This is a genomic window from Citrobacter braakii (assembly GCF_002075345.1).
Classification (GTDB): domain Bacteria; phylum Pseudomonadota; class Gammaproteobacteria; order Enterobacterales; family Enterobacteriaceae; genus Citrobacter; species Citrobacter braakii.
The window spans coordinates 230,686-346,028 of the sequence record NZ_NAEW01000005.1 but is presented as its reverse complement, the minus strand read 5'-3'; the positions used below and the strand labels follow the sequence as shown (position 1 = coordinate 346,028).

Annotated in this window: 100 protein-coding genes, 1 tRNA gene and 2 pseudogenes (2 of these 103 only partly in view); 37 read left to right on the top strand and 66 right to left on the bottom strand. The window is 53.1% G+C overall.

From position 1 onward, the window contains the following. From glgX to asd, 3 genes are all read right to left on the bottom strand, one after another. Positions 1 to 1,499, bottom strand: the 5' portion of a protein-coding gene (gene glgX / locus BZK42_RS13740) for a glycogen debranching protein GlgX (protein ID WP_080859329.1). The gene continues 478 nt to the left of window position 1, outside the view; the window shows 1,499 of its 1,977 coding nt (coding positions 1–1,499); the start codon lies at positions 1,497 to 1,499; its stop codon lies off the left edge, out of view. Next, positions 1,499 to 3,682, bottom strand: a complete 2,184-nt coding sequence (glgB, locus tag BZK42_RS13735) for a 1,4-alpha-glucan branching enzyme (RefSeq protein ID WP_016154817.1) — start codon at positions 3,680 to 3,682, stop codon at positions 1,499 to 1,501. The genes glgX and glgB overlap by 1 nt, the downstream gene beginning before the upstream one ends. A gap of 364 nt (positions 3,683 to 4,046) precedes the next feature. Next, positions 4,047 to 5,153: an aspartate-semialdehyde dehydrogenase gene (gene asd / locus BZK42_RS13730; RefSeq protein WP_016157652.1), complete on the bottom strand. Its 1,107-nt coding sequence runs from the start codon at positions 5,151 to 5,153 to the stop codon at positions 4,047 to 4,049. Positions 5,154 to 5,344: 191 nt separating this feature from the next. On the opposite strand from asd, the gene yhgN reads away from it, so the two are divergent. Beyond that, positions 5,345 to 5,938: an NAAT family transporter YhgN gene (gene yhgN / locus BZK42_RS13725; RefSeq protein WP_003023480.1), complete on the top strand. Its 594-nt coding sequence runs from the start codon at positions 5,345 to 5,347 to the stop codon at positions 5,936 to 5,938. A gap of 486 nt (positions 5,939 to 6,424) precedes the next feature. Beyond that, on the top strand, positions 6,425 to 6,871 hold the full coding sequence (locus BZK42_RS13720) for a hypothetical protein (RefSeq protein ID WP_080859328.1): 447 nt from the start codon (positions 6,425 to 6,427) through the stop codon (positions 6,869 to 6,871). A gap of 94 nt (positions 6,872 to 6,965) precedes the next feature. Here the strand turns inward: BZK42_RS13720 and gntU are convergent, their stop codons facing one another. The 5 genes from gntU to BZK42_RS13695 all read right to left on the bottom strand — a co-directional run bounded on the left by gntU (position 6,966) and on the right by BZK42_RS13695 (position 12,053). Further along, on the bottom strand, positions 6,966 to 8,306 hold the full coding sequence (gntU, locus tag BZK42_RS13715) for a gluconate transporter (RefSeq protein WP_016154820.1): 1,341 nt from the start codon (positions 8,304 to 8,306) through the stop codon (positions 6,966 to 6,968). Continuing rightward, positions 8,306 to 8,836 carry a gluconokinase gene (gene gntK, locus BZK42_RS13710; RefSeq protein WP_003023475.1) on the bottom strand — a complete coding sequence of 177 codons (531 nt, stop codon included), beginning with the start codon at positions 8,834 to 8,836 and terminating at the stop codon, positions 8,306 to 8,308. Before gntK ends, gntU begins: the two co-directional genes overlap by 1 nt. A 141-nt stretch (positions 8,837 to 8,977) precedes the next feature. After that, positions 8,978 to 9,973, bottom strand: coding sequence for a gluconate operon transcriptional repressor GntR (gene gntR, locus BZK42_RS13705; protein WP_016157654.1), 996 nt, complete (start codon positions 9,971 to 9,973; stop codon positions 8,978 to 8,980). Between the two features lie 223 nt (positions 9,974 to 10,196). Beyond that, entirely contained in the window at positions 10,197 to 10,892 is a 696-nt protein-coding gene (yhhW, locus tag BZK42_RS13700) for a quercetin 2,3-dioxygenase (protein ID WP_016154822.1), read from the bottom strand. Between the two features lie 123 nt (positions 10,893 to 11,015). Next, complete coding sequence (locus tag BZK42_RS13695; RefSeq protein WP_046274517.1) at positions 11,016 to 12,053, bottom strand: oxidoreductase; 1,038 nt, start codon at positions 12,051 to 12,053, stop codon at positions 11,016 to 11,018. A 456-nt stretch (positions 12,054 to 12,509) separates the two neighbouring features. Here BZK42_RS13695 and yhhY point away from each other — a divergent pair, with 456 nt between their 5' ends. The 3 genes and pseudogenes from yhhY to BZK42_RS29295 all read left to right on the top strand — a co-directional run. Further along, positions 12,510 to 12,998 carry an N-acetyltransferase gene (gene yhhY, locus BZK42_RS13690; protein ID WP_016154824.1) on the top strand — a complete coding sequence of 163 codons (489 nt, stop codon included), beginning with the start codon at positions 12,510 to 12,512 and terminating at the stop codon, positions 12,996 to 12,998. 46 nt (positions 12,999 to 13,044) lie between these two features. Further along, positions 13,045 to 13,926, top strand: a pseudogene (locus BZK42_RS29585) (hypothetical protein); the annotation flags it as partial. Continuing rightward, positions 13,921 to 14,032 (top strand): annotated as a pseudogene (locus BZK42_RS29295) (hypothetical protein); the annotation flags it as partial. The pseudogenes BZK42_RS29585 and BZK42_RS29295, both read left to right, overlap by 6 nt. Positions 14,033 to 14,114: 82 nt before the next feature. On the opposite strand, the gene ggt reads toward BZK42_RS29295, so the two are convergent. Beyond that, on the bottom strand, positions 14,115 to 15,860 hold the full coding sequence (ggt, locus tag BZK42_RS13680; RefSeq protein WP_046274514.1) for a gamma-glutamyltransferase: 1,746 nt from the start codon (positions 15,858 to 15,860) through the stop codon (positions 14,115 to 14,117). Between the two features lie 118 nt (positions 15,861 to 15,978). Here ggt and BZK42_RS13675 point away from each other — a divergent pair, with 118 nt between their 5' ends. Then, positions 15,979 to 16,419 carry a DUF2756 family protein gene (locus tag BZK42_RS13675; protein WP_016157658.1) on the top strand — a complete coding sequence of 147 codons (441 nt, stop codon included), beginning with the start codon at positions 15,979 to 15,981 and terminating at the stop codon, positions 16,417 to 16,419. On the opposite strand, the gene ugpQ is transcribed toward BZK42_RS13675, so the two are convergent. The 11 genes from ugpQ to livK form a co-directional block, all read right to left on the bottom strand. Further along, positions 16,416 to 17,159, bottom strand: coding sequence for a glycerophosphodiester phosphodiesterase (gene ugpQ, locus BZK42_RS13670; RefSeq protein ID WP_047415936.1), 744 nt, complete (start codon positions 17,157 to 17,159; stop codon positions 16,416 to 16,418). The genes BZK42_RS13675 and ugpQ overlap by 4 nt on opposite strands. After that, the gene (locus tag BZK42_RS13665; protein ID WP_016154829.1) at positions 17,156 to 18,226 is read right to left on the bottom strand and encodes a sn-glycerol-3-phosphate import ATP-binding protein UgpC; all 1,071 of its coding nucleotides are present in this window, start codon (positions 18,224 to 18,226) and stop codon (positions 17,156 to 17,158) included. The genes ugpQ and BZK42_RS13665 overlap by 4 nt, the downstream gene beginning before the upstream one ends. 2 nt (positions 18,227 to 18,228) lie before the next feature. Next, on the bottom strand, positions 18,229 to 19,074 hold the full coding sequence (gene ugpE / locus BZK42_RS13660; protein ID WP_003023450.1) for a sn-glycerol-3-phosphate ABC transporter permease UgpE: 846 nt from the start codon (positions 19,072 to 19,074) through the stop codon (positions 18,229 to 18,231). After that, positions 19,071 to 19,958 carry a sn-glycerol-3-phosphate ABC transporter permease UgpA gene (gene ugpA / locus BZK42_RS13655; RefSeq protein ID WP_016154830.1) on the bottom strand — a complete coding sequence of 296 codons (888 nt, stop codon included), beginning with the start codon at positions 19,956 to 19,958 and terminating at the stop codon, positions 19,071 to 19,073. The genes ugpE and ugpA overlap by 4 nt, the downstream gene beginning before the upstream one ends. Positions 19,959 to 20,070: 112 nt before the next feature. Beyond that, positions 20,071 to 21,387 carry a sn-glycerol-3-phosphate ABC transporter substrate-binding protein UgpB gene (ugpB, locus tag BZK42_RS13650; protein ID WP_080859326.1) on the bottom strand — a complete coding sequence of 439 codons (1,317 nt, stop codon included), beginning with the start codon at positions 21,385 to 21,387 and terminating at the stop codon, positions 20,071 to 20,073. Positions 21,388 to 21,635: 248 nt separating this feature from the next. Continuing rightward, positions 21,636 to 21,917 (bottom strand): hypothetical protein, encoded by a 282-nt coding sequence (locus BZK42_RS13645; protein ID WP_016157661.1) that lies wholly within the window; start codon positions 21,915 to 21,917, stop codon positions 21,636 to 21,638. Between the two features lie 101 nt (positions 21,918 to 22,018). Beyond that, entirely contained in the window at positions 22,019 to 22,732 is a 714-nt protein-coding gene (gene livF / locus BZK42_RS13640; protein ID WP_085951092.1) for a high-affinity branched-chain amino acid ABC transporter ATP-binding protein LivF, read from the bottom strand. A gap of 17 nt (positions 22,733 to 22,749) precedes the next feature. Further along, positions 22,750 to 23,517 (bottom strand): high-affinity branched-chain amino acid ABC transporter ATP-binding protein LivG, encoded by a 768-nt coding sequence (gene livG, locus BZK42_RS13635; protein WP_003023438.1) that lies wholly within the window; start codon positions 23,515 to 23,517, stop codon positions 22,750 to 22,752. After that, positions 23,514 to 24,791, bottom strand: coding sequence for a branched chain amino acid ABC transporter permease LivM (gene livM, locus BZK42_RS13630; protein ID WP_016157662.1), 1,278 nt, complete (start codon positions 24,789 to 24,791; stop codon positions 23,514 to 23,516). Before livM ends, livG begins: the two co-directional genes overlap by 4 nt. Continuing rightward, positions 24,788 to 25,714 (bottom strand): high-affinity branched-chain amino acid ABC transporter permease LivH, encoded by a 927-nt coding sequence (gene livH, locus BZK42_RS13625; RefSeq protein WP_080859325.1) that lies wholly within the window; start codon positions 25,712 to 25,714, stop codon positions 24,788 to 24,790. The genes livM and livH overlap by 4 nt, the downstream gene beginning before the upstream one ends. A 61-nt stretch (positions 25,715 to 25,775) precedes the next feature. Next, positions 25,776 to 26,885, bottom strand: a complete 1,110-nt coding sequence (livK, locus tag BZK42_RS13620; protein ID WP_080859324.1) for a high-affinity branched-chain amino acid ABC transporter substrate-binding protein LivK — start codon at positions 26,883 to 26,885, stop codon at positions 25,776 to 25,778. Positions 26,886 to 27,309: 424 nt separating this feature from the next. Between livK and panM the strand changes: the two genes are divergently transcribed. After that, entirely contained in the window at positions 27,310 to 27,693 is a 384-nt protein-coding gene (gene panM / locus BZK42_RS13610) for an aspartate 1-decarboxylase autocleavage activator PanM (protein WP_016154837.1), read from the top strand. Between the two features lie 157 nt (positions 27,694 to 27,850). Here the strand turns inward: panM and livJ are convergent, their stop codons facing one another. The 5 genes from livJ to ftsY all read right to left on the bottom strand — a co-directional run bounded on the left by livJ (position 27,851) and on the right by ftsY (position 33,580). Beyond that, positions 27,851 to 28,954, bottom strand: a complete 1,104-nt coding sequence (livJ, locus tag BZK42_RS13605; RefSeq protein WP_029139730.1) for a branched chain amino acid ABC transporter substrate-binding protein LivJ — start codon at positions 28,952 to 28,954, stop codon at positions 27,851 to 27,853. Between the two features lie 267 nt (positions 28,955 to 29,221). Beyond that, a complete protein-coding gene (rpoH, locus tag BZK42_RS13600; RefSeq protein WP_005121585.1) occupies positions 29,222 to 30,076 on the bottom strand; it encodes an RNA polymerase sigma factor RpoH in 855 nt (284 codons plus the stop codon). A gap of 255 nt (positions 30,077 to 30,331) precedes the next feature. Beyond that, complete coding sequence (ftsX, locus tag BZK42_RS13595) at positions 30,332 to 31,390, bottom strand: permease-like cell division protein FtsX (protein ID WP_016154839.1); 1,059 nt, start codon at positions 31,388 to 31,390, stop codon at positions 30,332 to 30,334. Then, positions 31,383 to 32,051 carry a cell division ATP-binding protein FtsE gene (gene ftsE, locus BZK42_RS13590; protein ID WP_003023420.1) on the bottom strand — a complete coding sequence of 223 codons (669 nt, stop codon included), beginning with the start codon at positions 32,049 to 32,051 and terminating at the stop codon, positions 31,383 to 31,385. The genes ftsX and ftsE overlap by 8 nt, the downstream gene beginning before the upstream one ends. Before the next feature lie 2 nt (positions 32,052 to 32,053). Next, the gene (gene ftsY, locus BZK42_RS13585; RefSeq protein ID WP_080859323.1) at positions 32,054 to 33,580 is read right to left on the bottom strand and encodes a signal recognition particle-docking protein FtsY; all 1,527 of its coding nucleotides are present in this window, start codon (positions 33,578 to 33,580) and stop codon (positions 32,054 to 32,056) included. A gap of 276 nt (positions 33,581 to 33,856) precedes the next feature. Between ftsY and rsmD the strand changes: the two genes are divergently transcribed. Both rsmD and BZK42_RS13575 read left to right on the top strand, forming a co-directional pair. Next, positions 33,857 to 34,453, top strand: coding sequence for a 16S rRNA (guanine(966)-N(2))-methyltransferase (gene rsmD / locus BZK42_RS13580; protein WP_016157666.1), 597 nt, complete (start codon positions 33,857 to 33,859; stop codon positions 34,451 to 34,453). Further along, entirely contained in the window at positions 34,443 to 34,718 is a 276-nt protein-coding gene (locus BZK42_RS13575) for a DUF1145 family protein (RefSeq protein ID WP_016154842.1), read from the top strand. Before rsmD ends, BZK42_RS13575 begins: the two co-directional genes overlap by 11 nt. An 84-nt stretch (positions 34,719 to 34,802) precedes the next feature. On the opposite strand, the gene BZK42_RS13570 is transcribed toward BZK42_RS13575, so the two are convergent. After that, entirely contained in the window at positions 34,803 to 35,177 is a 375-nt protein-coding gene (locus tag BZK42_RS13570; RefSeq protein WP_080859322.1) for a DUF2500 domain-containing protein, read from the bottom strand. A 141-nt stretch (positions 35,178 to 35,318) separates the two neighbouring features. Here BZK42_RS13570 and BZK42_RS13565 point away from each other — a divergent pair, with 141 nt between their 5' ends. Together BZK42_RS13565 and zntA are read left to right on the top strand one after the other, a co-directional pair. Beyond that, on the top strand, positions 35,319 to 35,945 hold the full coding sequence (locus BZK42_RS13565) for a lysoplasmalogenase (RefSeq protein ID WP_016154844.1): 627 nt from the start codon (positions 35,319 to 35,321) through the stop codon (positions 35,943 to 35,945). Positions 35,946 to 36,019: 74 nt separating this feature from the next. Then, positions 36,020 to 38,218 carry a Zn(II)/Cd(II)/Pb(II) translocating P-type ATPase ZntA gene (gene zntA, locus BZK42_RS13560; protein WP_046274509.1) on the top strand — a complete coding sequence of 733 codons (2,199 nt, stop codon included), beginning with the start codon at positions 36,020 to 36,022 and terminating at the stop codon, positions 38,216 to 38,218. A gap of 46 nt (positions 38,219 to 38,264) precedes the next feature. Here zntA and tusA read toward each other — a convergent pair whose 3' ends face one another. Further along, the gene (gene tusA / locus BZK42_RS13555) at positions 38,265 to 38,510 is read right to left on the bottom strand and encodes a sulfurtransferase TusA (protein ID WP_003827551.1); all 246 of its coding nucleotides are present in this window, start codon (positions 38,508 to 38,510) and stop codon (positions 38,265 to 38,267) included. A gap of 168 nt (positions 38,511 to 38,678) precedes the next feature. Here tusA and BZK42_RS13550 point away from each other — a divergent pair, with 168 nt between their 5' ends. Continuing rightward, entirely contained in the window at positions 38,679 to 39,344 is a 666-nt protein-coding gene (locus tag BZK42_RS13550) for a 7-cyano-7-deazaguanine/7-aminomethyl-7-deazaguanine transporter (protein ID WP_019078120.1), read from the top strand. A gap of 72 nt (positions 39,345 to 39,416) precedes the next feature. After that, a complete protein-coding gene (locus BZK42_RS13545) occupies positions 39,417 to 39,974 on the top strand; it encodes a DcrB family lipoprotein (RefSeq protein ID WP_016154847.1) in 558 nt (185 codons plus the stop codon). A 3-nt stretch (positions 39,975 to 39,977) separates the two neighbouring features. On the opposite strand, the gene BZK42_RS13540 is transcribed toward BZK42_RS13545, so the two are convergent. Continuing rightward, positions 39,978 to 41,195, bottom strand: coding sequence for an MFS transporter (locus BZK42_RS13540; RefSeq protein WP_080859321.1), 1,218 nt, complete (start codon positions 41,193 to 41,195; stop codon positions 39,978 to 39,980). A 133-nt stretch (positions 41,196 to 41,328) separates the two neighbouring features. On the opposite strand from BZK42_RS13540, the gene BZK42_RS13535 reads away from it, so the two are divergent. Together BZK42_RS13535 and acpT are read left to right on the top strand one after the other, a co-directional pair. After that, a complete protein-coding gene (locus tag BZK42_RS13535; RefSeq protein WP_047358185.1) occupies positions 41,329 to 42,378 on the top strand; it encodes an AI-2E family transporter in 1,050 nt (349 codons plus the stop codon). A gap of 62 nt (positions 42,379 to 42,440) precedes the next feature. Then, a complete protein-coding gene (gene acpT / locus BZK42_RS13530; RefSeq protein ID WP_080859320.1) occupies positions 42,441 to 43,031 on the top strand; it encodes a 4'-phosphopantetheinyl transferase AcpT in 591 nt (196 codons plus the stop codon). Here acpT and BZK42_RS13525 read toward each other — a convergent pair. Beyond that, positions 43,023 to 43,529 (bottom strand): phenolic acid decarboxylase, encoded by a 507-nt coding sequence (locus BZK42_RS13525; protein ID WP_019078109.1) that lies wholly within the window; start codon positions 43,527 to 43,529, stop codon positions 43,023 to 43,025. The genes acpT and BZK42_RS13525 overlap by 9 nt on opposite strands. Before the next feature lie 99 nt (positions 43,530 to 43,628). Between BZK42_RS13525 and BZK42_RS13520 the strand changes: the two genes are divergently transcribed. After that, entirely contained in the window at positions 43,629 to 44,489 is an 861-nt protein-coding gene (locus tag BZK42_RS13520; RefSeq protein WP_047501400.1) for a LysR family transcriptional regulator, read from the top strand. A 91-nt stretch (positions 44,490 to 44,580) separates the two neighbouring features. Then, positions 44,581 to 44,982, top strand: coding sequence for a nickel-responsive transcriptional regulator NikR (gene nikR, locus BZK42_RS13515; RefSeq protein ID WP_005121550.1), 402 nt, complete (start codon positions 44,581 to 44,583; stop codon positions 44,980 to 44,982). Between the two features lie 79 nt (positions 44,983 to 45,061). Here the strand turns inward: nikR and BZK42_RS13510 are convergent, their stop codons facing one another. From BZK42_RS13510 to BZK42_RS13465, 10 genes are all read right to left on the bottom strand, one after another. After that, complete coding sequence (locus BZK42_RS13510; protein WP_016157684.1) at positions 45,062 to 46,186, bottom strand: ABC transporter permease; 1,125 nt, start codon at positions 46,184 to 46,186, stop codon at positions 45,062 to 45,064. After that, positions 46,186 to 48,933: a ribosome-associated ATPase/putative transporter RbbA gene (gene rbbA / locus BZK42_RS13505; RefSeq protein WP_080859319.1), complete on the bottom strand. Its 2,748-nt coding sequence runs from the start codon at positions 48,931 to 48,933 to the stop codon at positions 46,186 to 46,188. The genes BZK42_RS13510 and rbbA overlap by 1 nt, the downstream gene beginning before the upstream one ends. Continuing rightward, positions 48,930 to 49,997: an HlyD family secretion protein gene (locus BZK42_RS13500; RefSeq protein WP_049042423.1), complete on the bottom strand. Its 1,068-nt coding sequence runs from the start codon at positions 49,995 to 49,997 to the stop codon at positions 48,930 to 48,932. The genes rbbA and BZK42_RS13500 overlap by 4 nt, the downstream gene beginning before the upstream one ends. 351 nt (positions 49,998 to 50,348) lie before the next feature. Continuing rightward, a complete protein-coding gene (locus BZK42_RS13495) occupies positions 50,349 to 51,515 on the bottom strand; it encodes an iron-containing alcohol dehydrogenase (protein ID WP_080859318.1) in 1,167 nt (388 codons plus the stop codon). Between the two features lie 32 nt (positions 51,516 to 51,547). Next, a complete protein-coding gene (locus BZK42_RS13490; protein ID WP_080859317.1) occupies positions 51,548 to 51,862 on the bottom strand; it encodes a putative quinol monooxygenase in 315 nt (104 codons plus the stop codon). A 17-nt stretch (positions 51,863 to 51,879) separates the two neighbouring features. Then, positions 51,880 to 52,455, bottom strand: a complete 576-nt coding sequence (locus BZK42_RS13485) for a glycerol-3-phosphate responsive antiterminator (RefSeq protein WP_080859316.1) — start codon at positions 52,453 to 52,455, stop codon at positions 51,880 to 51,882. Further along, positions 52,452 to 54,011, bottom strand: coding sequence for an FAD-binding oxidoreductase (locus BZK42_RS13480; protein ID WP_080859315.1), 1,560 nt, complete (start codon positions 54,009 to 54,011; stop codon positions 52,452 to 52,454). The genes BZK42_RS13485 and BZK42_RS13480 overlap by 4 nt, the downstream gene beginning before the upstream one ends. Next, entirely contained in the window at positions 54,008 to 55,687 is a 1,680-nt protein-coding gene (locus BZK42_RS13475) for a glycerol-3-phosphate dehydrogenase/oxidase (protein WP_080859314.1), read from the bottom strand. Before BZK42_RS13475 ends, BZK42_RS13480 begins: the two co-directional genes overlap by 4 nt. Continuing rightward, complete coding sequence (locus tag BZK42_RS13470; protein ID WP_080859313.1) at positions 55,684 to 57,228, bottom strand: FGGY family carbohydrate kinase; 1,545 nt, start codon at positions 57,226 to 57,228, stop codon at positions 55,684 to 55,686. Before BZK42_RS13470 ends, BZK42_RS13475 begins: the two co-directional genes overlap by 4 nt. After that, positions 57,225 to 58,709, bottom strand: coding sequence for an MFS transporter (locus tag BZK42_RS13465; protein ID WP_080859312.1), 1,485 nt, complete (start codon positions 58,707 to 58,709; stop codon positions 57,225 to 57,227). Before BZK42_RS13465 ends, BZK42_RS13470 begins: the two co-directional genes overlap by 4 nt. A 562-nt stretch (positions 58,710 to 59,271) precedes the next feature. On the opposite strand from BZK42_RS13465, the gene BZK42_RS13460 reads away from it, so the two are divergent. The 4 genes from BZK42_RS13460 (at position 59,272) to BZK42_RS13445 (ending at position 64,340) form a co-directional block, all read left to right on the top strand. Then, positions 59,272 to 60,561 carry an MFS transporter gene (locus tag BZK42_RS13460; RefSeq protein WP_080859311.1) on the top strand — a complete coding sequence of 430 codons (1,290 nt, stop codon included), beginning with the start codon at positions 59,272 to 59,274 and terminating at the stop codon, positions 60,559 to 60,561. Then, complete coding sequence (locus BZK42_RS13455; protein ID WP_080859310.1) at positions 60,533 to 61,558, top strand: zinc-binding dehydrogenase; 1,026 nt, start codon at positions 60,533 to 60,535, stop codon at positions 61,556 to 61,558. The genes BZK42_RS13460 and BZK42_RS13455 overlap by 29 nt, the downstream gene beginning before the upstream one ends. A gap of 20 nt (positions 61,559 to 61,578) precedes the next feature. Next, positions 61,579 to 62,763, top strand: a complete 1,185-nt coding sequence (uxuA, locus tag BZK42_RS13450; RefSeq protein WP_080859309.1) for a mannonate dehydratase — start codon at positions 61,579 to 61,581, stop codon at positions 62,761 to 62,763. A gap of 104 nt (positions 62,764 to 62,867) precedes the next feature. Then, on the top strand, positions 62,868 to 64,340 hold the full coding sequence (locus BZK42_RS13445; RefSeq protein ID WP_080859308.1) for a fructuronate reductase: 1,473 nt from the start codon (positions 62,868 to 62,870) through the stop codon (positions 64,338 to 64,340). A gap of 8 nt (positions 64,341 to 64,348) precedes the next feature. Here BZK42_RS13445 and BZK42_RS13440 read toward each other — a convergent pair whose 3' ends face one another. Then, the gene (locus tag BZK42_RS13440) at positions 64,349 to 65,026 is read right to left on the bottom strand and encodes a FadR/GntR family transcriptional regulator (protein ID WP_371745387.1); all 678 of its coding nucleotides are present in this window, start codon (positions 65,024 to 65,026) and stop codon (positions 64,349 to 64,351) included. 102 nt (positions 65,027 to 65,128) lie between these two features. Further along, positions 65,129 to 66,325: a BaiN/RdsA family NAD(P)/FAD-dependent oxidoreductase gene (locus BZK42_RS13435; RefSeq protein WP_080859307.1), complete on the bottom strand. Its 1,197-nt coding sequence runs from the start codon at positions 66,323 to 66,325 to the stop codon at positions 65,129 to 65,131. Between the two features lie 229 nt (positions 66,326 to 66,554). Here BZK42_RS13435 and pitA point away from each other — a divergent pair, with 229 nt between their 5' ends. Further along, entirely contained in the window at positions 66,555 to 68,054 is a 1,500-nt protein-coding gene (gene pitA, locus BZK42_RS13430) for an inorganic phosphate transporter PitA (RefSeq protein ID WP_080859306.1), read from the top strand. Between the two features lie 64 nt (positions 68,055 to 68,118). Here the strand turns inward: pitA and uspB are convergent, their stop codons facing one another. Next, on the bottom strand, positions 68,119 to 68,454 hold the full coding sequence (uspB, locus tag BZK42_RS13425) for a universal stress protein UspB (protein ID WP_003023371.1): 336 nt from the start codon (positions 68,452 to 68,454) through the stop codon (positions 68,119 to 68,121). Between the two features lie 393 nt (positions 68,455 to 68,847). On the opposite strand from uspB, the gene uspA reads away from it, so the two are divergent. Further along, on the top strand, positions 68,848 to 69,285 hold the full coding sequence (uspA, locus tag BZK42_RS13420) for a universal stress protein UspA (protein ID WP_003023368.1): 438 nt from the start codon (positions 68,848 to 68,850) through the stop codon (positions 69,283 to 69,285). Positions 69,286 to 69,566: 281 nt separating this feature from the next. Further along, positions 69,567 to 71,039: a dipeptide/tripeptide permease DtpB gene (gene dtpB / locus BZK42_RS13415; protein WP_019078104.1), complete on the top strand. Its 1,473-nt coding sequence runs from the start codon at positions 69,567 to 69,569 to the stop codon at positions 71,037 to 71,039. 199 nt (positions 71,040 to 71,238) lie between these two features. Here the strand turns inward: dtpB and BZK42_RS13410 are convergent, their stop codons facing one another. Continuing rightward, positions 71,239 to 71,742: an RrF2 family transcriptional regulator gene (locus BZK42_RS13410; protein ID WP_016154877.1), complete on the bottom strand. Its 504-nt coding sequence runs from the start codon at positions 71,740 to 71,742 to the stop codon at positions 71,239 to 71,241. 232 nt (positions 71,743 to 71,974) lie between these two features. Here BZK42_RS13410 and BZK42_RS13405 point away from each other — a divergent pair, with 232 nt between their 5' ends. After that, on the top strand, positions 71,975 to 73,174 hold the full coding sequence (locus BZK42_RS13405; protein WP_080859305.1) for an NAD(P)/FAD-dependent oxidoreductase: 1,200 nt from the start codon (positions 71,975 to 71,977) through the stop codon (positions 73,172 to 73,174). Positions 73,175 to 73,218: 44 nt separating this feature from the next. Here BZK42_RS13405 and rsmJ read toward each other — a convergent pair whose 3' ends face one another. Together rsmJ and prlC are read right to left on the bottom strand one after the other, a co-directional pair. Then, positions 73,219 to 73,968 (bottom strand): 16S rRNA (guanine(1516)-N(2))-methyltransferase RsmJ, encoded by a 750-nt coding sequence (rsmJ, locus tag BZK42_RS13400; protein WP_047358192.1) that lies wholly within the window; start codon positions 73,966 to 73,968, stop codon positions 73,219 to 73,221. A gap of 8 nt (positions 73,969 to 73,976) precedes the next feature. Next, positions 73,977 to 76,019: an oligopeptidase A gene (gene prlC / locus BZK42_RS13395; RefSeq protein ID WP_095715586.1), complete on the bottom strand. Its 2,043-nt coding sequence runs from the start codon at positions 76,017 to 76,019 to the stop codon at positions 73,977 to 73,979. Positions 76,020 to 76,233: 214 nt separating this feature from the next. On the opposite strand from prlC, the gene BZK42_RS13390 reads away from it, so the two are divergent. After that, on the top strand, positions 76,234 to 77,076 hold the full coding sequence (locus BZK42_RS13390; RefSeq protein ID WP_016154881.1) for a 23S rRNA (adenine(2030)-N(6))-methyltransferase RlmJ: 843 nt from the start codon (positions 76,234 to 76,236) through the stop codon (positions 77,074 to 77,076). A 104-nt stretch (positions 77,077 to 77,180) separates the two neighbouring features. Continuing rightward, on the top strand, positions 77,181 to 78,533 hold the full coding sequence (gene gorA, locus BZK42_RS13385) for a glutathione-disulfide reductase (RefSeq protein WP_046274489.1): 1,353 nt from the start codon (positions 77,181 to 77,183) through the stop codon (positions 78,531 to 78,533). Positions 78,534 to 78,574: 41 nt separating this feature from the next. Here the strand turns inward: gorA and BZK42_RS13380 are convergent, their stop codons facing one another. Continuing rightward, complete coding sequence (locus BZK42_RS13380) at positions 78,575 to 79,969, bottom strand: cytochrome-c peroxidase (RefSeq protein WP_016157700.1); 1,395 nt, start codon at positions 79,967 to 79,969, stop codon at positions 78,575 to 78,577. 425 nt (positions 79,970 to 80,394) lie between these two features. Here BZK42_RS13380 and BZK42_RS13375 point away from each other — a divergent pair, with 425 nt between their 5' ends. After that, positions 80,395 to 82,044 carry an alpha,alpha-trehalase gene (locus BZK42_RS13375; protein WP_047501376.1) on the top strand — a complete coding sequence of 550 codons (1,650 nt, stop codon included), beginning with the start codon at positions 80,395 to 80,397 and terminating at the stop codon, positions 82,042 to 82,044. A 27-nt stretch (positions 82,045 to 82,071) separates the two neighbouring features. Here the strand turns inward: BZK42_RS13375 and BZK42_RS13370 are convergent, their stop codons facing one another. After that, the gene (locus tag BZK42_RS13370) at positions 82,072 to 83,661 is read right to left on the bottom strand and encodes an STY4199 family HEPN domain-containing protein (RefSeq protein WP_049271809.1); all 1,590 of its coding nucleotides are present in this window, start codon (positions 83,659 to 83,661) and stop codon (positions 82,072 to 82,074) included. Between the two features lie 167 nt (positions 83,662 to 83,828). Between BZK42_RS13370 and BZK42_RS13365 the strand changes: the two genes are divergently transcribed. Together BZK42_RS13365 and BZK42_RS13360 are read left to right on the top strand one after the other, a co-directional pair. Beyond that, complete coding sequence (locus BZK42_RS13365; RefSeq protein WP_080859303.1) at positions 83,829 to 84,383, top strand: GNAT family N-acetyltransferase; 555 nt, start codon at positions 83,829 to 83,831, stop codon at positions 84,381 to 84,383. 71 nt (positions 84,384 to 84,454) lie between these two features. Next, positions 84,455 to 84,805 (top strand): glycoside hydrolase family protein, encoded by a 351-nt coding sequence (locus BZK42_RS13360; protein WP_019078091.1) that lies wholly within the window; start codon positions 84,455 to 84,457, stop codon positions 84,803 to 84,805. Between the two features lie 18 nt (positions 84,806 to 84,823). Here the strand turns inward: BZK42_RS13360 and BZK42_RS13355 are convergent, their stop codons facing one another. Beyond that, the gene (locus BZK42_RS13355; RefSeq protein ID WP_080859302.1) at positions 84,824 to 85,426 is read right to left on the bottom strand and encodes a helix-turn-helix transcriptional regulator; all 603 of its coding nucleotides are present in this window, start codon (positions 85,424 to 85,426) and stop codon (positions 84,824 to 84,826) included. A gap of 548 nt (positions 85,427 to 85,974) precedes the next feature. Then, positions 85,975 to 86,733, bottom strand: a complete 759-nt coding sequence (locus tag BZK42_RS13350) for an SDR family NAD(P)-dependent oxidoreductase (protein ID WP_080859301.1) — start codon at positions 86,731 to 86,733, stop codon at positions 85,975 to 85,977. A gap of 119 nt (positions 86,734 to 86,852) precedes the next feature. Here BZK42_RS13350 and BZK42_RS13345 point away from each other — a divergent pair, with 119 nt between their 5' ends. The 3 genes from BZK42_RS13345 to BZK42_RS13335 all read left to right on the top strand — a co-directional run bounded on the left by BZK42_RS13345 (position 86,853) and on the right by BZK42_RS13335 (position 90,445). Further along, a complete protein-coding gene (locus BZK42_RS13345; RefSeq protein WP_046274485.1) occupies positions 86,853 to 87,752 on the top strand; it encodes a LysR family transcriptional regulator in 900 nt (299 codons plus the stop codon). 47 nt (positions 87,753 to 87,799) lie between these two features. Next, on the top strand, positions 87,800 to 88,828 hold the full coding sequence (gene yhjD, locus BZK42_RS13340; protein WP_080859300.1) for an inner membrane protein YhjD: 1,029 nt from the start codon (positions 87,800 to 87,802) through the stop codon (positions 88,826 to 88,828). Positions 88,829 to 89,122: 294 nt separating this feature from the next. Continuing rightward, entirely contained in the window at positions 89,123 to 90,445 is a 1,323-nt protein-coding gene (locus BZK42_RS13335) for an MFS transporter (RefSeq protein ID WP_003023312.1), read from the top strand. A 93-nt stretch (positions 90,446 to 90,538) separates the two neighbouring features. Here the strand turns inward: BZK42_RS13335 and BZK42_RS13330 are convergent, their stop codons facing one another. Next, positions 90,539 to 92,599, bottom strand: a complete 2,061-nt coding sequence (locus tag BZK42_RS13330) for an AsmA family protein (RefSeq protein ID WP_080859299.1) — start codon at positions 92,597 to 92,599, stop codon at positions 90,539 to 90,541. A gap of 76 nt (positions 92,600 to 92,675) precedes the next feature. Beyond that, a complete protein-coding gene (gene pdeH, locus BZK42_RS13325) occupies positions 92,676 to 93,443 on the bottom strand; it encodes a cyclic-guanylate-specific phosphodiesterase (RefSeq protein ID WP_047415877.1) in 768 nt (255 codons plus the stop codon). A gap of 230 nt (positions 93,444 to 93,673) precedes the next feature. Here pdeH and kdgK point away from each other — a divergent pair, with 230 nt between their 5' ends. Then, positions 93,674 to 94,603, top strand: a complete 930-nt coding sequence (kdgK, locus tag BZK42_RS13315) for a 2-dehydro-3-deoxygluconokinase (protein WP_080859298.1) — start codon at positions 93,674 to 93,676, stop codon at positions 94,601 to 94,603. 64 nt (positions 94,604 to 94,667) lie between these two features. Here kdgK and BZK42_RS13310 read toward each other — a convergent pair whose 3' ends face one another. The 4 genes from BZK42_RS13310 to BZK42_RS28305 form a co-directional block, all read right to left on the bottom strand. Beyond that, complete coding sequence (locus tag BZK42_RS13310) at positions 94,668 to 96,161, bottom strand: M16 family metallopeptidase (protein WP_047358202.1); 1,494 nt, start codon at positions 96,159 to 96,161, stop codon at positions 94,668 to 94,670. Between the two features lie 222 nt (positions 96,162 to 96,383). Further along, positions 96,384 to 97,670 (bottom strand): C4-dicarboxylate transporter DctC, encoded by a 1,287-nt coding sequence (gene dctA / locus BZK42_RS13300; protein WP_003023301.1) that lies wholly within the window; start codon positions 97,668 to 97,670, stop codon positions 96,384 to 96,386. Positions 97,671 to 97,827: 157 nt separating this feature from the next. After that, positions 97,828 to 99,834: a biofilm formation regulator HmsP gene (gene hmsP, locus BZK42_RS13290; protein WP_032931922.1), complete on the bottom strand. Its 2,007-nt coding sequence runs from the start codon at positions 99,832 to 99,834 to the stop codon at positions 97,828 to 97,830. A gap of 226 nt (positions 99,835 to 100,060) precedes the next feature. Then, positions 100,061 to 100,168 (bottom strand): type I toxin-antitoxin system toxin Ldr family protein, encoded by a 108-nt coding sequence (locus BZK42_RS28305; protein ID WP_141244092.1) that lies wholly within the window; start codon positions 100,166 to 100,168, stop codon positions 100,061 to 100,063. A 425-nt stretch (positions 100,169 to 100,593) separates the two neighbouring features. On the opposite strand from BZK42_RS28305, the gene megL reads away from it, so the two are divergent. Together megL and BZK42_RS13275 are read left to right on the top strand one after the other, a co-directional pair. Further along, positions 100,594 to 101,790: a methionine gamma-lyase gene (gene megL, locus BZK42_RS13280; protein ID WP_003023295.1), complete on the top strand. Its 1,197-nt coding sequence runs from the start codon at positions 100,594 to 100,596 to the stop codon at positions 101,788 to 101,790. Between the two features lie 117 nt (positions 101,791 to 101,907). Further along, entirely contained in the window at positions 101,908 to 103,206 is a 1,299-nt protein-coding gene (locus BZK42_RS13275; RefSeq protein ID WP_046274482.1) for an SLC5/6 family protein, read from the top strand. 33 nt (positions 103,207 to 103,239) lie between these two features. Here BZK42_RS13275 and BZK42_RS13270 read toward each other — a convergent pair whose 3' ends face one another. The 11 genes from BZK42_RS13270 to BZK42_RS13215 all read right to left on the bottom strand — a co-directional run bounded on the left by BZK42_RS13270 (position 103,240) and on the right by BZK42_RS13215 (position 115,181). Then, on the bottom strand, positions 103,240 to 104,442 hold the full coding sequence (locus tag BZK42_RS13270; RefSeq protein ID WP_080859296.1) for a sigma-54 interaction domain-containing protein: 1,203 nt from the start codon (positions 104,440 to 104,442) through the stop codon (positions 103,240 to 103,242). A 176-nt stretch (positions 104,443 to 104,618) separates the two neighbouring features. Beyond that, positions 104,619 to 105,623 carry a dipeptide ABC transporter ATP-binding subunit DppF gene (gene dppF, locus BZK42_RS13265; protein ID WP_003827418.1) on the bottom strand — a complete coding sequence of 335 codons (1,005 nt, stop codon included), beginning with the start codon at positions 105,621 to 105,623 and terminating at the stop codon, positions 104,619 to 104,621. Continuing rightward, entirely contained in the window at positions 105,620 to 106,603 is a 984-nt protein-coding gene (dppD, locus tag BZK42_RS13260) for a dipeptide ABC transporter ATP-binding protein (protein ID WP_080859295.1), read from the bottom strand. The genes dppF and dppD overlap by 4 nt, the downstream gene beginning before the upstream one ends. 10 nt (positions 106,604 to 106,613) lie before the next feature. Beyond that, entirely contained in the window at positions 106,614 to 107,516 is a 903-nt protein-coding gene (gene dppC / locus BZK42_RS13255; RefSeq protein ID WP_080859294.1) for a dipeptide ABC transporter permease DppC, read from the bottom strand. 9 nt (positions 107,517 to 107,525) lie between these two features. Beyond that, on the bottom strand, positions 107,526 to 108,545 hold the full coding sequence (dppB, locus tag BZK42_RS13250) for a dipeptide ABC transporter permease DppB (protein WP_016154903.1): 1,020 nt from the start codon (positions 108,543 to 108,545) through the stop codon (positions 107,526 to 107,528). 161 nt (positions 108,546 to 108,706) lie between these two features. After that, positions 108,707 to 110,314 (bottom strand): dipeptide ABC transporter periplasmic-binding protein DppA, encoded by a 1,608-nt coding sequence (gene dppA, locus BZK42_RS13240; protein WP_016154904.1) that lies wholly within the window; start codon positions 110,312 to 110,314, stop codon positions 108,707 to 108,709. After that, positions 110,229 to 110,465, bottom strand: coding sequence for a hypothetical protein (locus BZK42_RS28945; protein WP_137398959.1), 237 nt, complete (start codon positions 110,463 to 110,465; stop codon positions 110,229 to 110,231). Before BZK42_RS28945 ends, dppA begins: the two co-directional genes overlap by 86 nt. A 487-nt stretch (positions 110,466 to 110,952) precedes the next feature. Continuing rightward, positions 110,953 to 111,029: transfer RNA gene (locus BZK42_RS13230), tRNA-Pro, on the bottom strand. Positions 111,030 to 111,120: 91 nt separating this feature from the next. Beyond that, a complete protein-coding gene (gene eptB, locus BZK42_RS13225; protein WP_080859293.1) occupies positions 111,121 to 112,815 on the bottom strand; it encodes a kdo(2)-lipid A phosphoethanolamine 7''-transferase in 1,695 nt (564 codons plus the stop codon). A 210-nt stretch (positions 112,816 to 113,025) separates the two neighbouring features. Next, the gene (locus tag BZK42_RS13220; protein WP_016154906.1) at positions 113,026 to 114,228 is read right to left on the bottom strand and encodes an L-lactate MFS transporter; all 1,203 of its coding nucleotides are present in this window, start codon (positions 114,226 to 114,228) and stop codon (positions 113,026 to 113,028) included. A 251-nt stretch (positions 114,229 to 114,479) separates the two neighbouring features. Then, positions 114,480 to 115,181: an autotransporter outer membrane beta-barrel domain-containing protein gene (locus tag BZK42_RS13215; protein WP_016154907.1), complete on the bottom strand. Its 702-nt coding sequence runs from the start codon at positions 115,179 to 115,181 to the stop codon at positions 114,480 to 114,482. A 159-nt stretch (positions 115,182 to 115,340) separates the two neighbouring features. On the opposite strand from BZK42_RS13215, the gene tag reads away from it, so the two are divergent. Further along, positions 115,341 to 115,343, top strand: partial view of a DNA-3-methyladenine glycosylase I gene (gene tag, locus BZK42_RS13210; protein ID WP_046275777.1) — the 5' end (the start) only. It continues 567 nt past the right edge of the window; the window shows 3 of its 570 coding nt (coding positions 1–3); it begins with the start codon at positions 115,341 to 115,343; its stop codon lies beyond the right edge, outside the window.

The window sequence follows — 115,343 nt, the reverse complement described above, 5'->3', positions numbered from 1 at the left end:
AACAGCGCATGAATGCTGTCGCGCCGCCGCTCAATCAGGTCCAGCGAGCCGCCTAATCCTTCTTTACCATGATTGTCACTGTAGTTATTGCTAGTGCCGTCGCGATTTTCCTCACCATTCGCTTCATTGTGCTTATTTGTGAAGCAAACGCAGTCGCGTAGCGTAAAACCGTCATGCGCGGTCACCAGATTGACCGTGGCGCTGGGATTGCGGCCCGGGCGTTTAAACACGTCGCTGGATGCGGCAAAACGTCCGGCAAACTCGCCCAACGAAAGATTACGCTGGAGCCAAAAACGTCGCGTCGCATCGCGGAAATGGTCATTCCACTCGGCAAACGGCGGGGGGAAATTCCCCACCTGATACCCGCCTTCACCAATATCCCACGGTTCCGCAATCAGCTTGGCGCGTGAGAGCAGCGGACAGTTTTGGATCGCGGTAAACAGCGGAGCATCCTGACGAAACTCAGGCGTACGCCCCATGACGGAAGCCAAATCAAAACGAAAACCATCCACATGGCAGGTTTCAACCCAGTAGCGCAGGCACTCGCATGCGTATTCCACAACGCCAGGATGGCTCAGATTGATGGTGTTCCCACAACCGGTCCAGTTGTAGTAATCGCCATCATCTCTGATCCAATAATAGCTACGGTTATCAATTCCGCGCAGCGAGAAGACAGGTCCTTCGAGATCCAGCTCGGCGCTGTGGTTTAAAACGATGTCGAGAATGACCTCAATACCCGCTTTGTGCAGCGCTTTTACCGCGTCGCGAAACTCATCAAGCGCACTCTCCGGCGAGCTGGCATAGGCCGGATGCAGCGCGTACATCGCCACCGGGTTGTAGCCCCAGTAGTTTGACAGGCCCAGCCGCTGAAGCCGCGGTTCGCTGGCGAAATGCGCCACCGGTAACAGCTCCAGCGCGGTAATGCCGAGGCGCTTGAAATAGTCGAGCATCACCGGATGACCCAGCGCTTTGTAAGTCCCGCGAATCTCTTCCGGCAGGTCAGGATGCAAATACGTCAGCCCTTTGACATGCGCTTCGTAAATTACGGTATTGCCCCACGGCGTGCGCGGCGGGGCATCATCCTCCCAGTCATAATGGTCGGACACCACCACGCCCTTCAGCGCGATGGCGGCATTATCATGATGATCCGGTTCATTCAGCCCACCGTGCAGCAGTGGGTTATCTTTTAACTCGCCATCCACCCGACGCGCGCAAGGGTCAAGCAGCAGTTTCGCCGGATTAAACCGGTGGCCCTGCTGCGTTTGCCATGGGCCATGGACGCGATAGCCATAGCGTAGACCGGGACGGGCGTTGGCCAGATAGCCGTGCCAGACATCGCCGCTACGCCCCGGCAGGTCGTAGCGGAGTTCGCAGCCTTGCTCATCGAATACGCATAATTCAACGCGTTCAGCGTGGGCCGAAAAGAGGGTGAAATTGACGCCATGGCCGTCATACGTTGCACCATGGGGGGTGGCGTTGCCGGTTGCCAGTTGCGTCATTATCCCTCCCGCACCAGCCAGATCGTTGCCAGCGGTGGCAACGTCAGACTCAGTGAGTGCTGACGACCATGACTGGCGATTTCATCGCTGTGTACCGCGCCGCCGTTACCGGTATTGCTACCGTGATAATGCATCGAGTCGGTATTGAGGATTTCGCGCCATTTGCCCGGCTGATTGATACCGAAGCGATAGCCGTGGCGAGGTACTGGCGTAAAGTTGCTGATAACGATGATTTCATTACCGACTTTGTCACGACGAACGAAAGCCAGCACCGAACGTTCTTTGTCATCCACCACCAGCCACTCGAAGCCATAGGCGTCAAAATCAAGCTCGTGCAGCGCTTTGTGATGACGATAAGTAAGGTTCAGATCGCGCACCAAACGCTGTACGCCGTGGTGCCAGTTATCGCCGCCTTCCAGCAGATGCCAGTCGAGGCTGGCGTCATGGTTCCACTCACGCCCCTGAGCAAACTCGTTGCCCATAAACAGCAGTTTCTTGCCCGGGAAGGCCCACATCCAGCCGTAGTAGGCGCGCAGGTTGGCAAACTTCTGCCATGCGTCTCCCGGCATGCGATCGAGAATTGATTTTTTACCGTGTACCACTTCATCGTGCGACAGCGGCAGGACAAAGTTTTCGGTGTAGTTGTACAGCATGCCGAAGGTCAGCTTATCGTGATGGAACTGACGATGAACCGGATCCAACTTCATGTAGTCCAGCGTGTCGTGCATCCAGCCGAGGTTCCACTTATACCAGAACCCTAAACCGCCCATATCCTGTGGCCTTGAAACGCCGGCAAAGTCGGTGGACTCTTCCGCCATGCTCACGGCCCCCGGCACCTGCTCGCCAAGAATACGGTTGGTATTGCGTAAAAACTCAATGGCTTCGAGGTTTTCACGACCGCCAAATTCGTTCGGGACCCACTCCCCTTCTTTACGGCTGTAGTCGCGATAAATCATCGACGCCACGGCATCTACGCGCAGCGCATCGATACCAAAACGTTCAATCCAGTACAGGGCATTGCCCACCAGATAGTTACTGACTTCACGGCGACCGTAGTTGTAGATCAGCGTGTTCCAGTCCTGGTGATACCCTTCGCGCGGGTCGCTATGCTCATACAGATTGGTGCCATCAAACTCTGCCAGACCAAAGTCGTCCGACGGGAAATGGCCCGGCACCCAGTCGAGAATGACGTTCAGTCCGGCCTGATGCGCGGCATTCACAAAATAGCGGAAATCATCACGCGTCCCGAAACGACGGGTCGGCGCATACATACCGGTAGGTTGGTAGCCCCAGCTACCGTCGAACGGATGCTCATTAATCGGCAACAGTTCGAGATGGGTAAAGCCCATCCACTTGACGTAAGGCACCAGCTGATCCGCCAGTTCGCGGTAGCTCAGCCAGAAGTTGTTATCGGTATGACGACGCCATGAGCCCAGGTGCACTTCATAGATAGAGATCGGCGCATCAAACTGGTTGGCTTTTTTTCGCTCCTCGCTTTGCACCACTTTTTCCGGCAGACCGCAGATAAGCGACGCGGTTTCCGGGCGCATTTGCGCTTCGAAGGCGTAAGGGTCCGCTTTGATTCGCAGCTTACCGTTCGCATCGATCATCTCGTATTTATACAGTTGACCATGCTGCGCGCCGGGGATAAATAGCTCCCAGATACCGCTTTCTTTACGCAGGCGCATCGGGTGGCGACGGCCATCCCAGTAGTTGAACTGCCCAACCACTGACACGCGTTGAGCGTTAGGCGCCCAGACGGAGAAGCGCGTACCGGTTACGCCATCCATGGTATCCGCATGCGCGCCCAGCGTTTCGTAAGGTCGCAAGTGCGTACCTTCAGATAGCAGCCAGGCATCCATATCCTGGATCAGCGGGCCAAAACGATAAGGGTCATCAATCAGATTCTCCTGTCCATGCCAGACAACAGCTAACTGATAGCGAAAGAAATTTTTACGGCGGGGAAGTACAGCACAGAAAAAACCGCGAGAGTCGAGGCAGTCCAGCTTGCCGACTTTGCGTCCGGTTTTGGGTTCGATCACCCACACTTCGGTGGCGTCAGGTAATAGGGCGCGGACTTCAAGTCCAGCGTCAGTTTGGTGCATACCGAGTACGGAAAAAGGATCCGCAAAATGGCCTGCAATTAGCGCATTAATCACGTCTCTATCGATACGAACGGACATGGTTGTCATCCTGTTTTATGGTGTCACGCCTTCCAACTGATCTTCGACATCAGGTAGTGACACTTTTTTTGACCTGAACGGCGCAGCACAATTGTGCATCCTCTCTGCGTCGTCCCACCTTCAGGCAACAACTTAATACCTCCGGTACTAAGTCACCCTTAAAGAATAGCCAATGCTTTATCTTACTCCTGGTAAAAAATGAAACATCTGCGCTTACTCCTGTATTACGCAAAAAAATGGGTGACTCAGCACCCATTGTTAAAACACGCAATCACTCTGCCGGAAAGCCGTATTGACTGATCCGGCCAGGTGGTTCGCGTCGTTTGTAGGCCTGATAAACGTGGCGTCATCAGGCCGTCCCACATTACGCCAACTGACGCAGCATACGGCGCAATGGCTCCGCAGCACCCCACAGCAACTGGTCGCCCACGGTAAAGGCTGACAGGAACTCCGGTCCCATATTCAGCTTACGCAGACGGCCTACTGGCGTGGTCAGCGTGCCGGTAACGGCCGCAGGGGTTAACTCACGCATGGTGATATCCCGATCGTTTGGCACGACTTTGGCCCACGGATTGTGCGCTGCCAGCAGTTCTTCCACGGTCGGAATAGACACATCTTTTTTCAGTTTAATGGTGAACGCCTGGCTGTGGCAGCGCAGCGCACCTACGCGCACGCACAGACCATCAACCGGGATCACGGAAGAGGTGTTAAGAATTTTGTTGGTTTCAGCCTGTCCCTTCCACTCTTCGCGGCTCTGACCGTTATCAAGTTGTTTGTCGATCCACGGAATCAGGCTACCGGCCAACGGTACGCCAAAGTTGTCAACCGGCAGTTCACCGCTGCGGGACAGGGTCGTCACTTTACGTTCGATATCGAGAATAGCAGAGGAAGGGGTTGCCAGTTCATCGGCCACATGGCCATACAGATGACCCATCTGGGACAGCAGTTCGCGCATATGGCGCGCGCCGCCGCCGGAGGCCGCCTGATAGGTCGCCACGGAAACCCAGTCAACCAGGTCATTGGCAAACAGGCCACCGAGGGACATCAGCATCAGGCTAACGGTACAGTTACCGCCGACAAAGGTCTTAATACCTTTGTTCAGGCCGTCAGTGATGACATCCTGGTTAACCGGATCGAGAATGATGATGGCATCGTCTTTCATACGCAGCGAAGAGGCCGCGTCAATCCAGTAACCCTGCCAACCGCTTTCACGAAGCTTTGGATAGATTTCGTTGGTATAATCGCCGCCCTGACAGGTCACGATGATATCGAGCGCCTTCAGCGCATCCAGATCAAAAGCGTCCTGAAGCGTGCCGGTCGCGGTTCCACCGAATGTCGGTGCCGCCTGCCCGAGCTGGGAAGTAGAAAAGAAAACAGGGCGAATGGCGTCGAAGTCACGCTCCTCAACCATGCGTTGCATGAGAACAGAGCCGACCATACCGCGCCAGCCGATAAAACCAACATTTTTCATAGCATTTTTTTCCTGCAGAGATGTGTGCTGTGTATGCTAACCAGTATCCTACTGGCCTATCCTTCACCATACAAAAAGCAGCCAAAGTCGCAAGTGAAATTAATCAATGATAGCGAAGCCATCAGTAATGCGACTTATCTCGCTGCGCAAGCAAGCAGAAAGTCCGTGGTAATAGTAAGGGAATTTGAGTTATGAATGAAATTATTTCAGCGGCAGTTTTATTGATCCTTATTATGGACCCGCTCGGAAATCTGCCCATTTTCATGTCCGTATTGAAACATACCGAACCAAAACGCCGCCGCGCGATTATGATTCGCGAGCTGTTTATTGCGCTGTTGGTGATGCTGATATTCCTGTTTGCTGGCGAGAAAATACTGGCATTTCTTAACCTGCGCGCGGAAACCGTTTCGATCTCCGGGGGCATCATTTTGTTCCTGATCGCCATTAAGATGATTTTCCCCAGCGCCACCGGGAATAGCACCGGGCTTCCGGCAGGCGAAGAGCCGTTTATCGTGCCACTGGCGATCCCGCTGGTAGCCGGTCCGACAATCCTGGCTTCATTAATGCTGTTATCACATCAGTATCCGAACCAGATGGGGCATCTGGTGATTGCTCTGCTGATCGCCTGGGGTGGTACTTTTGTGATTTTGCTGCAGTCGTCGCTGTTTTTGCGTCTGCTGGGCGAGAAAGGGGTGAACGCACTGGAGCGCCTGATGGGGCTGATTCTGGTGATGATGGCTACCCAGATGTTCCTCGACGGCGTAAGGATGTGGATGAAGGGGTAATCTCTCCTTTTTGGCTCAGATAGCATGTTACCCGGAGAACAGTTCCGTTCACGTTATGCTCATTACTTCTCTGAGATCTCGTCACCAGTGAACGTGTTAAGGGGGCTACGCAGCCCCCTTAACAATCCAGGCTCTCCGGCACCGCTGTAATTTCAGGTATTCCTTACGCTTTTAACTCGCTGAAAAAACGTATTTTCATTTCTGCGAGGTGCCTTCCGGAATGCCCTCTTGTCAGCATCGCGGATTGGCATTATCTTCTCGCTGCACCTGCAAAATCAGGTGCCAGGATTGGTCCCCTGATTACCTCATTCGCGATAAAATTCACTTTTGTCGTGCGACCAGCTACACCTCAATGGTGGGCTGGACGGTGGCGTCGTAAGACGCGCCGGTATCCAATGAGGCCGGTAGGACCAACTCCGTTCAGCCCGCCACCAAAAGGTTGGTCCCTTAGGTGGCGGTAAAATTTGACTCATTGGAGGCTGCCCTATGGCGACTACCCCTCTCTTTTCACACTCTTTATTTACCCTGCCCTTTAGCCATGCCACGGATTTCACCGAACTGGCGGATAACTGCGAGCGTTTTGTCGAAGGGCTGGTTGAATGCCATGACCCGGTTGAAAAACTGGCGATTTGTGCACGTCTGTCGGCCTGTCTCGCGTTATTGCAACCGACTTTAACAGAGCCTGTACCGCAGCATCTACAGGCCAGTCTGACGGTAGAAACATTCCCGACCCGTTTTCCCCTTTTCGAGCCGGAACCAGACCAAATGGGGCGCTACTGTCAGTTATTAACGCACCTGCTGATGAGTAAAACGCTGTCTGACGAGATGGAACGAGTGACGGGTGACTTACTGCAGGATCTGGTGGGCTATTTCGCCGATACGCTAAAAGCGCCGCGCTGGCTGAAAACAGAAGAAGGGCTGGTCGTGCTATAAAAAAGCCGGGTAGCGCTTGCGCTTACCCGGCCTACGGTGTGGATGTGTGCTCGTTTCCAGGCCCGGTAAGCGCAAGCGCCACCGGGCAATACCATCAGCTCAACAGCTGAAAGGCAATCATACCGACAATCGCACCGACCGTGCCGAGGATGGTTTCCATCATCGTCCAGGTCTTCAGCGTTTGCGCTTCGGTCGCACCGGTAAATTTACCGAACAACCAGAAACCGGCGTCGTTAACGTGGCTGACCACGATAGAGCCGCCCGCGATACAGATAGACAGTGCCGCCATCTGGGCACCGGAGTAGTTCAACTGCTCAATCACCGGCATCACCAGACCGACCGCCGTTAAGCAGGCCACAGTCGCGGAACCCTGAATGATACGCACCGCCGCCGCCAGCACGAAGCAGGTGATGGCAATCGGCAAGCCCATACCGGTTAACGCTTCGCCCAGCGCCGGACCGACGCCAGAATCAACCAGAACCTGTTTGAACACACCGCCCGCACCAATCACCAGCAGAATAATCCCCGCCGGCTGCAGCGCATGACCACAGATCTCCATCACGCGGTCTTTTGGCATGCCCTGGCGCACCGCCAGACCGTAAATCGCCACCAGACAGGCAACCAGAATCGCGGTAAACGGGTGACCGATAAACTCGAACCATTCATAGGTTGTAGAACCAACCGGAACAAAGCGTGCGGCGATAGTTTTCAGTCCCACCAGCACCAGCGGCAGCAGGATAAGCGATAAGCTGAAGCCAAAGGACGGCATTTTGCCTTCGCCCAGATGCGGCTCGGAAATATCTTCCGGTACGTGCAGCTCGACGTAACGGCTGATGAAATTCCCCCACAGCGGCCCGGCGATAATCATGCCCGGAATCGCGGCACACAGGCCAATCAGGATCATCCAGCCAAAGTCGGCGTGCATCTGAGAGGCCAGCAGCATCGGCGCAGGCCCAGGCAGCAGGAATGCCGCAGCAGCCGCTACGCCCGCAAACAGCGGGATCACAAGCTTAACCAGGTTCGTCCCCGTATGGCGCGCCATTGAGAATGCCACGCTAATCAGCAGCACAATCGCCACCTCAAAGAACAGCGGCAGCGCGCAAATCAGACCGGCCAGGCCAATCGCATAATGTGCGCGGCTGTGACCGAAGGATTTCAGCATTTTGACGGCAATCTGATCGACAGCTCCGGTCTCATGCAAAATCTTGCCGAACATCGCCCCCAGCGCCACAACAATCGCCAGGAAACCGAGCGTGCCTCCCATCCCTTTTTCCATGGTCGCCGCGATTTTATCGAGCGGCATACCGGAAAAGAGACCTGCACCAATGGATACCACCATCAAAGCAACGAAGGCGTGCATACGCGCCTTCATCACTAAAAACAGCAGTAATAAAACAGACCCTACTGCTGTTAAAACAAGCGTTAATGTACTCACTACTTACTGCCCTGGTTAATAACCTCAATGGTGCTGGCGACCACACCGTCCAGTGGTTGATCGATATCGACCACCAGTACATCGTTTTCATTCGCACCCGGTTCTTCCAGCGCTTCAAACTGGGTCACCAGCATCTGCGTTTTGAAGAAGTGGCCTTTACGCGCTTTCAGGCGGCTTTCGATAACGTCAAAATCCCCTTTCAGATAGATGAAAGAGAGGTTCGGGTTACCGTCGCGTAGCTGGTCGCGGTAGACTTTTTTCAGGGCGGAACAGACGATCAGCGAAACCTTGTTGGTACGCTGCATCGCAAAGGCGGCGTCATTCAACGCCTGTAACCACGGTTTGCGGTCGTCATCGTTGAGTGGCTCACCAGAAGCCATTTTCATGATGTTGCTGCGCGGATGGAGAAAATCGCCATCAAGAAACGCGGCCTGCAGTTGATGCGCCACTTCGCTGGCGACAGCAGATTTACCGCTGCCCGATACGCCCATCAGAACGTAAACGTGGTGATCATGATTAGTCGTGCTCAAAGCGTTGCCCCCACTGGTACAAGAATCAGGAAATTGTTACGGGTAACTGTTATCGGTAACATTGTCCAGCCGGATAAATAGAGAAGCAATATCCATTCGTGCTCGAAGTGTATAAGTGTGAGCTACTTCAAACTTGTTGGCTTAAATAGATCCGCCCGGTGACAAGGTGAAACCTAAATCTAACATTTTAGGTGTGACGGCTTCACCGCGGATGCGCGCCAGCAGACGTTCTGCGCCAATGCTGCCCATGCGTTCACGCGGCGTGAGCACGCTCGCCAGACGCGGCTCCATCACCTGCCCGATGTCGTGACCGTGGAATCCGGCAATCGCCATGTCATCAGGGATTTTCAGCCCTAAACGCTGGCATTCGAAGGCCGCCCCTACCGCCAGGTCATCGTTGGTACAAAAGACACCATCAAGCTGCGGGTATTCACGCCGCGCCTGACGGATAAGTTCAATACCGGAGGAGTAGGAAGAGGACTGTTCCACCATCACGCTGTACGGCACCAGGTCGGCATCGCGCATTGCCTGCTCGTAGCCTCTCTGTTTGATGATAGTACGTTCATCAAGGCGTGCGCCAAGATAGGCAACATGACGGTGCCCGCGGGCGATGATAGCGGCTGTCATCTGACGCGCGGCTTCGAAGTTGTCGAAGCCCACGGCAATATCAAGGCATGGGGACTGGCTGTCCATCAGCTCAACCACCGGGATACCGGCAACCTCAATCATTTTCAGCGTACGGGGCGTATGGCTACGTTCGGTGAGGATCAGGCCATCAATATTCCACGACAGCATCGATTCCAGACGCTCTTGTTCCATCTCAGGCTTATAGCCGTAGTGCGCCAGCATGGTTTGATAACCATGAGCGTCAGTGACAGCCTCAATGCCGCGAAGCACTTCAGCAAAAACCTGGTTGGTGAGAGACGGTAACAGCACGCCGATAGCGCGGCTGGTGGCGTTAGAAAGGATATCAGGAGCGCGATTGGGAATATAACCCAGCTCATCAAGTGCAGCGGCAATTTTGCCCCGCAGCGCCACGGAGACCTGCTCCGGGTTACGCAAAAAGCGGCTGACCGTCATTTTGGTCACGCCCACGCGGTCGGCTACATCCTGAAGTACGGGTCTTTTCTTTTTCATCGTCCTGAAGCGTTAAAAAGGGATAGATTCCCCCAGTTTACCACGGACGTGCGTGAACCTTCGCAGAGAAAAAAAGGAGTTTTTTATTGTGAGAAATACACAAAATCATTCGAGTTGCATCAAGGCGGCGACGCAGTAAATCCCCGGGAGCGTACATTAAGTACGCGACCGGGGTGAGCGAGGAAAGCCAACACAGATGCAGCTTGAAGGATGCCGTGTATTTTTATACTGGCGGCAGATCAAACAACAACACTTCGCTGTCGCTGTCGGCATGAATAGAAATGGCCTGCTCATCCCAGATTGCCAGACCATCACTGGTGGTCGCTTTGGTCCCGTTAATTGTCACGTTACCTTTTACTACCTGGATCCAGACGCGGCGTTCAGCGGCAATCTGATGCACCGACTGCTCATCTTTGATCAGTGCCCAACGGTACAGTTCCATATCCTGGTACACTTTCAGCGAGCCATCACGGGCATCCGGCGACAGCACCAGTTGTTTACCCTGAGCGGCATCAAAACGGCGCTGCTCATAGCGTGGGGTAATACCGTTTTCCTGCGGCATGATCCAAATCTGATACAGATGCAGCTTCTCAGTATTGCTCGGGTTGTACTCCGAGTGACGGATCCCCGTCCCGGCGCTCATTATCTGGAACTCACCGGCCGGAACCTGCTCTTTGTTCCCCATGCTGTCCTGATGTTCCACCGCGCCTTCCAGCACGTAAGTCAGGATTTCCATGTCTTTATGGGGATGAGTACCAAAGCCCTGACCTGCGTCGATCACGTCATCGTTAATCACGCGCAGTGCCGAGAACCCCATAAAATTTGGATCATAGTAGTTGGCAAAAGAGAAGGTATGCCAGGAATCGAGCCAGCCATGATTAGCGTGGCCACGGTCATTAGCTTTGCGTAAGTAGATCATTGTGTTCACCCCCAGATGTTTTCGATGGAGTAAGTGTGGACTCAATCCGCCGGGGATCATAGAGGGTGAAAATTGACTCCTCTGTTCAAAAAAAATGAACAAGCCCAGAGGAGTCTGCGCAGGCTATTTGGCGAGAGTTATCGTCGCCGGAGAAGCCTGTTCAAAGGCGCGTTCGAGGAGTTCCAGATTGGTAAGAACTTCAGATTCCTTGACATAATTAGGCGTACCGGCTGTCAGCGTCTGGTAAAGCGCATCATAGACGCGACCATAGTCCCCCACTTCCGGCTGCACCTCTTCTTTTACCGTCAAGCCGTCATCGTTGACGTACTCCAGCATCCCAATGGAATCGTCAGCAGCGAAACCTGGCTCACCTGGCATGATATTGGCCTTCAGGCTGGTTTCCTGCTGGTCGATGCCGTACTTCACAAACGAGCCTTTGGTACCGTGAACGATAAACTTCGGATAGTCGATTTTCACCAAGTGACTGGTTTTAACAATGGCTTTCAGGGAGCCGTAGAACAGCTGTGCTTCAAAGGTATCATCCGGGTTCGCTTTGTTGCGCAGGCTGCGGATGTCATAGGCCACGCAATCGGGACGACCGAACAGCGAGATAATCTGATCCATGGTGTGTACGCCCAGACCATAGAATGCGCCGTCCTGCGGCAGTCCCGGCTTGGTTTCCGCCTCGGGGCGGTAGTAATCGAAATGGCTTTCAACCTCAACAATTTCGCCGAGCTTGCCGCTCTCAATCGCTTTTTTAGCGGTGAGGAAGCAGGAATCAAAACGACGGTTCTGATATGGCGTAACGGTCAGCCCTTTGCTTTGCGCCAGTTCGAACAGTGCTTTTGCTTGCGCAAGCGTCGGCGTGAAGGGTTTCTCAACCAACACGTTTTTACCCGCTTCCAGCGCGCGTTTGGCGTATTCAAAATGGCTGTCAGCATGGGTACAGACGATCACCAGCTTCACCTGCGGATCGTTTAAGATCTCGTCAAGGTCACTGGTGAAGTGAATATGTGAATATTGTGGCGCCTGCTCTTCCGGCTTGGCGTGGCGGCGAAAAATGTGCGCGACATGCCAGCTATTTTTGCGATTGAGGACGTACGGCAAATGGTAGCGAGTGGTGCTTTTACCAAAACCAATAAATGCGCAGTGTAAGGTCATGAGACGATCCTTTCGAAGGTGATTGTCTACACCATAGCGCAAAGCGGCTGGAGACTGAATGTTGGATTCTTTGCCGGATGGCGCTTGAACTGCACCACAGGGCGACAGGATCGGCCGTCGGCGTCGCAGGCAGTTTGTTCACGGCAAGCGCGCAGGGCCCGGAGCGTACTAAATGTACGTGAGGAGCACGAGCACTTCCCGAGGACGAAATGGCAAGTAAGCCAGGCAGACACAAAACCTCAAAAAAAAAGCCAGCAAAAGCTGGCTAAAGTAATACTGGAAGCAATGTGAGCAATGTCGTGCTTTCAGGTTCTCCGTAGGGGTTCCCCTGAACGCAGAGCAATAATAATCATTCTCATTCGCACTTGTCTACTTCTTTTTGCAAAAAAATGCAGTTGACGGAATTTTCTTTCTCAGCGAGTGTAAATACACAATTAACCCTGCTGGAGATAAGGAATGAGTGAGATAGTGATACGCCACGCTGAACCGAAAGATTACGACGCAATTCGTCAGATCCACGCCCAGCCGGAGGTGTACCACAACACGCTACAGGTTCCTCATCCTTCCCTCGAGATGTGGCAAGCGAGGCTAACCGAGCAAGCCGGGGTCAAACAACTGGTTGCCTGTATTGACGATATCGTCGTGGGGCATCTCTGTATTGAGGTCGCGCAACGCCCGCGTCGCAGCCACGTGGCTGATTTTGGTATCTGCGTGGATGCACGGTGGCACAATCGCGGCGTTGCCAGCGCGTTGATTCGCACGATGATCGACATGTGCGACAACTGGCTGCGCGTCGAGCGTATTGAGCTAACGGTATTTGTTGATAATGAGCCGGCCGTGGCGGTGTATAAGAAATACGGCTTTGAAATCGAAGGCACAGGTAAGAAATACGGCCTGCGCAACGGTGAATACGTTGATGCCTACTTTATGGCGCGTATGAAATAAAATTAAGGGCGAGTCTTATCGCCCTTCTTATTGAAAGGACGCAAGAGTGAAAAAGTACCTTCCCCTGGTGTTGCTGGCAGCACTCTCCCCTGCTTTCGCCACTACCGTACAAAATCTCGATTCCGTGCCCAGCGCTATTCAACACCCGGAAGGTAAACAGATTTTTGCTGAGCAAATGGCGGGAGCAACCCCTGCCAAAGGATTTGGCGAGCTTCCACAGGGATTATCTGAGAACGCGTGGATTGCCTGGGTTACGCCGAATGAAGATCCTGACAACCTGATCCTCACGGGTGCCAAAGCCTGGGGCAAAGACGGCAAATATATCGGTGTCGCCTGTTTCGCCGACAATCCGGCCGACGCCGGGCAGGCAAAGAAATACGCGGATAACAACTGTCCGGAAAACTACAGCAACGGGCGCGCCAATAAATTATATCTCGGCGTTTTTTCCTGGCAGAACCAACAGCTAACGCCGATTGCACGCTCGGAAAAGCCATTAAACCAACTCTCTGAGTGGAATAAAACCGCCGAAAAAGAGAGCGATGATGAGTCCGTCAGACCGTTGGCCTATTATACAAAACTGGATCTGGCACCGTACCGGATCGCACCCGATACGCTGGCGTTTGGGGTGCGCGGTGGATACTCTGAGGCGTATTCCGGCGGCGGCGCATTTTATGAAGTGCTGGAGCTCTATGCGATCAAAGACAACAGGATAATCAACGTGTATTCCGACCTTGTTTATCAATATACGGACATCGCCGGAGAGTGGAATAAAGACGGTACAAGACAGCACGACATCAGCGAAAGTAAATATATCCTCAAAATGCGTTCGGCAAAAACGCACGAGTTTTATGATTTAGAGCGCGTAAACCTGCAGGATAAAAGCAGCCAAATATTCCGCTGGTCTGAATCGCTGCAGCGATATGCGCCATTCATCATCGATAAAAGATAGCGGTGAAATCGTTGGTTTAGGCACTGCCTGGCCGCTGGAGAAATATTTACAAGGCTATGAAGAGAGCAAAACAACACGAAGGTAAGGTTACCTGGAGACAATGAATTATAATAACTGCCATTGGGCCTTCCAAACCGGCCCTCTTCCAGCGAAGAGGGCCATTATCCTCAGTAACCCGCCGTTAAATCATCCACGGAACGCGGGTCGGACGCGCCATACAGTGCGCCATCCGGTCCAACCATAATGCTCTGCGTGCTGCCCATCGCTTCTTTCAGCGCTACTTTCTGTCCTTTTTGCTCCAGCAGTTTGATTGTATCCGGGCTGAAGCCCTTCTCAATACGAAGCTCGTCCGGCAACCACTGATGATGGAAGCGTGGTGCGTTGGTCGCTTCGGCGACGTTCATCCCGAAATCAATGCTGTTGACCACCATTTGCAGCACAGTAGTGATAATTCGACTCCCGCCTGGGCTGCCGGTAACCAGCCAGGTTTTCCCATCTTTTACCACGATAGTCGGCGACATAGATGACAGCGGACGCTTCTTCGGTCCGACCGCGTTGGCATCGCCGCCTACCAGACCGTATACGTTCGGTACGCCCGGCTTGGCAGAGAAGTCGTCCATTTCATTATTGAGCAGAATGCCAGTGTTACCCGCCACAATACCGGTCCCGAAGGTGGTATTCAGGGTATAGGTCACCGCCACGGCATTGCCGTCTTTATCCACCACCGAGAAGTGAGTGGTCTGATTGCTTTCATACGGGGCGAGCTTGCCAGGTTTAATCTGGCTGGAAGGCTTAGCCTTGTTGATATCAATCTGATCGGCAAGCGTTTTAGCATAGGCTTTGTTGGTCAGTGCCTGCCATGGCACTTTCACAAAATCGGGATCGCCCAGATACTCCGAGCGGTCAGCGTAGGCATACTTCTCCGCTTCAGCCATGACCTGCATGGCGTCGGCGCTGCCAAACCCGTATTTCTTCATATCAAAGTTTTCAAGAATATTGAGGATCTGCACGATGTGAATACCGCCAGAGGACGGCGGCGGCATGGAGAAGACCTGATACCCGCGATAGTCACCGCTAATCGGCGTACGCTCCACGGCTTTATAGCTGGCTAAGTCCTCTTTGGTCATCAGCCCGCCGTTCTTCTGCATTTCCCCGGCGATCTGATCGGCAATAGCGCCTTTATAAAACGCATCAGGGCCGCTTTCGGCAATCATTTCCAGGCTTTTCGCCAGGTTCTTTTGCACCAGCTTATCGCCTTTTTTCAGCGGCTCACCGTCTTTCCAGAAAATGGCTTTGCTGTTCTCGTGATTAGGGAGCACTTCACTGCCATAGGTTTTCAGATCGTCGGCCAGTGCGTCATTAACCACAAAGCCCTCTTCCGCTAGCTTCATCGCCGGACGTACCACTTTGTTCAGCGGCATCGTGCCGTATTTCTCCAGCGCCAGCGAGAAACCCGCGACGGTACCCGGCGTACCGGATGCCAGATGCGAGGTCAGCGACTTTTTCGCATCGGCGTTGCCCTGCTCATCAAGGAACATGTCGCGGGTCGCGCCAGCAGGGGCCATTTCGCGAAAATCAATCGCTGTGGTGTTACCGTCTTTGGTACGCAGCAGCATAAAACCGCCACCGCCCAGATTGCCCGCCTGGGGATGCGTCACCGCCAGCGCGTAGCCAACGGCCACGGCGGCATCGACGGCATTCCCACCCTGTTTAAGAATATCCACCCCCACCTGAGTGGCAAGCGCATCCACGGAGGCCACCATCCCCTGCTGCGCACGCACGGGATGGAACACATCCTCCTCAACACCGTATGATACCGGCGGCGGTGCAGCCGGAGCGGCCGCAACGCTAAAACAACTTCCTGAGAGCAGAGCAGCAATGGCTACCCGGCGTAAAAACGTCGGTTTTATCATCGTTATTCTCCAGATGTATGGGGGTCAGCCCCCACTAAGCCTGGTGCATAACTCTGAAATAATCATCGTAACGGCGAGAAAGGAGTAAACTTAAGAGATCCCCGAGAGGAGAAAAGCGATGAAACGACTCTTACTTTTAGCCATGCTGTTGCCGTTTGCAGGCTTTGCACAGCCCATCAACACCATGAATAACCCGAATCAACCCGGTTATCAGATCCCGAGCCAGCAGCGTATGCAAACCCAAATGCAATCGCAGCAGATTCAGCAGAAAGGGATGCTCAATCAGCAGTTGCAAACACAGACGCGTATGCAACAACAGCATATGGAAAACCAAATCAATTCCAACTCCCAGCGCGTCCTTCAGTCTCAGCCTGGCGAGTTTAATTCCAGCCAGCAGCAAATGCTGCCCAACAGCAACGGTGGGATGTTAAGTGGAACCCGTAACCCGGACAGCTCGCTGAATAAGCAACATATGCTGTCGGAGAAAAAGAACGGCGACATGCTGAAGCCCTCCAGCACGCCGCAGCCTAACGTTCCGTTAAAAACAATTGGGCCTTAACAGGGCTGGAAATCCGGACCAATCATATCAATGGCATCGGTACAGATGCAGTCCACTCCCCAGCGTAGTAGCTCCGCCGCGCGCTGGGGTCGGTTGACGGTATACACCAGAATACGTAGTCCTGCGTCGCGCAGCGCATCCACGCGCGCTTCATCCAGCAGCTTGTGATTAAAATGAATAGAGACGCAACCCAGCCGCGTTGTCAGCTCACGCCAGTCCTCGCGCCACTCATCAAGCAGTAAGCCTCTCGGCAGTTCAGGCGCCGCCTGCTGCGCCGCTTCAAGCGCGTCAATTTCAAAGGATGACAACAGCGGTGGTGTCATTCCCGCCCACAGTTCCCGAGCGGCCAGCGCTACGGCTTTGCCGGTTAACGTTCCGGTGCCGGTGGTAGGTTTAATTTCAATATTCGCCATCATACCGTGCTGACGGCAGCGCTCGGCCACTTGCGAGAGCAGCGGTAGCGGTTCGCCTTTAAACTCACCGCTAAACCAGCCGCCGGCGTCCACGCGCAATAAATCCTGCCAGTTCAGCTCGCCTGCCACACCCCAACCATTGCTGGTGCGTTCCAGGTTGTCGTCATGCAGCAAGAAGATCTCACCGTCTTTCGACAATTTAGCGTCAAACTCAATCATGGTATGCCCGTATCGCGCCCCCATGTCGATCGCCGCCAGGGTGTTTTCCGGTGCCAGCTTACCGCCGCCGCGATGGGCGACGATATGGGGGTAAGGCCAGTTACTCATACGCGTTGTCCTGTTTCGCCATCAAAAAGATGCAGATGATTTTCTGGCAGATGCAGCCACAGCGTGCTGCCTGCCGTCGGGCGATGCTGATGCGCCAGTCGCACCACCAGCTTTTGCTCACCCCAACGTCCGTGTGCCAGGTTATCCGCTCCCAGCATTTCCAGCGTGTCGACGACCAACGGCACGCCGCCTTCGGCCTGCGAGCTTAGCGCAATATGCTCCGGGCGGATACCCAACGTCATGTTGCGCCCACCAGACTCCCTCGCGCTTCTGCCGAGGGGCAACGTCATGCCGTCATCCAGCTCAAAATGGGTGCCCGAGGCGCTGATGCGCCCGTCCAGCAGATTCATCGCCGGGCTGCCGATAAAACTCGCCACAAAGCGGCTGGCAGGCTTTTCATATACCTCAACCGGCGTGCCGATCTGCTCGGCAATGCCTTTGTTCATCACCATCACCCGCTGGGCGAGGGTCATCGCTTCAACCTGATCGTGCGTCACATACAGTGAGGTGGTTTTCAGTCGGCGATGCAGATGTTGTAACTCCAGACGCATCTGTACGCGCAGCTTGGCATCGAGGTTAGACAGCGGCTCATCAAACAGGAATACCGCTGGGTCACGGACAATCGCCCGCCCCATCGCCACACGCTGGCGCTGACCGCCAGAAAGCTCGCGCGGACGACGCTTGAGCAGTTCACCCAGCTCGAGAATTCGCGCCGCCTCTTTCACCCGTTCGGCAATATGCTCCTTGCCCATCCCGCGGATTTTCAGCCCCCAGGCCATATTTTCTTCCACGCTCATATGTGGGTAGAGCGCGTAGTTCTGAAAGACCATCGCAATGCCGCGATCCTTAGGCTCCATTTCGGTGACGCGTTTATTATCAATCCAGATATCGCCGCCGCTCACCCGTTCAAGCCCGGCCACCATCCGTAGCAGCGTTGACTTACCGCAGCCGGATGGGCCAACCATCACGATAAATTCTCCGTCCGCGACATCCAGCGTCAGCGGTTTAATCACCTGGGTTTTGCCGTCCCAGCTTTTGGTTACTGCCTGTAGTTTTAAACCAGCCATTTTTATTTCTCACTATCGACCAGGCCACGTACGAAGGCACGCTGCATGGCTAACACGATGATTACCGGAGGGATGAGCGTCAGCAGCATGGCTGCCATTACCTGATTCCACTGCGTGGTGCCTTCACCAGTAGCAATCATGCCTTTGATACCTGCCACCGCAGTGCCCAAATTGACATCGGTAATAATTAACAACGGCCACAGATACTGGTTCCAGCCGTAGATAAAGGTGATCACAAACAGCGCCGCCAGATTGGTTTTTGACAGCGGTAGTACAATATCGCGGAAAAAACGCATCGGTGACGCACCGTCAATACGCGCCGCCTCAACCAGTTCATCCGGCAGGGTCATAAAAAACTGCCGGAACAGGAACGTCGCAGTCGCCGATGCCATTAACGGCAGCGTCAGACCCGCATAGCTGTCGAGCATTTTCAGGTTGGCGATCACTTCCACCGTCGGGAAAATACGCACCTCGACCGGCAGCATCAGCGTGATAAAAATCATCCAGAAGAACAGGTTACGCAGTGGAAAGCGGAACCAGACGATGGCGAATGCGGAGAGCATAGAGACGGTGATTTTCCCTACTGTAATACTGAACGCCATGATGAAACTGTTGAGCATCATCAGCCAGAACGGCGCGCTGTTAACGCCCACGCCGTTGACCCAGATGTATTTCATGTTTTCCAGCAGTTGTGTGCCGGGAACCAGCGTCATCGGCGTTTCAAAGACTGCTTTGTTATCCAGCGTCGCCGCAACAAACGCGACGTACAGCGGAAACAGGATCACCATGATCCCCATAATCAACATGGCATGGCTGAATATTGTTAGCCCACGACGATTCTCAATCATTGGTAACGCACCTTACTTTCCACATAGCGGAACTGCACCACCGTCAAAATAATGACCAGGAACATCAGCACTACCGATTGGGCGGCCGAGGCGGAGAGATCCAGCCCGACAAAGCCTTCGCGATAGATCTTATAAATCAACGTAGTGGTCGCCTGTACCGGCCCACCCGCCGTAGCGGCATCGATCACCGGAAAGGTATCAAAGAAGGCATAAACCAGATTCACCACCAGCAGAAAGAAGCTGACCGGTGCAATCAGCGGCAGCGCCAGCTTAAAGAAGCGGCGAACCGGTCCCGCACCATCAATCGCGGCGGCTTCAATCAGCGACCGCGGAATAGACTGTAGTGCGGCAAAGAAGAATAGGAAGTTGTAACTAATCTGCTTCCAGACCGACGCAAACACCACCAGAAACATCGCCTGACCGCTGTTTTGCGCATGGTTCCAGTCATAGCCAAACTCACCGAGAAAATGGGTAATCAACCCGCGTCCTGGATTAAACAGGAAGATCCACAATACGGCGGCGACGGCGGGCGCGACGGCGTAAGGCAACAGCATCAGCGTCTGGTAAAAACGGCTGCCGCGCACCACGTAATTCACCAGCGCCGCAAAAAATAACGACACCAGCAAACCGCTTACCGTGACTAGCGTACTGAACTTTATGGTGGTCCAGAATGAATCAAGGTAGTACGGGTCATGAAACAGCGCGATAAAGTTTTCCAGTCCGACAAACTGGCTAGAAAGACCAAACGGATCAACGGATTGTAGTGAGTACCACAGCGCTTCACCGGCGGGCCAGATAAAGAAAATAACGGTGATAACCAGCTGCGGGGCCACCAGCAAATAGGGAAGCCAGCGCGAGCGGAACACCGGACGGGATGAAGACATGTAGGTTCTTTTCCTGGAAGGTGCCAGATTGCGGTGCAAACACCGTATCCGGCCTACAAACTACACGCATTTGTAGGCCGGGTAAGTCGCAGCCGCCACCCGGCATTTCACATTACGATTTAGTCGATTGCTCAAAGCGGCGCAGTAACTGATTGCCACGCTCAACGGCAGCATCCAGCGCCTGCTGCGGGGTTTTCTTCCCGGTCCAGACGCTTTCCAGTTCTTCATCTACGATGGTGCGGATCTGCGGCATGTTGCCCAGACGCAGCCCTTTGGTGAACGGCAACGGTGGCTTGTTCAGCATCTGGCGGGTGGCGATATCAGCCCCAGGGTTCTTATCATAGAAGCCCTGCTCGCGGGTCAAGTCGTACGCGGCGGTTGTAATGGGTAGGTAGCCGGTCTTCTGGTGCCATTCGGCAGCAATTTCAGGCTTCGCCAGGAAGTTGAGGAACTGCGCCACGCCTTCGTAGGTTGCTTTGTCTTTACCCTGCATCACCCACAGGCTGGCTCCCCCGATAATCGCGTTCTGCGGCGCGCCCTTCACATAGGCATCGTACGGCATCATGCCGACGCCATAGTTGAATTTGGCGTAGTGGCGGATGTCAGCCAGAGAACCGGAAGAGGCAGTGGTAATGGCACAATCCCCGTTATAGAACTTCTCGGTAGACTCGTCTTTACGCCCGAAGTAGCTGAAATCCCCTTTTTTGTTCAACTCTTCCAGCAGGGCGATATGTTTCACCTGTTCCGGTTTATTGAATTCCAGCACCGCGTCAGTACCGTCAAAGCCGTTGTTTTTGGTGGCCACCGGCAGACCATTCCAGGCGCTGAAGTTTTCAATCTGAATCCATCCCTGCCAGCCGCTGGCGTAGCCGCACTTCATGCCTGCTGCTTTCAGCTTCGCGGTGTATTCCGCCAGATCCTGCCAGGTTTTTGGCGGCTGCTCAGGGTCTAAACCGGCTTTTTTGAAGGCATCTTTGTTGTAGTACAGCACCGGCGTGGAGCTGTTAAACGGCTGGGAGAGTAAGTGTCCGCTTTTAGAGTCGGTGTAATAACCGGAAACCGTCGGCACGAACTGAGACTCATCGAAGTTAATACCAGCCTCTTTGAATACTTCATAGACCGGTTTAATGGCTTTCGAGGCCATCATCGTTGCCGTGCCCACTTCATAAACCTGCAGTAGCGCAGGTGCGTTTCCGGTACGGAAAGCCGCAATACCTGCGCTCAGGCTCTGCTCGTAGTTGCCTTTGTACTGCGGAACAATTTTGTAGTCGGGATTGGCGGCATTAAAACGTTGCGCCAGTGAATCAACTTCTTTACCCAGTTCACCTTCCATTGAGTGCCAGAACGGGATAGTGGTGACGGCCAGAGCCTGACCTGCAAACGCCAGGCTAAGTGCCAGTCCTAAAGCTGTATGTCGTAACGATATCATCGGTTATCTCTCTTGTTGTGCCGGATGCGCGATATCACGCGTTTTATGCTCGCGGGGGTAACATGACATGCTCGAATGACAGAAAAATAACTTTTTTATTACAAAAAAAAGATAGTAAGGCGACAAACAGATGGCAAGGCGGTGAAAGCGTAGTGACAGGAAAATGCGGGGTGGTGCACAACAAAGCCGGGTAGCGCTATGTCTTACCCGGCCAGGATGACGTTATCTGTTGCAGCCAGCAAAGAACATTAATCTTTACGCCAGCGTCGTTCATATTCATTCTGTAAACGCTGCTGTTCCCGCCGCTCACGTTCGCGCTGAATATCCGATTTCTCATCTTCCCAGCCCGGGCAGACAGAGGAGGTGAACACTTCACAGGGCGAGCTGGACTGCGCTAACGAGTTGTCCGGTTTCTCTTCCCAGATTGAAGGGTCGCGCGGGTCGAACGCTGGCGGTGTTAAGGCCAGGGTATTTGATGAAAGCGTCCAAAACAAACCGCCAATCATCATGCAGATACCGGAACGTATCATCCTTTCTCCATGTTCACTTTTATTATTGATAACTATTCTCAATAATAACATAGAGCAATAAAAAGGGGCCATATCAGGCCCCCTTGTCCATTCAGAGAATGTTAACCGCCCAGATACGCGCTGCGCACTGCTTCGTTAGCCAGTAACGCATCACCAGTGTCTTCCAACACCACATGACCGTTTTCCAGCACGTAGCCGCGATCGGCGAGCTTCAGCGCCTGGTTAGCGTTCTGTTCGACGAGGAAGATTGTCATCCCCTGCTCGCGCAGTTGTTCGATGGTGTTGAAGATCTGCTGGATGATAATCGGCGCCAGACCCAGCGACGGCTCATCAAGCAGCAGCAGCCGCGGCTGACTCATCAGCGCACGGCCTATCGCCAGCATCTGCTGTTCACCGCCGGACATCGTGCCCGCACGCTGAATTCGACGTTCATGCAGGCGGGGAAACAGGTCATACACCCACTTGATGCGTTCCTGAAACTGGTCCTTTTCGGCAAAGAAGCCGCCCATCGCCAGGTTCTCTTCCACCGTCATGCGGGAAAACACGCGACGCCCTTCCGGAACAATCGCTACCGCTTCGCGCATGATTTTCGCCGTCTGCCAGTCGGTAATGTCTTTACCATCAAAGACAATTCGCCCACTTGTCGCTCGCGGATCGCCGCACAGCGTACCAAGCAGCGTGGTTTTTCCCGCGCCGTTGGCGCCGATAAGCGTCACGATTTCACCTTGATTGATATACAAGCTGACGTCGTGCAGCGCCTGTATCTTGCCGTAGTGGGCGCTGACTTTGTCAAAGGACAACATGACTTTTTCCATATTATGCGTCACCACCATTATGCTTCACCTAAATAGGCGCGGATCACATCCGGGTTGTTACGAATCTGTTCCGGCGTCCCGTTCGCCAGCGGCGTGCCCTGATTCACCACGTAAATACGGTCGGAAATACCCATCACCAGCTTCATGTCGTGCTCAATCAACAAAATGGTGGTGTTGTGATGGTTACGCAGTTCAGCAATCAGCTCGTCCAGCTCTTTGGTCTCTTTCGGGTTGAGGCCTGCGGCGGGTTCGTCGAGCATCAGGATTTCCGGCTGGGTCACCATGCAACGTGCAATCTCCAGACGGCGCTGGTCGCCGTAGGCCAGGTTACTGGCCTGACGGTTGGCGTGCTCCAGCAAACCAATACGCTCCAGCCAGGTGGCGGCGCGATCCAACGCTTCACTCTGCGCGCGACGGAACGACGGGGTTTTCAACAGGCCGGAGAAGACGCCGGTTTTCAGCTGCTGATGTTGCGCCACCAGCAGGTTTTCAATCACCGTCATCTCGCGAAACAGACGCACGTGCTGGAAAGTACGCACCACACCCATCCGCGCAATTTGCTGACCCGGCAGCCCTTCCAGATGCTGGTCGCGCAGCTTAATCGTCCCACCCGTCGGCTTATAAAAACCGGTCAGGCAGTTAAAGACCGTGGTTTTTCCCGCACCGTTTGGCCCGATTAACGAGACGATCTCCTGTGGTCTCAGCTCCAGTTCAACGTTGTTTACCGCCAGCAGACCGCCGAAGCGCATCATCAGGCCGTTGACGGATAATAATGGCTGACTCATGCCTGCTCTCCTTTTGCTTCCCCGTTTTTCAGCTTCAACTGCGGACGGGTCATCGGCAACAAGCCCTGCGGACGCCAGATCATCATCAGTACCATTAAACCACCCAGCATTAACATGCTGTATTCATTGAAATCACGCATCAGCTCGCGTGACACCACCAGCAGGATGGCCGCGAGGATCACTGCAAACTGTGAGCCCATCCCGCCCAGTACCACAATCGCCAGCACAAAGGCCGACTCGGCAAAGGTGAAGGATTCCGGGCTGACAAAACCCTGACGCGCGGCAAACAACGTACCGGCAAAACCGGCGAACGCGGCGCTGATGGTAAAGGCGGTCAGCTTGATGCGCGTAGGGTTTAAGCCCAACGAGCGACAGGCTATTTCATCTTCGCGCAGCGCTTCCCACGCACGACCCAACGGCATACGCAGCAGACGGTTGATGACAAACAGCGAGAAGACCACCAGCAGCAGCGCCACCAGATAGAGGAAAATAACGCGGTCAGAGGGATCGTACTTCACGTTAAAGAAGTTGCTGAAGGTATCCCAGCCACCTTCACGGGCAGTACGGCTGAACTCCAGACCGAAAAAGGTCGGTTTCGGGATCTGGCTGATACCGTTCGGGCCACCGGTCACTTCGGTGTTGTTGAGCAGCAGGATACGGACGATTTCGCCGAAGCCTAAAGTCACAATCGCCAGATAGTCACCGCGCAGGCGCAGTACCGGGAAGCCGAGCATAAAGCCCGCAGCAGCGGAAACCAGCCCCGCCAGCGGCAGACAGGTCCAGAAGCCGAGTCCGTAATAGTGGTTCAGCAGCGCGAAGGTGTAAGCACCGATGGCATAGAAGCCGCCGTAGCCCAGCACCAGCAGACCGGAAAGCCCCACCACCACGTTTAAGCCGAGGCCGAGGATGATATAAATCATCGTCAACGTGGCAATATCAACCGTACCGCGCGACACCATAAACGGCCACGCCACGGCAATCACCAGCAGCGCGACCAGGAACAGCTTCTGTTTAACGGTGGAGCCATCAATCGCCGGCAGAATAAACTTCGGTCCAGAGACGCTCTTCAGGCCCTTCTGGAAAGCTGGACGCAACAGTTGGAAGAGAAAAACCACGCCAGTGCCGATAAACACCCACTGCCAGCGGATATCCGCGGCGCTATCCACCACCAGTTTGGTGCCGTCAAGCTCCAACTGGACGCCCATAAAGACGCCCGCCAGGATGAAGAACATAGCGGCAGAGAGCAGCGCCATTGCAAAATGCATCGGTTTCATACTTTCTCTACCTCCGGGCGACCCAGAATACCGGTCGGCATCACCAGCAGCACCAGAATCAGCAGCGCGAATGAAACCACGTCTTTGTATTCGGTACTCAGATAAGCAGAGGAGAGCGCTTCCGCGACACCCAGAATCAGACCGCCGATCATCGCCCCAGGAATGCTGCCGATGCCGCCCAGTACCGCCGCGGTAAAGGCTTTCATCCCGGCCATAAAGCCGATATAGGGGTTAATTACGCCGTAGAACTGGCCGAGCAGTACGCCCGCTACCGCCGCCATTGCCGCGCCAATCACAAAGGTCAGTGCAATCACGCGATCGGTATTTATGCCGAGCAGGCTGGCCATTTTCAGGTCTTCCGCGCAGGCACGGCAGGCACGGCCCATACGGGAGTAACGGATAAACAGCGTCAGCGCCAGCATCGCCAGGAAGGTTACAATCCAGATAACCAACTGCATGGTGGTGATGGAAGCAGAGAAGTTTTCGCTACTGCCGACGGTCCACTGGCCGTTAAACAGGCTGGGCAGCGCCACATCGCGCGAACCTTCCGTCAGGCTGACGTAGTTTTGCAGGAAGATGGACATCCCGATAGCGGAAATCAGCGCGATCAGGCGCTTAGAGCTGCGCACGGGCCGATACGCTACGCGTTCAATGCTCCAGCCGTAGGCGCTGGCAATCACAATCGCGCCGACAAAGCCCGCCGCGACCAGTAGCCAGCTGGAATCAATACCCATCATCATTAGCGCAGCGATGATCATAAAGGAGATATAGCTGCCGATCATATACACCTCGCCATGGGCGAAGTTGATCATGCCGATAATGCCGTACACCATCGTGTAACCGATAGCGATCAGCGCGTAGGTGCTTCCCAGCGTGACGCCGTTAAACATCTGCTGCAAGAAATAGAGGAACTGCTCGGACATAAGGTAACCTTTCTTAACCCGCCCGTTTTGCACGGGCGGTGGGATAACTCGTCTTCAGCTATTACTTCGCGACGGTCGATGATCCGTCCGCGTGCCACTGGAAGACACCAAACTCAAATCCCTTCAAATCGCCTTTTTCGTCCCATTTCAGCGGCCCAATCACGGTGTCAGCCCCGTGTGCTTTCAGATCTTTCACCAGCTCCAACGGCTCTTTGCTACCGCTGCGATCCATTGCTGTCGCCAATGACTGGACGGCTGCATAAGTGATCCACACGTACGGTCCGGTTGGATCTTTCTTGTCAGCTTTGAGCGCATCGACGATAGCTTTATTCGCCGGATCCTGGTCATAGCGTTTTGGCATGGTCACCAGCATGCCTTCAGCGGCATCACCGGCAATGTTAGACAGCGACGCATTGCCCACACCCTCAGGTCCCATAAACTGGGTATTCAGCCCGACGGAGCGAGCCTGGCGCAGCATTTGTCCCATTTCCGGGTAGTAGCCGCCGTAATAAACAAAATCGATATTTTCTTTTTTCAGGCGGGCGATCAGCGCAGAAAAATCTTTTTCCCCGGCAGTGATCCCGTCAAAGAAGACGATATTGGCTTTGCCCGCTTTCAGGCTCTCCTGCACTGAACGCGCCAGGCCTTCACCGTATTGCTGTTTATCGTGAATGATGGCGATGCGTTGCGGCTTCACCTTCTCCAGAATGTATTTCGCGGCGGTCGGCCCCTGAGAGGAGTCCAGGCCCGCTGTACGCATAATGTGTGCGTAACCGCGCTGGGTCAGTTCCGGGTTGGTCGCGCCCGGGGAAATCATCAGAATGCCTTCGTCTTCATAGATATCTGATGCGGGCTGCGTGGAAGATGAGCACAGATGACCAATAACGTACTGAATGCCGTCATTGACGATTTTGTTCGCTACCGCAACGGCCTGTTTCGGATCGCAGGCGTCGTCATATTCGACGGCAACCAGTTTGTCGCCTTTGACCCCGCCTTTGGCATTGATATCTTTAATGGCCTGACGTGCGCCATTAAATTCCATATCACCCCACTGCGCGACCGGACCTGACATCGCCCCGACAACAGCGACCTTGATATCCTCCGCCATGGCCGCGTGTGACATTGCCAGTGCTATCACCCCTGCGATGATTGTTTTCGCATTCCGTTTCATTTTCCTGAATCCCCATTCGTGATGATGTATATATTTTGTATTTATGTGGTTAAAAAGCAGACTGTGCTTTTTTTGAACTGTACTATTTTTACCAGTCTCGTTAATGGTTTAGCGCAGTTTTTTAAGCAAATTACGGCTAAAATCTCTATTTTTCAGTCGATTAAGAAAAGATAATATTCTGCTTTTCACTATAGATAAACAAAAAAAAGTGCATTTGTCAGCATAAAATAACGGCACAAAGAGCGGAATAAAATGCTGCATTCCAGGGTATTATCCTGCCTGTTTTTCAATCTCTACTGTTTCAATCTGTCATTGTCGTTGTTACAAAACTATTAACCTGGTTAATCGCATTAAAAAGAGAAAGCATCCGGGCGAATTATTTCGGTACACTGATTCCATCTTTTGTGATTTGGACATGCTGTTAATGAAGCTGACCATCGTTCGTTTAGATAACTTTAGCGACCAGGACCTGATTGATCTGGGCAAAATCTGGCCGGAATATTCCGCCTCATCATTAAGCGTAGATGAAACGCACCGGATCTACGCCGCACGCTTTAACGAGCGTCTGTTAGGTGCCGTGCGGGTAACCCTGAGCGGCACACAAGGCGCACTGGATTCATTGCGCGTGCGCGATATCACTCGCCGTCGCGGCGTCGGGCAGTATTTGATCGAAGAAGTGATCCGGGAAAACCCTGACGTGAGTTCGTGGTGGATGGCCGACGTCGGCGTTGAAGACCGCAGCGTGATGGCCGCATTTATGCAGGTGTTAGGATTTACGGCCCAGGAGAATGGCTGGGAGAAACGGTAGAAAACCGCCCCCAACCAATTGTATTACGAGTATTTTCCCAAGAATTTTGTGTTGCAGGCAGGCGGCAAGTTATAAAATCCCCGGAGCTTACATAAGTAAGTGACCGGGGTTGAATAACGCAGCCAACACACCTGCGGCACGAAAGGCGCCGGGAAAATCACTTGGCGTCGGTCGCCGTCCCGTTAGCATGCCAGTCAAACACGCCGAATTCGAAGCCTTTCAGGTCGCCCTTAGCATCCCAGGACAGCGGCCCCATCACGGTTTCCACTGAGTTTGCTTTCAGGTATTTGGCAATTTCAGCGGGATCGTCAGACTGGTTCAGACCGGCCTGCAAAGATTGCAGCGCGGCGTAGGTGGTCCATACGAATGCACCGCTCGGATCCTGTTTCTTAGCTTTGATAGCATCTACGATGGGTTTGTTCGCTGGAACCTGGTCGTAGTTCTTCGGTTTCGTTACCAGTAAGCCTTCTGCAGATTCACCGGCGATGTTAGACAGCGACACGTTCGCTACACCTTCTGGCCCCATAAACTGGGTTTTCAGACCCGCGGCGCGTGCCTGGCGCAGGATTTGCCCCATTTCCGGGTGGTAACCGCCGTAGTAAACGAAATCGATATTCTCTTTCTTCAAACGCGCTACCAGCGTAGAGAAATCTTTTTCCCCGGCGGTGATCCCGTCAAAGAACACCACGTTGGCGTTACCCTTTTTCAGGCCATCCTGCACCGCGCGGGCCAGACCTTCACCGTACTGCTGCTTATCATGAATAATCGCGATGCGCTGCGGCTTCACTTTTTCAACGATATATTTGGCGGCCGTTGGGCCCTGATCGGAATCCAGACCAGTGGTACGCATCACCAGGCTATAGCCGCGCGCGGTCAGCTCCGGCGCCGTTGCCGCTGGGGTGATCATTAGAATGCCTTCGTCTTCATAGATGTCTGAAGCAGGCTGAGTGGAAGAAGAGCACAGGTGACCGATTACGTATTTAATCCCGTCGTTGACCACTTTGTTCGCAACCGCTACCGCTTGTTTCGGGTCACAGGCATCGTCATATTTCACCATGACCAGTTTGTCACCTTTCACGCCGCCCTTGGCGTTGATATCCGCAATTGCCTGCTCTGCGCCGGTAAATTCCTGATCGCCATATTGTGCTACCGGGCCAGACATCGCCCCGACGACGGCAACTTTAATATCCTTAGCAAACGCCATATTGCTCAAAGACAGGGCGATACATCCTGCCAATAACGCTTTACCCTTCATATTCATCCTGACAATCCCCATTATTGTGGTTATTACGTGTGTTGTGATGTTGTTGTTCAGCACTTTATTTCGATTATTGGATAGCCACCCGTGCTTTAGCAGCATACTCTGCTAAAACATACCCGATTTTTATTATTTTGGAATAGCTAAATTTGACATGCAGATAACAACCTGATGACAAATAGCATAAACGTCAGAGGAGAGGGAGAGATAAAAACAAAAAACCCCGGATTTTCATCCAGGGTTTATCAGCATTTCCAGGTCGGCGGAAGATTACGCTTCGATCGCCGCACGCAGTTTTTTCATGGCGTTCTTTTCAAGCTGACGAACACGTTCAGCAGAGACGCCGTAGCGATCGGCCAGTTCCTGCAACGTCGACTTGTTGTCTTCGTCCAGCCAACGGGCGCGAATGATGTCCTGGCTACGCTCGTCCAGACCCTCCATTGCGTGGGTCAGTTTGTTCGCGGCCTGATCTTCCCAGTTATCTTCTTCAATGCCGTCGGCAAAGTTAGATGATTTATCCTGCAGATACAGAACCGGTGCCATCGGCTGGCTGTCAGACTCGTCGTCTGAAGACATGTCAAACGTCATGTCCTGCGCCGCCATACGGGATTCCATTTCGCGCACGTCTTTGCTGGAAACACCCAGCTCACGAGCAACCATTTCAACTTCATCCTGATTGAACCAGCCCAGACGCTGCTTGGTTTTACGCAGGTTAAAGAACAGCTTACGCTGCGCTTTGGTGGTCGCGACTTTTACGATACGCCAGTTACGCAGAACGTATTCGTGGATCTCAGCTTTGATCCAGTGCACGGCGAAAGAAACCAGGCGCACACCCACTTCCGGGTTGAAACGGCGCACGGCTTTCATCAGGCCGATATTGCCTTCCTGAATCAGATCCGCCTGCGGCAGGCCATAGCCCGCATAATTACGAGCAACATGAACAACAAAGCGCAGGTGAGACAGGATCAGCGTTTTAGCTGCTTCCAGATCGCCCTGGTAATGCAGCTTTTCAGCAAGTAGCCGCTCCTCGTCAGCCGACAACATCGGCCACGCGTTCGCAGCCCGGATGTAAGATTCCAGGTTACCAACAGGGGCTAAAGCTAAATTTTGCATTTCTTTGGTCATTCAAATCCTCTCAATCTTTTCATCTGACGCGTTGGCTAAAACCAATAGCAACAACCATGCCAGAGCTTATGAGCAACGAGAATATCATTCAATCTTTTATCAGACAGTGATTTTATCCACAAGTTCCATGTCGTAATGTGTATAGATTACGCACAAAATGTGACATCACAATGAATACGCTGGGAAGAGATAACAGGGACTCTTTCCCTGCAGAGCGAACTACTCAGTGCAGGGAAAGATTATACCAGAGATTTTTTAATCGGGGGTAAAGTGGCGTAAATGTTGAACCGTGGCAAGCCAGGCTGCCACCCAGCCAATCATCGAGCACACCAGCAGTAATAACAGGCATTCATCGAATGATAAGCCGTTGATATCAAACTTAGTTCCAAAAACCTGCGCCACCTCAGTAACCGCTGACGACAGGCGCATCACCAAAATTTCTGACAAAATCAGTGAAAGAAATGCGCCGGAAAAACCGAGCAGCGCACCGCCGTAGAGGAACGGACGCAGGATAAACCCATCCGTCGCGCCAATCAGTTTCTGCACGTTAATGGTATCGCGACGCGCAAAAATACTCAGGCGCACACTGTTACCGATGACGAGGAAGACCGCCGCTACCATCAGCACGCCAATCATCGCGGAGACGCGTCCGACAAGGCCCGTCAGCGCCGCCAGACGGGCAAACCAGCTGTCATCCATGCGCACTTCATCAATACCGTTGATTTGTGCGATACGGTCGCGCAGCGTGTTCAGCGACTCCGTGCCCTGGAAGTCCAGTTTCGGGATAACTACCGCCACGGCCGGTAGCGGGTTCTCTTCCAGCATATCCAGCGCGCCGCCAAAGCCGGACCAGTTACGGAATTCGCCCAGCGCGTCATCGCGGGAAAGGTAATTCACTTTCTCCACGCCCTGCTCGGCCTGCAACTGACCAACCACCCGCGCCGCTGCATCATCATCCAGCGTTTTTTGCAGGTAAACGGTGATCTGCGGAGAAGGATAATACTGGCTTGCCGCATGGTCGACGTTCTTATAAACCATGTAGCATACGCTTGGCAGCGTCAGGGAGATGGCAATAACCATCACCGTCAGGAACGTCGCCAGCGGCTTGCTTTTCAGGTCCTGTAACGCGCCCTGGAACGCGTAGCGTACCTGCTCGTTAAAGACATTGGTTTTACGCGAGTTCGGCTTTGGCGCGGCTTTCGCCCGCTTTGGCGCGTTACGACCGCCATCTCCCGGCGCGCCGCCCGATTTACGGAAGCGATCCAGTCGGCCACCGAACTGTTTGATTTGATTAATAGCGTCACGTCTATTCATGGGCCAGGCCTCCATGCAGATGTCCATCGCTCAGAACCATTTGGCGATAGGAGCGACGGGAGATCAGGCCAATATCGTGCGTGGCCATTAATACCGTGACCCCGACGCGGTTAAACTCTTCAAACAGGCGAAGGATCCCTTCCGACAACGCGTCATCCAGGTTCCCCGTAGGTTCATCCGCCAGCAATACCGCAGGTTTGTTCACTACCGCACGGGCGATGCCCACGCGCTGTTGTTCACCGCCGGAGAGCTGAATAGGGAAGTTTTTCGCTTTGTCCAACAGTCCGACCTTATCCAGCGCCGCTGACACGCGACGACGAATATCGTCCCCGCTGGCACCCGCGATGATCAGCGGGATTGCCACGTTGTCAAACACGGTTCTGTCCATCAACAGGTGGTGATCCTGAAAAATCATGCCAATCTGACGACGCAGAAACGGCACTTCACGGTTTTTCAAACGGCTGATGTCATGTCCGCTGAAGTAGATTTTCCCGGCGCTGGGCCGTTCAATTCCACAAATCAGCTTCAGCAGGGTACTTTTCCCCGCGCCGGAGTGGCCGGTCAGAAATGCCATCTCGCCAGGCTGCATATGGAAGGTAACTCCCTGCAGCGCTTGTCTCCCACCGAGATAGGCCTTGCTGACATGTTCAAAGCGAATCATTGTTAATCCTCTCGGGCAAAAAGTGCCTCTATAAAATCGTCCGCTTTAAACGGACGTAAATCCTCGATACGTTCGCCCACACCGATATAGCGGATAGGGATGCCAAACTGATCGGCAACCGAGAAGATGACCCCGCCCTTCGCTGTACCGTCCAGCTTAGTCAGGGTGATACCGGTTAAGCCCACGGCTTCATGGAACAGTTTGGCCTGGCTTATCGCATTCTGCCCGGTGCTGGCGTCGATAGTCAGCATAACTTCATGCGGCGCATCTTCGTCGAGCTTCTTCATGACGCGAACGATTTTTTTCAATTCTTCCATCAGGTGCGATTTGTTCTGCAAACGCCCTGCGGTATCAGCGATCAGCACATCTACATTACGCGCCTTCGCCGCCTGGATAGCATCAAAGATGACGGACGCGGAATCCGCGCCGGTATGCTGAGCAATCACCGGGATGTTGTTACGCTGACCCCAGACCTGCAGCTGCTCTACCGCCGCCGCACGGAAGGTATCGCCCGCCGCCAGCATCACCGATTTACCCTGCTGCTCAAACTGACGCGCCAGCTTTCCGATAGTGGTGGTTTTACCCACGCCGTTGACGCCAACCATTAAGATAACAAACGGCGTCTTGCCATCAACATTCAGCGGTTCTTCCACCTTCGCCAGAATCTCGCCCATCTCTTCTTTCAGCAGGCCGTACAGCGCTTCCGCGTCTTTGAGCTGCTTACGGCTGGCACCTTCCGTCAGATTCGCAATAATCTTGCGGGTCGTTTCTACGCCCACGTCGGCGATCAGCAGTTGTTCTTCCAGCTCTTCAAACAGATCATCGTCGATCTTTTTACCACGGAACAGACTGATAAATCCGGAACCAAGGTTTTCTTTTGTTTTCAGGAGGCTGCGTTTCAGACGCGCAAAGAAACCTTCTTTCGTTGGTTTTTCCTGCTCCTGGACTCCCTCTTCTTCTGTCGGTGCTTCTACGGCAGGTTCTTCTACCGGCACCACCATCACGGCTTCTTCAGTTGCCTCAGCAGCCAGCGCCTGCGCTTCCAGCTCTTCATCAGTCAGGTGCGGTTCGTTTTCGGCTTCTTCTTCAACCGCCTCAACGATTTCCACGGTTTCCGCTTCGGCCTGCCACTCTTCGGCAGAAACCTCTTCGGTTTTCACCTCTTCCGGCAGCGGCAATTCTTCGCGTTCGATAACCGTCGCTGCTGGCGTTTCCACAACGGGTTCTGCTGCAGGTTCAGCAACCCGCTCAATCTCCGGCTGCGATTGTTCGGCAACAGGTTCTGCTTCCGGCTGCAGTTTTTCGATTTCCGCAACCTGTTCAGTCACTTCAACAACTTCAGCTGCAAAAGCTTCCGTTTCCGCCTCGCTACGGGTTTCCTCGGCGCGCGGCGGTTCGTCAACGACGGTAGTTTCTTCAGCAACCGGTTGTTGTTCTTCGTTTTTTAATTCTGTCTCGTTTTCCGGTGCCTGCTCTTTTTGACCAAAGCCCAGCCAGGAAAAAAAGCCACGTTTTTTCTCTTTCGCCATTTGCGACTACACTCCCCCGCTGTTGCTTCATGGCACAGCGTCAACGCTATGTACATAGCAGCTAAAAAAATGATGAAATAGTCTATCACTTATACCCAATGAATTTCGAGTTACGTCAAGGCGGCAAGCGCACGAATCCCGATGAGCTTACTTTTAGTAAGTGATTCGGGTGAGTAAGTGCAGTCAACGAAGAGGTAACTTGAAAGGCGACGGGTTAACTTAACTCACATCACCGCCTGGAATGACACGTCAGCAGCGGATTGAGCAATAATTGAAATGAAAAAACCGAATCACTCTGGTAGCGGCCAGATCCGCATTATTGGCGGTCAATGGCGTGGCCGTAAACTCCCGGTTCCGGATAGTCCCGGTCTGCGCCCAACCACCGACCGTGTACGCGAAACCTTATTTAACTGGCTGGCCCCGGTAATGGTCGATGCTCACTGCCTGGACTGCTTCGCCGGCAGCGGCGCGCTGGGGCTGGAAGCCCTCTCTCGCTATGCGGCAAATGCGACGCTTCTGGAAATGGATCGCGCGGTATCACAGCAGCTACAAAACAATCTCGCCACGCTGAAAGCTCCCCATGCCCGGGTCGTCAACACCAATACCCTGACATTTTTGGCCCAGACGGGTACGCCGCATAACGTGGTGTTTGTTGACCCGCCGTTTCGCAAAGGATTACTGGAAGAAACATTAACTCTTCTGGAAACTCATGGCTGGCTGGCAAATGAAGCGTATATTTACGTTGAAAGCGAAGTAGAAAACGGTTTGCCGCCGGTTCCGGTGAACTGGTCGCTGTACCGTGAAAAAGTCGCCGGACAGGTCGCCTATCGCCTTTACCAACGTGAAGCACGAGGAGAACACGATGCTGATTAACCTGGGACGCCTGCTGATGTTGTGCGTCTGGGCATTTTTACTACTCAATATTTTCCAACCCTTTCCACGCCCGCTTAACATCTTCGTTAACGTCGCACTGATTTTTATGGTGCTGATGCACGGCATGCAACTGGCGCTGTTAAAAAGCACCATGCCTAAAGATGGCCCGCAGATGACCCGCGGAGAGAAAATCCGTATTTTTCTGTTCGGCGTCTTTGAGTTACTGGTTTGGCAGAAGAAGATTAAAGATCAGTTGAAAAAGTAACTGTGATCTTTTCGCCCGGCGGCGCTTAGCAGGCCGGGGCGACAAAATCTCCAGGCCGGACAAAGCGTAAGCCGCCATCCGGCATCAGTCAGATGAAACCTTAGCGTTCACTGTAAAATCAACAAAACGCGAACCTTTGTAACTCAGCGTTCCCTTATCCCCGACCGTTAACGCATGGTACTGCTGGGCATCCAGACGAAACGTCTGCTCGAAGCCACCACTTTGTGGCTTAAAACTGACTTCATAGCGCATGCTGGTCCCTGCCGGGCTCACTTCCTGCTGGCGGGATCGCCGATCGTTAAGCGGTTTTTCCCGTTTGTTACTCACCACCACCTGGTTTTGCACTAACGGCGCAGTATCATTATCGGCTTTTTCACGCCGCTGCTGAACGAAGCGAAACGACGCAGCAACAACGATTAATACAATGATAACAATGAAGAAAAGTGGTGGTTTGCTCATATTATTAACCCATCAGAAAATGCGGAAATAAGCATACATTGCCTGTTATGGTGTTGTCATCTGGCAGTGTCGACCTCTACACTGAACAGTAGAGCCGTGAGCACACCGCTTACGAAAAAATAACGAATTCAAGGAACTAAGATGCTTTGGTCGTTTATCGCTGTCTGCCTTTCCGCATGGTTGTTCGTGGATGCTTCCTATCGTGGGCCCGCCTGGCAACGCTGGGTCTTTAAACCCCTAACCTTACTCCTGCTAGCGCTGCTGGCCTGGCAGGCGCCAATGTTTAATGCTGTCAGCTATCTGGTGCTGGCTGGCCTGCTTGCCTCGCTGCTGGGCGATGCGCTGACGCTGTTACCGCGCCAACGCCTTTTGTATGCCGTGGGGGCATTCTTCCTGTCGCATCTGCTGTATACCATTTACTTCGCCAGCCAAATGACGCTGTCGTTCTTCTGGCCTTTGCCGTTGGTGCTGGTGGTGCTGGGGGCGTTGCTGATTGCCGTGATCTGGACGCGACTGGAAGAGCTACGCATCGCTATCTGTACCTTTATTGGTATCACGCTGATGATGGTCTGGATGGCTGGTGAGCTGTGGTTCTTCCGCCCGACCGCTCCGGCGCTGTCGGCCTTTATGGGCGCATCACTCCTGTTCATCGGCAACATTGTCTGGCTGGGTAGCCATTACCGTCGCCGCTTCCGCGCCGATAACGCAATTGCTGCCGCCTGCTACTTCGCCGGACATTTCCTGATTGTTCGTTCGTTGTATCTTTAAACCGCTTGACTCTGGAGTCGACTCCAGAGTGTATCCTCCGGTTAATATGAAATGATTATCAACCGGAGGATGCCATGTCGACACCCGATTCCAGTGGCAAAAAAGCCCCACAATTTTCTTCTTTCAAGCTAGCGCCTGCGCCACAAAAGGCTGACGACTGCTGCTGCGAAGGAAGTTGCTCCACCCCACCACCCGTATCCGGTACCGTAATGGGTACCCGCTACTCCTGGAAAGTGGCAGGCATGGACTGTGCAGCCTGCGCCCGAAAAGTGGAGAATGCGGTCCGCCAGGTCAACGGCGTCAACCAGGTCCAGGTTCTGTTCGCCACCGAAAAACTGGTAGTCGACGCGGGTTCCGATATCCGCCTGCAAGTTGAAAGCGCAGTGCAAAAGGCAGGCTATACCCTGCGCGATGAGCAAGCGCCAGACGCCGCCCCCGAGTCGCGGTTTAAAGAGAACCTGCCGCTGATTTCGCTGATTATCATGATGGCGATTAGCTGGGGGCTGGAGCAGTTCAATCACCCCTTTGGCCAGATAGCATTTGTCGCCACCACACTGGTAGGTTTGTATCCGATTGCCCGTCAGGCCCTGCGTCTGATGAAAACCGGCAGCTACTTTGCCATTGAAACGTTGATGAGCGTGGCCGCCATTGGCGCACTGTTTATCGGCGCGACGGCCGAAGCCGCCATGGTCCTGCTGCTGTTTTTAATTGGCGAACGCCTGGAAGGATGGGCCGCCAGCCGCGCCCGTAAAGGGGTCAGCGCACTGATGGCGCTCAAGCCGGAAACCGCCACGCGCCTGCGTAACGGCGAGCGCGAAGAGGTTGCTATCAATACTCTCCAGCCAGGCGATGTTATCGAGGTTGCCGCGGGTGGGCGTTTACCTGCCGATGGCAAGCTGGTCTCCGGATTTGCCAGCTTTGATGAAAGCGCCCTGACCGGCGAATCGATACCGGTTGAGCGCGCCACGGGCGAGAAAGTCCCGGCGGGCGCCACCAGCGTGGACCGTCTGGTAACGCTGGAAGTACTCTCCGAACCGGGTGCCAGCGCCATTGACCGTATTCTGAAATTGATTGAAGAAGCGGAAGAACGCCGCGCCCCCATTGAGCGCTTTATTGACCGTTTCAGCCGGATTTACACCCCAGCCATTATGGCGGTTGCGTTGTTGGTCACCCTTGTACCACCGCTGCTGTTTGCCGCATCCTGGCAGGAGTGGATTTATAAAGGGCTGACGCTGCTGCTGATTGGCTGCCCATGTGCGCTGGTGATTTCCACACCCGCAGCCATTACCTCTGGCCTTGCCGCCGCGGCGCGTCGTGGCGCGTTAATCAAAGGCGGGGCCGCGCTGGAGCAGTTGGGTAGGGTAACGCAGGTCGCGTTTGATAAAACCGGCACCCTGACCATCGGTAAACCGCGCGTCACGGCGATTCACCCGGCAAGCGGTATTGGCGAGGCAGAACTGCTGGCGCTGGCGGCAGCAGTAGAGCAAGGCGCGACGCACCCGCTGGCGCAGGCGATTGTTCGGGAAGCCCAAACGCGCGAACTGACTATCCCTGTCGCAAAAGATCAGCGGGCGCTGGTTGGCTCTGGCATTGAAGCACTGGTCAACGGCGAACGCGTGCTGATTTGCGCCGCCGGTAAGCAGCCTGCCGATGCTTTTGCCGGGCAGATAAGCGAGCTGGAAAGCGCGGGTCAAACGGTGGTACTGGTGCTGCGTAACGATGCCGTTCTCGGCGTGCTGGCCCTACAGGACACGCTGCGCGACGACGCCCGTAGCGCCATCAGCGAGCTTAATCAGATTGGCGTGAAAGGGGTGATCCTGACGGGTGATAACCCGCGAGCGGCGGCAGCTATTGCCAGTGAATTGGGTCTCGAATTCAAAGCGGGTCTATTACCGGAAGATAAAGTACAGGCCGTTACTCATCTTAACCAACAGTCGCCGCTGGCGATGGTCGGCGACGGCATCAACGACGCTCCGGCAATGAAAGCAGCCACCATTGGCATTGCGATGGGAAGCGGGACCGATGTCGCCCTGGAAACCGCCGATGCCGCCCTGACCCACAACCGCCTGCGTGGTCTGGTGCAAATGATTCAGTTAGCCCGCGCCACCCACGCCAATATTCGCCAGAACATTGCGATTGCGCTAGGCCTGAAGGGGATTTTCCTCGTCACCACGCTGCTCGGGATAACCGGACTGTGGCTGGCGGTGCTGGCAGATACGGGGGCGACGGTACTGGTGACCGCTAACGCGCTGCGGTTACTACGTAAAGGATAATGCGTCTGTGCCGGACGGGAGTTGCATTAGCGCCATCCGGCTGAGATTACTGGCCTTTGCGCACCAGATAGCGGTACGGCAGAGAGTCGGTCTCTTTTGCTACCAGCTCATGCTCCATAAAGGTACAGAAGCCGGGAATGTCACGGGTTGTCGCCGGATCGTCGGCGACAATCAGCAGCGTTTCACCCGCCTGCATGCCGCGCACGGTTTTACGCACCATCATTACGGGTTCCGGGCAGCGCAGCCCCTGGGCATCAAGAGTATGGTCGGGAGAGGTAAACAGATCGCTCATCGTAGTCTCGTTCATTCAAAAACGGCGTTATTTTACGCTCTGTTGTGGCGTAAGCCAATCAGGTTAACGATTGCGTGAAAAACAACCATTGCAATGTGCTCTTAAAGCAGTATCATGCGACGGTTTTTTATTGGGTTCCCTCACCCCATCCAACAAAAAGGTCACAATATGACTCCGTTTACACAATCTCAACGCGTAAAAGCGTTGTTTTGGCTATCGCTATTTCATCTGCTGGTGATCACCTCCAGCAACTATCTGGTGCAGCTACCGATCTCCATTTTTGGTTTCCATACCACATGGGGCGCTTTCAGCTTTCCGTTTATTTTCCTCGCGACCGATCTGACCGTGCGTATTTTTGGCGCACCGTTGGCACGACGTATCATCTTTGCGGTAATGATCCCCGCGCTGCTGATCTCCTATGTCGTTTCATCACTGTTCTATATGGGATCGTGGCAGGGATTCGGCGCACTGCTGCACTTTAATCTGTTTGTCGCCCGTATCGCCGCCGCCAGCTTTATGGCTTACGCGCTGGGTCAAATTCTGGATGTGCATGTCTTTAACCGCCTGCGTCAGAATCGTCGCTGGTGGCTGGCACCAACGGCCTCCACGCTGTTTGGCAACATCAGCGATACGTTAGCCTTCTTCTTTATCGCTTTCTGGCGCAGCCCAGATGCCTTTATGGCCGAGCACTGGATGGAAATCGCGCTGGTCGACTACTGCTTCAAAGTGCTGATCAGCATTATTTTCTTCCTGCCGATGTACGGCGTGCTGCTGAATATGTTACTGAAAAGGCTGGCAGATAAATCCGAAATCTCTGCATTGCAGACGAGTTAAAGGTTCATTTTCCGAGTTGTGATAAGATGGACGAATGAGCCGTTATGGCCGTTTATCGAAAGGAAGAAGTCAATGCGCAATCTGGTTAAATATGTCGGTATTGGCCTGCTGGTTATGGGGCTTGCGGCCTGTGATAATAGCGATACAAAAGCGCCAGCAGAGGGTGCTGCCGCAGAAAGTAGCGCCACCGGACAACCGGTCAGCCTGTTGGACGGTAAACTCAGTTTTTCCCTGCCAGCGGATATGACCGATCAGAGCGGCAAACTGGGCACCCAGGCGAACAATATGCACGTTTATTCTGACGCAACCGGCCAGAAAGCGGTGATTGTGATTGTTGGCGACAATACCAACGAAGACCTGGCTGTTCTGGCAAAACGCCTGGAAGATCAGCAGCGTAGCCGCGACCCGCAGTTGCAGGTCGTCACCAATAAATCTATTGAGCTGAAAGGCCACACGCTGCAGCAGTTAGACAGCATCATCTCGGCCAAAGGCCAGACCGCTTACTCTTCCGTGGTGTTGGGTAAAGTCGATAACCAACTGCTGACTCTGCAAATCACGCTGCCTGCTGACGATCAGCAAAAAGCGCAGACTACCGCAGAAAACATCATTAACACGCTGGTTATCCAGTAACGGTTAAGACGATGACTCGGCCTCCGGTGACACCACCTGAGGCCGTTTTTTTAATCGCCAGGTCAGCAATAACGCCACCGCCACCAGCCCTGCCGCCGCCAGATAGATAACCGGCACGCCCGCCCACGTCATGACCAGCCCGGCCAGCGGCCCCGTAACTCCCAGTGATAAATCCATAAACACCGTATACGTCGCCAGCGCAGCGCCCTGATTTTGCTGCGGGACGGCTTTTACCGCCACCACGCCCAGCGCCGGGAACACCAGCGAGAACCCTGCACCGGCCAGCAGGACGCCGCTTTTCGCCATCCACGGCATTGAAGCCATCCCGACCAGCAGCAGCCCAATAATCTCGACGCTAAAGCAGATCATCGCCACATTTAGTCCACCTAAACGGTTGATACCATTTGGGAACAACAAGCGGGTCCCCACAAACGTGCAGCTAAAAAGCGTCAGCGCGAAAGCGGCTCCGTCCCAGCCTTTGGCATCATAAAACAGGGTAATGAAAGTGGCGATCACGCCAAATCCGGCTGAGGCCAGGGCCAGCGCCATGCCGTACAACCAGACACGCCCAAGCACCGCGCGAAACGGTAACGGTTTGCCTTTGCTGGCCTTCACCGCCGGACGAGGGAGCGCCAGCAGTATTGCCAACAGCGCCACGCCCATCACGGTCAGCGCCAATCCCTGTAAGCCACCCCAGGCATAAAACAGAACGCCCAGCGGAGCGCCTATCGCCATCGCGCCATAGGTCACGATGCCGTTCCACGAAATCACCCGTCCGATGTGCATTGAACCAACGACCCCAACCCCCCACAGCGTAGAGCCAGTCCCGGCAAAGCTTTGCCCGATCCCTAGAATCACGCGCCCCAGACATAACAGCAGCAGGCTGGCCAGCGGCCAGCCATTCGTGAAGCCCGCCAGGAAGTAGCCCAGACCACTTAAAAAACAGCCACACAGTCCGAATACCACAATCTTCTTTGGCCCCAGCAGGTCGGCATAGCGACCTGCATGTGGACGGCTCAGCAGCGTAGCGAAATATTGCAGGCTGATGACCAGCCCTGCCCAAAAAGCGCTAAATCCCATCACATCATGGACATAGCCTGGCAATACAGCGAGCGGCAGACCAATGGTCAGGTAGCTGGCGAAGTTAAACATCACCACAGAGACAATACGCAGATTAAGGCGTAAACCGCTAAGCGTCGGTTCAGCGACGGGTTCGGGCATGGAGGATCACCACGTTTTCACAACAGTGTTTCATTTCTACCATGTTGCCGGGCAGAAATCAGTAGTCAGTTTAGGAATATCAGTCGCAAGCCAGCCGCTACACTTAATGCAAAAACGCAAACAGGAAGACGACATGACAACCGCCCAGCCCGATAAAACGGGTTTGCACATTCTGCTCAAACTGGCCGCTCTGGTGGTGATCCTCGCGGGTATTCATGCCGCGGCGGATATCATCGTACAGCTTCTGCTGGCCCTTTTTTTTGCCATTGTATTGAATCCGCTGGTCACCTGGTTTATTCGCCGGGGTGTACGTCGGCCAGTCGCGATAACGTTAGTCGTGGTGGTGATGCTGATCGTTCTTACGGCGTTAATCGGCGTTCTGGCATCGTCCATCACTGAATTCATGGCCATGCTGCCAAAATACAACAAGGAGCTGACGCGCAAGGTTCTGTATCTGCAAGAGATGGTGCCTTTTCTGAATCTGCATATGTCCCCGGAGCGCATGCTGCAACGTATGGACTCCGACAAGCTGATGACCTTCACAACCACGCTGATGACAAGTCTTTCCGGTGCCATGGCCAGCGTCGTTCTGCTGGTGATGACGGTGGTCTTTATGTTGTTTGAGGTGCGTCATGTCCCCTATAAGCTGCGCTTTGCGCTGAACAACCCACAAATCCATATTGCGGGGCTGCATCGGGCACTGAAAGGTGTTTCTCACTATCTGGCGCTGAAAACGTTGCTCAGCTTATGGACCGGAGCCATCGTCTGGCTGGGGCTGGCGCTAATGGGTATTCAGTTTGCTCTGATGTGGGGTGTGCTGGCATTCCTGCTAAACTACGTGCCCAACATTGGCTCGGTCATTTCCGCCGTTCCACCCATGATCCAGGCACTGCTGTTCAACGGCGTTTACGAATGTGTGCTGGTTGGGGCGCTGTTTCTGGTGGTGCATATGGTAATTGGCAACATCCTCGAGCCCCGCATGATGGGGCACCGGCTGGGATTATCGACGCTAATCGTCTTTCTCTCTCTGTTGGTGTGGGGATGGCTGCTTGGTCCGGTAGGTATGCTGCTCTCCGTGCCGTTAACCAGCGTGTGTAAAATCTGGATGGAAACCACCACAGGCGGTAGCAAACTGGCAATTTTGCTGGGACCCGGCAGGCCCAAAACCCGATTACCTGGATAAACTTGCAAACAGCATGTATAGAATGGTAAACAACCCCATTATTACTAAAGGTTAGCCCTGATATGTACCGGATCGTTCTTGGGAAAGTTTCTGTTTTAAGCGCTGGCACACTGCCTGCCGCCTTGCGTGAGCAGGCCCCGCAAGGCGCTCATCGTGCGCGCTGGCTGGCAGGTCGCGTGCTGCTTTCCCATACTCTTTCGCCATTACCGGACATCGTCTACAGCGAGCAAGGAAAACCGGCCTTTTCCGCTGACACACCGCTGTGGTTCAATCTCAGCCACAGCGGTGATGATATTGCCCTGCTGCTCAGCGACGAAGGGGAAGTCGGCTGTGATATTGAAGTCGTTCGCCCGCGCGATAACTGGCAGACGCTGGCAAATACGGTGTTCAGTCTCAGGGAACATGCCGAAGTTGAGGCCGAACGCCCGGAGCAACAGCTGGCGGCGTTCTGGCGCATCTGGACGCGTAAAGAAGCTATCGTGAAACAGCGTGGCGGCAGCGCCTGGCAAATTGTCAGCGTCGACAGCACCGCGCTAACCTCCTCACTCTCAGTCAGCCAGTGCCAGCTCGATACCCTGAGCCTGGCGGTGTGTACCCCCACGCCGTTTACCCTGACCGCCGACGCCGTGCAGCGTCTGGAAGACTTAGCGTAAATTTTCCGGGAAATTTTCCGGCAATTCATTGGCCGCACAGGCAATAACGCTGTCATTATTCGCCCCACAGTCACGCACGAAGGTGATGGTCGCAAACTCGTCAATCACCTCAGTTGGATATGCCGGACCCGCATCGCGATATGACATCATCAGCGGAATATGGTCATTCTGGAAACAGACCGTTTTTTGCGGATTGTTAATCACCCAGCGTGGGAAAAAGATGGTGCCGTGAAAGAGTTTGTCGCCCAGATTTACGATCAGGCTGACGTCGGTCCCGGTCGGTTCGGTCCATGAAATTTTATAAACACTCTCGCCAACCCGCACAATGTACGCCCGCTGATCCTTCACCCAACGATTCCCCACAATGCCGCTGTGAATACGGTAATCCAGAGTGGTGTCGTTTTTCACGTAGATCTCGTAATTCCAGCCATTATCGTAGGTATAGACCAGATGTTTGCCGACAAAGCCACTCAAATCATGTTTATCAAAAGTGCTCATATTCGTTCTCCTCTTACTTGATGCGAGGATCTTAACGCTTCAAAAATTGGATGAATAACGCTATGTTTACATCATATTCATTCAATTTTTAGATGAGTTATGCACAAGACAACGCTGGAGCAATGGGCCTTACTGGAGAAAGTCGTGGAGCTGGGCAGCTTTGCTAAAGCTGCGGAAGAGACCAACCGTAGCCAGTCTTCGGTGAGCTACAATCTGGCGCTACTGCAGGAGCGGCTTGGCGTGACGCTGCTGACGCCGGAAGGTCGCAGGGCGGTATTAACCCCTGCGGGAGAGCTACTGTTGGGCCAGGTCAAACCGTTACTGAAGGCCTTTTTATGGGTGGAAACCCGGGCAGCAACGTTGCAAAACGGCACGCGAACGCGGCTGGATTTCATGGTAGATAGCATCTTCCCACGCAAACGCCTGTTCGCGATCCTCAAGCAGTTTCAGCAGGCGTGGCCGCAGACGCAGGTACGTTTGACCGAAGTGCTGGAGAATGCTGACGATCGACTGGCGGCGCATGCCGATGCGGACGTGATGGTCCTGACCCGACGCCAGGATATCACCGGACGCGGCGAATGGCTGATGAATATTGACTTCGTGGCCGTTGCCCACCGCGATCACCCGCTCTGCATGCTGGATGCGCCGCTGGATGAAGACGCGTTACGCGCGTGGCCGCTGATTCGCATTGCCGATCGCGACAACCCGCAGCAAGCGGTGCGCGATGCCTGGACCTTCTCGACCATTGATGCCGCGATTGAGGCGGTGATGTATCAGGTCGGTTACGGCTGGTTGCCTGAGGAGCGAATTCAGCAGCAGCTTGAGCAGGGGTTATTACGACCGCTGCCGTTAAGCCATGGCGCTCGCCGTGCCACCCCGCTGCATCTGATCGTCAAAGACACGCTCGCGCCGCTGGATGAACAGGTAAGAACCCTGCTGCGTTTATTGCGAGAGCATTAACCTTTTCCCCGGATGCCGGACGTGTGTTACAAAATACGCTATTCCCCTTACTCCCTGTGCGCCCACGCGCCACATGAAAGGTTAATTGCAGATGCAACGAGTCACCATTACCCTCGATGACGATTTACTGGAAACGCTCGACAGCCTGAGCCAGCGCCGTGGCTATAACAACCGTTCCGAAGCGATCCGCGATATTCTGCGCGGCGCACTGGCGCAGGAAACCACCCAGGAGCACGGCACTCAGGGATTCGCAGTGCTCTCGTATGTTTATGAGCATGAGAAGCGTGACCTGGCGAGCCGTATTGTTTCCACCCAACATCACCACCACGATTTATCAGTCGCCACGCTGCACGTGCACATCAACCATGACGACTGTCTGGAAATCGCTGTGCTAAAAGGTGACATGGGCGATGTGCAGCATTTTGCCGATGACGTGATTTCCCAGCGCGGCGTGCGCCACGGTCATCTGCAGTGCCTGCCGAAAGAAGAGTAATTGCTTGTTTTGTTGCCCGGCCTACATTCATTCCCGTTTGTAGGCCAGGTAAGGCGCAGCCGCCTTCCGGCAATAATATTTACGCCATCGTGCCAATCGTCTTTCTGAAACGCAGCAGCGCTATCACGAAGAACGTACTGCCAATCGCCAGCAGCGTCAGGAACTGCGGCCAGACAATATTAAATCCTGCGCCGCGGTAAAGAATCGCCTGCGCAAGGCTAACAAAATGGGTAGTCGGCATCGTCAGCATAATATCCTGCACCGCCTGCGGCATGCTTTCACGCGGTGTAGAGCCGCCGGAGAGCATCTGTAACGGCAGCAGTACCAGAATCATCAGCAGCCCCAGTTGTGGCATGGAGCGCGCCAGCGTGCCCATAAAAATGCCGATTGACGTGGTGGCGAACAGGCTCAGCGCCACTCCCAGCATAAACAGCGGTATCGAGCCTTCAATCGGTACGCCAAGCACACCTTTTACCATCAGCATCAACGACAGACCGGAAACCACCAGCACCACCAGCCCCATCGACCAGATTTTTGCCATCATGATTTCAAATGGCGTCACCGGCATCACCAGCAGGTGCTCAATGGTCCCATGTTCACGCTCGCGAATCAGCGCCGACCCGGTAAGCACAATCGCCAGCATGGTGATGTTGTTGATAATCGCCATCACCGCGCCAAAGCGGGCGGGTTCCAGATTAGGGTTAAAGCGCATACGCATTTCCAGCGCCACTGGCAGCTCGCTGTTATCGCGGTAACGCGACACAAAGCTGTTCACCTCGCCACTGATGATATTCTGGATATAGCTGTTGCCGGTAAAGGCCTGGCTCATTCGCGTGGCATCGACGTTAACCTGAATATCCGGCTGCCGCCCAGCCAGTACATCGCGCTGAAAATCAGGCGGAATGTTCACAGCGAAGGTATAGCGCCCGGCATCCAGCCCGGCATCCATCTCATCGGCGGTAATCATCTCCGGTGGTAAAAACCACGGACGATAAAAACTGTTCACAATGCGATTCGACAACTGCGACTGGTCCATATCGGCAATGGCAATCGGCGCCAGGTGCAGCGACCCTGGCAGAACGGTCGCAGAAGAGTAAACCGAGACCGTGAAGGCGAAGACGATCAGCGTCAGCATCGCTTTGTCACCCAGCAGGCTGCGTAACTCTTTGATGCCGAGGTTATAAATATTCCGTAATCGGCGCATCACCCCTCCTGTTTTTTCAGCAGCAATACGCTCAGACCAATGACCACTGGAATGGCTACCGCCAGCGGAATAAACAGCGGCCAGAGATCGGTCAGATCCAGCGCTTTAGAGAACGTCCCGCGCGCGATGGTCAGAAAATGGCTGGTCGGGTAAATTTCGCCAATCCACCGTCCCGGCCCTTCCAGCGAGGCGACCGGGTCGATCATCCCGGAAAACTGCGTCGCCGGGATCAGCGTAATAATCGCCGTACCAAAAATGGCGGCGATCTGACTTTTCATAAACGTGGAGATTAACAATCCCAGCCCGGTGGCAATGGTGACGTACAGCAGCGCGGCCAGCGTCAGGGTCACAAAACTCCCCTTATGCGGGACGCCGAATACAAACACCGACAGCGCGCACAGCAGCAGGAAGTTCAGCATGCCCAGCACGATGTAAGGCAACTGTTTGCCGAGTAAAAACTCGCTGCGGGTAGTGGGCGTCACGTACAGGTTGATAATCGACCCCAGCTCTTTCTCACGCACCACGCTCAGAGCGCTGAGCATGGAGGGGATCATCATCAATAGCAGCGGGATCACCGCCGGAACAATCGCTGGCAGGCTTTTCACATCCGGGTTGTAACGATAGCGAGTTTCAATGGTCATCAATCCGTTTTGCCCGCTGGTATTTGGCTGACGCGCCATCACATCCTGCAGCCAGGTCTGGTGCATCGCCTGCACGTAGCCTCTGACCGTTTCCGCACGGCTCGGCATTGCGCCATCGACCCAGACGCCAATCTTCACCGGCGTTCCACGCGCGATATCGCGGCCAAAATTTGGCGGGATCTCTATGGCTACCGCGACTTCGCCCGAGCGCATCCGTTTGTCCAGCTCGTCATAACTGGTGAGCGGCGGCTGCTCGATAAAATAGCGCGATCCCGCCAGATTCAGCGTCCACGCCTGGCTGCTGACTGTCTGGTCACGATCGAGCACCGAAAAACGCAGGTTTTCCACATCCATGCTGATGCCGTAGCCCATGATCAGCATCAGGATCACCGTGCCCATCAGCGCCAGCGTTGAACGTACCGGGTCACGTCGCAGCTCCAGCGCTTCGCGGCGGCTGTAGCTGAACAAGCGCCGCAGGCTAAATCCCTGGCGCGGCGGCTGACTGTTTTCATGCACTGCCGGGACATTGGCTGGCGGTAACTGAGCCTCCGGCGCCGGACCTGCCGCTTCCTGTAACCAGGAGATAAACGCCTCTTCCAGACTGGCGGCACCACGCTGTTTCACCAGCTCCTGCGGCGTACCGCTGGCCAGGACTTTTCCGGCGTGCATCAGCGACATGCGGTCGCAGCGCTCCGCTTCGTTCATAAAATGGGTGGAGATAAAAATGGTCACTTTATCCTGACGCGACAGATCGACCATCAGTTGCCAGAACATGTCTCTCGCCACCGGATCGACCCCGGAGGTTGGTTCATCGAGAATGAGCATCTCCGGGCGATGGATCACCGCCACCGCCAGCGACAGGCGTTGACGGATCCCCAACGGCAGCGCGCCAGGCAACGCGTCTTCGACATCGGTCAGCGAAAAGCGCTCACTCATTTCTTGTACCCGCCCCGGGATTTCTGCTTCGGGGATATGGAACAACCGCGCGTGTAGCTCGAGGTTTTGCCGTACGGTCAGCTCGCTGTAGAGCGAAAACGCCTGCGACATATAGCCTACCCGGCGACGGGTATCGATATTCTTCGGGTCAACCGCTTGCCCAAACAGCCACGCCTCACCTTCACTTGCGGGTAGCAGCCCGGTGAGCATTTTCATGGTGGTGGATTTACCGCAGCCGTTGGAGCCGAGAAAACCGAAGATTTCCCCGCGCGGAATACGAAAGTTAACGTGGTCAACGGCCACGAACTTGCCGAAGCGCATGGTCAGATCTTTCGCCTCGATGGCAATCTCTTCCTGCTCAGCGTGATACGGCGGGATCACCACTGGCTTATGCGCCTGGCGCTGGGCTTCGGGTAACAGCGCGATAAACGCCTGCTCCAGCGTGTCGGAGTTGGTTTTTTCGCGTAGCTGCTGCGCGCCCCCGGTGGCCAGCACCTCCCCAGCGTTCATCGCCACCAGCCAGTCAAAGCGCTCAGCTTCTTCCATGTAGGCGGTCGCAACCAGCACGCTCATGTTGGTCTGCCGTTGGCGAATGCTGTTAATCAGATCCCAGAACTGGGCGCGGGACAGCGGGTCGACCCCGGTGGTAGGTTCATCGAGAATTAACAGTTCTGGGTCATGGATCAACGCGCAGCACAGCCCCAGCTTTTGCTTCATCCCACCCGAGAGTTTCCCGGCCGGACGATCGCGAAACGGCGCCAGTCCGGTGCTGTTCAGCAGCTCGGTAATCCGCGCTTCGCGCTCCGCTTTGTCATGGCCAAACAGCCGGGCAAAGAAATCGACGTTCTCATACACCGACAGCGTGTGGTACAGGTTTTTCCCCAACCCCTGCGGCATCCAGGCAATGCGCGGGCAGACATCCCGGCGATGTTTCGGGTCGCGCATATCGCCGCCCAGCACCATCACGTTACCGTGTTCAATGACTCGCGCGCCGGAGATGAGCGACAGCAGGCTTGATTTTCCGACGCCATCCGGGCCAATCAGCCCCACCATACAGCGGGCGGGGATATCCAGCGTGATATTGTTCAGCGCTACCGTTTTCCCGTAATGCTGACTCACGCCGTCAAGGTGCGCCACGGGAGGAACGGGAACCAGCGCCAGATGCGTCATTGCGGCAACCTCACCATCAGGTCGTCAGGCCAGGCTCGATTTTCATCGACACGCACCCACGCCATGCCCGGCAGACCGGTTTTCACGTACTCGAGATGCTGCTGCAATAGCTCTGGCGGGATACGCGCTTTAACGCGGAACATCAGCTTCAGCCGCTCATCGCTGGTTTCGACCGTTTTCGGTGTGAACTGCGCAACGCTTGCCACAAAGCTGATGGTCGCCGGAACACGCAGATCCGGTGCGGCATCCAGCACCAGGCGCGCTTCGCCGCCAATCTTCAGTAAGCCAGCCTGTTCGGTAGGCAAGAAGAACGTCATGTAGACATCGCTGAGATCGACCATATTCAGGACGCGCCCGCCCGCAGAAAGCACCTCACCCGGCTCAGCAACGCGGTACTGCACGCGACCATCGCGCGGGGCTTTCAGCTCACTGTCATCAATATCAGCCGCAATACGACGTTCGGTGGCCTGCGCGGCTTCTACGCGGGTTTGCGCCTGAATGATGCTGGTGCGAGCGGCTTCAATTGCGGCTTTTGCCGCTGAGACCTGCGCCTTTGCGGATTCCAGCGCCGCACGTGCGCTTTCTGCCGCGGCCCGATCGTCATCCAGTTGTTGCTCAGACACGGCCCCACGCTGGGATAGCGAACGGGAACGCACGTGGCGTTTAGAAACCGACTGCAGCTCCGCCTCGCGCTGTTTTACTACCGACTGCGCGGCGCGCATTTCACTTTGCCGCTGTTCCAGCAGCGCTCGCGCCGCCGCCACCGCGCTTTCGGCCTCTTTGATTTGCGCGATCGCTTCCAGCCGCTGCTCCTGCAGCACGCGAGTATCCATTTTCGCCAACACCTCGCCCTGACGAACGAACTGCCCTTCCGACACAAGGATCGTGTCAATTCGCCCGGCAATCTTGGTAGCAATATCCACTTCGGTGGCTTCAATTCTACCGTTGCTGGCTGCGAACCCCTCCGGTATTCCGGCAGGACGGAGCATCCACCATGCTATCGCAGCCACCACGACCAGGATGCCCGCCCCCCACCACATCACATGACGCTTAAACTTATCCATATTCGACCCGCCGTAATCCCTGTTATCAAACGATGCGTGTCACAAAGCCCACTGAATAGCTATTCAGCGGGAGATTCCATCCGGGATGAGAAGGAATAAGAAACCATGGCCAGAGAGCGGACAGGCGTTAAGGCAACCTGCGCCGCGCAGGAAGTGAATGACGAAAATGCTGTGAAATCGGGTAGTAATGTTGTCATCATCAGCGTTCCTGGCCGGAAATGAAACACGCATACTCATAACTGCTATCTATTGAATACTAACACCTGGATTCAATATGTCTATTCGGTTGTAGTTGATATGTGATTGCCAGAAATTGTGCCCAGCAATCCATTCACCGGACACCTATTGTGCTTAAAAGGCCTGCTGGTAAAGCCACAACGCATCGCCTTCAGTAAGCGTCACGGGATTGTTATCCAGCAAACGAGTCTGCTGCATAGCATCGTGGGCCAACAACGTCAGGCCCGTTTCAGGAACATCTACGTCACGCAGTCTGTTTGGCGCGCCGGTTGCCGCAATAATATTCACTATCGCGGCAATAAACGACTGGGCATCGTTTTCAACGTTGCCGGTCACCTGCGCCCCGATGACGGCAGCCAGTTCGCCATAAAGTGGAGCCGCTGCTGACGCGTTAAACTGCAGCACCGGAACCAACATCAGTGCATTCGACAATCCATGTGGAATATGGTGCCGGGCGCCCAGGGGATAAGCCAACGCATGCACTGCTGCCACCGGGGAATTGGCGAAAGCCTGGCCTGCCAGCATCGCGCCCAGCAGAACATTTTCTCGCGCTTCACGGTTGTTCCCGTCACGACATGCGGCCACCAGATGGCAACTGATTAAACGTAACGCCTCTCGTGCTAATGCATCCGAGAGCGGGTTCTTTTTATGTTTGCTGGTATAGGCTTCTATCGCATGCACCATCGCATCTATCCCGGCAGCAGCGGTGTGTACCGTCGGTAACCCCAGCGTCAGTTGCGCATCCAGTAGCACCAAATCGCCATACAGCTGCGGGGAGACAATGCCCATTTTGCTGTCATCATTAGTCGTTAAAATGGAAATATTGGTAACTTCAGACCCCGTACCTGCCGTGGTGGGAATATTTACCAGCGGCAAGCGTTGACCGATAACCTTGCCAATCCCGTAAAGTTCCTGCAGGTCTTGTTCTGAGTTGATTAATACGGCCACCAACTTCGCGACATCCAGCGAGGAGCCACCGCCCAGGCCAATAACCATGTCGCAGTTGCCGTCACGCGCTACCTGTAGGGCTTCGCGAACGAGGCGTTCATGCGGATCGGGTTGCACCCGATCATAAACCGTCACCTTAAACCCTGCGTCTTGCAGGCTATGGAGTATGGGCGGTAAAACCCCTGCTTTGACCAGTCCGGAGTCGGTTACCAGCAATACGCGACGCGCGCTAAACCGCGGCGAAAGGATCTCTCCTAATCGCGCCGCTCCCGCCCATTCGACGATGATTTCCGCTACCGTCGTAAACGTAAAATCTTTCATAACATGGTTCATTGATGTATTCCTTGTGGTAAGAAAGACAGCTTTTACCTATGTGGTTCATCGGGAGGAATGTGAAAGCTTTTCACCTCTTTACGCTCCAGCAGCGGGGTGATTATCCCAACGCCAATGCGTTGAAAATGTTCCGTTTGTCGGTGAAGTTCAAGACCTTCCGCACAACGATAAGTCTCAACAATCACAAAACGATTGCCGTCTTCCGTGGAACGGAAAAACTCATAGGTGATATTTTCAGGTTCTTTACGTGTCGCCTCCGCCAGCATTCTAAGCGCATCGTTGACCTTGTCGCCCATCGCCGGTTGGGCAAAATAATGCGCAACAACAAACAACTGCGTGTTTTCCATTTTTGGCTCCCGGTGGTTTAACGTAGAAGAGTCACATCCCATAACGCACTGTCGCTGCTTGAGACGGCTATCGCGCCGTGCAACAGGGCCGTCTGAGCATGTTCCTCATTGCAGACAAACCCGGACGCAACAATCGGTGGCAACACATTACGATCGGCCTGCGAGAGCAACGGCAGCATCTGCGCGGGCATCAGTTGCACATAATCAGGTTCGCTTTGCTCCACCGCTTTCAGGCTGCGTAGCCAGGTGGAACGGTCGGTGACGAAGATTTTCTGCATGGTGACCAGCCCGCATTTTTTCGCACGCTGTACAGTTTGCAAACGTGTGGAGAGCAACCCCATCGCCCCTGTTTCAGCCACATAATCGATGCCGCCTTTATCCTGAGACAGTCCGTTACAGCTGTCGATATTCACGATGACGTACTTTCCCGCCTTCGACAGCAGTTCGATCACCGGCTGGAGCTTGATCAGATCGATATTGGCAATAATGCAGACTTCAGCTTTGCTGGACAGCGCGGTTTTCAGTTGCTCAATGCCGTAAATCGCCATGATGATGGGATGGCGTGCCAGAAGCACGCCAAGGTTTTTTATCATGATTGACCTGCCTGATGTGATTGGAGCTCCGCGCTTAAACCCAGTTTTCCCGGGTTAAGGATATTCTGCGGATCCAGCGCTTTTTTAATATCCGCCAGAACCGAAAGCGATTCACCTAAAGAAGCCTGCATATAGGGGGAACGAAGCAGACCGACGCCATGGTGATGGCTAAGGGAGGTATTGTGTTTAATCAGCACCGCATTTGCCGCGTCCCATGCCGCACGATACCACGCCCCACGTTGCTCAACAGCCACATCGCCACGCAGCGAGAAGTAAAGGCATGCGCCGTCGACATAGGCGTGGGACTGGTGCGCTGAACCGGCCAGCGTCCCCGGCACGGCGTTAATCGCAGCCACTACGTCATCATATACCGCGCTGAGATCGCGCCAGCGCCCCACCATTTCCAGCGTGTCCGCCACCAGACCGGGGCTTTTCTTAAAGCCTTCGGCGCTTTTCCCCGTCAGATACCGGGTATCCAGCCAGCGCTCAAAAATCGCCTCACCGTCAAGTTCCTTTCCACTACGCTGACAAACACGCTTACTGATAGCCAGCACCGCGTCTACCATCTCTGGCTCTCCCTCGTCCGCAATCAGCAGGGCATTGGTCTCTGGCAAACCAAACTGTACCCCGCTTTCCAGGTTATCGTACAAACGAAGTGCCGCCGGATTGGCACCATGTTGTAAGATTTCGCGACATGCCTCCAGCCCACTGGCAAAACTGGAAAAACCCCAGGCGATGGCACGGCCATAATCTGGCAGGCGATGAAGCTTCAAACGCACGCGCACAATCACGCCCAGCGTGCCTTCCGAACCAATAAACATTTGCTGTAAATCCGGCCCGATAGCACTGCGTGCATAACCGCCAACGGTGATTAAGCGCCCATCTGCAAGCACCACATCCATTCCAAAAACCATATCTTCAATTTTGCCGTAGCGGGTAGAAAGCTGTCCCGCACCACGACAGGCTACCCAACCGCCCACGGTACTGATACCAAACGATGACGGCCAGTGGCCCATAGTCATACCGTGCTCTTTTTGGATGATTTGTTCGAAAACATCGCCAAACATGCCGGCTTCTACCTCAACAATCTGGCTTTGTGGATCAAAGTCAATGAATTTGTTGAGTTCGCAAACGTCGAGCACGATCCCGCCACGTAGCGGCAATGCGGCTCCGGTAACGTTACTGCGCCCGGCAGAAACCGTGACTGGAATAGCGGATTCACTGGCAAGACGCATCACGTCCTGAATTTGTTCTACGGTGGAAACTCGCACAATCACCCCTTTTGAGGTGGCGGGTACGCCCTGGGTTTCCGCAATCATCGAACCGGCCCACCAGTCGCGGGTCCAGGTAATCACATCGGACTCCGACATCAGCACTTCATCGGCAATGACCCGCAGCCGGTCAAACGTCGCTTCGCTTATCGCAACGGGATCAACCTGCATTCCTTTCGCGCCACCGCTGCTGGTGATATCCGTTGCCCATGCGGGGCGAGTATGTGCGCCAACAGTATAATTTCCACGGTTGTAACCACGTTTAATCGCTTCTTTACTGATCATTCGGATGTCCCCATAAGCATTGATTTTTCATGTTTAATTGCGACCTGATAGCTGGCGACCTGTTTAGCCACGTGGTCAGGATGTAATTGGAGTTCTTGTTGTAGAATCTCCCCAACGCGTTCAGCGGCAGCGGCTGAGGCGTCGCGTGCCATCAGCCGTGCACGAATTCGGCGCGACAGCACATCGTCAACGGTGCTGGCGAGCTCATGGCGCACGGCATACACTACTTCCGCTTCGGTATAGGGAAGCCCTGCGACAATAGGTTTCATCAGCGAAGGTGCGGTCTGAATAATGTCACTGACAAAATGGGCTTCGGTGCCATAGCGTTCGCCCAGATGCGCAGATAGACCACCAGAGGCCAGAATGGCCTGCGGGTCATAGCCAGCTGCGCCCAGCAAATATGCAGTTTTCGTTGAGCAGGCCTTTTTACGGCCCAGTATTTTGCTGGCTGCGTCGATGGTTTCTTCCGCCATATGACGTGATGTCGTTAGCTTACCGCCGACGATGGTTATCAGCCCGTCCGCTGAAACCCGAATCTCATGGTTACGCTTCATCTCAACGGTCTTTCCACCCGCCATCCCCACCAGAGGACGGCAACCGGCGATACTTCCCACTACATCTTCCGGGCGCAGATCCGTTTTCAGCGCCGAGTTTGCCCCTTCCAGCAGAAAGTCCAGCTCAGAGCGATTACAGTGAACATCATTCAGATCGCCCTGATAGTCTTCATCCGTAGTGCCCAGATAGGAAACGTTGCCCCAGCGCGTAATGGTCGCGCGCCGACTGCGTCCGGCAACCGGGATGGTCACCGTGCAATCATTGCGAATTTTCATCCATGGGATCGCGACGTGAACCCCCTTCGCCGGACGAATATTCAGTGGGGACGCTTCCCCTTTTTTCAGTCCATTCCAGTCACGCAGCCAGACGCCCGTCGCCATAATGACAACCCGCGCTTTGACCCGAATTTCTCGGGTATCGGCATACACAATGGCCCCATTGACTTTGCCGTGCAGGTCACGTGTGATTTCAATGACTTCGGCATGGTTCGTCACCGTCGCCCCATGAAACGCTGCCGTGCGCACCAGGGCCAGCGTCAATCTGGCATCATCAACGCGGGCATCGAAATACATAAAACCGCCGGAGAGTTGCTCTTCTTTCAGCGTTGGGCAGTGCGACAGTACTTCCGCTGGAGTCAATTTTTGGTGAAGGATTCCTTCCCGCCATCCACCTGCGAGATCGTAGGTCCAGAGCAGACTTTCAAATGCCGAAGACATGCGCTTATCGAACACGCCATTCTTATCGAGAACAGGAAATAAAAAGGGAAGCCGCTGCACCAGATGACGAGCATTCCGGCGCATGCGCTGGCGCTCTAGCAAAGAGTGGCGCACCAGCCCCAGGTTCCCCTGCTCGATATAACGCAGACCGCCGTGCACCATTTTTGATGACTTGGATGATGTCCCCGAGGCGAAATCACTTTTCTCAATCAGCGCGACCCGATAGCCACGCAGGCTGGCATCCAGCGCCGCATAAGCACCCGTCACGCCGCCGCCTACAATCAGAATGTCGTAGGTTTCGCTTTCCAGTCGGTCCAGTTGCTCAGGTCGCTGCAGACGCAGCGGCTCTGCGCCGTACATTTCACTGCGTGTTTTGTTGGGCTTTCGCGAAGGGAAAAACTTCATGAGTGGGTATGCTCCTGATTGGCTGAAGTGAGGCTGCTGGCGGTATCCATTTCGAGCGCAATACGCATCTCCCAGCGGTTTATTTTTTGTTCGCGAAGGACATGATTGATTTTGGGTTCAAACAGACGCGCTGTTTTCAGCGTGGCGCAGGCCTCGGGCAACGAGTTCCACAGCAGCCCATCGGCTCCTGCCAGAAACGCCGCACCGCGTAAGCTAGCCCGTGCTGTTTCTGTCATCCGCCGAACGGGGATCCCGCTAATATCAGCCTGAATTTGCAATAACGTATCGCTATTGGACAACCCGCCCCCGACCATCAGTTCTTGTGTGGGAATACCGGTTGCCGCTTCATTCGCGCGAATACAGGCTGCGACTGAATGCGCAATACCTTCCAGAATGGCGTAAGCCACCTGCGGGCGCGTGGTCGAGATTGAAATACCGTTAAGGGAAGCGCGGGCCTGTGGTTGCAAATGAGGTACACGCAGTCCCGTCAATGCAGGAATAAAACTCACGCCGCCAGAATCAGTGGCCTGCGCGGCCAGTTCGCTAATTTGTTCGGGTGAGTCAAACCAGCGCAGCTTTTCGCACACCCAGTTCAGGGCCGAACCAGTAGTCGGAACGAATGTTTCTACAGAGAAGTGTGAACGTCCTTTTTGGCGGCGCGCCGTCATCGTGAGCGTGCTTTCACAGCTCTTTTTCAGTGTCGGCACCGTCGGCCCCATCATTAAATCGACGAAGCTGCCGGTCCCATGCATACAAAAAGCCTGCCCGCGTTCAGTGCAGCCAAGCCCGATAGCCCCCGCAAACTGATCTCCGGCACAGGCCCGGATCGGGACGCTAATACCGAGGATATCTTCACGCGTGGTGCCAAAGTCATCGGCATCATCATGTAATTCAGGCAGCAATGACGTCGGGAAATTCAAAGTCTGCAGCCAAGGCAGGTGATACTGATGTTCGTTGAGGCAATACGCCCCGGCAGAGGTGGCATTAGTGGGGGTTGTGACACATTTTTTTTCTTGCGCCAGATGCCAGAGCAACCAGCTGTCAACGGTGCCAAACACCAGCGTTCCAGCCCGGTACGCTTTGTTCACTGCCGGTGTATTGGCGATATGGTATGACGCCCAAAGGTAAGGAGAGCGTATCCCAACCGGCCGACCAATAAGCGGTAGCAGCTTTTCATCCCATTCAGGGGCAAGTTGCGCCAGTTCATCCGTAAAACGTGCATCCTGCCAAACCATCGCTGGTACCAGCGCCTTGCCAGTGCCTACATCCCAGAGCACCGCCGTTGAACGTTGCGTAGCAATTGCCAGCGCCACAATGCGCATCTTGCTACGCTGCGCGTTGGCAATCGCTGTGCGACATACCGCAATGGTGGCTTGTAATATTTCATCAGCATCTTGTTCGACGACGCCATGACGCTGGCTGCTGACCTGAAGCGGCTGGTATTCAAGGCAGTAGACTTGGCTATTTCGCGCCACCACTGCTGCGCGCGTACCGGATGTCCCTTCGTCTATCGCCAGAATGACATCTTCATACTCAATCATTTAGTGCTCCTGTTTGACTCCGGGGCCATCGACTCTGGATAAGGCGAATGTGATGGTGCGAACTGAGGGGCGCCAGGCTCGTTATCCGGCTGGATGGTAGTGCGAGTGGGATCCCACGGGATCGCAAAACAGACGATGCTCGCAAATAGCGGAACGGCGGACATGATCAGAAAAGTCGTTTGCAGGCCGTACAAATCGCGGAAAACGGGAAAAATAAACAACCCAAGCGCTGCACCGATTGCGCCAAGCGCCCCCACCACACCGTTGGCACCCGCCCGCAGTTCACTGCGAAAAGAGAGTGATGAAAGGCTTTTCCCGTTTGCGCCAGGCCCGCCAGAGTGGCAAAGAATAAACAGCGCGGGGACCAGCAAAGAGGCCCACAGCGGCATACTGTCGCTGAACAATCCCAACGTGAGCAGTACGAGAAAAGCCACGGCGAAACCGATCGCCGACGAACGGCGCAGGCCCAGGCTGCGACCTATTACGGGCGACAGGAAGCCCCCTACGATACCAAAAATGTTAAAAAATAATGAACAAATGGTTGCATATACAAAGTTTTTACCGAACATCGCGGCGCTAATAACCGGCAAATACCAGCCGACACCAAAATATTGTATTGACTGGCAAATCTGAACCGTAGAAGCCAGAATCGTGCGCGGTAAATAAACGCCACGAAATATTAAAAGTACATTTTTCACACCTTTTTCCGCTTGCCCAATGACAGGTTTTTGCTCTGCTTTTGGTGCCAGAATAAAATCATCACCGTATACACCGTATATTTTATTCATAGCAGCCACGGCTTCAGGAAGACGTGACTTTCTCGCCAGCCATACCGGACTTTCAACTAAATAACGAAACTGGAAAAAGAGGACAATCAGTCCGCATAACGCCGTCACAGCAATAGAATAACGCCAGATAGCATCCCCAACATCCCAGGAATAAAACATCAACGCCAATACCAGATTTAAACAAACTGCGACATACCAGACCCCTTGCCAGGTGTTTAAACGGCTTTTTAGTTTCACTGGGGTGAACTCCGCCAGCATCGCCATGGCCACGGCAAAATCCATCCCGTAAGAAACGCCAACAAAGAAGCGACCTATGATAATGGTGCTGAAACTGGAGGACGACATCACCAGCAACGCACCAATCACCGCCATTATTTTGGCAATAATCAGCGGCGGAACTCGACCCCAGCGATCGGCGATCCAGCCGCCAATGGGGTTAAATAATATGGCAACCCACGATGAAAATGAGGTCAGCAACGCAACTTCGGTCGCGCTCAAATTTAAATTACGGGTCATTGGATTTAATCCAGCGCTGAGAGCTGAATTTGAAAAAGCGTCAAGAAATAGGCCACCTAGCGCTAACCACCAAATAACACCGGCTCTGCCATTTATTTTTCTGTGAGAGTCGATGCAATTAATAACATCATCAACGCCACGGATTTTTATCGGATTTGAGAATGAGCATGCGGACATGGCTTTCCCCTTCATAATATTCGGAAGAAGGTCGCCATTAGCTAAAAAAATGCAATAAGAGACCATCTTAATTTCACAGATAGTCTCTTATCTAAAATCTGTATTTTTCCACTCTAGAAGGTAACGGAAAGCGTGTCAAAGCGACTTTTTAGACTGGCTTTAATTTTGTGATATGTAGCACAATTGTTAACAACCCATTACATAGAAAAAGCTTCACGGCGGCATTTGCCGCTCATGCCAGCATGTATCTTTACTGTGGCAGGACGTTCTATCTGCGCGAACGCCAGACGTAGGTTGAACATACGTAGATTTCTCGACCCATCATTAATGCAAAGCCCGCAATTAATAGACGATGAAGGTACGATTAGTTTTACCTCAAATTAGCAGAATACAAATAAAATCATTTAAATTCATTTAATTACGATTAAAACTCTTCTCTTATCATTATTTACCAAGTTAATTTTTCGTTATGTTGATCACATTCACATCAAAATGGTAGTGATCTTAAAATAGGTTTTAAATATTGTGGTCAGGCCGCTAGACCACAATAAGAGGATATATCATGAAAAGAAAAACAATGGGATGGCTTATCGTTTTTCTTCTATTTATAGTTTACATGCTTAACTATATGGATCGTTCAGCATTGTCGATTACCGCTCCACTCATTGAAAAGGAATTAGGATTCAATGCCGCTGAAATGGGTATGATTTTCAGCGCATTTTTTGTTGGCTACGCACTTTTTAACTTTATCGGTGGCTGGGCCAGCGACAAGTTTGGCCCCAAAACTGTATTTCTGGTCGCCGCATTACTTTGGTCAGTATTTTGTGGGATGACCAGTTTAGTTACCGGCTTATGGACCATGCTGGCCGTGCGCGTATTATTCGGCATGGCCGAAGGACCGGTCAGTGCGGCTGGAAATAAAATCATCAATAACTGGATTTCTCGCAAAGAATCTGCCACTGCGATTGGTATTTTTAGCGCAGGTTCGCCGTTAGGTGGTGCAATTTCTGGTCCAGTAGTTGGCCTGCTGGCACTTTCATTAGGCTGGCGTCCGGCTTTCGGGATTATTTTTCTGTTTGGTTTAGCCTGGGTTATTCTCTGGTACTTCATTGCCAGTGATAAACCCTCCAAAAGTAAACAACTTGCCCCGGAAGAGCGTGTCGATTTTGAAAACCATGACGATATTATTTTAGCGGATGACGGTAAAGCTATGCCTTCTCTTGGCTACTACATGAAACAGCCAATGGTGTGGGCAACGACGCTGGCCTTCTTTAGCTATAACTACATACTCTTTTTCTTCCTGACCTGGTTTCCAAGCTACCTGAATCACTCATTACATCTTGATATTAAAGAAATTAGTATTGCAACCGTGATCCCATGGGTGATTGGCGCAATCGGCATGGTGTTGGGTGGCGTATGCTCTGATTTTATCTATCGCGTTACAGGAAATGCCCTGCTTTCTCGACGCCTTATTCTCGGCGTGTGTCTGGCTGGGGCGGCGATTTGCGTTGGCGTTTCAGGCACGGTAACCACCATCGGCAGCGCCGTTGGTCTTATGTCAGTCTCGTTGTTCCTGCTTTATCTGACCGGGCCAATTTATTGGGCGGTTATTCAGGATGTGGTGCATAAAGATAAAGTTGGTAGCGTTGGTGGGGCCATGCATGGGCTTGCGAATATCTCCGGGATTATTGGCCCACTGGTCACCGGATTCATCGTTCAGTTCAGCGGTAAATATGATTACGCATTCTATCTGGCTGGTGCTATTGCGATTGTTTCCAGCTGCCTGGTATTCGTATTTGTCAAAAATAAAGGATTAAAAGAAAATGAAAATCAAAGCTGTTTACATCAATAAACCGGGTGAAATTGAAACCCGCTGGGTTGATTACCCTGAAAAGAAAGATAACGAAGTTCTAATAAAAGTCGATGCAGCCGGAATCTGTGGTTCTGATATTGGTGCATTTCGTGGGACTAACCCGTTAGTAACCTACCCACGTATTATTGGACACGAAATTACTGGTATTGTAATTCAAGAAGGCAATGGTATGCCGGCCAATATTAAAGAAGGAGATCGTGTAATTGTCGACCCTTATATCTATTGTGGTCACTGTTACCCCTGCTCGGTAGGCAGAACAAATTGTTGTGAAAATCTAAAAGTAATTGGCGTGCATATTGATGGCGCAATGCAGGAGGTAGTTGCTCACCCCGCGCATTTGATTCACAAAATCCCTGATGACGTTGCCTCCGAGATGGCACCGCTGGCGGAACCGCTGACCATTGCGCTGCATGCGCTACATCGGGCCAAACTCACCGCAGGGGAGCACATCGCCATCATAGGCGCGGGTGCGATAGGTCTGATGGCGGCACTGAGCGCATTACGCTATGGCGCGACGCCTATTCTGATCGATATCGTGGAAGAGAGACTCCAGTATGCCAAATCACTGGGCGTCCCGTACGTTATCAATCCGTCAAATACACAGGTTGTTGACGCGATCAAAGACATTACGCAGGGAACGATGGCCCAGGTCGTGGTAGAAGCCTCTGGCGCCAACAGCGCGATTCGCGAAACGCTGGATATGGCCTCTTTTGCTGGTCGTATTGCCTTCACTGGCTGGCCAAAACAGGAAACATCATTACCCACCAACCTGATCACGTTTAAGGAACTGGATATTCGCGGATCCCGGACCAGCGCAGGTGAGTTTGAAGAAGCACTACAGATGCTGGCAACGCTAAACATCAATCCTGCAGATGTTGTTAGCAAAGTGGTGAGTATTGATGAGGTTCCTGCCGCCGTGAAAGAACTCGATCAATATCCGGAACGCTATCTGAAGATCAATGCGACCTTTCATTAATTTTCGCAGGAGATAAAACAATGGAACAAACCTGGCGTTGGTATGGCCCGAACGATCCCGTGTCGTTATCCGATGTTCGTCAAGCCGGAGCCACCGGCATAGTGACAGCGCTTCATCATATTCCTAACGGTGAAGTCTGGTCCGTAGAAGAAATTCTTAAGCGCAAAGAGATCGTAGAGAAAGCTGGTCTGGTCTGGTCGGTTGTGGAAAGCGTGCCGATTCATGAAGACATCAAGACCCACACAGGGCAGTACGATTTATGGATTAGAAATTATCAGCAGACGCTGCGTAATCTTGCCCAGTGCGGCATCTATACCGTGTGCTACAACTTCATGCCGGTTCTGGACTGGACCCGAACAGACCTGGAATATGAGTTGCCCGATGGCTCAAAAGCCCTGCGCTTTGACCAAATTGAGTTTGCCGCCTTTGAGTTGCATATTCTCAAACGTCCAGGGGCTGAGGCGGATTACACCACGGAAGAGGTAGCTCAGGCGAGTAAGCGCTTCGCCACCATGAGCGAAGAGGACAAAGCGCGACTGACACGAAATATTATTGCAGGTCTGCCTGGTGCTGAAGAAGGTTATACGCTGGACCAATTCCGTAACCACCTGGCGACTTATAAAAATATAGACAAAGCGGCCCTGCGCGAGCACTTTGCCTTTTTCCTGCGGGCTATCATCCCGGTTGCAGAAGAGGTTGGCGTACGTATGGCCGTTCACCCGGACGATCCACCACGCCCAATTCTTGGTCTGCCGCGTATTGTCTCCACCGTTGAAGATATGCAGTGGATGGTGGAAACCGTCAACAATATGGCGAATGGCTTCACAATGTGTACTGGCTCTTATGGCGTGCGTGCAGACAACGATCTGGTTGATATGATTAAACAGTTCGGTCCGCGGATTTACTTTACGCATCTACGTTCTACGCAACGAGAAGATAATCCCAAGACTTTCCATGAAGCGGCGCATCTTTCCGGCGATGTCGATATGTACAACGTGGTGAAAGCGATAGTCGAAGAAGAACAGCGGCGTAAAGATGAAGGTAACGCCGTATTGATCCCCATGCGACCAGACCATGGCCATCAGATGCTTGATGATCTGAAAAAGAAAACCAACCCAGGTTATTCCGCTATTGGCCGTCTGAAAGGTCTGGCTGAAGTACGTGGTGTTGAGCTGGCTATCCGACGTGCCTTCTTCAGTCAGTAATATTGTTACCGCATGGTGTCCCCACCATGCGGTTTTTACATTCAGTCAGGACCGGTCTTTGATAGCGCATCATCAAAGAAGATCATCAATGACAGGAGGTTGTCATGGAACAAAATCTCGCCAGCGCTCAGATTTCCACCCCACGCCCGCGTTGGGATCGCTCACGCCTGGTTTCACGCATAGTACATCTTGGCTGCGGGGCCTTTCACCGCGCCCATCAGGCGCTTTATACCCATCATCTGCTGGAAAGCAGCGACAGCGACTGGGGTATCTGTGAGGTCAACCTGATGCCCGGAAACGATGCAACACTGATTCAAAACCTGCGGGCGCAGGATCTGCTTTACACTGTTGCCGAGCGTGGAGCACAAAGTACAGAACTTAAAATCATTGGCTCGATGAACGAAGCGCTGCATCCAGAATTTGACGGCAGTAATGCAATTATCCGCGCAATGGCGCGCCCAGAAACTGCCATTGTTTCACTGACAATTACCGAGAAAGGTTATTGTACTGACCCCGCCAGCGGCGTGCTGGATCTGAATCACCCGTTTATCCAGCATGACGTTGCAAATCCACAGTCACCAAAATCGGCGATTGGCTATATTGTCGAAGCTCTGGCATTGCGTCGCGAACAGGGATTAAAGGCCTTTACCGTATTGTCTTGCGACAACGTACGAGAAAACGGTCATGTCGCGAAAGCCGCTGTCCTGGGGCTGGCAACAACACGCGACCCGCGACTGGCCGAATGGATAGCGGCACATGTAACGTTTCCTTGTACGATGGTGGATCGCATTGTTCCGGCAGCAACGGATGAGACCTTAGCGCACATCGCCGGGCAGCTTGGCGTTTACGATCCCTGTGCCATTGCCTGCGAGCCGTTCCGCCAGTGGGTTATCGAAGATGACTTTGTTAATGGTCGTCCGGACTGGGATCGGGTTGGCGCACAGTTTGTGCAAGATGTGGTGCCGTTTGAAATGATGAAGCTGCGCATGCTTAACGGCAGTCACTCTTTCCTCGCATATCTTGGCTATCTTGGCGGTTATGAAACCATTGCCGATACAATGACTAACCCGGCATATCGCGATGCTGCGCTGGCGTTGATGCTTGATGAACAAAGCCCGACGCTGTCAATGCCTGAAGGTACAGACCTTGCGGGTTATGCGGAATTGCTGATCGCACGCTTTACTAATCCATCACTGAAGCACCGAACCTGGCAAATCGCAATGGACGGCAGCCAGAAATTACCTCAGCGTTTGCTGGATCCCATTCGGCTACATCTTGCACAAGGAGACAATTACCGTCACCTGGCTTTGGGAGTTGCAGGCTGGATGCGCTACGTCAGTGGTATAGATGAAAAAGGCGATTCATTCGAAGTGGTCGACCCTATGGCGGCACAGTTTCGGGCTATTTATCAAAAATATAAATCATCAGGGGAGCGTGTCCGGGCACTACTGGCAATCGACACCATTTTTGGGCAGGATCTACGCGATAACACCGACTTTATTGAGCATGTAACCGCTGCCTGTCAGCAATTGCACAGCATAGGCGCACGTGCAGCGGTAGCTGGTCTGAGTCATTAACGCTTTTTTTAAAGACCCACGATCTGCCTGACATAAGCCAGATGTTCCAGCGATTTTTGATAAGCACCGTCAGCATCAGCCTGGCGAATTGCATCCACAATTGCTTTATGTTGCTTATTCATGCTGGTTAACACATCCCGATTGCCGGAGCGTTCATCCAGTCCGGCATACGGGATGTTGACACGTTGCTCCCACAACATACGCGACATATCGAGCAAGACGCGGTTCTGACTGGCTTCAGATACCGTTAAATGGAATTGCTTATCGAGAGAGTAAAAGCCATGAACATTATTTTCACTAATGGCTTTTTCCATGCTGAGGTGCAGTAGTTCAAGCTGGCTAATAAGCTCATCTTTGCCTGCTTCTGCAGCGAGACGCGCGCAATGGCTGTCAACCAACTCACGCGAGTAGAGTATTTCTTCAACTGTATAATCGCTGGCAGAATGCTTTTTATCAGCAACAATTACGCCATTACCGGATTGGATGGTGATCCATCCTGAGATCTCAAGCACAATCAATGCTTCTCTGAGCGATGCCCGACTCACGCCAAGTTGCTTCGCCAGTTCACGTTCAGGAGGCAAGAAGCTTCCCGGTGGAAAAATACTATCGTTGATGAGCTTAATGATGAGATTGGCTATCTTTTGATAGAGCCGCTCCTGTTTTACCTCAGGAATAACCATGTGCATTCCGTTCCCTTCTGTGTACGATTTTTAACTGATTTATCATATCATTCCCGGAGTTAAGAAACGCATGCCTGAGTCAGTTCCTTGTATCAGAGGTAAACAATTTTAATCACCAGAGACCAAATCCTGCGCGCATGCCCAGGCGCTCGACCACGCCCACTGGAAGTTATAGCCGCCCAGCCAGCCGGTGACGTCCATGACTTCGCCGATAAAGTAGAGTCCCGGCACTTTGCGCGCTTCCATCGTGCGCGATGACAGCTCGTTGGTATCGACGCCGCCCAACGTGACTTCAGCGGTACGATACCCTTCCGTACCGTTCGGCTGCACCCGCCACTCGGTCAGCGTCTCAACCAGCGTTTGCTGATCGCGCACATTAAGCTGCTTCAGCGAGACATCCGGGATTTGCCCTAACTGCTGTAAACATTCCACCAGACGCTTTGGCAACTGCATTGCCAGGGTGTTCTTTAAGCTTTGATTAGGGTGTGCGCTACGTTGGTCATCGAGGAAGCTTGCGAGGTCAACATCCGGCAACAAATTAATGCTGACAAATTCACCTGGCTGCCAAAAACTGGAAATCTGCAGCACGGCCGGACCAGAAAGCCCGCGGTGCGTAAAGAGCAGGTTTTCACGAAATGCGGTGTCGTCCTCGGCGGTGATAACGGAAGAAACGGATACGCCAGAGAGCACCTGAAGCTGCTCCAGTAGCGGCTTATGTAAGGTGAAAGGCACCAGACCTGCGCGCGTAGGCAAAACGTTCAGGCCGAACTGTTCCGCAATTTTATAACCAAACGGCGTCGCGCCCAGACCCGGCATAGAGAGACCACCGGAGGCAATAACCAGCTTTTTCGTGCCGACACTCATCCCATTCAATTCCAGGATAAAATCGTCACCATCTCGCTCAACGCTCAGGATTTCGCTACGTAACCGCATAGTTACGTTACCTTTTTCACACTCATCCACCAGCATATCGACAATTTGCTGGGCGGAATCATCGCAGAAAAGCTGACCTAGCGTTTTTTCATGCCAGGCAATACCGTGCTTACCCACCAGATCGATAAAATCCCACTGTGTATAACGCGCCAGCGCCGATTTGCAAAAATGCGGGTTTTGGCTCAAATACGCAGCCGGCTCGACATAAAGGTTGGTAAAGTTGCAGCGGCCCCCGCCAGACATGAGAATCTTGCGCCCGGGCTTTTTACCATTATCAATTAGCAGTACGCGACTACCTGCTTGTCCTGCCTGCGCGGCACAAAACATACCCGCTGCGCCAGCGCCTATAATAACGGTATCAAACCTTTCCACGTTGCGATCCTCTCTAAAAAGCGGGAGTGAATTGTAAAGATTCCTCAGTGGTCGCACCAGCACCAAACTACCGATAAAGGGTATTTATCTGAAATATATAGGATAATTCTTTAGTGGTGTAAAACAAAGCAGGAGACAAATCAAAAAAACTCTATATTTCACTTTGCCCGCGCCGCCAAAGTCACTGATAATGCGCCGCGTTCATGTCCTCAAAATGGCGTAACGTCCTATGCTACATTTGTTTGCTGGCCTGGATTTACATACCGGGCTTTTACTATTGCTTGCTCTGGCTTTCGTGCTGTTCTACGAAGCAATTAATGGCTTCCATGATACAGCCAATGCTGTCGCAACTGTGATCTATACCCGTGCAATGCGTTCGCAATTGGCGGTGGTCATGGCTGCGGTGTTCAACTTCTTTGGTGTTTTGCTGGGTGGTCTCAGCGTGGCGTATGCCATCGTGCATATGTTACCAACGGATCTGCTGCTTAATATGGGATCGTCACATGGCCTCGCCATGGTGTTCTCCATGTTGCTGGCGGCAATTATCTGGAACCTGGGTACCTGGTACTTTGGTCTGCCTGCATCCAGCTCCCACACGCTGATTGGCGCCATTATCGGTATTGGTTTAACCAATGCGCTGATGAACGGCTCCTCGGTGGTGGATGCACTTAACATCCCGAAAGTTATCGGTATTTTTGCCTCGCTTATCATCTCACCTATTGTCGGTCTGGTGGTTGCAGGTGGTCTTATTTTCATTCTGCGTCGCTACTGGAGCGGTACGAAAAAACGTGCCCGTATCCACCTGACGCCGGCAGAACGTGAAAAGAAAGACGGAAAGAAAAAGCCGCCGTTCTGGACGCGTATTGCACTGATCCTCTCCGCTATCGGCGTGGCGTTCTCCCACGGCGCGAACGATGGTCAGAAAGGCATTGGTCTGGTGATGCTAGTGCTGATTGGCGTAGCGCCAGCAGGTTTCGTGGTGAATATGAATGCTTCCGGTTACGAAATTACCCGTACCCGCGATGCAATCAATAACGTCGAAGTCTTCTTCCAGCAGCGCCCTGACCTGCTTAAACAGGCCACAGGCGTAGACCAGCTGATTCCGTCCCCGACGGACGCGGCACCAGCGACGCCGACCGAGTTCCATTGCCACCCGGCGAATACCATCAACGCGCTGGAACGTGCGAAAGGTATGCTGGCGAATCTGGAAACCTACGACAAGTTAAGCGTCGAACAGCGTGGTCAGTTGCGCCGTATTATGCTGTGCATCTCTGATACCACCGATAAAGTGGTTAAGCTGCCTGGCGTAAGCGCTGACGATCAGCGTCTGCTGAAGAAACTGAAATCTGACATGCTGAGCACCATTGAGTACGCGCCTATCTGGATCATTATGGCCGTCGCACTGGCGCTGGGTATTGGTACGATGATTGGCTGGCGTCGCGTGGCAACCACTATCGGTGAGAAAATCGGTAAGAAAGGCATGACCTATGCCCAGGGGATGTCGGCGCAGATGACCGCCGCAGTCTCTATCGGTCTTGCCAGCTACACCGGTATGCCCGTTTCCACCACACACGTTCTCTCCTCTTCCGTTGCGGGAACGATGGTTGTTGATGGCGGCGGTTTGCAGCGTAAAACGGTGACCAGCATTCTGATGGCCTGGGTCTTCACCCTGCCAGCAGCAATTCTTCTTTCCGGCGGGCTGTACTGGCTCTCCCTGAAGCTTATCTAAGCGAATGCGCGGTAAAAAAGCGGGTCAGGAAACTGGCCCGCTTTTTTTGTATCTGTCGTTGGAATCAGTGCCAGATAATCAGCGCAACCATGCTGATTAGCACCAGGCCGCATAGCGCGCTGGTGAGAATGAACTGACCGCGAACCCGCTCACAGCGGCGAATAAATTCATCATCATGATGATCGCGGTAACGCTGAGCGTAGATATACCACACCAGACGCATCTGCTTGTTCGGTTGCCCATGCGAGGTAAAAAAGCCCCCTCCATCAACATACTGGTAAAGCAATGGATCGCAACCACGAAGTACCACTAGCAGTGCGCGTAGCGAAGAAAAATAGCGCGCCATATTAACAATGCAAACGACACATAAAGCCCAGAACAATGCAATGGTGCTTATCATACCCCCTCCCCGGCGACCCGCCCACGGAACTCCTTTCCGGGACTACCGCTCCCCGATACCCTGCCAAACCATTCAGTGAAGAGTACTGAAGAAACCGTTCGTATTAGTATCACGCATTCGAACGCCCCTCTAGATAGTGTAGGAGATTAGTTAATTTTTTTGCCAGAAGGTTAATCGCTATCAATGCAATTATCTAAAAAATTTGTTTAACTGCTTGGCAAGCAAGGCGGATTGACGGATTATTCTGGTCGCTATAATGTAAGGATAGTCCTTATATGGTACGTTTTTACGACTGGGCTAGCCCCGCGCACAAGGTTCGCAGGACGCGGATGACGCGGCGGCAGAGAAACGCCAGCAGGCTAGTCATCGACAACTTATGGAAGGAGTAACACTATGGCTTATAAACACATTCTTATCGCGGTTGATCTTTCTCCGGAAAGCAAAGTTCTGGTTGAAAAAGCGGTCTCTATGGCGCGGCCTTACAATGCTAAAGTTTCCCTTATCCACGTTGACGTAAACTATTCCGACCTGTACACCGGCCTTATCGACGTGAATCTGGGCGACATGCAGAAACGCATTTCTGAAGAAACCCACCACGCGTTAACCGAGCTGTCCACCAATGCAGGCTACCCTATCACCGAAACCCTGAGTGGTAGCGGCGACCTGGGTCAGGTTCTGGTTGATGCCATCAAAAAATACGACATGGATCTGGTCGTTTGTGGTCACCACCAGGATTTCTGGAGCAAACTGATGTCCTCCGCGCGCCAACTGATCAACACCGTCCACGTCGACATGTTGATTGTTCCGCTGCGTGACGACGAAGAAGCATAAAATGCTTGCCGCCGGGAAATAGCCCGGCCTGCTGCAAGTAGTTAAGCCTGTAAACGCCCGCCTGTGCGGGCGTTTTTGTTTTTATCATTCGGACACAATTAGTACATCAATCCAACAAACAAATCATAATTAGTGTGATCAACTAATTGGATCGAAAACCATCTCTATAATACTCTACTCTCGCGGCCAATAGCCGCAGTCTATAACAAAATAAGACTTTTTCGGCGCGTTTAAGCATACGCGTTCATACTTTTCGGGATGGCTTTGAAAGGCGATGGAATATGAATAAAACTGCACCTACGGGCTTGCTGCAGCAACCTCGTCCGTTCTTCATGATCTTCTTTGTAGAATTATGGGAACGATTTGGCTATTACGGCGTTCAGGGCATCCTGGCGGTATTCTTTGTTAAGCAGCTAGGATTTTCACAGGAACAGGCATTTGTCACCTTTGGTGCCTTTGCTGCGCTGGTCTACGGCCTGATCTCGATCGGCGGCTACGTCGGCGACCACCTGTTAGGCACCAAGCGCACGCTGGTTCTCGGTGCCATTGTGCTGGCAATCGGCTACTTCATGACCGGGATGTCGCTGCTCAAGCCCGATCTGATCTTTATTGCTTTGGGTACCATTGCCGTCGGTAACGGGCTGTTTAAAGCCAACCCGGCAAGCCTGTTGTCAAAATGCTATCCACCAAAAGACGCCCGTCTGGACGGTGCTTTCACCCTGTTTTATATGTCGATTAACATCGGTTCGTTGCTGTCGCTGTCGCTGGCGCCGGTGATTGCCGATAAGTTTGGCTACGCGGTGACCTACAACCTGTGCGGGGCCGGGCTTATCGTCGCGCTGCTGGTCTACTTTGCCTGCCGTGGGATGGTAAAAAATATCGGTTCTGAGCCAGACCATAAACCGCTGAATTTCCGTAACCTACTGTACGTGCTGGCCGGTACGGTAGTGATGGTATTTATCTGCGCCTGGCTGATGCACAACGTGCAGATTGCCAACCTGGTGCTGATCGTCCTGTCGATTGCCGTGACTATCATCTTCTTCCGTCAGGCATTCAAACTGGATAAAACCGGGCGCAACAAGATGTTCGTGGCCTTCATCCTGATGCTGGAAGCGGTTGTGTTCTACGTGCTGTACGCGCAGATGCCGACATCGCTGAACTTCTTTGCTATCAATAACGTGCACCATGAAATTCTCGGTTTCGCCATTAACCCAGTGAGCTTCCAGGCGCTGAACCCGTTCTGGGTGGTGCTGGCAAGTCCGGTACTGGCCGCGATCTATACCCGTCTGGGAAACAAAGGCAAAGACCTGACTATGCCGATGAAATTTACGCTCGGTATGTTCCTGTGCTCGTTGGGCTTCCTGACGGCAGCCGCTGCCGGGATGTGGTTTGCGGATGCGCAAGGGCTGACGTCGCCGTGGTTTATCGTGCTGGTATATCTGTTCCAGAGCCTGGGTGAACTGCTGATTAGTGCCCTGGGACTGGCGATGGTCGCCGCTCTCGTGCCGCAGCACCTGATGGGCTTTATTCTCGGGATGTGGTTCCTGACGCAAGCCGCCGCCTTCCTGATGGGCGGGTATGTCGCCACGTTCACTGCCGTACCGGAGAACATCACCGACCCGCTGCAAACGCTGCCTATCTACACCAACGTCTTCAGTAAGATAGGCCTGGTCACCCTGGCTGTCACGGTGGTGATGGCGATTATGGTGCCTTGGCTGAACCGAATGATTAATACGCCAGATAGCAGTAAATAAGCTTTTTTATCATTAACCGCGAGTCACATCGCGGTTTTTTTTGCCTTTTAAGTCCTGCATTGTAAGAGCGTAGTTTATACAAACAGGTCATCATGCATGGACATGACCATGAACGATATTGCGTTGATTAAGACTTCAGTTTTATCACGCCAGTGGAAAACGCTTCTAACCGAGGATGAGCACCGGGCATTTTCAATCGCTACCCTTTGCGAGCGTTAATCCACTCCTGAACTTCGACCACAAAAGTGTCCGGCGCTTTGCGGTACATTTTGCGCGCCAAATCCAGAATCGTATGCTGACCGAGCGCTTCTTCCATTCGCTGCTGAGCCATATCCATTACCGAGCGCACACCACAAATGCCTTCACAGGCCCACTCCGGCGGATGCTCCTCAAATACCGCCAGCCGTTGGCGAATCTCACGACACTCAAAGATGCGCTTATCGCCATCAATGGCATTCACCACGTCCAGCACCGTAATGTGTTCAGCAGGTTTAGCCAACTGGAAACCGCCGCCCTTTCCCTCAATGCTGCGCACCAGGCCCGCTTTCGACAAACGGGTGAAAATTTTCGCCAGGTAGTCGTACGGCACGCTTTGCAGCTCGGCAATTTCCCGCACGCTCATATCCCGCGCGTCGCCCTTGCTGTCGACCATACACATCAGGCTATGAATGCCGTACTCAACCCCGGAACTGTAAAATGCCATTCTCTTATCTCAGCCAAAATGAATCTGAGTTAATTGTAGCTTTTTCGTCTCATTCATTCCAGACAGCAGCACAACCCATATTTATATAAAAACCTTAATCATATATTTATCAAATAGATAATCAAACACCCTACGACATCAGGACAAAAAGGATCCTGATCGCATTGCAATTCTTAACTCCGACAAATAAAATCCGAGTAAATTATTCGTAGTCACCAGAGAGAACCCCCCAATGCGTAAACGAATTCTGATCGTGGGCGCCGGCTTTGCCGGTATGTGGGCAGCATTAAGCGCCGCACGACTGGCGGATAAACATCAGCAGGCCATTGATATTACAGTAATTGCACCACAGCCAGAGCTGCGTGTCCGCCCACGCTTTTATGAACGCGCCGTACAAACCCTGGTCGCCCCGCTGCAACCCTTGTTTGACGTTACCGGCGTCAACTTCCTGCAAGGTCACGTCGAGCAGATCATCCCGGACTCTAAAGAGGTGAGCTGGAAAGATGCCAACGGTGAAATTCATCTGCGCCGCTACGACCGCCTGGTACTCGCCAGCGGGAGCCACGTTAACCGCGACGCCGTTGTCGGTGCAGCCGAGCATGCGTTTGACCTCGACCAGCTCGAGAGCGCCACCGCACTGGAGCAGCACATTACAGACCTGGCATTACAGCCGGAAAGTGAGGCTCGCAATACGGTGGTGATCTGTGGCGGCGGCTTTACCGGGATTGAGATGGCGCAGGAATTGCCTGGTCGTCTGCGTGAGATTCTGGGTGCCGATGCTAAGACCAGAGTGGTCGTAGTTGAACGCGGTGCTCAGCCTGCCGGGCGCTGGAGCCAGGAATTACGCGACGTGATAATCGAAGCCTCCGCTGAACTGGGCATCGAATGGTTGGTAAATGCAGAAGTAGAAAGCGTGGATGCCGGCGGCGTAACGCTGAAAGATGGGCAGGTTATTGCCTCTCAAACAGTTATCTGGACCGTCGGCGTGCAGGCCAATAGCCTGACAGCACAGATTAACGCCCCGCGCGATCGACAGGGCCGCCTGCATGTGAATGCCAATCTGCAGGTCGTGGGTCATGATGATATCTACGCCACTGGCGATGTGGCCTACGCCGCCACCGATGACAAAGGCAACCATGCGTTAATGACCTGCCAGCACGCTATTTTATTGGGTAAATTTGCCGGTAATAACGCCGCTGCAAGCCTGCTAGGTGTAGAACCTTCACCGTACCGTCAGGAGATGTACGTCACCTGTCTGGATCTCGGCGCGTGGGGCGCGGTGTATACCGAAGGATGGGATCAGCAGGTCAAACTCACTCGCGCAGAAGCGAAGAAACTGAAAGTATCGATTGTCAGTGAACTGATTTACCCGCCGAAAGCGGAAAGAGCCGTCGCATTTGAGATGGCTGACCCATACGCACCGTTTGTTTAAGCAGTAATGCCGGATAGCGGCTAACGCCTTATCCGGCCTACAAACTACGCGGTCCCCGCGTAAATATCAAACCGATGCCCTTTCGTGACTACCGCGTTCGGCGTGGCGACATCCGCCAGCGGCGGTGCGTAATCCGGGCGCTTCACTACCACACGTTTAGTGGCTAGCTGACGCGCAGGCTCCAGCAGCCCATCCGCATCCAGGTCCGGCCCCACCAACGACTGAAACACGCGCATCTCTTTTTTCACCAGCGCGCTTTTCTGCTTATGCGGGAACATCGGGTCGAGGTACACCACCTGCGGACGCGGGGTGATATCGGTTAACGCCGTCAGGCTTGAGGCGTGGATCAGTTGTAAACGTTCCTGCAGCCACGGACCGATTTCCGGGTCAGCATACCCTCGCGCCAGGCCATCATCCAACAGCGCCGCCACGACCGGGTTACGTTCCAGCATTCGCACACGGCAGCCTACTGAGGCCAGCACAAACGCATCGCGCCCCAGCCCTGCAGTCGCATCAACCACATCCGGCAGGTAATCGCCTTTAATGCCAACCGCCTTCGCCACCGCTTCGCCGCGACCACCGCCAAATTTGCGCCGATGGGCCATCGCACCGCCAACGAAATCCACGAAGATACCGCCGAGTTTGGGCTCATCACGTTTGCGCAGTTCCAGATGTTCCGGTGTCATCACCAGCGCCATCAGGTTATCTTCATCGTGCGTAAGATTCCAGCGGGCGGCAAGAACAGATAAGGCGCCGTCTCCGGCGCCTGTTTCATCTACTAAGCAGATTTTCACGTGAATAATCAGCCTTTAATCCCGTAATGCTCCAGCATTGCATCCAGTTGCGGCTCACGGCCACGGAAGCGCTTGAACAGTTCCATCGGCTCTTCAGAACCACCACGGGTGAGAATGTTATCGAGGAACGATTGTCCGGTTTGACGGTTGAAAATCCCTTCATCTTCAAAGCGAGAGAATGCATCCGCCGCCAGCACGTCAGCCCACAGGTAGCTGTAGTAACCCGCCGCATAGCCACCAGCAAAAATGTGGCTGAAGGCATGCGGGAAGCGGCCCCACGTTGGGCCCGGCACCACGGCGACCTGCTTTTTAATTTCCGCCAGCGTTTCGAGGATTTTCGCCCCTTGCTGTGGGTTAAACTCCGCGTGCAGACGGAAATCAAACAGGCCAAATTCCAGTTGACGCAGAATAAACAGCGCCGCCTGGTAATTTTTCGCCGCCAGCATTTTATCCAGCAACTCCTTGGGCAGCGGCTCACCGGTCTCAAAGTGACCAGAGATAAATGCCAGCGCTTCGGGCTCCCAGCACCAGTTTTCCATAAACTGGCTCGGCAGTTCGACCGCATCCCACGGCACGCCGTTGATACCTGAAACACCGGCGGTTTCGATACGGGTCAGCATATGGTGCAGACCGTGGCCGAACTCGTGGAACAGGGTGATCACTTCATCGTGGGTAAACAGCGCGGGTTTACCGTTCACCGGGCGGTTAAAGTTACAGGTCAGGTAGGCAACAGGCTTTTGCAGCGTACCGTCGGCTTTACGCATCTGGCCGACGCAGTCGTCCATCCACGCCCCGCCACGTTTATGTTCACGGGCATACAGGTCAAGATAGAAACTGCCGCGCAGTTCGTTGTTTTCGTCATACAGTTCGAAGAAACGTACTTCCGGGTGCCAGACGTCAACATCGGTGCGCTCTTTAGCGGTAATGCCGTAAATACGTTTAACCACTTCAAACAGGCCGTTAACGGCTTTGTTTTCCGGGAAGTATGGACGCAGCTGCTCGTCGCTGATGCTATAGAGGTGCTGTTTTTGTTTCTCGCTGTAGTAAGCGATATCCCACGGCTGCAGTTCATCGACACCAAATTCTGCTTTCGCGAAGGCGCGCAGTTGAGCCAACTCTTTCTCGCCCTGAGGACGGGCACGTTTCGCCAGGTCCGTCAGGAAGTCGAGTACCTGCTGCGGGTTTTCCGCCATTTTGGTGGACAGAGATTTAAAAGCGTAGCTTTCAAAGCCCAGCAGCTGTGCCAGCTCGTGGCGCAGCGCGAGGATCTCTTCCATTATCGGGCTGTTGTCCCATTTACCAGCGTTTGGCCCCTGGTCAGACGCGCGAGTGGAGTAAGCGCGATACATCTCCTCACGCAGCCCCTGGTTATCACAGTAGGTCATCACCGGCAGGTAGCTTGGGATATCCAGCGTTAACAGGTAGCCTTCCTGCTGTTTAGCATCAGCCTGGGCTTTTGCAGCCGTCAGCCCGCTTTCCGGCATGCCGGAGAGTTCCGCTTCATCAGTCACCAGCTTAGTCCAGCCCATCGTGGCATCGAGGACATTATTGCTGTAGAGATTGCCCAGCTCAGACAGGCGGGTGGCAATCTCACCATAGCGCAGCTGTTTTTCCTTCGGCAGACCAATACCAGAAAGCTCGAAATCGCGCAGCGCGTTATCGACCGCTTTTTTCTGTGCGGTGTTCAGGGTGGCGTAATGATCGCCGTCACGCAGGTCGCGGTACGCTTTGTACAGACCTTCATGTTGTCCAACCCAAGTGCTGTATTCAGACAGCAGCGGCAGCGTTTGTTCGTAGGCTTCGCGCAATTCCGGGCTGTTTTTCACCGAGTTCAGGTGGCTAACCGGAGAGAAAATACGCCCCAGCACATCGTCAACTTCCGCCAAAGGCTGGCAAAGATTTTCCCAGGTGTACGGCGCGCCCTGCGCAACCACTCGCTCAACGTTTTCGCGGCAATCGTTCAGCGCCTTAGTCACGGCAGGCACGACGTGCTCAGGCTGAATTTTAGAAAATGGCGGCAGTTCGAAGGGGGTCAGCAATGGATTGGTCATTAGCGCGGTCCTGTTGAAAAGAGTGAATGAAGCGCGTATCCGGCGCTGTGCATATTAATTTGTACAATGGGGTTAAGTGTAGAGGATTTCAATGCCAGGCGTTGCGCTTTCGCGGCAGTGACGACTTTTCTGTATACTGTGGTGATACGCTTTATTTTCGCCCGATATTGCGCTGTTTTCGGGCCTACGTTTATAACCTGGAACACGTTTACCCATGCTGAGTTATCGCCACAGTTATCACGCTGGCAACCACGCCGACGTCCTTAAACACACCGTCCAGAGCCTGATCATCGAATCGCTTAAAGAGAAAGAAAAACCGTTTCTCTATCTGGATACCCATGCTGGCGCAGGCCGTTATCAGCTGAGCAGTGAGCATGCCGAACGTACCGGTGAATATCTGGAAGGGATCGCCCGTATCTGGCAGCAGGACGATTTGCCTGCCGAACTGGAACCCTACATTGGCGTGGTGAAGCACTTCAACCGTAGCGGCCAACTGCGCTACTACCCCGGCTCTCCATTAATTGCTCGCCAGTTGCTGCGAGAACAGGATAGCCTGCAATTAACGGAACTGCACCCGAGCGACTTTCCTTTGCTGCGCGGCGAATTCCAGAAAGATGAGCGCGCACGCGTGGCCAAAGCCGATGGTTATCAGCAGCTAAAAGCAAAATTACCGCCGGTTTCCCGTCGCGGGCTGATCCTTATCGATCCCCCCTACGAAATCAAAAGCGACTACCAGGCGGTGGTGACCGGTATTAACGAAGGCTATAAGCGTTTCGCAACCGGCACCTATGCGCTGTGGTATCCGGTAGTTCTGCGCCAGCAAATCAAACGCATGATCCACGACCTGGAAGACACCGGTATCCGCAAAATTCTGCAAATTGAGCTGGCGGTGCGTCCGGACAGCGATCAGCGCGGCATGACGGCGTCCGGTATGATTGTAATAAACCCGCCGTGGAAGCTGGAGCAGCAGATGAACAGTGTCCTGCCGTGGTTGCACAGCAAACTGGTTCCGGCAGGAACCGGTCATACGTCGGTAAGCTGGATCGTGCCGGAGTAATCGCAGTCATCGGTGGAACCTTTTAATTTCAGGTATACAATCGCGAATATTTTGGCGGATGGCGTAACGCTTCTCCGCCCTACAATGAACATGAAGGAGCGGTCATGACCAAGCACTATGATTACATCGCTATTGGCGGCGGCAGCGGCGGTATTGCCTCCATTAACCGTGCAGCAATGTACGGCCAGAAATGCGCGCTGATTGAAGCCAAAGAGCTAGGCGGCACCTGCGTTAACGTTGGCTGCGTACCGAAAAAAGTGATGTGGCATGCCGCACAGGTCCGCGAAGCAATCCACATGTACGGGCCGGATTACGGTTTCGACACCACCATCAATAAGTTCGATTGGGATAAACTGATCGCCACGCGTACCGCTTATATTGATCGCATTCATACCTCGTACGACAACGTGCTGGGCAAAAATAATGTCGATGTGATTAAAGGCTTTGCCCGCTTTGTGGATGCCAAAACCATTGAAGTGAACGGTGAAACCATTACTGCCGATCATATTTTGATTGCTACCGGTGGTCGCCCGAGCCATCCGAGCATTCCGGGTGTGGAATACGGTATCGACTCCGACGGTTTCTTTGAGCTGCCCGCGCTGCCAAAACGCGTGGCCGTTGTTGGCGCAGGCTACATCGCCGTTGAACTGGCGGGCGTAATTAACGGTCTGGGCGCACAAACGCATCTGTTCGTGCGTAAACACGCGCCGCTGCGCAGCTTCGACCCAATGATCGTCGACACGCTGGTTGAGGTGATGAACGCCGAAGGCCCGACTCTGCATACTCACGCGATTCCAAAAGCGGTCGTTAAAAACGCTGATGGTAGCCTGACCCTGCAACTGGAAGATGGTCGTAGCGAAACGGTAGATTGCCTGATTTGGGCGATCGGTCGTGAACCTGCCACCGACAACTTCAACCTGGCGGTTACTGGCGTGAAAACCAACGAAAAAGGGTACATCGTCGTTGATAAATTCCAGAACACCAGCGTGCCGGGTATTTATGCCGTCGGCGATAACACCGGGGCCGTTGAGCTGACGCCGGTTGCCGTTGCCGCGGGCCGTCGTCTGTCCGAGCGTCTGTTTAACAACAAGCCGGACGAGCATCTGGACTACAGCAACATCCCGACCGTGGTCTTCAGCCATCCGCCTATTGGTACCGTGGGCCTGACCGAGCAGCAGGCTCGCGAACAGCACGGCGATGATCAGGTGAAAGTGTATAAATCATCGTTTACCGCGATGTATACCGCTGTCACCACTCACCGTCAGCCGTGCCGCATGAAGCTGGTTTGCGTCGGTCCGGAAGAGAAGATTGTCGGTATTCACGGCATTGGTTTTGGGATGGATGAAATGCTGCAAGGCTTCGCGGTCGCTCTGAAAATGGGCGCAACCAAGAAAGACTTTGATAACACCGTTGCCATTCACCCAACGGCATCTGAAGAGTTCGTGACCATGCGTTAATCAATAAAAAACCGGATGGCACTTTGCCATCCGGTTTTCTCTTATTTACCCTGCATATACGGTGTATATACCCCATTAAGGCTTTCGAGGAATGCTACGATATCGTCGATATCTTCCTGCGGCAGTTCTTTACCCACCTGATAACGCAGCATCAGTTTTACCGCACCGTCGAGCGTAGGCACATCACCGCGATGGAAATAGGGTGCAGTCAGCGCAACGTTACGCAATCCAGGGACTTTCTGACGCAGCTTGTCACGTAATTCATTGGTGACGTTCATGCGGCCAATATCTGCAGCAGTGACCTCGCCGAAATTAAAGTCCTTTTTCAGACCCAATGGCTCAAATGAACGTCCGCCTAAAATAATACCGCCATGACAGGTCGCGCACTTATTATCTTTAAACAACTGATAGCCATGTTTTTGCTGAGCGGTTAAGGCCGCTTCATCACCACGCAGCCATTTATCAAACGGCGAATTTGGCGTAATCAGCGTTTTCTCAAACTCAGCAATCGCATCGGTAATATTATCCCCACTGAATCCCTGCGGATAAACGGCAATGAACTCTTGCTTAAGTTGCGGATCCTTGTCCAGTTTCTGGATAATTTCATCCCAGGATTTAGACGCCATTTCGATAGGGTTCAACGGTGGGCCACCGGCCTGCGCCTGCAGTGTTGGCGCACGGCCATCCCAGAATTGCTCAACGTTAAAGACCGAGTTAAATACCGTTGGCGCATTGATAGGGCCAACCGCGCCGCCGACACCGATTGACGTTTTCCGGCCATCCACGCCGCCCGCATTCAGGGCGTGACAGTGCGCGCAAGAAATCGTGCTGTCGCCGGAAATACGCGGGTCATGGTAAAGCGTAAAACCAAGCGCTACTTTGCGGGCATCGGTCGGGATGCTTTCCGGTATCGGCTGTACAGGTTCATTACGATGCTGCGTGGCAGTATCGTTACTGGCGTAGTACTGCTCACGCTGTTTCGCAATCCAGCCCAGGATCTCTGCTCGCTCCGTATCGCTTACCTTGCCAGCCCAGTGCAGTGCGGTATAACGCGTCGGCGGCATGGTCTCGTACTGCATCACCCACTCAATTTTATTCAGATCGCTTTGCGAAACGGGTTTATCCGCGACCAGCGCCGCACGAACGGCCTCCAGATTGAATGATTTGTATCCCAGTTGAATATCGTAATTCATCAACTGCTTAGCGACGGGAAAAGAAGAATAGAAAGGTAATTCAGCCGAAGGAGTGTGACAATAATCGCATCCTTTTTCACGTAAGAACCCTAGTACTTTATTATTTTCTTCCAGCGTAGAGGCCTGAACATCAGCCTGTTTACTCCGTTGATTATCGTGATACCACACATAACCGGATAATCCAAAATAACAAATCGCGACGCCAGCTATGGCAATCACGGTAAGACGGGTAATGATTTTCATTATTTTACCCTCACCGTTGTGAGTTATTGTGACCCAGAAAATTAGAATAATTAATAGACAGTCTTTGTCAGACCTGACCATCATAGGAAATGAGGGGATTACTATTTTGATAAGTATCAAGCAATTACATGGAGGAGAACTATCGATAGAATAGCCTGTGCCTATTATAGAGTTAAACGTTACCAGGTTGTGTTCACACCTCGTTGCAATCGAATGTTCTGAAAATGGAATATCTTCAGGTTGCGCAGAATTCGGAATTATTCATTATTTTCATTGGGATAGATTTATTTTTTGGATATTGCGCAGCACTAAAATGTGATCGACCGCACGCTTTACTCACCAGATACCGAAGCGAATGTCTACGCTTAATTGACGAGCGGGCAATAGCCTTAATCTTTCAACGTCCATCGGAGGTCTTTCGCATTATGCTCAACCAGAAACTACCCCACGCCCCTTCTGAAGAAATGACGATCGACATCGATCTGCTTTATGAAATGGATCCGTGCGAGTTAAAGCTGGATGAAATGATTGAGGCGGAGCCTGAACCAGAGATGATTGAAGGGTTACCCGCCTCAGATGCGTTAACTCCCGCCGATCGTTACCTCGAGCTGTTCGAACACGTTCAGTCGTCGAAACTGTTTGCCGATAGCAAAACCTTCCCCGACTGTGCACCGAAAATGGATCCGCTGGATATTTTGATCCGCTATCGCAAGGTTAAACGCCACCGCGATTTTGATCTGCGACGCTTCGTCGAGAACCACTTCTGGCTCCCGGAAACGCCCTCCAGTGAATATGTTTCTGACCCGGAAAATTCGCTGAAAGAGCATATCGATCAACTGTGGCCGGTGCTGACGCGCGAACCACAGGACCACATTCCCTGGTCCTCGCTGCTGGCGTTACCGCAGTCATATATTGTGCCCGGCGGACGTTTTAGTGAAACCTACTACTGGGATTCCTACTTCACCATGCTGGGTCTGGCGGAGAGCGGTCGCGAAGATCTGCTGAAATGTATGGCGGACAACTTTGCCTGGATGATTGAAAACTATGGTCATATCCCGAACGGTAACCGTACTTACTACCTGAGTCGCTCGCAGCCGCCGGTCTTTGCGCTGATGGTCGAACTGTTTGAAGAGGATGGCGTACGCGGCGCGCGTCGTTACCTTGATCATCTAAAAATGGAGTACGCGTTCTGGATGGATGGCGCAGATTCCCTGGTACTCAACCAAGCCTACCGTCACGTGATCAGAATGTCGGACGGCTCCCTGCTCAACCGCTATTGGGACGATCGTGATACGCCGCGCGATGAGTCGTGGCTTGAAGACGTCGAGACCGCCAAGCATTCGGGTCGCCCACCCAATGAAGTGTATCGGGATTTGCGCGCGGGCGCGGCCTCCGGCTGGGATTACTCCTCGCGCTGGCTACGCGATGCAGGCCGTCTTGCCAGCATACGCACCACTCAGTTCATCCCTATTGATCTGAACGCGTTCCTCTACAAGCTGGAGAGCACTATCGCCAATATTTCCGCACTGAAAGGCGACAAAGACACTGAAGCGCAGTTTCGCCAGAAAGCCAATGACCGCCGCGATGCGGTGAATCGCTATCTCTGGGACGATGAAAACGGCTGCTATCGCGATTACGACTGGCGGCGCGAACAAATGGCCCTGTTCTCTGCCGCCAGTATTGTGCCGCTGTATGTCGGCATGGCAACGCATGAACAAGCCGACCGACTTGCCAATGCGGTCCGCAGTCGCCTGCTAACCCCCGGAGGGATTTTAGCCACAGAGCATGAAACGGGTGAGCAATGGGATAAACCCAACGGCTGGGCGCCGCTGCAGTGGATGGCGATCCAGGGTTTCAAACTTTACGGCGACGACCATCTCGGGGATGAAATCGCCCGTAACTGGTTGAAAACGGTGAATCTCTTTTATCAGGAACACCACAAGCTTATCGAAAAATACCACATCGCCGACGCCGCGCCGCGCGAAGGCGGCGGCGGAGAATATCCGTTACAGGACGGCTTTGGCTGGACCAATGGCGTGGTGCGCCGACTCATCGGTCTGTATGGCGAACCCTAGCAGCTGACAGTCTGAATTATCAGACCGTCAGTTAATCGCATCGTACAGTTCGGCGTGAATTTTTTGCCATTTCTTGTTCTCTGGGCTTGGCTGCGCGCGAACGCGTAGCTCGGCCTGTTCAAGGTTATACTGCTGACGCGCGACAACCGCCGGCACCGAGCAAAAACTTTGCAGATAGCTTTTATGCAGCGATGTGAGTGACGCCCCATTCGCCATCGCATGGCTGACCGTGGTCATAAACTGCCGACATGGCTTACTCTCACTCATCTGCGAAGGGTAACGCAGCAGCAGCCTCAACACCTCGGTATTGCCTGCCGAGAATGCCTGCTCCGTCCACGCCAGCTTCCAGTCCATCCCGCCCTGTAGGAAAAGTGACGTCACACGGGTGTCGTTGCGCTCGATAGCCGCGCGCATGTTAAAGGCATCCCAGGTGATGCCCATTCGGGTCACCGACTCCCGCGCACCAGGGGCATCACGCCGTGGCTCCTCCTGCACGATTTCAACGGATAGCCCGGAAGACGCTTGTGGCGCTGGCGAAGTGAATAACCAGAACGCGCCCAGCGAAATCACCAGCACCATCACGCCGACCGCTACCCACAACATGCCGGAAATCAGCTGTTCACGTTCTTCCGCCGTGCGCCTGGCCCGCTTCTCCGGCGGATCGATACTGTCTGCGATTTCCTGTTTATCGCCCCCCGCCTGCTCGTCTTTTTGCTTTGCGCTTTCCCAAAACTGGCGAACCATCGCCTCATCGGACTCCAGATACGACGCAGGATTAATGCGCGTACGCCGTTCTCCAAATGCCCGCTGCACAGGGTGAGTAATCTGTCGGTACTGGCAATCCAGCAACAGCAGTTGTACTGAGGTTAGCGGCTGCTGCGCGATAACGCAGTTACGGGCCAGGCGGCAGTCATCCAGGAACATCCTCAGCGTGATACGTGGCTCAACAAACGACATGAGCACCGAGGTATCGTTAAAAATCTCGCTAAAATGCCGAACGAATAACTTCTTATCGACAACCATCAGCGCCAGTTCGCTAAACATCATGCCGTCCAGCGCATCCCGACTTTCCCCCAGCTTCAACCAGCGACGCAGACGTTCACCGCCAAAGTGCTGTTTCAGGAAGCTGTTGAGCGGATGTTGATCCGGCCATACCCGCGCAATCAGCGATTTGAGGGTTAATTCTATTGCGCGAAGCTGACGCTGCGCCCGCATCTGCGCATCCGGCTCTGCACGTTCAATCTCGGTTGGATACTTCAGGAGGGGCTGTTGCTGGCGCAACTGTTCCAGAGAAGCGACAAAGCGCAGCGCAGAAATCAGCTGGTTTTCACTGACGTCCTGGCCATTTTCATATTGCGGCACGCTCTGCTGAAGATGGCGTAGCCGCAACGTGAACTGACTCAATTGCGCGTCATTCATCTGCAACCGCCTGGCGACAACACCCCAACCTCCCAGATTCAATCGCGCCTGGTCAAGCTGCTCGAGAAACCAGCGTGGATCTTTACCCTCTGCGACGCGCACGCCAAGCATCAGTAAAATTTCTACCGAGGCCTGCCGGATTATCCCCAAACAATGTTCGAAGGGTGTACATGTCGCCTGTAATGCGCTATTGGTCATTATCTTCCCTAAAAGGACCCAAAAAGTGCGGCCTCACAATGGTGTGTAGTTATCTTTTTTAAATGCAGCGCTGTGCCACCACAGACTAAAACACATTCATATAGCAAATAAATATGTTTTACAGTGACTTCCGCACAATCATTGAAAATTATTCTGGAGATAAGCCTGTGCCTGTACTGAAAACCTCGCGTTTGATCTGCCGCCCACTCACACATGACGACTGGGTGTTTTTCTTAACGTTACAGCAGAACGCAGATGTGATGCGCTTTGTCGATGACTCGCGTACCCAAGAGGAGATACGGACAGTCTTTGACTCCCGCTTGCCTGAATGGTCTCCCGGCAGTCCACACTGGCTGTGCCTGATCCTGTGCGATAAGGCATCGGGCGTACCGCTTGGGGTAACCGGATATATTCAGGATAAAAATGAATGTGCCGAGGTCGGCTTTCTGCTCACTCCCGAGGCGCAGGGCAAAGGTTATGGCGCTGAATCCCTGCATGCCGTTTGCGATTATGCGTTTACCGCCGGAGGACTACGCCGACTGACGGCCTGCGTCACCGCAGGAAACGATGCCTCACGGCGTCTACTGGAAAAGGTCGGGTTCATTCTCGAAGGCACGCTGCGAGAAAGCTACTGGCTACATCAAACCTGGCATGATGACTGGATTTTCGGCCTGCTAAAACATGAATATCAGCCGCCCAAGCCATCAGGCGTTTTGCTGTAAAAACTGGCTGGATGGCAGCTGGCGTAACGGGGTGTGTTTCTTAAAATAGGTCTCTTTGTACAGAGATTATTATGCCGCTACATTCGACGCAGTTCACGCCCGCCTGTATCGCATTTATTAAGCAATGGCAGGGCCTGTCGCTGGAAAAGTATCAGGACAAAAAGGGGATCTGGGTCATTGGCTACGGGCACGAAATCACCGCAGATGAATCCTTTGATGCCCCAATTATGCTGATGCAGGCCGAAACATTGCTGCTCGCGGATATAAATATCTGCGAGGCATTCATCCATAAGGAAATGCCGCAAATACAAGATCGGTTTCAACAGGAAGCGTTAATTGCATGGATGCTCAGCGTGGGGATTAGCCGGTTTTGCACTGCTGAATTCTGGCCGGGGGCTATTTCACAGCCAGAAACAGTCTGACTGTGAAATATTTTCCCATTATAGGGTGTCGTTTAGCATCATTGCCGCCTGCGTACGGTTTTTTACCTCCAGGCGCTGATACAGCGATTCAAGATGGGCTTTTACCGTTCCTGTGCTGATATTTAATAATCGACCAATTTGTTTATTAGATTCTCCGGCGGCCAGCATCGTCAGAATCTCCCGCTGACGCGCGCTGAGCAATCTGATATTTTGCCCGCCACATTCGGTCGCTGTGATGCAATCTCTGGGGATAAACATCATACCTATCGCGACGCTATTGAGTGCCAGCGTGAAGGTTTCCGCATCAGAATCGCGCGGAATAATGGCCAGCACGTTTAATTGCGTGACTTCCTGTAGCCATTTTTTACGGCAGTCCGTTGCGGTTACCAGCACTTTTACCTTCGCAAAGCGCTCTGCTATCTGTTGCAGTAAGCTACGGCAGAATTCAGCGTCAAAATCTCCATCCAGCATTACTAGTGCATCAGGATTGTCTTCCAGCGTCCGCCAAAGATCATCTGCCTGACTGACACCCTGAACATTCACTCCTGGAATACGCTCTTGCAAAATTACATTCATTCCATGAATAAATATTGACTGCCTGTCAAACATTATTAACTGCATTATTTATCTCCGTCTGAATAAGATATTAGCCTTAACACGCGGAAGGGTATTATCCGAGGGGCAAAATATGAAGTCACCATTTGGCGGAGGCCATTTTACCGATAGACGGAGAAGAAAGAAGCAGACGTTATAAATAGTTACAGCTGAAACCAAAGAATCACACAAAGGATCAAAATCGGAGTCAAATATTCAGAAAATCCTTAATATTTGATGTTCAACCCTGGATTGCTAATATTAATAATAGAAAGTTTATATTCTTAGCTAAAAATAAGGAACTCACGATAACAGACAAATATGTTACAAAACAAAATATCGCATTAAATGATCATTCGGGCATGAGAATGGGGAGGTGATCATGGTTTCTGATACAACAAATCCACTCCCGAAGAAGAATGAACTCTTCAGAACGTTTATCCCCCCTCTCTTTCAGCACCGCTGATCGCAGTATCAGATTCCAAATAATACCGGCTAACGCCACCAGTTATATTTTGACTTCTGATGGCGCGCCGGTTTTCGATTGCTCAAAAGGCTAAGTAAGAGGCGGTCGATTACAGGAACATCCCGCCAGAGACTTCGATACGCTGTGCCGTCATCCAGGCCAGCTCATCGCTGAGCAACGCAGCAATGGCGTCGCCAATATCATCCGGTAACCCAACACGCCCCAGCGCCGTCTGCGATGCAATGTAGGCATTCAATTGCGCATTATCCCGCACGTTTCCGCCGCTAAAATCCGTCTCGATTGCCCCAGGCGCAATAATATTCGCCGTAATGCCGCGCTCTCCCAACTCTTTCGCCTGATAACGGGTTAACACCTCCATCGCCCCTTTCATGGCAGCGTAAGCGCTGTAACCCGGTAGCGCAAAGCGCGACAATCCGGTCGAGACATTAAGAATGCGTCCGCCGTTGTTGATCAGCGCCAGCAGGTTCTGTGTCAGGAAAAAAGGTCCTTTAAAATGGATGTCCAAAAGCTGGTCAAATTGCGCTTCAGTGAACGCCGGATACGGTGCGTTAATGCCAACTCCGGCATTGTTCAATAAATAATCAAAGGTGTCGCTTTGCCAGTGCGTTTGTAGGGTTTCCTGCACCTGTTTGACAAACTGAGGGAAAGTGGAAATATTTCCGACGTTCAACGATAATGCTGCAGCTTTACCGCCAGATTGGCGAATTTCATCCACAACTTGCTGCGCTTCTTTTTCATTGCTGTTCCACGTCAGGATGACACCAATGCCTTTACTCGCCAGCTTTAGCGCCGCGTTTTTACCGAGTCCACGGCCGCCGCCGGTCACCAATGCGATACGTTGCGTCATAAGAAACCTCATTTCAGGTGTTGTGAAGATTGAGACAAAGCTTATTAGGTGGTAGAAAAACAATAAATACCGCTAACTGCGCATTACTGTTTCATTTAGAACAACAATAGGGCATGAGAATGGATAAAATTCACGCAATGCAGTTGTTCATCCGCGTCGCAGAACTGGAGAGCTTTTCGCGCGCGGCAGACACCCTCGGACTTCCTAAAGGTAGCGTATCGCGTCAAATCCAGGCCCTGGAAAATCACCTGGGCACACAGTTGTTGCACCGCACAACCCGCCGCGTTCAGCTGACGCAAGACGGCATGATCTATTACGAACGAGCGAAAGATTTGTTGAGCAATCTCGATGAACTGGATGGGCTATTCCATCACGACCCGGCCAGCATCAGCGGCAAGCTGCGCATCGATATGCCGGTTGGTGTGGCGAGAAATCTGGTGATGCCCCGCTTACCGGCCTTCTTGCATCAGTATCCGGGGCTTGAGCTCGAACTTAGCAGCAGCGACCGCCTGGTGGACTTGATCCGCGAAGGCTTCGACTGTGTGGTACGCGTGGGAACGCTGAAAGATTCAGGGCTGATTGCGCGCCCGCTGGGAAAACTCACGCAGATTAACTGCGCCAGCCCGCAATACCTCGCCCGATTTGGTTATCCGGAAAGCCTGGAGGATTTAGCCTCGCATGCGGTGGTGCACTACTCAGTCAATTTGGGAACACGTGCGCAAGGCTTTGAAGTGGCGACAGACAACGGTGCTAAATGGGTTAAAACCGGCGGCATGCTGACGGTGAACAGTACCGAAACGTATCATGCGGCATGTCTTGCCGGTCTGGGCATTATTCAGGTACCGCGCGTGGGCGTGCGTGATGCCCTGCGCGCCGGTACGCTGATTGAAGTATTGCCGCAATATCGCGCCGAACCATTACCGGTTTCATTGCTCTATCCGCATCGCCGTAACCTCTCCCGCCGCGTACATCTGTTTATGGAATGGCTGACCGGCGTGATGAAAGACTATGTGGACTGACAAGCTATACTGTCCTGAGAATGAACAGAACAAGGATTACTGCCCTGATGACGCAGGAAAAAGAGATTAAACGCCCCATTCAGGAACTTGAGCACGCACCAATCCCAAAAATTGAGACCCTGGAGCGTAACAATACAGAAACCAACGGTAAGACCAACCAGGCGCTGAAAACCGCCCTGACCTTCGCCGATAAAATTCAACGCCAGCCCATGATTGCCCATCTGATTCGCGCCGCGGAGAGATTTAACGATCGTATGGGAAATCAGTTTGGCGCCGCCATTACCTACTTCTCGTTTCTGTCGATGATCCCTATCCTGATGGTGTCGTTTGCCGCCGCGGGTTTTATTCTCGCTTCGCACCCTACGCTGTTGCAGGATATCTTCAGCAAAATCCTGCTCAACGTCAGCGATCCGACGCTCGCCTCCACGCTGAAAAACACCATCAATACCGCCGTTCAACAACGCACCACCGTCGGTCTGGTGGGTCTTGCCATCGCGCTCTATTCCGGAATTAACTGGATGGGAAACCTGCGCGAAGCTATTCGTGCCCAGTCGCGGGATGTCTGGGAGCGGACCCCACAGGATCAGGAAAAAATTTGGGTCAAATATCTGCGTGATTTTGTCTCATTGATTGGCTTACTGATTGCGCTGATTGTTACGCTGTCCATTACCTCCATCGCCGGTTCCGCCCAGCAGATGATTATCTCTGCGCTGTATCTCGACGGCATCGAATGGCTGAAGCCCGCCTGGCGGCTAATCGGCCTGACCATCTCTATTTTCGCCAACTACTTGCTGTTCTTCTGGATTTTCTGGCGGCTACCGCGTCACCGACCGCGCAAAAAAGCGCTCATTCGCGGCACGTTTATCGCGGCACTGGGGTTTGAAGTCATCAAAATGATCATGACGTACACGCTGCCATCACTGGTGCAATCGCCGTCAGGCGCGGCGTTTGGTTCCGTACTTGGACTGATGGCGTTCTTCTACTTCTTCGCGCGTCTGACTCTGTTTTGCGCTGCCTGGATTGCCACAGCGGAGTACAAAGACGACCCGCGTATGCCGGGGAAAACCCACCGCTAATCTTTGTTAACTGCCGGATAACGCTGCGCTTATCCGGCCAACCCAATGCTTACGTCGAAATTCTGCGCATTATCAGAATTAAAATCCAGCCCGTAACTTTTGTTTAACCAAAAACCAGTTTTATCATCCAAGTTTTAAATTATGTGAAGCATTTCATGGAAGTGAAATCTCCAGCCTAAAAATTATCCCCTTTTTGCTCTGTTTTTGACCAATCGCAAGGTTTGTTACAGATTGAAATGTCTCTTTTGCTGTGCGTAATATGACCTTTCGTTCGACCAAAAATAAGAAAATATTATGCAAGCAACAGCCACAACGCTCGACAACGAACAGGAACACACCCCGGTCAACTCGCGCAATAAAGTCGTCGTCGCCTCACTCATTGGCACTGCCATTGAGTTCTTCGACTTCTATATCTACGCCACCGCCGCGGTGATCGTGTTCCCCCATATCTTCTTCCCGCAGGGGGATCCGACCGCGGCAACGCTGCAGTCCCTCGCCACCTTTGCTATCGCCTTTGTGGCACGGCCTATCGGTTCTGCTGTGTTCGGGCATTTTGGCGATCGCGTAGGGCGTAAAGTCACGCTGGTTGCCTCACTGCTCACTATGGGGATCTCGACGGTTGTCATTGGCCTGCTGCCGGGCTATGAAACTATCGGTATTTTCGCCCCGCTGCTGCTGGCGCTGGCGCGTTTTGGTCAGGGTTTAGGACTGGGCGGTGAATGGGGCGGCGCGGCGTTACTGGCGACGGAAAACGCACCGCCGCGTAAACGCGCGCTGTACGGATCATTCCCGCAGTTGGGCGCACCTATCGGCTTCTTCTTCGCCAACGGCACTTTCCTGCTGCTCTCCTGGCTGCTGACCGACGAGCAGTTTATGAGCTGGGGCTGGCGCGTACCGTTCATCTTCTCTGCGGTGCTGGTGATTATCGGTCTGTACGTTCGCGTTTCGCTGCATGAATCCCCGGTCTTTGCCAAAGTGGCTGCGGCGAAAAAACAGGTGAAAATCCCGCTGGGTACCCTGCTGACAAAACATGTCCGCGTGACGATCCTCGGCACGTTCATCATGCTGGCGACCTATACGCTGTTCTATATCATGACCGTCTATTCCATGACGTTCAGCACCGCCGCGGCGCCTGTAGGGCTTGGCCTGCCGCGTAATGAAGTGTTGTGGATGCTGATGATGGCGGTTATTGGCTTTGGCGTCATGGTGCCGGTGGCGGGCCTGCTGGCCGATGCGTTTGGTCGTCGCAAGAGCATGCTCATCATCACCACGCTTATTATTCTGTTTGCGCTGTTTGCCTTTAAACCGCTGCTCGGCTCTGGCAATCCGGTGCTGGTGTTCGCCTTCCTGTTGCTTGGTTTGAGCCTGATGGGTTTGACATTTGGTCCGATGGGCGCGCTACTGCCGGAGCTGTTCCCGACCGAAGTGCGCTACACGGGGGCGTCGTTCTCGTACAACGTTTCGTCGATTCTTGGTGCTTCCGTTGCCCCTTACATTGCCGCATGGCTGCAGGCGAATTACGGCCTGGCGGCGGTCGGTACGTATCTGGCATCAATGGCGGCGTTAACGCTGATTGCGCTGCTGTTAACCCACGAAACCCGCCATCAGTCATTGTGATTTTTTGGCTGTAACCACCGTCTGCGGCCTACGTTGAGCATGAAATGTAGGCCGCAGAAGCGAAGCGTTAGCGCCATCCGACAACGGCAAAAATCACTTCTTCATTTGCGACAAAATGGTCCGGCATTGATTAGCGTCTCCTTCAGAAGGTGAAATCAGCGCCAGCAAGGCCGCCGCGGGCGTCACTAACGTTGCCAGCGCGGCAGCAACCGCACCGCGCGCAATCAGCGGCCCGGCCTTCACACCGGCCTGCGGATTCTTAAAGGTGCCGCGAACATACAGCGGCGAACGTAGGGTAATAATACGAATGCCTTTGCTCTCCGGATCGATGGTTAAATCCAGTTGCTCCGACGCAAAACTCGCCGTACCAGTGACATTAATGACCGCGTTTTCCGTGTCGAAGGCAAAAATCTGCGGGCGGGCTACGCCGTTAACAATATCCAGATTCGCCGCCGCGCAGTTCACCCGCACCTCGTCATCACCAAATATCTGTCCAACAAGATAGTTGCCCAGATTCAAGCCAACAATTTCCATCAGATTCCGGCTGATCAAACCGTCGTTCATCAGCAGCTTCAGGTTGCCATTGCTGTTACCAAGCAGCGCCGCTACCGAGTTTCCGCTCCCGCTAAACCTGGCGTCACCGTTCATTTCACCGAGCGTTTTCTGCATCAGCTCCACATCCGGCATCAGCGCTTTTAACTTCAGGCGGCGAGCCTGGATGTCCGCCTGCCCCCGCATCGGCTTTTTATCCCCTTCCAGATGGATGCTGGAGACAATGCTGCCTCCCGCGAGGCCAAATTTCAGCGGCTGCAGGCGAAGGTCGGCATTTTTCAGGATGATATGGGTGGAGAGATCGCTGATCGGCAGACTGCTGCCGTGCTCAATACGCCGTCCTTTGAAACGTACGTCAGCGTCCATCACGTTCCATTTGTCGGTTTCAAAACGGTCATACGGCAAGACCTTATCCGCGGGCTGGACGCTCTTCTCACCTTTGCGCTGTTCAGATTGTTTGGCCCGCTCCGCCCCTTTGCCTGAATCCACACCGATCAGCGGCCCCAAATCAGCCAACCTCAGTTGGCGTGACTCAACATCCCCTTTCAGCATTGGGCGCGGCTTGCCGGTGGTATAGGCTAGCGTTCCGTGAATATCGCTGTCGCCAATTCGGCCATTAAAATCGCGGTAATCAAAAACAGAGGATTTTTCCGGGTCAATTTTCGCGATCAGATGTCCGTCGGTTTCAAACGGCGGCGTATCCGGGAGCAGCACGCCGGTCAAATCGTACAAATCCCCTAGCGAATCTCCCGAGAATTTAAGCCGCAGATCCGCCCCGCCCATATTCATCGGATCGTTTATCGTACCCATAAACGCCACACGCGTATTACCCGAACGGAAATCAGCCTGAATCGGGAAAGGAGTTCCTTCACCGCGCAGCGCCAGCATTCCGCCTATTTTCCCGCTACCACTTAGCGGTTCCCCGTTATATCGGCCTTGCGCTTTCAGACCAAACACGTAGTCCTCAATGTGGGCGTTGCTCTCTTTACTTTTTGCGCCAGTCACTTCGCTAAAGGGCAACGGCTTACCCAGCGGATCGACCAGGATCTCAATCTCTGACTTCGTCACCTTATCGTTAATGGCGATGCGCCCTTGGTCGAACAGAATGTTATCCAGCCGGAAAGACCAGGCTGATGGCGGCGCTTTGGGATCGCGGTTTTCATCCCCTGCCAGGTTAAAGGTCCAGTTATTGTTTTTCTCCGACAGGCGGATAAGCCGTGCATCGGGTTTGACCAGCTTGATCCACGGGAGCCAGACGGTTTTTGTCAGCAATGCCAGTGGGGCGAGCGTGGCTTCAACGCGCGGGAGATGCACCATGGTGACGTCAGGAATGTCCGGCGGGTTGCCGAGGATGATATCCTCAGCATGAACATGCGGCCACGGAACCCAGCTACGCCAGCCGGTTTCCTGTTTTTGGCGTTCCCAAACCACGCCCAGGTCACCCCGTATGGCGAAGGGCCGGTTGAGTTCTGTAGAGACTTTCTGGTTGATGGTCGGTTTGAGCCGGTTCCAGTCAAATGTCGCAATCACGATGATGAGTACGACGATCAACAACAAGAAAACCCCTATTACTGAAGTGGTTATTTTGCCTGTTCTCGTCATGTTTAACCTCCTTACTTTCTTCCTTGCCTGTCCTAAAGATAGTCCAGCAGAGGAAAGGAGGCGCTCTACATCCTTATCAAAGCGACAGAATTACGTCTTCAAGGGTATCCAGAGGCACTGGACGAGAGAGAAAATAGCCTTGCGCAGCGAAAGCCGGTGAGTTTTGCACATCACGCCACTCTTCCAGCGTTTCAACGCCTTCGACAATCACACCGCGGCAATAGCGGTTCATCAGCTGTAACAGCAGCGTAAAGAGATTGCGGCCCTCCGGCGTCTGGCGCAGCATGACAAATAGATCCCGCGCCACTTTGATATAGTCGTAACTCACTTCACTCAGAGCCGAGAAGTTTGCCATTCCGGTACCAAAATCATCCAGCCAGAGCGGGCCAAACTCGCACATTGAGGCGAACGACGATCCCTTCGGCAAGCGGATATGCTCCACCAGTTCAAAGCGCAGCCACGGCAGACATTCGATGATTTTCAGGATTTCGGGATCCTGGCGCATTGCAATCAGCGTTGGCCCGTCGACATTCACGGATGCCAGCAGATCGTTGGCTTTGAAAAACGCCCCTTTTTGTTCAAGCTGTACAAGCTGCTCTTTCACCACATCTACACGATGTCGTACGGCCACTTCGGCGAAATAGCGGTCCGGCGCGATACGTTGGGAGGGGTTTTCAGGATGGCTCACGACGGTCAGCAGTTCAACGGCCATCAGCCGTCCGTTGGTCTGATAAATCGGCTGGTAGGTGTAAGCACGCTCGCACTGCAGCCAATAGCGTCTCTCCTGCAAGTTTTCAATACTCGCATCGAGCGTAATTAGCTGCTGGGTAACCTGCTTTATCATCTGAGATGTCCTGTAAATAAGAGTGTGACTGACCGGACTCGTCAAAGGTTATCGGCGCTCAGGCGAAGAACTTTACGTTCAGCCCTACGCAAAATAGAAACTAAGCGGCAAAAAACGACACAGAACACGTGCTGGCTCAAAAAAATAATGGAACGATGTTTTAATATAGTTGACCACTTAACACCCACAGCGCACACTAACGCTAATTTTTTTCAGAGCAGGTTACGACTATGTCCAGAAAGATTGCCGTGATTGGCGAATGCATGATTGAGCTGTCACAGAAAGGCGCTGACGTTCAGCGCGGATTCGGTGGCGACACGTTGAATACATCCGTTTATATCGCCCGTCAGGTCGATGCTGCGGCACTTTCCGTACACTATGTGACTGCGCTGGGTACCGACAGTTTTAGCCAACAAATGCTGGAATCCTGGCAGAGCGAAAATGTGGATACCTCATTAACCCAACGCATGGAAAACCGCCTGCCGGGCCTCTATTACATTGAAACCGATAGCACCGGCGAGCGCACCTTCTATTACTGGCGTAATGAAGCCGCCGCAAAATTCTGGCTTGAGAGCGAACAGTCCGCCGCTATTTGCGAAGAACTGGCGACATTTGACTATCTGTATCTGAGCGGAATCAGCCTGGCTATTTTAAGCCCGGCAAGTCGTGACAAGCTGCTGTCGCTGCTGCAAGAATGCCGTGCCAACGGTGGAAAGGTCATTTTTGACAATAACTACCGCCCACGTCTGTGGAGCAGTAAAGAAGAGACCCAGCAGGTGTATCAGCAGATGCTGGAATGCACCGATATCGCGTTCCTGACGCTGGATGATGAAGACGCGCTGTGGGGTGAAAAACCGGTTGCCGAGGTGATTGCCCATACTCACGCGGCTGGCGTACAGGAAGTGGTTGTGAAACGCGGTGCAGACTCTTGCCTGGTTTCCATCGCAGGCGAAGAACTCATCGACGTTCCGGCCGTAAAACTGCCGAAAGAGAAGGTTATCGATACGACCGCTGCGGGAGACTCCTTCAGCGCCGGGTATCTGGCGGTACGTCTGACCGGTGGCGATGCCGCTGATGCCGCAAAACGTGGGCACCTGACGGCAAGCACCGTTATTCAGCATCGTGGGGCGATTATTCCTCGCGACGCCATGCCGCAATAATCTGGCGTTCTGGCAGGCCGGATTAGACGTTAACGTCGCGTCCGGCCTGCAGATCACGATTCCCTTATTGCACCGGCGGGATGTCCGTCACTTCAGAATGTGATTCATCCGTTTCTACCGACGTTGCCGCGGCGGTAACCGGCGCCATAATGCTATCCCACGTCGCCTGCAGATCCTTCATATTGAATTCAGGTTCACCCTTCGGCTGCAACAGAATTAACGCCATATCTTGTGACAGTTGCTGACGCAGGTCCTGATTCAGCATCTCAACACTCAGGTTGTTCAGGAAGCTCTGACGTAAACGCTGATACTGTTCAGGCGCAATATCCACGACCTGGTTTTGCAGCGAGCGCAAACGCTGGCTGATCAAAATATCGGTATCGGTGCGACCATAGGTGGCAAACAGCTTCTGCAGTTCCAGATTCTTTTGCGCCACCAGCGCATTAAACTCTTCTTCCGGCAGCCCCTTATCGCGCACTTTGGCCAGCTCACGCGCAACCGTGCTGAGGTTCGCGTTCAGCTTACCGTTCGGTGATTCAACGTTAATGGCACATTGCGCGCGCAGGAACAGCACCCGACAGTCAAAGCCAAGGCCAATGTCTTTGGCATTGTTTTTGGTGAGCTCCTGCTGAATGTGCCAGAACAACGCTTCACGGGCTAAATCAGCGCGCCAGTAACGTAACAGCGCGGCAGATTCACGGATCGGCTGCCACGGCGTATCCCACATAATAGACAGGCGATCCTGACGTACCGCATCGGTCATTATGCTTACGGCCTCTGCACGCAGCGGAGAGAGCGTGGGTACGGGCGCAGGCGTTTCGCGTTTACCTTTTAATTCGCCGAAGGTTTTATTGATTTGATCAGCCACGCTGCGCGCATCTACGTTACCGACGATAATCAGCGTCATCGCATCCGGGGTATACCATTTCTGGTAGAAGGACTGGATTTTCGTCGCATCAACAGGCGTTTTCAGCGGATCGGCAGGATCGTGACCCAGCAGCGTCGATCCCTTCAGACGATAGCGCCACCATCCCTCTTTGGTATCTGACGGCCAGGTTGCAACCATATCTTCGCTACTCAGCGCATGATTGACCGATTCAGGGGTGATGCTCAGATTACCGGAAATATTCGCCAGATAAGAAAGTGACTCTTTCAGCAGATCGTTGCGGCTGTTAGGCAGACTGAGGTTATACAGCGTGGAATCATAGGAAACGATAACGGGCGGCATGGGACGACTGGGATCGAACCCCTGCTGCCACAGAGAACGGGCTTGCGTAGCATCGAGGCCACCGCTTTGCGTCAGCGCGATACGCGGGATCGCATGGCTGAAACCACTCTGTTGTGTACTTTCGGTGAGTGAACCGGTATTGACCAGCAGGCGAACCTCAATACGGTCGCTGGGGCGCTGGGGAGTGGCTAAGACTTGCCACTGTAAACCATTTGCCAGCGTGCCCTGTTGCCACGCCGGGTCAGGCTGGAGCGCATCTGCCTGCACATAGCCGGCAGTGGCCATCATCAGCAAGCCGCCCGCTAAAAGTCGAATTTTTGTGCCCTGCATGTGAACCCCTGATCAACTATCCTGGAAATAAAAAGACAGCCCGCGAGAGGGCTCTCTGAATATGACGTTAAAAACACTTCGTGTTAGACCGCAAGAACATAAAAATGTCACGGAGGAAGTGAAAAAATCCCGACGCCGCCGAATCGGCGGTTTCAGGCACAGGGGTTAATTATGCGCAAACGCCCGCAGTCCTGGAAGGGACTACGGGCATAAGTGGAGAGATTAAGAGGATATTTCGTGCGTTTTGCCATCCGGCGCACGATTATTCAGCACATCATCCAGCTTTTTATGGTCCAGTTCTTTCACCCATTTCGCTACTACAACAGTTGCCACACCGTTACCGACCAGGTTAGTCAGCGCACGGGCTTCAGACATAAAGCGGTCAATACCGAGAATCAGCGCCAGACCAGCAACCGGTAAATGGCCCACAGCGGAGATAGTCGCGGCCAGAACAATAAAGCCACTCCCGGTCACACCCGCAGCACCTTTTGAAGAGAGCAGGAGCACCACCAGCAGGGTTATCTGATGGAAGATATCCATATGACTGTTGGTGGCCTGAGCGATAAATACCGCCGCCATCGTCAGATAGATTGATGTCCCATCAAGGTTAAACGAGTAGCCCGTGGGTATAACCAACCCGACAACCGACTTGCGACAGCCCAGTTTTTCCATCTTATCGAGCATACGCGGCAGCGCGGACTCGGAAGAAGAGGTGCCCAGAACGATCAGCAGTTCTTCACGGATATAGCGGATGAATTTGAAAATGCTGAAGCCGGTTGCACGCGCAATCGAACCCAACACCACAACCACAAACAGAATACAGGTGATGTAGAAACAGATGATCAACTGACCCAACTGCACCAGCGTCCCGACGCCATATTTACCGATGGTAAAGGCCATGGCACCGAAAGCACCGATCGGCGCCAAGCGCATGATCATGTTGATGATGCCAAAAATAACCTGCGAGAAGCTTTCAATCACGTTGAAAATCATCTGGCCTTTGCTACCTAAACGATGCAGCGCAAAACCAAACATAACCGCAAACAGCAATACCTGCAGGATGTTGCCACTGGCGAACGCGCCAATGACGCTACCCGGGATAATATCCATCAGGAAGCCTACGATCCCCTGGTCTTTTGCCTGTTCGGCGTAAATCGCAACCGCTTTGGCATCCAGCGTCGCCGGATCGACGTTCATACCGGCACCGGGTTGCACCACGTTGACGATGATAAGGCCGATGATCAGCGCAATCGTACTGACAATTTCAAAATAAAGCAGTGCAACCGCACCGGTGCGGCCTACGGCTTTCATACTTTCCATGCCTGCAATGCCGGTGACGACAGTACAGAAGATGACAGGTGCGATGACCATTTTGATGAGCTTCACGAAAGCATCACCAAGTGGCTTCATTTGGGCGCCTAATTCAGGGTAGTAATGGCCAAGGAGGATACCTATGGCAATTGCTGTCAGGACCTGAAAGTAAAGGCTTTTGAATATAGAGGTTTTCATAGGGTGTCCTTAAAGTAAAAACCACAGGTCTTGTAAGGTTTTGTTTAACCTGCGGCCTTAAAGTAACACCCACACAACATGACAGAAATGCGCCTGGATCATAATTGATACAGAAATGTTAAAAATTTTGAGCTGGCTCGCACAAGCGAGACCTTTTTTAACTTTTGTAATCAGCGTTTTTCGGCGTCAGATAACGTTCTTCGAAGATATTCGCCGGAACCGGCCGGGCAAACAGGAACCCTTGTGCCACTTCTACCCCCGCTTGTGATAACCATTCGCGTTGCGCTTCGGTTTCGACGCCCTCAGCGATCATCTGCAAATTGAGGCTATGCGCCAACTGAATGATGGCGGAGATCATGCTGCAATCTTCAGGGACGCCATCGACAAACATCTTATCGATTTTGAGTACATCCACCGGGAGCGACTTCATGTGCTGCAGCTGCCGCAGGCCCGCATACCCCATACCAAAATCGTCCAGCGCGATACGCACGCCCGCGTTGCGCAGCGGGCGTAAAATAGCCACAGCGGCATTAGGATCATCAATGTGCCGGCTTTCGGTCACTTCCAGAATCAACGTCCCAGGCTTGATGCGATAGCGGTTTAGCAATTCCAGCAGATCCGACACCATACTCGGATGCATCAGCTGTAGCGCAGACAGGTTCACCGAGAGCGGCAGCATCAGGCCGCGTTCCTGCCAGGCTGACAGCTGGCGACATGTCTCCTCCAGCACCCAGTAACCGACCGTCACCATCAGGCCACAGGACTCAATCCTGTCGATTAACCCTTCTGGCAGCTCCCAGCTTCCGTCTGGCTGCTGCATTCGCAATAATGCTTCTGCGCTCAATACCTTACCGCTGGACATCTCCACCTGCGGCTGCATCCAGAGCGCAAACTGATGGTTATCCAGCGCGGTAAGAATATCGTTCTCTTCCGTCAAACGCTGTTGCGCCTCTTCCATCTGCAACGGGTCAAAGAACTGAATCCGGTTTTTACCCTTGTGACGCGACGTTAACACAGCTGAGAGTGCGCGGTGGTAAAGCTGTTCTGCGGTCAAATCGCCATTAAACATCGCCACCCCAATGTTGCAGGTAGGACGGAGTTGAATACCCTGAATCGGTAATCGCTCGTTAACGATAGTGAGCACTTGCTGACCTAGCGTAATAGCATGCCAGGGTTCTTTCACACCATGTGCGATGATGGCAAAGTCATAGCCGCTCACCTGGGTAAGCACCATTCTGGGGGCCAATACTGACTTCAGCTTTTCAACCAGCGTAAGCAGCAGGATTTCCCGCTGGGTCTCGGATAACACACCCGCGGTATCACGTAGGGTTTCGCAGGTGACAATCATCAGCGCCGTAGTCTGCTGACGATTCACAACCTGCTCCAGCAGCGCCATCAGAAACGACTTGTTGGGCAGCTCAGAAACCGGGAATCGCATTGAATGGTCGCTTTGCTCTTCACTGCGGCGCTGAATCAGTTGCTGATTGAGGTTGTAGCTACGCACCAGCAGGCCAATCTCGTCGTCCTGATGCAGACGCGGCAATGCCAGCTGATAGCCAATCAGATCCTGCTGGGGAATGTCGTTCAGCTCACGCGCTATTTTACGTAATGGATGCAAAATCAATCTGTTAATACACCATGAGATGGCTACCGTGAGTATTAACGAGAGAAGTAAGTAAATGGTCACTAACGTTGAGAGCGTACTCATCACGAACTTGTACATACGGTACGAATCCGCCTGTAGCACCAGATACGCCAGCGGTTGCGGATTCGCTGAACGCTCAAGAGAATAGACCGGCAGCGAAATTTGTACCGGAAGTTCAAACAGGCGAGTCACCGTAACCGGAACCGGGCGTTCAGGAATAAAGCTCATCCGCAGCGCCTGAAACTGATTGGGAAGCACCACATCGGCGCGGCTGACCACGCCTGCTGGTCGAATACTTCTTAAAATAGCTTCTGCTTCGGGAATATCCCCTTTCAGGATCGTGCCCGACAGAGGTTCACGGACGGAGCGAGCGATACTTTCCAGTTGCGTAGCCGTGTTGTAGCGATTCTGCTGGACCAGATGGAACAACAAAACGGTGCAAAAAATAAACACAAACACCATGACAACGGCCGCAACCATTGCCATCTGCTTAATTGTTAACGAGCGACTGACACGCAAACTGACTCTCCACGGATAGACGAAACTGCCGTCAGAGTATACCCGATCGTAGCGGTATTAAGAGAGGCGGTATCTGAAAACTTCCCAGCATGCATTATCCCGACAGGATAGGCACCTGGCGACGAGATTTATCAGCATTTAAGCCGAAAAAGGCCGCAAGGTTCCCCCCTGCGGCCTGGTTCGGGCGCATGTTGCCATCACGGCAGACAGACGCCCGCAAGGTGCATTACTTCCCGTTACGCAGCCAGCTCACAATCAGGCTGGCAATAATGCCAGCGATGATCGGAGCCGCTAAATCGTGCCAGAAGGCCACGCCTAACTGTGCGAGCGTCATATAGCCGCCTGTGTTGCAATGGCAACTGTTCGCGGCTATTCTTAACTTGTCTGGAGTCAAGTTAGCCCCCGTCTTGTTGCCTGGTTTATACCTAACAACGTGCGGGGGTTTTCTCTTTCCAGCAACCTATGCCGCCGGGGATCAAGCCCCCGCAACATTGCGCCTCACCGGGAATTCCCGGCTTGCCGCTGATTCTACGGTAGCCTACTTGCCATATCACTGCGCAATATACGGCTCTGCGTAGCGCCTCGCATTTCACCTGTTTTCTCACCATTACGCTGGAAAGATTCTTGCCAGTTGGCAACATTCCTGCCGCTCTTCAATACAGAAAAAGACATATCTCATTGATATCTATACCTTCATTTTCTGGCACAGCGATTGCTATTTGACTGTGAGCTGTTCTGTTCCGAATCAAAGGAGATATCATGTCTGACTGTCGTACTTACGGATTCAACACCCAGATCGTTCACGCGGGGCAACAACCCGACCCTTCTACTGGCGCGCTCAGTACGCCTATTTTCCAGACTTCAACGTTTGTTTTTGACAGCGCCGAACAAGGTGCCGCCCGCTTTGCGCTCGAGGAGTCCGGGTACATTTACACCCGTTTGGGTAACCCCACCACCGATGCGCTGGAGAAAAAGCTGGCGGTACTGGAAAGAGGTGAAGCCGGGCTGGCAACCGCATCCGGTATTTCTGCCATCACCACCACGCTGCTGACGTTGTGCCAGCAGGGCGACCATATCGTTTCCGCCAGCGCGATTTACGGCTGCACCCACGCGTTTTTGTCGCACAGCATGCCGAAGTTTGGGATTAACGTCAGCTTCGTCGATGCGGCAAAGCCTGAAGAAATCCGCGCCGCCATGCGCCCGGAAACCAAAGTAGTGTATATCGAAACACCCGCTAACCCGACGCTGTCGCTGGTCGACATTGAAACGGTAGCCGGTATCGCCCATCAACAAGGCGCATTGCTGGTGGTGGATAACACCTTTATGTCACCGTACTGCCAGCAGCCTTTACAGCTAGGCGCGGATATTGTGGTGCACAGCGTCACTAAATATATCAACGGTCACGGAGACGTGATTGGCGGCATCATTGTTGGTAAGCAGGAGTTTATTGACCAGGCGCGGTTTGTTGGTCTGAAAGATATCACCGGCGGCTGCATGAGCCCTTTCAACGCGTGGCTGACGCTACGCGGCGTTAAAACACTGGGTATACGTATGGAACGCCACTGTGAAAACGCATTGAAAATCGCCCGCTTCCTCGAGGGGCATCCATCCATTACCCGCGTTTATTATCCGGGCTTGTCTTCACACCCGCAGTATGAGCTGGGCCAGCGACAGATGAGCCTGCCAGGAGGAATTATCAGCTTCGAAATCGCTGGCGGCCTCGAGGCTGGCAGACGGATGATCAATTCTGTAGAATTGTGCCTCCTCGCGGTCAGTCTCGGTGATACCGAAACCCTCATTCAGCACCCAGCGTCTATGACACATTCGCCCGTTGCGCCAGAGGAACGGCTTAAAGCAGGTATTACCGACGGGCTTATCCGTCTTTCTGTAGGTCTTGAAGATCCAGAAGATATTATTAACGACCTTGAACACGCCATCAGAAAGGCAACATTCTGACCATTATGACCTGAACCGACGCCGATCGGTTCAGGTTGTTGAGAATCAAGGCACAACAGTCTGGTAATACGCGCAATCCTGTTTCGGGGAGTGCGCGTATTTTGGGCAGGGGGTTCTATGCAGGACGACACATTACAACTAAGCAACAATACAGCAACCACCGTACCATTCTCAAAGAAAATACCGTTTACGAAATACGACTTTGGCTGGGTATTACTGTGTATCGGTATGGCAATTGGTGCTGGAACGGTACTGATGCCGGTACAAATAGGCTTAACAGGCATTTGGGTATTTATCGTCGCCTTTATTATTGCCTATCCAGCAACCTATATTGTGCAGGATATTTATTTAAAAACATTATCAGAAAGTGAAACTTGTAATGACTATACCGATATTATCAGTCATTACCTGGGAAAAAACTGGGGCGTATTTCTTGGCGTCATCTATTTTTTGATGATTATTCACGGCATATTTATCTATTCCTTATCCGTGGTTTTTGACAGTGCCTCATATATCAAAACCTTCGGCTTAACCGATGCCGATCTTTCACAATCGATAATCTATAAAGTGGCCATTTTTGCCGTGCTGGTGGCCATTGCTTCCGGGGGAGAAAAGCTGCTGTTTAAAATCTCCGGCCCGATGGTGGTAGTCAAAGTGGGGATCATCATCGTGTTTGGTTTTGCGATGGTTCCGCACTGGAACTTCTCTAATATCAGCGCATTCCCTGAAGCATCGGTCTTTTTTCGCGACGTGCTGCTGACCATCCCGTTCTGCTTCTTCTCGGCGGTGTTTATTCAGGTGTTGAACCCAATGAACATCGCCTACCGCAAGCGGGTAGCGGACCGGGTTCTGGCCACCCGCATGGCAATACGCACACATCGCATCAGTTACATTACGCTGATTGCGGTCATTCTGTTTTTCTCATTCTCTTTTACCTTTTCTATTAGTCATGAAGAGGCCGTTTCGGCCTTCGAACAAAATATTTCCGCACTGGCGCTGGCAGCGCAAGTCATTCCTGGGCAAATTATTCATATCACCTCAACGGTGCTAAATATCTTCGCCGTATTAACCGCATTCTTTGGTATTTATCTGGGGTTCCACGAGGCGATTAAGGGTATTATTCTTAATGTTCTGAGCCGCGTTATTGATGTGGAGAAAATTAATCCCCTGGTGCTTACGCTGGGTATTTGCACCTTTATTGTTATCACCCTGGTGATCTGGGTGTCATTTCGTGTATCGGTACTGGTGTTCTTCCAGTTGGGCAGCCCACTTTACGGGATTGTGTCCTGTATTATTCCGTTTTTCCTGATCTATAAAGTAACGCAACTGGAAAAACTACGCGGGCTGAAAACCTGGCTAATCCTGTTGTACGGGATCCTGCTGTGCCTGTCGCCATTATTGAAGCTGATTGACTAATCCGTTTACAGCGCCGTCAGTCACTGACGGCGCTTAACTCACACTCTCCAGTTGATAGCTGCGAATTTTATTCAGTACCGTGGTATGTGACACCCCCAGCGCTTTAGCGATATGCCGCGACGACACATTCTCTTCCACCATCTGTTCAATAAGCTGGCGTTCAGCACACAAAACCTGTTCTTTAAAAGGACGCTCTGTCGGCGTCAGCTCAACAGCAGGCAAATTCACCATCCCTAATTCTTCCCGCGTAATGACATCGGATTCCGCCATCAGCATCAGGCGAATGATGGTATTTTCCAGTTCGCGAACGTTTCCCGGCCAGGTGTGATGATGCAGGGCATCAAAGCAGGCCTTATCCAGAATGATCCGTCGCTGGAATTCCTTCGCGTATTTCTGCACAAAGTGGCGAATCAATAGGCTGATATCCTGCGGGCGCTCCCGCAGGGGCGGAATGGTCAGTGAAAGTACATTGATGCGGTAATAGAGATCGGCGCGCAGCAGACGTTGTTCCACCATCTCTTCCAGATTGGCGTTGGTTGCCACAATAATGCGCACATTGACCGGAATAATTTGCGCCCCGCCAACGCGACGGATCCCACCATCCTGAAGTACGCGCAGTAATTTAGCCTGTAAGCTCAGCGACATTTCACCAAATTCATCGAGAAAAAGGGTGCCTTTATCGGCCATTTCAAACAGCCCTTTTTTGCCTTTACAATCTGCACCGCTAAAAGCCCCTCTCTCATAGCCAAAGAATTCACTCTCCATCAACGACTCAGGTAGCGCAGAGCAGTTGACCGGAATAAACGGATAAAAACGTCGCTGCCCGGAATTATGGATAGCCCGGGCAAGCAGTTCTTTGCCAGTACCCGTATCGCCGCGGATCAAAACGGTATATTTGCTGTCGGCAATTTTTATCGCCTTTTCGATAAGCGAGTGCATGCTCTGGCTGCTACAAATAATGTCAGAGAAATAGCGCGGGCGTTCCGGCTCAGGCGTTGACAGTTCGCTTATCTCTTCACACAGGTAAGCGACGTTAATAATATCGGCGCGCCGGCCTAAACAGGATTGCACGCAGGAAATATCCTGTAACTGGCGGCACCAGGATTTAATCAGGATCCGTCCAGGTGTGACTTTCATGGAGATGATATTGATATCGCAGCAGGAAAATTCCTTCAGGACATCCTCAACCATCGACAGACGATCAATTGTTTTAATATCCCAGCGTATCGTGACCACATTTGCTCCTGACAGTTAGCAACTGCGAAATAGATATTTCTGTGACGAGAGGAAATCTGACTACATTTTAGACGCTGTGGAATAATGTTCTGCCAGAGGACTCACATTGTGGACGTAAAAACAAAATATAAAAAAACCGGAGCACAAGGCTCCGGTTATCAGGTCATAACCCACGTTTATTGCTGTGGATTTTCATCCTGGTCAACAGCGAAACAGGCCACGAGTTGTCCACCGTAATCCTTCAGCTGCGGCTGAAGCTGGGTACACGGACCAAAACGCCGACGGCAGCGGGCATTGAACGCACAGCCCGGCGGTGGATTCAGCGGACTTGGCAGCTCACCGGTCAGCTTGATACGCTCGCGGCGATCGTCCGGGTTCAGGCGTGGCGTCGCGGAGAGCAGCGCCTGCGTATACGGATGACGCGGATTATTGAAGATCTGATCCTTCGTTCCTTTTTCCACACAGCGGCCTAAATACATCACCATCACCTCATCGGCAATGTGCTCTACCACCGACAGGTCATGCGAGATAAAGACGTATGACAGCCCCAGTTCCTGCTGCAAGTCCATCATCAGGTTCAGCACCTGCGCACGAACAGAAACGTCCAGCGCCGAGACCGGTTCGTCGGCAATCACCACGTCTGGATCAAGCATCAGCCCGCGAGCGATGGCAATACGCTGACGCTGACCGCCGGAGAACATGTGCGGATAGCGGTCGTAGTGCTCGGTTTTCAGCCCCACTTTCGCCATCATCGCCAGCGCTTTTTCACGACGCTCCTCTTTACTTAGCGTGGAGTTGATCAGCAGCGGCTCTTCCAGAATCTGCCCTACTTTCTTGCGCGGGTTCAGGGAACCGTAAGGGTTCTGGAACACAATCTGGATTTTCTGCCGGCGCAGCTTCTGCGCCTGCGGGTCGTGCTTAAGCAGATCCTGCCCCTGGTAATACAGCTCGCCGCCGGTCGGGACTTCAATCATCGTCAGCAGGCGACCAAGGGTGGATTTCCCACAGCCCGACTCGCCCACCACCGCCAGCGTTTTGCCGCGTTCCAGGGTAAAGGAGACACCGTCCAGCGCTTTCACCAGGCGTTCCGGGGCGAACATCCCCTTCTTCACCGGGTAGTGTTTTTTCAGGTCAATTGCCTGCAACAGCGGCTGTGGCAAAGCGGCCTTTTGCGTACTCATAGCCCAGGCCTCCCGGCATCATCAAGTGGGTAATGGCATTTCGACTGACGACCGCCTTCCAGCAGGTTCAGTTCAGGTTCTTCAGCGCGGCATTTGCCAGTCGCATAGGGGCAGCGCGGGTTCAGTAAACAACCGGTCGGACGGTCATATTTACCAGGCACCACGCCCGGCAACGAAGCCAGACGCGCTTTATCCTGAGCGAACTCCGGCAACGCGCGCAGCAACGCCTGGGTATACGGATGACGCGGCGCGCGGAAAATATCCTGCGCGGCCCCGGCTTCCACTACCTGCCCGGCGTACATCACAATGATCTTGTGCGCCGCTTCGGCCACCAGCGCCAGGTCGTGCGTGATTAAGACCAGCGCCATGTTCTCTTTTTGCTGCAATTCCAGCAGTAGCTCGATGATCTGCGCCTGAATGGTCACATCCAGCGCCGTTGTCGGTTCGTCGGCAATCAACAGCTTTGGACGACAGGCAATCGCCATCGCGATCATCACGCGCTGGCTCATCCCACCGGACAACTGGTGCGGATAGACATCCAGACGCGAGGCCGGATCGGGGATCCCCACCAGCGTCAGCAGGTCAATCGCCCGCTGAATACGCGTTTTTTTGTTGCCGCCCTGGTGCACCTTAATGGCTTCCATAATCTGGTAGCCGACGGTGTAGCACGGGTTAAGGCTGGTCATCGGGTCCTGGAAGATCATCGCCACTTCCGCGCCCACTAACTGGCGACGCTCTTTCTCAGAGATGCGCTTCAGGTCACGGCCATTAAACTCCAGATTTTCGGCCATAACGCGGCCTGGGTAGTCAATCAATCCCATGATCGCCAGCGAGCTGACGGACTTACCAGAGCCGGACTCCCCTACAATGCCAACCACTTCACCCTGGTTCACGCTGTAACTAATGCGGTCTACGGCACGGAATTCGGACCCCACATCGCCGAAGTGCACCGATAATTTATCTACATTTAATAACGCCATCTCGAACCTCTTACTGCTTCAGTTTGGGATCGAGCGCGTCACGCAGACCGTCACCCATCAGGTTAAATGCCAGCACCGTCAGCAGGATTGCCAGCCCCGGGAAGGTCACGACCCACCAGGCGCTTTGGGCAAATTGCAACACGTCAGAGAGCATGGTGCCCCATTCCGGCGTAGGCGGCTGTGCGCCCATCCCCAGGAAGCCGAGGGCAGCCATATCGAGAATGGCGTTAGAGAAGCCAAGCGACGCCTGAACAATCAGCGGCGCAAGACAGTTAGGAAGAATATTGACGAACATCTGGCGCATCGCACCGGCTCCGGCCACGCGGGATGCGGTAACGTAGTCGCGGTTAACCTCCACCAGGACGGCGGCGCGCGTCAGACGCACATAGTGCGGCAATGCCACGAACGTCAGCGCCAGCGCGGCATTGCCAATCGAGGGCCCAAATACCGCCACCAGCACCAGCGCCAGTAACAGGCTCGGCAGTGCCAGCATGATATCGACCACACGCATGATGACGTTATCGACAATCCCACCAAAGTAACCGGCAATCAGCCCGAGAATCACGCCCATCAGCAGGGAGAGCACCACCACCAGACAGCCGACCAACAGAGACAAACGCGCACCGTACATCAGGCGGGACAGCACATCGCGGCCCACATCATCAGTACCAAACAGATGCGCCATGGTACCGCCTTCCTGCCACGCAGGAGGAGCCAGCAGCGTATCGCGGAACTGCTCTGCCGGGTTGTACGGCGCGAGGACGTTGGCAAAGACCGCAATCAGGATCATCACTACAACGTACACCAACCCAACAACCGCACCTTTGTTGCGTTTAAAATAGTGCCAGAACTCCTGCAGCGGGGTCATGGGCACCGGTGCAGCAATAACTTTATCTTCAGTAACCTGTGACATGATGGCCCCTTACTTCCTATGCCGAATACGCGGGTTCACCACGCCGTACAGCAGGTCTACCAGCAGGTTGACGAGGATAATCATCGTCGCGACCAGCAGTACCCCGCCCTGTACCACTGGATAATCACGGCGTTGTAGCGCATCGATCAACCAGCGTCCCAGTCCCGGCCACGAGAAAATAGTCTCGGTCAGGATCGCCCCAGCCAATAACGTACCGACCTGCAGGCCGATAACGGTCACAACGGGCAGCATCGCGTTACGCAGAGCGTGAATGATGATGACGCGCATACGGGTCAGGCCTTTGGCGCGTGCGGTACGAATGTAATCTTCACCCAGTACTTCCAGCATCGATGAACGAGTCATACGCACAATTACCGCCAGAGGAATGGTACCAAGCACCATTGCCGGCAGGATCATATGCGCCAGCGCATCGATAAAGTTGCCCTCTTCACCCCAAATGGCGGTGTCAATCAGCATAAAACCGGTCAGGGGATTGGAATCATCAAGGAACACCATGTCGCTCACCCGACCGGAAACCGGCGTCAGGTTCCACTGCACGGAAACCAGCATGATCAGCATCATGCCCCACCAGAAAATCGGCATGGAGTAACCGGTCAGCGCCAGGCCAACGGCAGTGTGGTCGAAAATTGAGCCGCGCTTAACGGCAGCAAGTACACCCACCGGAATACCCACCGCAACGGCGAAAATCATCGCGCAGACGCCAAGTTCCAGCGTTGCTTTAAAGCGAGGAACGAACTCTTCCCACACCGGTAATCGGCTTTTCAGCGAGATACCTAAATCACCATGCATAACCCCCCAGATGTAATGGAGGTACTGCTGCCACATCGGTTTATCCAGACCGAGTTCAGCCAACAGTTGAGCATGACGCTCAGGGGAAATTCCACGCTCACCCGCCATGATCATTACCGGATCGCCGGGGATCATATGAACGAAAGCAAAGGTGAGAAGAGTGATACCGATAAACGTGGGGATGACGAGTCCCAAACGTCGGAGAATGAACTGCAACATAACCCGGATTCTCTCTAATGACGCACGGCCTGGAACCGTGAATCTGTATTGCTCACAAATCTTATCTCCCCCTCCAGCGAGAGGGAGATAAAGCATTACTGTCAGGTGGCGCTACGGTGACCCGACTTAACGGTCCGTAGCGCTGCCTGGCTTGCTTTTAATTATTCGACAGAGACGTTTTCGAAGTGATGTTTGCCTAATGGATCAACCACATAGCCTTTCACTTCTTTACGCACTGGTTCATACACGGTGGAGTGAGCAACAATCAGAGCCGGGGCCTGATCGTGCATAACAACCTGAGCTTGCTTGTACAGTTCAATACGTTTGTTGTGATCGTCGGTCGCACGCGCCGGCTGGATCAGATCTTCAAACGGCTTGTAGCACCAGCGAGAGTAGTTGGAACCGTCTTTCGCTGCCGCACAGCTGAACAGGGTGGCGAAGAAGTTGTCCGGATCCCCGTTGTCACCGGTCCAACCCATCATCACCGCCTGATGCTCACCCGCTTTGGCGCGTTTCAGATATTCGCCCCACTCGTAGGTCACTATCTTGGCCTGAACGCCAATTTTCGCCCAGTCAGCCTGAACCATTTCCGCCATACGGCGGGCGTTCGGGTTGTAAGGACGCTGTACCGGCATGGCCCACAGCTCAACGGTAAAGCCTTTATCCTGACCCGCTTCCTTCAGCAGCGCTTTAGCCTTTTCAGGATCGTAGGTGTAGTCTTTAACGTCGTCGTTATAGCCCCACATGGTCGGTGGGATCAGGTTTTTCGCGGCAACGCCAGCGCCCTGATATACCGCTTTAATGATGGCTTCTTTGTTCACCGCGTAGGTCAGCGCCTGACGGACTTTCACGTCATCAAACGGTTTCTTCTCGGTGTTGAAAGAGAGGTAGCCAACGTTCAGACCGGCCTGCTCCATCAGGTTAATGTTTTTATCCTGCTTCATGCGCGCGATATCTGCCGGGTTCGGGTACGGCATCACCTGGCACTCGTTCTTCTGCAGTTTGGCGTAACGCACGGAAGCGTCAGGCGTAATGGAGAAGACCAGACGGTCAATCTGTGGCTTGGTACCCCAGTAACCTTCGAATGCTTTATACAGAATACGGGAGTCTTTCTGGTACTGCTGCAGCTGGAACGGACCGGTCCCAATTGGGTTCAGATCCACTTTCTCCGGGGAACCGGCTTTCAGCATGTTGTCTGCATATTCTTTGGAAAGAATAGAAGCGAAGTCCATCGCCAGGTCAGCCAGGAAAGGCGCCTCCGGGCGAGTCAGCACGAACTGAACGGTTTTATCGTCCACTTTTTTCACTTCGGAGATCAGATCTGGCAGACCCATCCCTTCGAAGTATTCATAGCTACCGCCAGAGACTTTGTGGTACGGGTTCTGGGCATTTTTCTGACGATCGAAAGAGAACACCACGTCATCGGCGTTTAAATCGCGCGTCGGTTTGAAATCTTTGTTGTCCTGCCACTTCACGCCCTGGCGCAGGTGGAAGGTATAGGTTTTACCGTCTTCGCTGATTTCCCACTTCTCAGCAAGGCCCGGGATCACTTCAGTTGTACCGGTTTTGAACTCGACCAGGCGGTTATAGATCGGTACGGAGCTGGCATCATAGGTCGTGCCAGAGGTGAAAAGCTGTGGGTTAAAGCCTTCAGGAGATCCTTCTGAACAATAAACCAGAGTTTTAGCCTGTACGCTTGCGGCGCAGGTCATAGCCACCAGGCTCAGACCAAGCTTCAGCATCCCTGACTTCTTCAAGGAAATACTCATTCTTCTGCTCCAAATGTGATGTTTGTTGTTTTACCCTTTGCAGTGGGTTTGCACCGCCTGGCCTTTTTTGTTTTTTACCCGGCCGGGTCGGCGTTAAGAGGATAGGGATTCCGTTCACATAAGCGACTGAGTTGCAGTGCGGATTCTCCATGAAATGCCCCTCATGCCCTACAATCTGTCAACAGAATGTGAAAACGTCAATACAGGTAACCGTGATTTACACCAACGGTGAGAATTCGCAAACAAAGATTAAAAAAAGTGCAGAAGGACATTTTCAGCAGGGAAATTTGTGCTACGCGCACTATGCCAGAATAAACATCTTCATATTTCGCAACATTTGGTGATTAACATTTATGCAAATTATTAAAACTTTCTAAATTAATGCTGCATATCTGAGCGATTAATGCCATGAACGCTAAAGCGCACAGCGGAAAATGCCAGGTTCAGCCATAAGTAGCGCAAAAAAAGTTTCAAGCAAATATAAAAAAAGGCAATGGAATATGTCACAGAATCGTTAACAGTCAGTGGGAAGTGGTGCACAATTTTTGCAGATAAAAGGAAGGTCAATTTTGGTCGGAGAGAGAGGATTACTCGCCACTAATGCAAAAAACCCTGCTCGTTGAGCAGGGTTTTGAATTTGGTCGGTGATAGAGGATTCGAACCTCCGACCCCTTCGTCCCGAACGAAGTGCGCTACCAGGCTGCGCCAATCACCGAATGCGGGGCGCATCTTACTGCTCAGCCGCGCCCCCGTCAATCCCTTAGTATCAAAATGCCATTTGATCGGCGAGAAAGTCAGCAGCCCAATTACTGAGCCGTAACCTTCTTCGCGTCCGGGATACGGCACCAGTTATTATTCTCGTTAATACCGCCATTTGGCGAGGTATAACCGAGGCAACCCAAAATAGTGTCGTACAGTTCCACATGACGACGCGGCACCTTCATATCCGCTTCTTGCTTCAGGTGTGCAAACGCCTTCGCATGGTCTGGGTCTTCCAGATATTTGTCTGACATCCACACCAGCATTGGAACGCGGAACTGCTCTGGCGGAGCCATTTTACGCGGCGTACCGTGCAGGTGCTCACGCTCGTTAATCGACTCACCGTGATCGGCGGCGTAGAACACTATCGCTTTCTTATCCCGCAGTTGATCAAACACTTTGGTAATAAAGTGATCTACATAGGTTACCGAGTTATCAAAAGAGTTAATCATCTCGGCTTTCGAGCAACCGCTATCCACATTGACACACTCCGGCTTCCACTGCGCATATTCGCGGGTGTAGCGCTGCGTGTAGTTAAAATGCGAACCTTTGGTATGCAGAATAATCAGACGTTTGCCATCATCATCAGTCGGTTGCAGAGACTGCTGCATTTCGGTAATCAACAGCATATCGTCAACGTTCTTGCCACGGTTACGCGGCTCTGCGCCAATCTGCTCTCGGTAAGCGATGTTCTCCGCCATGGTATTGCTGTAGAACCACATCTCGCTTTGCATCGCGTAGAGGTCTGTCTTGAACCCTAACTGACCGAGCACGGAAAAGACGTTTTGTTCTTTCAGGGTACGCTGCGGGTTTTCTTCCGCCCCACCTTCACGCACAAACATACAGCGCAGCGAAAGCTTGGTCGCTGTGTCACAGGAATATCCACGGAACGCGGCCAGGTTTTTCTCCTGGGCGAGCCTTGGCGTGGTATTTCGCTCATAGCCAAAAATCCCCATATGGTCCCAGCGGGTGGTTTCGCCGATAATAAAGACCACATAGGTGTCGTCGAGGTTCTTGGGCTCAACATAGGTAAATTTCTTCGCCGGGTTCATCAGCGATTTGTTGTCTGAGGATTCATCCACCTGTGCCCAGGCGTACAAACCCAGCGCAGAGAGCCAGTTTGACGGCAAATAAGAGTTCGCCACAACCCCGCCATAGCTGGGTAAATCGATACCAGTTTCTCGCTCCACGCTTCTCTGTTGCATGCTCAGCAGGCGAATTGGTACCCATACCATCAGGCCAGCTAACAAAACCACCGCTACGCTACGCCACCTCATGCCCGGTGTACGAATTTGTCTCATCAACGTGTAGCGGCAGCGGTTACTCCAAATCAGCACCAAGGGAATAATACTGACCGAAACCAGCCACACGATGAAATGCCAGCCGACGACTTCTTTCGATAAATCAATATCCGTGGTCATTACGGAGGCGATAATACCGTAACCAATTACCACGTTCAGGAAGGTCATATAATAACTGGCGCCGGCAGAACACAGCACCAAACAGGTTGCCAGGACACGCCAGGCGCGGCGGCCAAACAAAGAGAGAAGTCGTAGTAAAAAGAAGGTCACCAGCACAGTGCCGGCCAATTCAACAACCGCGGAAAGTCCTTTCCAGACGGTAAAATCGTGCGCATATCCGCTAAAACGACGGAAAAATACAGCACAGTTCATAAACAAACCGATATAGATTGCCAGCAAGAAACTGAGTTTCTGCTGCGTCATCGACTTAATGTATCTCATGCAAACAAACCCTGGAAATCGGGATAAAAAACCCTGAGCAGCGATCAATCAGACCTGACAGAGGAAAAATGCGACAACAGCAGAGGTGAAATGTCTACGGGCGCGGGTAAGTAGACCACAGGAGGGAGCAAAAGTGCTTATAGAGAATGAAAATGGCGCATAAATTTTTGTAAATATATGCGCCAGGTATTAATCATACTACTAATAGATTTAGGCGTGCGCCTCGGTATAGACGCTACGTTGTGGCTGACGAATAGTGGTAGAAAGCGCCAGCGAAATGATTAACAGCGCAAAGATGACGCAGAAGGTCACATAGAACCCGCCAAACAGCGAGGCGATAATGGAACCGCAAATGCTACCGATACCGAAGCCCAGGTAAATAACACCGTAGTTTTTAGCCAGGTTATTCAGACCGAAGAACTCGCTGACCAGTGACGGGAATACGGTGATGGTACCGCCAAAGTTAAATGCGACACAGGCAATTGCCATAAAGAAGGTTACGTCATTCAGCGGCGCGAACAACAGTGCAGCCATACCGACCAGAGAAACAACCTGACCAATGGTGATCACGCGAATACGAGAGATTTTATCGGACAGAATCCCCAGCACCAGACGACCCGACAGGTTCGCGATAGAAATGACGGTAACCGCATTCGCCGCCGTCGCCACATCCATATGCGCCAGGCTTTGTGCGATATCTTTCGCCACGCCAATGACGTACAGACCGCTCATACACGCCGTCAGGAACATGACTGCCAGCATCCAGTACTGCGGTTTGCGCATGGACTGCGCCAGGGTGTAGTCGTTCTCAACTACGCCATTCTTCGCTTTCACTTCCTGATTCGGCGCATCTTTCATCAGCGTGGAGCCAAAGACGATCATCACCAGTACGATTGCGCCCCAAATCATGAAGGTTTTTTCCAGGCCCACGGTGCTCAGCAGTTGGCTGTCGATAAATTTAAAACCGAGGCTGCCAAGGCCATAAGAACCGATGGCAAAGGCGGAAATCAGCCCTTTACGCTCAGGGAACCATTTTACGCAGTTGGAAAGCGTTAACAGGTAACCTGCACCATCCGCCAGACCAACCAGCACACCGGCGCTCAGCCACAGCATAATCAGGCTGTTGGAATGGGCGGTTAAGAAGAAACCGACGCCGAGTAAAATACCGGAGGCCATGGTGACGCGTTTCACGCCAAAACGTTCCTGCAGCTTGCCGGCAACGGAAGAGGAAATCGCCAGCCCGAGGCTCAGCAGGCCAAAGGAAAATGCCACCTGACTTACCGGCGCATCGAGCTTAGAAGAGAGCGCGCCATTAAACAGGCTCCAGGTATAAACAGAACCTAAAGCAAATTGGGTAATAATCGTGCCGATCAGTGTTAGCCAGCGAGTGCGCTGATAATCAGAAGTTTTCATGGCAGTCTTCCTGCATAAGCAAAATGGGAAATTCTCTGCCAACAACCATACCGAAGCGCTTTTATGGCCAGGAGAAAACGGCATGAAATGCCACCAGGACGGAATGAAATGCCTGGAATGCGGAATGAATGACGAGACAAAAAGTCGGGTTACTGGATTTTATCGTAAGAGTTAGTACACGCTATCGCTGAGGGGCGTGTGATTGCTGTTCTCAATATGTAACGGAGATGTTTATATGATGATTGTTTGCGTTAAAATTTGGCACTCACTCCCATGGTGTACATATAGTCGCTGTTATTGGTGCTATTTTCCGCCTGCGAAAGCGCCGCGTAAGCCGCCATGTGCCGGTTCAACAGCATATCTGCGCCAACGGTAACATCCAGCCAGTTACCGTCTTGACCCGCCGCCGTCATGCGACTGAGGCCCGACTGCGCTTTCCAGATATTCTCGCCAAACTGCTGGTTATAGCTGATTTGCGCCCATGGTCGCACATCACCGAACTGAGAATTGACTCGCCAGCCTAACGTGCTGACGCTGGCATGCCACAGCGGATCGTTCTGCGTTACCGACGTCACGCTATCGCCAAATTCGTTGTAAGTAGACGTGGTCGAACCGTCATAATGCAGCGCGGCCACCGGACCGGTCATCACCTGCCTTGAAAGCGGAAAGTTCCAGCCCATACTCATGCCGCTGGTCGCATCCATAGGCGTTTCATCCGCCAGATTCACCACGGGACCCGCCACGTTTTGAGTGGAGCGAATACGTTCTTCCAGAATGTCGTTATAACGTGGTTGGTGATCGCTGTCCCATGTATAACGTTCAGCCGTATGCCCTGACATCGCATCAACGATATATTCTTGTTGCCAGCCATATGCTGTATTGATGAACAGCGCACAAACTACGACGCTCGCCAGAGTTAACCTTTGGCGACCACTACTGTTTCTTATAATCATCAACGCGACTCCAGAAAAGAGCCGAATTCGGCGATATTATTGTCATTGTGTGAAGGATATCGGGCCCATCAGGCCCTGTATTAAATATTGTCTTTTTAGCTGGCGCGTCAAGGCGGGCCGAATGAAATTTTTACGCCAGTAAAAACAGCGAGGAAGAATATG

Coding starts and splice junctions, on each gene's coding strand:
- BZK42_RS13310 (WP_047358202.1), bottom strand. CDS start 96,161: ATGCAGGGCACAAAAATTCGACTTTTAGCGGGCGGCTTGCTGATGATG.
- acpT (WP_080859320.1), top strand. CDS start 42,441: ATGTACCGGATCGTTCTTGGGAAAGTTTCTGTTTTAAGCGCTGGCACA.
- pdeH (WP_047415877.1), bottom strand. CDS start 93,443: ATGATAAAGCAGGTTACCCAGCAGCTAATTACGCTCGATGCGAGTATT.
- uspB (WP_003023371.1), bottom strand. CDS start 68,454: ATGATAAGCACCATTGCATTGTTCTGGGCTTTATGTGTCGTTTGCATT.
- yhhW (WP_016154822.1), bottom strand. CDS start 10,892: ATGATCTACTTACGCAAAGCTAATGACCGTGGCCACGCTAATCATGGC.
- ugpA (WP_016154830.1), bottom strand. CDS start 19,958: ATGTCTTCATCCCGTCCGGTGTTCCGCTCGCGCTGGCTTCCCTATTTG.
- BZK42_RS13490 (WP_080859317.1), bottom strand. CDS start 51,862: ATGGAAAACACGCAGTTGTTTGTTGTTGCGCATTATTTTGCCCAACCG.
- livM (WP_016157662.1), bottom strand. CDS start 24,791: ATGAAACCGATGCATTTTGCAATGGCGCTGCTCTCTGCCGCTATGTTC.
- BZK42_RS13695 (WP_046274517.1), bottom strand. CDS start 12,053: ATGACCTTACACTGCGCATTTATTGGTTTTGGTAAAAGCACCACTCGC.
- BZK42_RS28305 (WP_141244092.1), bottom strand. CDS start 100,168: ATGACGCTCGCACAGTTAGGCGTGGCCTTCTGGCACGATTTAGCGGCT.
- livG (WP_003023438.1), bottom strand. CDS start 23,517: ATGAGTCAGCCATTATTATCCGTCAACGGCCTGATGATGCGCTTCGGC.
- BZK42_RS13550 (WP_019078120.1), top strand. CDS start 38,679: ATGACTCCGTTTACACAATCTCAACGCGTAAAAGCGTTGTTTTGGCTA.
- livF (WP_085951092.1), bottom strand. CDS start 22,732: ATGGAAAAAGTCATGTTGTCCTTTGACAAAGTCAGCGCCCACTACGGC.
- BZK42_RS13335 (WP_003023312.1), top strand. CDS start 89,123: ATGCAAGCAACAGCCACAACGCTCGACAACGAACAGGAACACACCCCG.
- megL (WP_003023295.1), top strand. CDS start 100,594: ATGTCTGACTGTCGTACTTACGGATTCAACACCCAGATCGTTCACGCG.
- BZK42_RS13540 (WP_080859321.1), bottom strand. CDS start 41,195: ATGCCCGAACCCGTCGCTGAACCGACGCTTAGCGGTTTACGCCTTAAT.
- BZK42_RS13445 (WP_080859308.1), top strand. CDS start 62,868: ATGGAACAAAATCTCGCCAGCGCTCAGATTTCCACCCCACGCCCGCGT.
- prlC (WP_095715586.1), bottom strand. CDS start 76,019: ATGACCAATCCATTGCTGACCCCCTTCGAACTGCCGCCATTTTCTAAA.
- BZK42_RS13215 (WP_016154907.1), bottom strand. CDS start 115,181: ATGATTATAAGAAACAGTAGTGGTCGCCAAAGGTTAACTCTGGCGAGC.
- glgB (WP_016154817.1), bottom strand. CDS start 3,682: ATGTCCGTTCGTATCGATAGAGACGTGATTAATGCGCTAATTGCAGGC.
- eptB (WP_080859293.1), bottom strand. CDS start 112,815: ATGAGATACATTAAGTCGATGACGCAGCAGAAACTCAGTTTCTTGCTG.
- BZK42_RS13465 (WP_080859312.1), bottom strand. CDS start 58,709: ATGTCCGCATGCTCATTCTCAAATCCGATAAAAATCCGTGGCGTTGAT.
- dppF (WP_003827418.1), bottom strand. CDS start 105,623: ATGAGTACGCAAAAGGCCGCTTTGCCACAGCCGCTGTTGCAGGCAATT.
- BZK42_RS13500 (WP_049042423.1), bottom strand. CDS start 49,997: ATGGATAAGTTTAAGCGTCATGTGATGTGGTGGGGGGCGGGCATCCTG.
- BZK42_RS13470 (WP_080859313.1), bottom strand. CDS start 57,228: ATGATTGAGTATGAAGATGTCATTCTGGCGATAGACGAAGGGACATCC.
- asd (WP_016157652.1), bottom strand. CDS start 5,153: ATGAAAAATGTTGGTTTTATCGGCTGGCGCGGTATGGTCGGCTCTGTT.
- BZK42_RS13455 (WP_080859310.1), top strand. CDS start 60,533: ATGAAAATCAAAGCTGTTTACATCAATAAACCGGGTGAAATTGAAACC.
- BZK42_RS13520 (WP_047501400.1), top strand. CDS start 43,629: ATGCACAAGACAACGCTGGAGCAATGGGCCTTACTGGAGAAAGTCGTG.
- BZK42_RS13370 (WP_049271809.1), bottom strand. CDS start 83,661: ATGACCAATAGCGCATTACAGGCGACATGTACACCCTTCGAACATTGT.
- BZK42_RS13410 (WP_016154877.1), bottom strand. CDS start 71,742: ATGGCATTTTACAGTTCCGGGGTTGAGTACGGCATTCATAGCCTGATG.
- kdgK (WP_080859298.1), top strand. CDS start 93,674: ATGTCCAGAAAGATTGCCGTGATTGGCGAATGCATGATTGAGCTGTCA.
- ggt (WP_046274514.1), bottom strand. CDS start 15,860: ATGATAAAACCGACGTTTTTACGCCGGGTAGCCATTGCTGCTCTGCTC.
- zntA (WP_046274509.1), top strand. CDS start 36,020: ATGTCGACACCCGATTCCAGTGGCAAAAAAGCCCCACAATTTTCTTCT.
- yhgN (WP_003023480.1), top strand. CDS start 5,345: ATGAATGAAATTATTTCAGCGGCAGTTTTATTGATCCTTATTATGGAC.
- BZK42_RS13535 (WP_047358185.1), top strand. CDS start 41,329: ATGACAACCGCCCAGCCCGATAAAACGGGTTTGCACATTCTGCTCAAA.
- dtpB (WP_019078104.1), top strand. CDS start 69,567: ATGAATAAAACTGCACCTACGGGCTTGCTGCAGCAACCTCGTCCGTTC.
- rpoH (WP_005121585.1), bottom strand. CDS start 30,076: ATGACCAAAGAAATGCAAAATTTAGCTTTAGCCCCTGTTGGTAACCTG.
- gntR (WP_016157654.1), bottom strand. CDS start 9,973: ATGAAAAAGAAAAGACCCGTACTTCAGGATGTAGCCGACCGCGTGGGC.
- BZK42_RS13645 (WP_016157661.1), bottom strand. CDS start 21,917: ATGATACGTTCCGGTATCTGCATGATGATTGGCGGTTTGTTTTGGACG.
- nikR (WP_005121550.1), top strand. CDS start 44,581: ATGCAACGAGTCACCATTACCCTCGATGACGATTTACTGGAAACGCTC.
- livK (WP_080859324.1), bottom strand. CDS start 26,885: ATGAAACGGAATGCGAAAACAATCATCGCAGGGGTGATAGCACTGGCA.
- BZK42_RS13720 (WP_080859328.1), top strand. CDS start 6,425: ATGGCGACTACCCCTCTCTTTTCACACTCTTTATTTACCCTGCCCTTT.
- livJ (WP_029139730.1), bottom strand. CDS start 28,954: ATGAATATGAAGGGTAAAGCGTTATTGGCAGGATGTATCGCCCTGTCT.
- BZK42_RS13345 (WP_046274485.1), top strand. CDS start 86,853: ATGGATAAAATTCACGCAATGCAGTTGTTCATCCGCGTCGCAGAACTG.
- ftsE (WP_003023420.1), bottom strand. CDS start 32,051: ATGATTCGCTTTGAACATGTCAGCAAGGCCTATCTCGGTGGGAGACAA.
- BZK42_RS13480 (WP_080859315.1), bottom strand. CDS start 54,011: ATGATCAGTAAAGAAGCGATTAAACGTGGTTACAACCGTGGAAATTAT.
- rsmD (WP_016157666.1), top strand. CDS start 33,857: ATGAAAAAACCGAATCACTCTGGTAGCGGCCAGATCCGCATTATTGGC.
- dctA (WP_003023301.1), bottom strand. CDS start 97,670: ATGAAAACCTCTATATTCAAAAGCCTTTACTTTCAGGTCCTGACAGCA.
- dppA (WP_016154904.1), bottom strand. CDS start 110,314: ATGAGTATTTCCTTGAAGAAGTCAGGGATGCTGAAGCTTGGTCTGAGC.
- livH (WP_080859325.1), bottom strand. CDS start 25,714: ATGTCCGAGCAGTTCCTCTATTTCTTGCAGCAGATGTTTAACGGCGTC.
- BZK42_RS13220 (WP_016154906.1), bottom strand. CDS start 114,228: ATGAAAACTTCTGATTATCAGCGCACTCGCTGGCTAACACTGATCGGC.
- dppD (WP_080859295.1), bottom strand. CDS start 106,603: ATGGCGTTATTAAATGTAGATAAATTATCGGTGCACTTCGGCGATGTG.
- BZK42_RS13440 (WP_371745387.1), bottom strand. CDS start 65,026: ATGCACATGGTTATTCCTGAGGTAAAACAGGAGCGGCTCTATCAAAAG.
- BZK42_RS13510 (WP_016157684.1), bottom strand. CDS start 46,186: ATGCGCCGATTACGGAATATTTATAACCTCGGCATCAAAGAGTTACGC.
- BZK42_RS13355 (WP_080859302.1), bottom strand. CDS start 85,426: ATGCAGTTAATAATGTTTGACAGGCAGTCAATATTTATTCATGGAATG.
- tusA (WP_003827551.1), bottom strand. CDS start 38,510: ATGAGCGATCTGTTTACCTCTCCCGACCATACTCTTGATGCCCAGGGG.
- ugpB (WP_080859326.1), bottom strand. CDS start 21,387: ATGATATCGTTACGACATACAGCTTTAGGACTGGCACTTAGCCTGGCG.
- dppC (WP_080859294.1), bottom strand. CDS start 107,516: ATGTCACAGGTTACTGAAGATAAAGTTATTGCTGCACCGGTGCCCATG.
- ftsX (WP_016154839.1), bottom strand. CDS start 31,390: ATGAATAGACGTGACGCTATTAATCAAATCAAACAGTTCGGTGGCCGA.
- BZK42_RS13275 (WP_046274482.1), top strand. CDS start 101,908: ATGCAGGACGACACATTACAACTAAGCAACAATACAGCAACCACCGTA.
- rbbA (WP_080859319.1), bottom strand. CDS start 48,933: ATGACGCATCTGGCGCTGGTTCCCGTTCCTCCCGTGGCGCACCTTGAC.
- gorA (WP_046274489.1), top strand. CDS start 77,181: ATGACCAAGCACTATGATTACATCGCTATTGGCGGCGGCAGCGGCGGT.
- yhjD (WP_080859300.1), top strand. CDS start 87,800: ATGACGCAGGAAAAAGAGATTAAACGCCCCATTCAGGAACTTGAGCAC.
- BZK42_RS13350 (WP_080859301.1), bottom strand. CDS start 86,733: ATGACGCAACGTATCGCATTGGTGACCGGCGGCGGCCGTGGACTCGGT.
- BZK42_RS13570 (WP_080859322.1), bottom strand. CDS start 35,177: ATGAGCAAACCACCACTTTTCTTCATTGTTATCATTGTATTAATCGTT.
- dppB (WP_016154903.1), bottom strand. CDS start 108,545: ATGTTGCAGTTCATTCTCCGACGTTTGGGACTCGTCATCCCCACGTTT.
- BZK42_RS13375 (WP_047501376.1), top strand. CDS start 80,395: ATGCTCAACCAGAAACTACCCCACGCCCCTTCTGAAGAAATGACGATC.
- ugpE (WP_003023450.1), bottom strand. CDS start 19,074: ATGATTGAGAATCGTCGTGGGCTAACAATATTCAGCCATGCCATGTTG.
- BZK42_RS13675 (WP_016157658.1), top strand. CDS start 15,979: ATGAAACGACTCTTACTTTTAGCCATGCTGTTGCCGTTTGCAGGCTTT.
- BZK42_RS13575 (WP_016154842.1), top strand. CDS start 34,443: ATGCTGATTAACCTGGGACGCCTGCTGATGTTGTGCGTCTGGGCATTT.
- panM (WP_016154837.1), top strand. CDS start 27,310: ATGAAGCTGACCATCGTTCGTTTAGATAACTTTAGCGACCAGGACCTG.
- BZK42_RS13565 (WP_016154844.1), top strand. CDS start 35,319: ATGCTTTGGTCGTTTATCGCTGTCTGCCTTTCCGCATGGTTGTTCGTG.
- BZK42_RS13475 (WP_080859314.1), bottom strand. CDS start 55,687: ATGAAGTTTTTCCCTTCGCGAAAGCCCAACAAAACACGCAGTGAAATG.
- uspA (WP_003023368.1), top strand. CDS start 68,848: ATGGCTTATAAACACATTCTTATCGCGGTTGATCTTTCTCCGGAAAGC.
- BZK42_RS13485 (WP_080859316.1), bottom strand. CDS start 52,455: ATGATAAAAAACCTTGGCGTGCTTCTGGCACGCCATCCCATCATCATG.
- BZK42_RS13665 (WP_016154829.1), bottom strand. CDS start 18,226: ATGGCTGGTTTAAAACTACAGGCAGTAACCAAAAGCTGGGACGGCAAA.
- BZK42_RS13460 (WP_080859311.1), top strand. CDS start 59,272: ATGAAAAGAAAAACAATGGGATGGCTTATCGTTTTTCTTCTATTTATA.
- yhhY (WP_016154824.1), top strand. CDS start 12,510: ATGAGTGAGATAGTGATACGCCACGCTGAACCGAAAGATTACGACGCA.
- BZK42_RS13525 (WP_019078109.1), bottom strand. CDS start 43,529: ATGAGCACTTTTGATAAACATGATTTGAGTGGCTTTGTCGGCAAACAT.
- BZK42_RS13330 (WP_080859299.1), bottom strand. CDS start 92,599: ATGACGAGAACAGGCAAAATAACCACTTCAGTAATAGGGGTTTTCTTG.
- ugpQ (WP_047415936.1), bottom strand. CDS start 17,159: ATGAGTAACTGGCCTTACCCCCATATCGTCGCCCATCGCGGCGGCGGT.
- BZK42_RS13405 (WP_080859305.1), top strand. CDS start 71,975: ATGCGTAAACGAATTCTGATCGTGGGCGCCGGCTTTGCCGGTATGTGG.
- BZK42_RS13360 (WP_019078091.1), top strand. CDS start 84,455: ATGCCGCTACATTCGACGCAGTTCACGCCCGCCTGTATCGCATTTATT.
- BZK42_RS13545 (WP_016154847.1), top strand. CDS start 39,417: ATGCGCAATCTGGTTAAATATGTCGGTATTGGCCTGCTGGTTATGGGG.
- BZK42_RS13390 (WP_016154881.1), top strand. CDS start 76,234: ATGCTGAGTTATCGCCACAGTTATCACGCTGGCAACCACGCCGACGTC.
- BZK42_RS13495 (WP_080859318.1), bottom strand. CDS start 51,515: ATGAACCATGTTATGAAAGATTTTACGTTTACGACGGTAGCGGAAATC.
- pitA (WP_080859306.1), top strand. CDS start 66,555: ATGCTACATTTGTTTGCTGGCCTGGATTTACATACCGGGCTTTTACTA.
- BZK42_RS13380 (WP_016157700.1), bottom strand. CDS start 79,969: ATGAAAATCATTACCCGTCTTACCGTGATTGCCATAGCTGGCGTCGCG.
- BZK42_RS28945 (WP_137398959.1), bottom strand. CDS start 110,465: ATGGAGAATCCGCACTGCAACTCAGTCGCTTATGTGAACGGAATCCCT.
- uxuA (WP_080859309.1), top strand. CDS start 61,579: ATGGAACAAACCTGGCGTTGGTATGGCCCGAACGATCCCGTGTCGTTA.
- ftsY (WP_080859323.1), bottom strand. CDS start 33,580: ATGGCGAAAGAGAAAAAACGTGGCTTTTTTTCCTGGCTGGGCTTTGGT.